Source organism: Clostridium nigeriense (genome assembly GCF_050585265.1).
Lineage (GTDB): Bacteria > Bacillota > Clostridia > Clostridiales > Clostridiaceae > Clostridium > Clostridium nigeriense_B.
Genome location: NZ_JBNOOE010000006.1, coordinates 115,343 through 205,286, shown reverse-complemented (window position 1 = coordinate 205,286; position 89,944 = coordinate 115,343). Strand labels below are relative to the sequence as shown.

The 89,944-nt window shown below is 26.9% G+C and carries 72 protein-coding genes, 4 pseudogenes and 1 riboswitch (1 of these 77 only partly in view); of the genes and pseudogenes, 66 read left to right on the top strand and 10 right to left on the bottom strand.

Going from position 1 to position 89,944, the window contains the following annotated elements; all coding sequences use genetic code 11:
- Positions 1-93: 93 nt before the first annotated feature.
- Complete coding sequence (locus ACQPVP_RS07815; protein ID WP_430848784.1) at positions 94-1,827, bottom strand: ABC transporter ATP-binding protein; 1,734 nt, start codon at positions 1,825-1,827, stop codon at positions 94-96.
- Positions 1,828-1,838: 11 nt separating this feature from the next.
- On the bottom strand, positions 1,839-3,560 hold the full coding sequence (locus tag ACQPVP_RS07810; protein ID WP_430848782.1) for an ABC transporter ATP-binding protein: 1,722 nt from the start codon (positions 3,558-3,560) through the stop codon (positions 1,839-1,841).
- Between the two features lie 184 nt (positions 3,561-3,744).
- Between ACQPVP_RS07810 and ACQPVP_RS07805 the strand changes: the two genes are divergently transcribed.
- From ACQPVP_RS07805 to ACQPVP_RS07780, 6 genes are all read left to right on the top strand, one after another.
- Positions 3,745-4,542 carry a DUF368 domain-containing protein gene (locus ACQPVP_RS07805; protein ID WP_430848780.1) on the top strand — a complete coding sequence of 266 codons (798 nt, stop codon included), beginning with the start codon at positions 3,745-3,747 and terminating at the stop codon, positions 4,540-4,542.
- A gap of 424 nt (positions 4,543-4,966) precedes the next feature.
- Positions 4,967-5,398, top strand: coding sequence for a MarR family winged helix-turn-helix transcriptional regulator (locus ACQPVP_RS07800; protein ID WP_430848778.1), 432 nt, complete (start codon positions 4,967-4,969; stop codon positions 5,396-5,398).
- A gap of 81 nt (positions 5,399-5,479) precedes the next feature.
- Positions 5,480-7,216: an ABC transporter ATP-binding protein gene (locus ACQPVP_RS07795; RefSeq protein ID WP_430848776.1), complete on the top strand. Its 1,737-nt coding sequence runs from the start codon at positions 5,480-5,482 to the stop codon at positions 7,214-7,216.
- On the top strand, positions 7,206-9,125 hold the full coding sequence (locus ACQPVP_RS07790) for an ABC transporter ATP-binding protein (protein WP_430848774.1): 1,920 nt from the start codon (positions 7,206-7,208) through the stop codon (positions 9,123-9,125). Before ACQPVP_RS07795 ends, ACQPVP_RS07790 begins: the two co-directional genes overlap by 11 nt.
- Positions 9,126-9,716: 591 nt before the next feature.
- Positions 9,717-10,205, top strand: coding sequence for a CarD family transcriptional regulator (locus ACQPVP_RS07785; RefSeq protein ID WP_430848772.1), 489 nt, complete (start codon positions 9,717-9,719; stop codon positions 10,203-10,205).
- Positions 10,206-10,798: 593 nt separating this feature from the next.
- Positions 10,799-11,410 carry a nuclease-related domain-containing protein gene (locus tag ACQPVP_RS07780; protein WP_430848770.1) on the top strand — a complete coding sequence of 204 codons (612 nt, stop codon included), beginning with the start codon at positions 10,799-10,801 and terminating at the stop codon, positions 11,408-11,410.
- Between the two features lie 171 nt (positions 11,411-11,581).
- On the opposite strand, the gene ACQPVP_RS07775 is transcribed toward ACQPVP_RS07780, so the two are convergent.
- Complete coding sequence (locus ACQPVP_RS07775) at positions 11,582-13,063, bottom strand: aldehyde dehydrogenase family protein (protein WP_430848768.1); 1,482 nt, start codon at positions 13,061-13,063, stop codon at positions 11,582-11,584.
- A 237-nt stretch (positions 13,064-13,300) separates the two neighbouring features.
- On the opposite strand from ACQPVP_RS07775, the gene ACQPVP_RS07770 reads away from it, so the two are divergent.
- Positions 13,301-13,498, top strand: a complete 198-nt coding sequence (locus ACQPVP_RS07770; RefSeq protein WP_430841003.1) for a CDGSH iron-sulfur domain-containing protein — start codon at positions 13,301-13,303, stop codon at positions 13,496-13,498.
- Between the two features lie 162 nt (positions 13,499-13,660).
- A complete protein-coding gene (locus tag ACQPVP_RS07765; protein ID WP_430848766.1) occupies positions 13,661-15,133 on the top strand; it encodes a protein adenylyltransferase SelO in 1,473 nt (490 codons plus the stop codon).
- Between the two features lie 89 nt (positions 15,134-15,222).
- Here the strand turns inward: ACQPVP_RS07765 and ACQPVP_RS07760 are convergent, their stop codons facing one another.
- Positions 15,223-16,203: a biotin--[acetyl-CoA-carboxylase] ligase gene (locus ACQPVP_RS07760; RefSeq protein WP_430848764.1), complete on the bottom strand. Its 981-nt coding sequence runs from the start codon at positions 16,201-16,203 to the stop codon at positions 15,223-15,225.
- A 187-nt stretch (positions 16,204-16,390) separates the two neighbouring features.
- Here ACQPVP_RS07760 and ACQPVP_RS07755 point away from each other — a divergent pair, with 187 nt between their 5' ends.
- From ACQPVP_RS07755 to ACQPVP_RS07635, 25 genes are all read left to right on the top strand, one after another.
- Positions 16,391-16,888, top strand: a complete 498-nt coding sequence (locus tag ACQPVP_RS07755; RefSeq protein WP_430848762.1) for a biotin transporter BioY — start codon at positions 16,391-16,393, stop codon at positions 16,886-16,888.
- A 254-nt stretch (positions 16,889-17,142) separates the two neighbouring features.
- Positions 17,143-19,986: a Spy0128 family protein gene (locus ACQPVP_RS07750; protein WP_430848760.1), complete on the top strand. Its 2,844-nt coding sequence runs from the start codon at positions 17,143-17,145 to the stop codon at positions 19,984-19,986.
- A gap of 84 nt (positions 19,987-20,070) precedes the next feature.
- Positions 20,071-20,802, top strand: a complete 732-nt coding sequence (srtB, locus tag ACQPVP_RS07745) for a class B sortase (protein ID WP_430848758.1) — start codon at positions 20,071-20,073, stop codon at positions 20,800-20,802.
- A 271-nt stretch (positions 20,803-21,073) separates the two neighbouring features.
- The gene (gene gltS / locus ACQPVP_RS07740; protein WP_430848756.1) at positions 21,074-22,270 is read left to right on the top strand and encodes a sodium/glutamate symporter; all 1,197 of its coding nucleotides are present in this window, start codon (positions 21,074-21,076) and stop codon (positions 22,268-22,270) included.
- A 359-nt stretch (positions 22,271-22,629) separates the two neighbouring features.
- Positions 22,630-24,036 carry a PTS transporter subunit EIIC gene (locus ACQPVP_RS07735; RefSeq protein ID WP_430848754.1) on the top strand — a complete coding sequence of 469 codons (1,407 nt, stop codon included), beginning with the start codon at positions 22,630-22,632 and terminating at the stop codon, positions 24,034-24,036.
- Between the two features lie 11 nt (positions 24,037-24,047).
- Entirely contained in the window at positions 24,048-25,463 is a 1,416-nt protein-coding gene (locus ACQPVP_RS07730; protein ID WP_430848752.1) for a glycoside hydrolase family 1 protein, read from the top strand.
- A gap of 182 nt (positions 25,464-25,645) precedes the next feature.
- Positions 25,646-26,719 (top strand): GntR family transcriptional regulator, encoded by a 1,074-nt coding sequence (locus tag ACQPVP_RS07725; protein ID WP_430848750.1) that lies wholly within the window; start codon positions 25,646-25,648, stop codon positions 26,717-26,719.
- A 392-nt stretch (positions 26,720-27,111) separates the two neighbouring features.
- Positions 27,112-28,770 (top strand): ribulokinase, encoded by a 1,659-nt coding sequence (locus ACQPVP_RS07720; protein ID WP_430848748.1) that lies wholly within the window; start codon positions 27,112-27,114, stop codon positions 28,768-28,770.
- 9 nt (positions 28,771-28,779) lie between these two features.
- Entirely contained in the window at positions 28,780-29,475 is a 696-nt protein-coding gene (locus ACQPVP_RS07715) for an L-ribulose-5-phosphate 4-epimerase (protein ID WP_430848746.1), read from the top strand.
- Between the two features lie 99 nt (positions 29,476-29,574).
- Complete coding sequence (araA, locus tag ACQPVP_RS07710; RefSeq protein ID WP_430848744.1) at positions 29,575-31,068, top strand: L-arabinose isomerase; 1,494 nt, start codon at positions 29,575-29,577, stop codon at positions 31,066-31,068.
- A 118-nt stretch (positions 31,069-31,186) separates the two neighbouring features.
- Positions 31,187-31,286: riboswitch (purine riboswitch) on the top strand.
- Positions 31,287-31,375: 89 nt separating this feature from the next.
- A complete protein-coding gene (gene add, locus ACQPVP_RS07705; RefSeq protein ID WP_430848742.1) occupies positions 31,376-32,371 on the top strand; it encodes an adenosine deaminase in 996 nt (331 codons plus the stop codon).
- An 81-nt stretch (positions 32,372-32,452) separates the two neighbouring features.
- Positions 32,453-33,427 carry a UV DNA damage repair endonuclease UvsE gene (gene uvsE / locus ACQPVP_RS07700; protein WP_430848740.1) on the top strand — a complete coding sequence of 325 codons (975 nt, stop codon included), beginning with the start codon at positions 32,453-32,455 and terminating at the stop codon, positions 33,425-33,427.
- 530 nt (positions 33,428-33,957) lie between these two features.
- Complete coding sequence (locus ACQPVP_RS07695; RefSeq protein ID WP_430848738.1) at positions 33,958-35,694, top strand: ABC transporter ATP-binding protein; 1,737 nt, start codon at positions 33,958-33,960, stop codon at positions 35,692-35,694.
- A 37-nt stretch (positions 35,695-35,731) separates the two neighbouring features.
- On the top strand, positions 35,732-37,483 hold the full coding sequence (locus tag ACQPVP_RS07690; RefSeq protein WP_430848792.1) for an ABC transporter ATP-binding protein: 1,752 nt from the start codon (positions 35,732-35,734) through the stop codon (positions 37,481-37,483).
- 157 nt (positions 37,484-37,640) lie between these two features.
- Positions 37,641-38,792 (top strand): sensor histidine kinase, encoded by a 1,152-nt coding sequence (locus tag ACQPVP_RS07685; protein WP_430848736.1) that lies wholly within the window; start codon positions 37,641-37,643, stop codon positions 38,790-38,792.
- Positions 38,793-39,437 (top strand): response regulator transcription factor, encoded by a 645-nt coding sequence (locus tag ACQPVP_RS07680; protein ID WP_430848734.1) that lies wholly within the window; start codon positions 38,793-38,795, stop codon positions 39,435-39,437. It begins immediately after the preceding gene.
- 84 nt (positions 39,438-39,521) lie between these two features.
- On the top strand, positions 39,522-40,457 hold the full coding sequence (locus ACQPVP_RS07675) for an ATP-binding cassette domain-containing protein (protein WP_430848732.1): 936 nt from the start codon (positions 39,522-39,524) through the stop codon (positions 40,455-40,457).
- A 10-nt stretch (positions 40,458-40,467) separates the two neighbouring features.
- Positions 40,468-41,562: an ABC transporter permease gene (locus tag ACQPVP_RS07670; RefSeq protein ID WP_430848730.1), complete on the top strand. Its 1,095-nt coding sequence runs from the start codon at positions 40,468-40,470 to the stop codon at positions 41,560-41,562.
- Complete coding sequence (locus tag ACQPVP_RS07665; RefSeq protein WP_430848728.1) at positions 41,553-42,623, top strand: ABC transporter permease; 1,071 nt, start codon at positions 41,553-41,555, stop codon at positions 42,621-42,623. Before ACQPVP_RS07670 ends, ACQPVP_RS07665 begins: the two co-directional genes overlap by 10 nt.
- Before the next feature lie 193 nt (positions 42,624-42,816).
- Positions 42,817-43,011: a hypothetical protein gene (locus tag ACQPVP_RS07660; protein ID WP_430848726.1), complete on the top strand. Its 195-nt coding sequence runs from the start codon at positions 42,817-42,819 to the stop codon at positions 43,009-43,011.
- Between the two features lie 185 nt (positions 43,012-43,196).
- The gene (locus ACQPVP_RS07655; protein WP_430848724.1) at positions 43,197-43,772 is read left to right on the top strand and encodes a hypothetical protein; all 576 of its coding nucleotides are present in this window, start codon (positions 43,197-43,199) and stop codon (positions 43,770-43,772) included.
- 173 nt (positions 43,773-43,945) lie between these two features.
- Complete coding sequence (locus ACQPVP_RS07650; RefSeq protein WP_430848722.1) at positions 43,946-44,518, top strand: class I SAM-dependent methyltransferase; 573 nt, start codon at positions 43,946-43,948, stop codon at positions 44,516-44,518.
- A 16-nt stretch (positions 44,519-44,534) separates the two neighbouring features.
- On the top strand, positions 44,535-45,407 hold the full coding sequence (locus ACQPVP_RS07645) for a class I SAM-dependent methyltransferase (RefSeq protein ID WP_430848720.1): 873 nt from the start codon (positions 44,535-44,537) through the stop codon (positions 45,405-45,407).
- Positions 45,397-46,614, top strand: a complete 1,218-nt coding sequence (locus ACQPVP_RS07640) for a radical SAM/SPASM domain-containing protein (RefSeq protein WP_430848718.1) — start codon at positions 45,397-45,399, stop codon at positions 46,612-46,614. The genes ACQPVP_RS07645 and ACQPVP_RS07640 overlap by 11 nt, the downstream gene beginning before the upstream one ends.
- Positions 46,615-46,959: 345 nt before the next feature.
- Positions 46,960-47,454, top strand: coding sequence for a CarD family transcriptional regulator (locus ACQPVP_RS07635; RefSeq protein WP_430848716.1), 495 nt, complete (start codon positions 46,960-46,962; stop codon positions 47,452-47,454).
- Between the two features lie 227 nt (positions 47,455-47,681).
- Here the strand turns inward: ACQPVP_RS07635 and asrC are convergent, their stop codons facing one another.
- Genes asrC through asrA form a run of 3 tightly spaced genes read right to left on the bottom strand, consistent with a single transcriptional unit; the run spans position 47,682 to position 50,571 of the window.
- Positions 47,682-48,731, bottom strand: coding sequence for a sulfite reductase subunit C (gene asrC, locus ACQPVP_RS07630; protein WP_430848714.1), 1,050 nt, complete (start codon positions 48,729-48,731; stop codon positions 47,682-47,684).
- Between the two features lie 12 nt (positions 48,732-48,743).
- Positions 48,744-49,538: an anaerobic sulfite reductase subunit AsrB gene (gene asrB, locus ACQPVP_RS07625; protein WP_430848712.1), complete on the bottom strand. Its 795-nt coding sequence runs from the start codon at positions 49,536-49,538 to the stop codon at positions 48,744-48,746.
- Position 49,539: 1 nt separating this feature from the next.
- Positions 49,540-50,571 carry an anaerobic sulfite reductase subunit AsrA gene (gene asrA, locus ACQPVP_RS07620; RefSeq protein ID WP_430848710.1) on the bottom strand — a complete coding sequence of 344 codons (1,032 nt, stop codon included), beginning with the start codon at positions 50,569-50,571 and terminating at the stop codon, positions 49,540-49,542.
- Positions 50,572-50,831: 260 nt separating this feature from the next.
- Between asrA and ACQPVP_RS07615 the strand changes: the two genes are divergently transcribed.
- The 8 genes from ACQPVP_RS07615 to ACQPVP_RS07580 all read left to right on the top strand — a co-directional run bounded on the left by ACQPVP_RS07615 (position 50,832) and on the right by ACQPVP_RS07580 (position 62,561).
- Positions 50,832-51,959 (top strand): DEAD/DEAH box helicase, encoded by a 1,128-nt coding sequence (locus tag ACQPVP_RS07615; RefSeq protein ID WP_430848708.1) that lies wholly within the window; start codon positions 50,832-50,834, stop codon positions 51,957-51,959.
- 631 nt (positions 51,960-52,590) lie between these two features.
- Positions 52,591-56,643, top strand: coding sequence for a beta-L-arabinofuranosidase domain-containing protein (locus ACQPVP_RS07610; protein WP_430848706.1), 4,053 nt, complete (start codon positions 52,591-52,593; stop codon positions 56,641-56,643).
- Positions 56,644-56,880: 237 nt separating this feature from the next.
- Entirely contained in the window at positions 56,881-57,618 is a 738-nt protein-coding gene (locus ACQPVP_RS07605; RefSeq protein WP_430848704.1) for a MurR/RpiR family transcriptional regulator, read from the top strand.
- A gap of 170 nt (positions 57,619-57,788) precedes the next feature.
- On the top strand, positions 57,789-58,646 hold the full coding sequence (locus ACQPVP_RS07600) for a tagatose bisphosphate family class II aldolase (RefSeq protein ID WP_430848790.1): 858 nt from the start codon (positions 57,789-57,791) through the stop codon (positions 58,644-58,646).
- A gap of 19 nt (positions 58,647-58,665) precedes the next feature.
- Complete coding sequence (pfkB, locus tag ACQPVP_RS07595) at positions 58,666-59,586, top strand: 1-phosphofructokinase (RefSeq protein ID WP_430848702.1); 921 nt, start codon at positions 58,666-58,668, stop codon at positions 59,584-59,586.
- On the top strand, positions 59,587-60,996 hold the full coding sequence (locus ACQPVP_RS07590; protein WP_430848700.1) for a PTS fructose transporter subunit IIC: 1,410 nt from the start codon (positions 59,587-59,589) through the stop codon (positions 60,994-60,996).
- A 27-nt stretch (positions 60,997-61,023) separates the two neighbouring features.
- Entirely contained in the window at positions 61,024-61,464 is a 441-nt protein-coding gene (locus ACQPVP_RS07585) for a PTS sugar transporter subunit IIA (RefSeq protein WP_430848698.1), read from the top strand.
- 461 nt (positions 61,465-61,925) lie between these two features.
- Positions 61,926-62,561: a group II intron maturase-specific domain-containing protein gene (locus ACQPVP_RS07580; RefSeq protein WP_430848696.1), complete on the top strand. Its 636-nt coding sequence runs from the start codon at positions 61,926-61,928 to the stop codon at positions 62,559-62,561.
- Positions 62,562-62,643: 82 nt separating this feature from the next.
- Here ACQPVP_RS07580 and ACQPVP_RS07575 read toward each other — a convergent pair.
- Positions 62,644-63,699, bottom strand: a pseudogene (locus tag ACQPVP_RS07575) (NAD(P)-dependent alcohol dehydrogenase).
- A 523-nt stretch (positions 63,700-64,222) separates the two neighbouring features.
- Between ACQPVP_RS07575 and ACQPVP_RS07570 the strand changes: the two are divergent.
- A complete protein-coding gene (locus tag ACQPVP_RS07570; protein ID WP_430840954.1) occupies positions 64,223-64,387 on the top strand; it encodes a hypothetical protein in 165 nt (54 codons plus the stop codon).
- Between the two features lie 440 nt (positions 64,388-64,827).
- Here ACQPVP_RS07570 and ACQPVP_RS07565 read toward each other — a convergent pair whose 3' ends face one another.
- Positions 64,828-65,040 (bottom strand): DUF362 domain-containing protein, encoded by a 213-nt coding sequence (locus tag ACQPVP_RS07565; RefSeq protein WP_430848694.1) that lies wholly within the window; start codon positions 65,038-65,040, stop codon positions 64,828-64,830.
- 151 nt (positions 65,041-65,191) lie between these two features.
- On the opposite strand from ACQPVP_RS07565, the gene ACQPVP_RS07560 reads away from it, so the two are divergent.
- The 11 genes and pseudogenes from ACQPVP_RS07560 to ACQPVP_RS07510 all read left to right on the top strand — a co-directional run bounded on the left by ACQPVP_RS07560 (position 65,192) and on the right by ACQPVP_RS07510 (position 74,997).
- Complete coding sequence (locus ACQPVP_RS07560; protein ID WP_430848692.1) at positions 65,192-65,344, top strand: hypothetical protein; 153 nt, start codon at positions 65,192-65,194, stop codon at positions 65,342-65,344.
- A 197-nt stretch (positions 65,345-65,541) separates the two neighbouring features.
- A complete protein-coding gene (locus ACQPVP_RS07555; RefSeq protein WP_430848690.1) occupies positions 65,542-67,602 on the top strand; it encodes a DUF262 domain-containing protein in 2,061 nt (686 codons plus the stop codon).
- A gap of 124 nt (positions 67,603-67,726) precedes the next feature.
- On the top strand, positions 67,727-68,107 hold the full coding sequence (locus tag ACQPVP_RS07550) for an HIT family protein (protein ID WP_430848688.1): 381 nt from the start codon (positions 67,727-67,729) through the stop codon (positions 68,105-68,107).
- Positions 68,108-68,148: 41 nt separating this feature from the next.
- Positions 68,149-68,601: pseudogene (locus tag ACQPVP_RS07545) on the top strand (phospholipase D-like domain-containing protein); the annotation flags it as partial.
- A gap of 719 nt (positions 68,602-69,320) precedes the next feature.
- A pseudogene (locus tag ACQPVP_RS07540) lies at positions 69,321-69,503 on the top strand (phosphoribosyl-ATP pyrophosphohydrolase); the annotation flags it as partial.
- Between the two features lie 35 nt (positions 69,504-69,538).
- The gene (locus tag ACQPVP_RS07535) at positions 69,539-70,192 is read left to right on the top strand and encodes an NAD(P)H-dependent oxidoreductase (protein WP_430848686.1); all 654 of its coding nucleotides are present in this window, start codon (positions 69,539-69,541) and stop codon (positions 70,190-70,192) included.
- Between the two features lie 306 nt (positions 70,193-70,498).
- The gene (locus ACQPVP_RS07530; protein WP_430840944.1) at positions 70,499-71,353 is read left to right on the top strand and encodes a ParA family protein; all 855 of its coding nucleotides are present in this window, start codon (positions 70,499-70,501) and stop codon (positions 71,351-71,353) included.
- Between the two features lie 18 nt (positions 71,354-71,371).
- Positions 71,372-71,872, top strand: a complete 501-nt coding sequence (locus ACQPVP_RS07525; protein ID WP_430840943.1) for a hypothetical protein — start codon at positions 71,372-71,374, stop codon at positions 71,870-71,872.
- A 197-nt stretch (positions 71,873-72,069) separates the two neighbouring features.
- On the top strand, positions 72,070-72,204 hold the full coding sequence (locus ACQPVP_RS07520) for a hypothetical protein (RefSeq protein WP_430840941.1): 135 nt from the start codon (positions 72,070-72,072) through the stop codon (positions 72,202-72,204).
- Positions 72,205-72,275: 71 nt separating this feature from the next.
- Positions 72,276-73,472: an HNH endonuclease domain-containing protein gene (locus ACQPVP_RS07515; RefSeq protein WP_430840939.1), complete on the top strand. Its 1,197-nt coding sequence runs from the start codon at positions 72,276-72,278 to the stop codon at positions 73,470-73,472.
- Positions 73,473-74,280: 808 nt separating this feature from the next.
- On the top strand, positions 74,281-74,997 hold the full coding sequence (locus tag ACQPVP_RS07510; protein ID WP_430840937.1) for a DUF434 domain-containing protein: 717 nt from the start codon (positions 74,281-74,283) through the stop codon (positions 74,995-74,997).
- 171 nt (positions 74,998-75,168) lie between these two features.
- On the opposite strand, the gene ACQPVP_RS07505 is transcribed toward ACQPVP_RS07510, so the two are convergent.
- The gene (locus ACQPVP_RS07505; protein WP_430848684.1) at positions 75,169-75,792 is read right to left on the bottom strand and encodes a phage antirepressor; all 624 of its coding nucleotides are present in this window, start codon (positions 75,790-75,792) and stop codon (positions 75,169-75,171) included.
- A 278-nt stretch (positions 75,793-76,070) separates the two neighbouring features.
- On the opposite strand from ACQPVP_RS07505, the gene ACQPVP_RS07500 reads away from it, so the two are divergent.
- The 13 genes and pseudogenes from ACQPVP_RS07500 to ACQPVP_RS07440 form a co-directional block, all read left to right on the top strand.
- On the top strand, positions 76,071-77,213 hold the full coding sequence (locus ACQPVP_RS07500; protein ID WP_430848682.1) for a pyridoxal-phosphate-dependent aminotransferase family protein: 1,143 nt from the start codon (positions 76,071-76,073) through the stop codon (positions 77,211-77,213).
- A 567-nt stretch (positions 77,214-77,780) separates the two neighbouring features.
- Positions 77,781-77,924, top strand: a complete 144-nt coding sequence (locus ACQPVP_RS07495) for a BrxA family protein (RefSeq protein ID WP_430840932.1) — start codon at positions 77,781-77,783, stop codon at positions 77,922-77,924.
- Between the two features lie 53 nt (positions 77,925-77,977).
- A complete protein-coding gene (locus ACQPVP_RS07490) occupies positions 77,978-78,415 on the top strand; it encodes an HI0074 family nucleotidyltransferase substrate-binding subunit (RefSeq protein ID WP_430840930.1) in 438 nt (145 codons plus the stop codon).
- Position 78,416: 1 nt separating this feature from the next.
- The gene (locus ACQPVP_RS07485) at positions 78,417-78,716 is read left to right on the top strand and encodes a nucleotidyltransferase domain-containing protein (RefSeq protein WP_430848680.1); all 300 of its coding nucleotides are present in this window, start codon (positions 78,417-78,419) and stop codon (positions 78,714-78,716) included.
- A 113-nt stretch (positions 78,717-78,829) separates the two neighbouring features.
- Positions 78,830-79,930 (top strand): peptidase S41, encoded by a 1,101-nt coding sequence (locus ACQPVP_RS07480; RefSeq protein ID WP_430848678.1) that lies wholly within the window; start codon positions 78,830-78,832, stop codon positions 79,928-79,930.
- Between the two features lie 72 nt (positions 79,931-80,002).
- Positions 80,003-81,205 carry a serine hydrolase domain-containing protein gene (locus tag ACQPVP_RS07475; protein ID WP_430848676.1) on the top strand — a complete coding sequence of 401 codons (1,203 nt, stop codon included), beginning with the start codon at positions 80,003-80,005 and terminating at the stop codon, positions 81,203-81,205.
- A 231-nt stretch (positions 81,206-81,436) separates the two neighbouring features.
- A complete protein-coding gene (locus ACQPVP_RS07470) occupies positions 81,437-83,233 on the top strand; it encodes an alkaline phosphatase (RefSeq protein WP_430848674.1) in 1,797 nt (598 codons plus the stop codon).
- Complete coding sequence (locus ACQPVP_RS07465) at positions 83,233-85,092, top strand: alkaline phosphatase (RefSeq protein ID WP_430848672.1); 1,860 nt, start codon at positions 83,233-83,235, stop codon at positions 85,090-85,092. The genes ACQPVP_RS07470 and ACQPVP_RS07465 overlap by 1 nt, the downstream gene beginning before the upstream one ends.
- A 255-nt stretch (positions 85,093-85,347) precedes the next feature.
- The gene (locus ACQPVP_RS07460) at positions 85,348-87,543 is read left to right on the top strand and encodes a phosphatase PAP2 family protein (protein WP_430848670.1); all 2,196 of its coding nucleotides are present in this window, start codon (positions 85,348-85,350) and stop codon (positions 87,541-87,543) included.
- 113 nt (positions 87,544-87,656) lie between these two features.
- Positions 87,657-88,166, top strand: a complete 510-nt coding sequence (locus ACQPVP_RS07455) for a ferritin (protein ID WP_430848668.1) — start codon at positions 87,657-87,659, stop codon at positions 88,164-88,166.
- A gap of 88 nt (positions 88,167-88,254) precedes the next feature.
- Positions 88,255-88,569 carry a hypothetical protein gene (locus ACQPVP_RS07450; protein ID WP_430848666.1) on the top strand — a complete coding sequence of 105 codons (315 nt, stop codon included), beginning with the start codon at positions 88,255-88,257 and terminating at the stop codon, positions 88,567-88,569.
- Positions 88,570-88,724: 155 nt separating this feature from the next.
- Positions 88,725-89,405, top strand: a complete 681-nt coding sequence (locus ACQPVP_RS07445) for a response regulator transcription factor (protein WP_430848664.1) — start codon at positions 88,725-88,727, stop codon at positions 89,403-89,405.
- A gap of 283 nt (positions 89,406-89,688) precedes the next feature.
- A pseudogene (locus ACQPVP_RS07440) lies at positions 89,689-89,944 on the top strand (ATP-binding protein) (it continues 818 nt past the right edge of the window).

Sequence of the window (89,944 nt, the reverse complement as noted above, 5' to 3'; positions counted from 1 at the left end):
CTAGCGGATTTTTTATACAGATAGCGATAGCTTCATGTTTTTATTAGGCTGCCATAATGTTAACTAAGTGACATTGGCCTTATGGTAACTCTTTTATGTTGTAGCAAACTGACTATTGTATAAATTTGCATAAAATCCATTTTCCTTCAATAAATCTTTGTGATTTCCTTGTTCTATGATTTTCCCATCTTTCATAACTAAAATTAAATCTGCTTCACGAATAGTTGAAAGTCTATGAGCAACGATAAATGAAGTTCTACCTTCCATTAATTTATTAAAAGCTTTTTGAATATAAATTTCTGTACGAGTATCTATACTACTAGTAGCTTCATCCAAAATTAACATAGATGGTTTTGAAAGCATAATTCTAGCTATACATAATAGTTGCTTTTCTCCTTGAGATAAAGAACTATCTTCTGAAAGTATAGTATCGTAACCTTTAGGTAGTTTCATAATAAATTTATGAGCATGGGCAGATTTTGCAGCTTTAATAACTTCATCTAAAGTTGCATCTTCTTTACCATAAGCAATATTTTCTCTAACTGTTCCAGAGAAAAGCCATGTATCTTGAAGAACCATTCCATAAAGGCCTCTAGTACTAGTTCTAGTTATATTTTCAATGTTTATATCATCTATTTTAATTTCTCCTGTTTTTATATTGTAAAATCTCATAAGTAAATTAATTAAAGTAGTTTTACCACAGCCTGTAGGGCCTACTATTGCAATTCTATCTCCAGGATTAACTTCTAAATTAAAGTTTTCAATTAAAGATTTATCGTCACTGTATGAAAAACTTAGATTATTTATACGTACTGATCCTTTACATGATTCTAAGTTAATAGCATTTTCATTATCTTGAACTTCAGGTACTTCATCTAATATTTTAAAGACTCTACTAGCAGATGCAAAGGCAGCTTGTAATTCAGTTATAACACCTGAAATTTCATTAAAGGGCTTAGTATATTGGTTAGCATAACTTAGAAATGCTGAAAGATTACCTACAGATAAATTCCCATTAATAGCACTTATTGCACCTACAATCCCTACAGCTGCATAAACTATTCCATTTACAAATCTAGTTACTGGATTTGTAAGGGCAGAGTAGAATTGAGCTTTTTGACTATATTTATATAATGTTTTGTTGATTTTTTCAAAGTTTTCCTGAGCCCTATCCTCATAAGAAAAGGCTGTAACTACTTTTTGATTTCCTATCATTTCTTCAACATAACCTGTTAATTCACCACGAACTTGTGATTGCTTTTTGAACATAGACTGACATCTCTTAGCTATTGTAGAAGCAGTAAACAAAGAGATAGGAGTAATTATAACTACTAATAAAGCAATTTTTATATTTATTGATAGCATAAATAATAAGGTTCCAACTATGGTAATAACACCTGTGAAAAGTTGGGAAAATCCTTGAAGCAATCCATCAGATACTATTTCTATATCATTGATAACACTATTAATAATAGATCCATGGGAATTTCCATCTATATATTTTAGTGGCAACTCATTTAACTTATTGAAAACATCTATTCTTAAATCTTTAATAGTTTTATAACTTACAATATTAGTACATCTAGTCATAATTAGTTGAAATAATGCAGAAAATAATAAATTAATTAATAGCAAAAGTAATATATGTATAAGTCTAGAAAAATTAACATTTCCTTTTCCTATAATAAAATCTACACCATTACCAATTAATATAGGAGTTAATAGAGTTAGACTAATATTAATTACAGCACTTATAAAAGCAATTATTGTATATTTATTATAAGGTTTTGTATATTTTAAAATTCTTTTTATTATAGTAGTATTCAAAGGCTCACCTCCTAATTATTTAATTGTGAAGAATATATTTCATTATATACTTCACAATTTTCAAGAAGATAATCATGAGTTCCTATTCCAGCTATTTCACCATTATCTAAGACGACTATTTTATCAGCATTTTTAATGCTGCTAGCTCTTTGAGAAACTATAAGTACTGTCATATCTTTAGTTTTTTCTTTTAAAGCCTTTCTTAAATTAGCATCTGTTGTGAAATCTAAGGCACTAGAGCTATCATCTAAAATTAAAATTTCTGGTTTTGAAATTAAGGCTCTTGCAATAGTAAGTCTTTGCTTTTGTCCTCCAGAAAAATTTTTACCACCTTGAAGTACTGGAGAATTATATTTTTCTTCCAAGGATTCTATAAAGGAATAAGATTGAGATATCTCTAACGCTTCAGTTACTTCATCTAAGGTGGCATATTCCTTACCCCATTTTAAATTATCTAGAATACTGCCTTTAAATAAAACTGCTCTTTGTGGAACTATTCCAATTAATGATCTAAGTTCTTTTAGGTTATAATTTCTAGCATCTATACCTTTTATAAGCACTTGTCCATTATTTGTGTCGTAAAATCTAGGAATTAAATTTATTAATGTAGTTTTACCAGAACCAGTTCCTCCAATTATACCTATAGTTTCATTTTTATTAATACTTAAATTAATATCTTTTAAGGAATACTCATTAGAATCTTTATAAGAAAAAGAAACATTTCTGAATTCAATTAAAGAATTATTATTTTCTTTTTCTACATTATATTTAAATTCATTATCAGTAATGGATGATTTAATATTTAGTATTTCTAAAACCCTATTTGCTGAAGTTGCACCTTTTGTAAGTGTTACTACTAATTGAGAAAATACTATTAATGAAAGTAATATTTGAGTTATATAATTAGTAAAAGCAATTATTTCACCTTGAGTTAATGAACCTATATTAACTCTAATACCTCCATACCATAATATAGCTATAATAGCTATATTCATAATCATATATGTAATTGGATTAAGTAAAGCTGAAATTTTTCCTACATTAATTGAGGCATTAGCTAATTCAATAGTTGCTTCTTTAAATCTTTCCTTTTCACTTTCTTCTTTAGAAAATGCTTTAATTACTCTTGATCCCTCAAGATTTTCTCTAGTAATTAAAGATAAATTATCTAATTTTCCTTGAATTACTTTATATAAAGGAAGAGACTTACTCATAACAAGATAAATAACTAGAGCTATTAATGGAGTAGTTATTAAAAATATTATTGAAAGTTTTAAGTCAATAGATATAGCCATAATTGTGGAACCTATAATTATAAATGGACTTCTAGTACCTAGCCTTATTAGCATAGCAATACCTGTTTGAATTTGATTTATATCATTAACCAATCTAGTAATTAGTGTAGGGGTTCCTATTTCATCAATTTCTGTATAAGAAAGATTATTTATATGTTTATATAATTGGCTTCTTATTGAGGTTCCTGCACCTTGAGAGGCAATAGACGCATAATATTGACATATAAGAGCAAAGGCTAGGCCAATGGCACCTAAAAGAATTAATATTCCTCCCATTTTATAAACATAAGGAATATCTTTGTTTGCAACACCAATATCAATAATTTTAGCCATAACAATTGGAATTAATAATTCTAAAATAGCTTCAATTAATTTAAATATTGGACCAAGTATTGCTTCTTTTTTGTAGTCTTTCATAAAGTAAATAAGCTTTAACAATAAAATCAGTCCTTTTTATAAAATTTTATAATAATATTCATTATATCACTAAAAATAAATAATTAAATAATTACTTAATTTATAAAAATAAAGAATATCTTAAATATTAATTAAATCTTTGACCAATAAAGCTGTACTGTGATAATATTTTATAGATTATATTATTTATAATGGAGGTGCAGTAATGGATTTTATGAAAAACTTTCTAAAGGGAGTAGCAATTAGTATATCACAAATTGTTCCAGGAGTAAGTGGAGGAACTATTGCAATGATACTTGGAATATATGATAAATTGCTTCATGCAGTTAATAATATTTTAAAAGATTTTAAGAATCAGTATAAAATATTGTTACAAGTTGGAATTGGTGCTGTAGTTGGAATATTTTTATTTAGTAATATAGTAAAAGCTTTATTTGATAATTATCCAATTCCTGTAGGATATTTATTTATTGGAGTAATTTTGGGTGGAGCACCACTTATGTTTAGAAAAGCTACAGTTAAAGGATTTAATAAAAAAAGCATCTTATATTTAATTTTAGGAATTATAATAGTTTTAATGATGGGAACTCCTAATAACGATGCTTCAGCAATAATTACATCCTTAAGCCTTATAAATTTCATTTGGCTTTTCATTGGAGGAGTAGTAGTAGCAGTTGCACTTATTTTACCGGGAATAAGTGGATCATTTATGCTTTATATTTTAGGACTTTATAATACTGTTATAACAGCAGTTGTACAGTTCAATATTCCAGTATTAATTCCAATAGCTTTAGGTGGAATAATTGGAACATTATTAACAGCTAGAATAATTGAGATGTTAATAATTAAGTTCCCAGAACAAACTTATATTTTAATTTTTGGATTTATATTGGGATCAGTATTTTCAGTTTTCCCAGGAGTAGATGGGTTAAATAGCCTTATAGGAATAATACTTGGAATTTTAGGCTTTATATTTACATACTATATAAGTAGAAATGAGTAACTAAGAAATACTAGCATGCAGAATATAAAAAAATATATAAGATTAGTTAGTAAAAGTTAAATCATATGTATAATTTTAAATATTTAAGTATGTTAAGTATTTTTAACATGTTTTTAATATAAATATAATTAAAGCATGTTATTATTAAAATAATCTTTAATACAATATTAATAATTTCTTTTATTTATTATTAAAAATTTTAATAACAAATAAAAGAAATGATGCTTTAGTTAACATACTTATCCTTTAATATGTAAAAATCACTTTATATTAGTATAGAGTGATTTTTCTTTTTTTAAATAAAAGAATCCTATCCTTATCAAAATTAAGCTGGTTTATTAGAAGAATATATTTAAGTTTATTGACTTAAAAAAAAATAAGATATATAATTGGTTAGAAGTCTAACAAAAGTGTGGTGATAATAATGAGTGAAGTTAAACATATTGGGAGAAAAATTAATATACTTTCACATAAGATTAAAAGAAGAATAGGAAAAGTAGGATTAGAATATGGAATTAGTAGTATGCAAGCAAAAATTTTAGGCTTTATAAATAATAATTCTTCTAAAATAGATATATTTCAAAAAACTATTGAAGAAGAATTTGATATTAGACGTTCATCTGTAACTAGTGTTCTTACATTAATGGAAAAGAATGAGCTTATAAAAAGAGTAAGTGTTTCAGAGGATGCAAGACTTAAAAAGATTATTATGACTGATAAGGGAATAGAGGTTCATAAATTAGTTTATAAAGAAATTGAAAAAATAGAAGAAATTATAGAAAATAATCTATCAGAAGAAGAATTAAATAGTTTTATTTCTATTTTAGAAAGATTAACTAAAAAAATAAGTGATTAGTTTATATATATATTGTTAGGGTTCTAACAATATATATAATAATAATTTATAGTTTATTTTATACAAAAAAGGAGGAATAATATGATAAAAAAATTAGCCAGCTATATTGGGGAGTATAAAAAAGATTCAATAATAACACCTATATTTATAGCATTAGAAGTAATAATGGAAGTTATTATTCCAGTGTTAATGGCAATGATAGTTGATAATGGAGTAGAAAAAGGTGATATGAAATATGTAACAATAGTTGGAATACTAATGTTGGTTATGGCTTTCATTTCATTAAGCTTTGGTGCTGCAGCTGGAAGAACTGGTGCAAAAGCTTCAACTGGTTTTGCTAAAAATTTAAGAAAAGGAATGTTTTATAATATTCAAAACTTTTCTTTTGCAAATATAGATAAATATTCTACAGCAGGACTTATTACAAGATTAACAACAGATGTTACAAATGTTCAAAATGCTTATCTTATGATAATAAGAACCTTTGTTAGAGCACCATTTATGCTTATATCAGCTATGATTATGAGTTTTTATATAAACTTTAATATGGCATTAATATTTTTAGGAGCAATAATATTTTTATCAATAGCTTTATATTTAATTATATCCAATGCACATCCAATTTTTAAAAGAGTGTTTAGAAAATATGACGATTTAAATGCTAGTGTTCAAGAAAACTTAACTGGAATAAGAGTAGTTAAGGCATATGTAAGAGAAGAACATGAAATTAATAAATTTCATAAAGCTTCAAAGAACTTATATGATAAATTTATAAAGGCAGAAAAATTAATTATATTAAATGCACCAGTTATGCAATTTACTATGTACACAATAATTCTTTTATTTTCATGGTTTGGAGCGAAATTTATAGTTTCAAATACTATGACAACTGGTGAGCTTATGAGCTTATTTACTTATGCAGGTAATATACTAATGAGTCTTATGATGATATCTATGGTTCTTGTTATGGTAACAATGGCTAAATCATCAGCAGAAAGAATTGTTGAAGTTCTAGAAGAAGAAAGTACATTAAAGAATGGAAAAAATCCTATATTTGAAGTTAAAGATGGATCAATAGAATTTGAAAATGTAAACTTTAGCTATAGCGATGATGATGAAAATTTAAGTTTAGATAATATTAATTTAAAAATTAAATCAGGTGAAACTATAGGAATTATAGGTGGAACAGGAAGTGCAAAATCTACTTTAGTTCAATTAATACCAAGGCTTTATGATGTAACAAGTGGTAGTGTCAAGGTTGCTGGCGTAGATGTTAAAAAGTATGATATAGAAACCTTAAGAAATGCTGTATCAATGGTTCTTCAAAAAAATGTATTATTTTCAGGCACTATTAAAGAAAACTTAAGATGGGGTAATAAAGAAGCTACTGATGAAGAAATAATTAATGCATGTAATGCAGCTCAAGCAAGCGAGTTTATAGAAAATCTACCAGATAAATATGATACTTATATAGAACAAGGTGGTACAAATGTATCAGGAGGTCAGAAGCAAAGACTTACTATAGCAAGAGCTCTTCTTAAAAATCCTAAAATATTAATCTTAGATGATTCAACAAGTGCAGTAGATACTAAGACAGATTCTTTAATAAGAAAAGCCTTTAAGGAATCAATTCCAAATGTAACTAAAATAATAATTGCACAAAGAATTTCTTCGGTAGAAGAAGCAGATAAGATAATAGTATTAGATGATGGAAAAGTAGATGGAATTGGTACTCATAAAGAATTATTAGAAAATAATGAAATATATAAAGATGTATATAGAGGACAAATGAAAGGAGCTGGTATTGATGAAGTCTAATAATAAGAAAAATAATTTTGGACCAAAGGGACCAGGGCCTATGAGAAAAAGTAAAAATCCAATGAAAACTTTAAAAAGACTTTTAGATTATGTATTTAAAGAATATAAATTAAAATTTATATTAGTAATGTTTCTTATATTAGTAAGTTCACTTGCAACTGTAGCAAGTACATTATTTTTAAAGACATTAATTGATGATTATATAACTCCATTTTTAGGACAAAGTAATCCGAGTTTTATGCCATTATTAAAAGTATTAGGCTTTATGGCAGTTATATATTACACTGGAACCTTATCAACTTATCTTTACAATAGAATGATGGTATTTATAGCACAAGGTAGTCTTAAGAAAATAAGGGATGATATGTTTGAACATATGGAAAAGCTACCTATAGGATATTTTGATACTCATCCACATGGAGAGGTGATGAGTCTTTATACAAATGATACAGATACATTAAGACAAATGATAAGTCAAAGCTTACCTCAACTTATTTCATCTGTAATTACAGTTATTAGTGTATTTATATCTATGATGATTTTAAGTATTCCTTTAACTTTAGTTGCTTTATTTATGATATTTGTAATGTTTAAAACAATAAAAAATATCGGCGGAAAAAGTGCTATGTACTTTGGTAAGCAACAACAAGATTTAGGAAAAATAAATGGATATATAGAAGAGATGATGGAAGGACAAAAGGTAGTAAAAGTCTTTTGTCATGAAGAAGAAACTAAAATTAAGTTTGATGAATTAAATGAAATGCTTAGAGATAGTTCAGATAAAGCAAATACTTTTGCAAATATTTTGATGCCTATAATGGGTAATCTTGGATATATAAATTATGTTTTAACAGCTGTAGTAGGAGGAGTTTTAGCAATAGGAGGAATTGGTGGATTTACAATTGGATCATTAGCGTCTTTCCTTCAACTTACAAGAACTTTAAATCAGCCAATAGGCCAAATGTCACAACAATTCAATGCAGTTATAATGGCACTAGCAGGAGCAGAAAGAATATTTGAAATGCTAGATCAAAAGCAAGAAGTTGATGATGGATATGTTACATTAGTTAATGCTAAGATAAACAAAAATGGAAATATAGAAGAAGTAAATGAACGTACTGGAGTATGGGCATGGAAGCATCCACATAGTAATGGTACTATCACTTATACTAGAATGCTTGGAGATATGGTATTTGATGATGTTGACTTTGGATATAATGAAAAGAAAACAATTCTTCATAATATAACTCTATTTGCAAAGCCAGGACAAAAGATAGCTTTTGTTGGAGCAACAGGGGCTGGTAAAACAACTATAACAAACTTAATTAATAGATTCTATGATATTCAAGATGGAAAAATAAGATATGATGGAATTAATATTAATAAAATTAAAAAAGATGATTTAAGAAGATCCCTTGGTATAGTACTTCAAGACACTCACTTATTTACTGGAACAATAGCTGATAATATTAGATACGGTAAATTAGATGCAACTGATGAAGAAGTACATGCAGCTGCTAAATTAGCAAATGCAGATACATTTATTAAGCATTTACCTAATGGATATGATACAAAAATAACTGGAGATGGAGCAAACCTTTCACAAGGACAAAGACAGTTACTTGCAATAGCTAGAGCTGCAATAGCAAATCCACCAGTATTAATACTAGATGAAGCAACTTCAAGTATAGATACAAGAACAGAAGCAATAGTTCAAGATGGTATGGATAAATTAATGGAAGGTAGAACAGTATTTGTTATAGCTCATAGACTTTCAACAGTTAAAAATTCAGATGTAATTATGGTTCTGGAACAAGGAAGAATAATAGAACGTGGAAATCATGATGATTTAATTGATAAAAAAGGAAAGTACTATCAATTATATACAGGGGCCTTTGAATTAGAATAAAATATAAAGTTAAAGTGTTAGAAAGATAAATATAATCTTTCTAACACTTTTTTTATATGAATTAATAGTTATATTTTAAATAAAATACTCGTAAGTGATATAAATAATACAAAAATAAAAAATAGGATATAATTCAATTAACGGTATTCTTAGGGAGATTTAATGATGAAGAGTAAGTTAAAATATATTAATGACAAATTAATATGATATTTAGGAATTTCAAATTTTGGAGGTAATACTGCTTAAATAAATGGAGTTTTTCATCCTAATTTTAGGAGAATAGGAGTTTTTAATAAGCTTATTGATATAGCTTTAGATGAATGTAAAAAAAGAAATTTTGATGAGATATTACTTCTTTGTGATGATAGATCATATCATGCTATAAAATTTGTAAATAATAAAAATGCAATTTATTCTTTTTCTGAATGCAGAATGAAATGTAATAATTGCAATATAAATATTTAAAAATTCATATTATTAGAAATATTAAGGATTTTGTGGTATAATGTATATACAGTATGTAGTTCCTTTAGGTCTTTTACTATAGGGACTACTTTTTAAATGCAATTAATTACATAAGGAGGAAGTAATATGTTTAAGATAAATGATTACGTTGTATATGGATCAAATGGGGTGTGTCAGATTGAAGATATAGAAATAATGTCTTTAAAAAACCAAGAGCTAGAGTATTATATTTTATCTCCAGTTTACAATAGCAGAATGACAATAAAAATTCCAGTAAATAATAATAAAATATTGATGAGAGAACTTATGAGTAAAAGTGAAGTTAGAAATTTAATAGAGGGAATCTCTAGAAATGAGACTATTGAAATAGAGGATTCAAGAAAAAGAGCTCAAGAGTATAGAGATATAATTAAAACTGGTAATGCTGAAGAAATTATAAAGGTTATAAACTCTATAAGGTTGGAAGAGGATGAGAAGATATCTTTAGGTAAAAAACTTAACAAAACAGATGAAGATATTATGATTATTGCTAGAAAACAGCTATATCAAGAAATAGCAATAGTGCTAGGAATTAATATAGATGACGTGGGAGATTATATTAAAAATAATATGTAAAATTTAAATTAATATGTCTTAAAATTCTTTTTAGTTTTTATAAGTATGTCTTTATTTAAAATGAATGGTGCAGAATTATTTTTTACAGGCATTTTAAAGTCAATATATCCTTTCAATTTATTTATATTTAATAAACTATCTAAAATCATACCTAAAATTAATCATATTAAACTAAGTAGTTGCAAGTGTATAATTAAAAAAATAAATTCATCTAAGAGTGTAAATACAACTTTAGCTAATCCTATATCTTCTTTAATAGATAGAGAATTTTAGTTTTTGATAACTATCTAAGGTACTTAAAAATATTATTAAGGAAATATACTAGAAAATACACTGTATATTATATATATTATATAATAAATTCATATATAATATACTTAATGTAAGTACAGTAAATTATAAATATAGATAAAATAAGAGTTAGGATGATAAATTATATTAACTCTTATTTTTTATACCAAATAACTCTTAAATAATATACTCGTAAATGATATTAAAATAATAAAAAAAGCATAGTTATTTACAAAAATTAAAATTATATATAAAATTTATGTTATAAATAAGAGAAACAAAGGATAAATAGGAGAACATAAATGGTATTTAATTTAATAATAGTAGCAATAATATCAATAATAATTTTTATTTTATTAAAACAAAGAAATCATTATTCTAAATTAAATTTAGGTGAGAAAGAAGTTAGTAAGATATTAAGTGAAATTAAAGGATATAAACTTTTGAATGATGTCATGATAAAAGGAGAAAATGGAACAAGCCAAATTGATCATATATTAATAGGAAAAAAAGGAATATTTGTTATTGAAACAAAGGACTATAGTGGAGAAATATATGGGGAAGAATATTCTAGATATTGGACTCAAAGTATAAATAAAAGAAAAAATAAATTCTATAATCCCATAAGACAAAATTATGGACATATAAAAGCTTTAGAAAGATATCTTAAAAGAAGTGATATATTTATTTCAGTAATTGTTTTTACTAATAAGTCTGAGCTAAAGAAAATTAATAGTGAAACTCCAGTAATTCAATTAAGGAAATTAAAAAGATTCATAAGAAAATATAAATCAGATATAAGACTTTCTAAAGAAGAAGTAAGAGAAATATATGATTATATACGAAAAGGAAATATTAATAGTTTTATAGCGAGAAAAAAACACGTGAAAAGAATAATTAAAAATATATCATAAAAGTGTTAAATAGCTTCTATTTTTATATACTTCATTATATATATTGTTTAAAATCTCTAAAATTTTTCTGAAACCATACTAAATCGTTATATAAAAGACATCTGATAATTTTTATAAAAATTATCAGATGTCTTTTTAAAAATTAAATTTACAAAAAATATATTTTATAGATTATTTTACATACATTCCACTTGGCTTGTCAGATAAATTAACTAAGATATTTTTCTTTTGAGTATAAGCATCTAAAATAGCCTTATGAGTTTCTCTACCAATTCCAGATTCCTTATATCCACCAAAGGTTGCTCCAGCAGGGAAAGAGTTATATGTGTTAACCCATACACGACCAGTTCTTATAGATTTAGCAACTTTTATAGCACGATTTATATCACGTGTAAATACACCACCGCCTAGTCCATAATTACTGTCATTAGCCATAGCAATAACTTCTTCTTCTGTCTTAAATTTAATAACTACACCTACTGGTCCAAAGATTTCTTCTCTAGCAACTCTCATATTGTTATTTACATCTACCAATAAAGTAGGTTTCATAAAGTAACCATTCTTTGCATCACCTTCAATAAATCTTTCTCCTCCGGTTATTACTTTAGCACCTTCATCTTTACCTATTTCTATATACTTAAGAATTTTATTTAGTTGAGCTTCACTAACTTGAGCTCCCATTTGAGTATTAGGGTCTAATGGGTTACCCACCTTAACATTTTCAAAAGCTTCAACAGCCTTTTCTATAAATTCATCATAGAAATCTTCTTGTACAAATATTCTAGATCCGGCAGAACAAACTTGGCCTTGGTTAAATAGTATACCTAATTGAATTCCTTCTAAAGCAATATTCATATCTGCATCACTAAAGAATATATTAGCTGATTTACCACCAAGCTCTAATGTGGCTGGTATGATACGTTTTGCAGCGGCTAGTCCAATTTCTCTACCAACTTCTGTAGAACCAGTAAATGCTAATTTATCTATTCCTTCATTATGTTGTAAATATTCACCACTCTTTGAACCTTTACCAGTAATCACATTAATTACACCTTTTGGAACTACATCTTGAATTAACTTCATAAGCTCTAATACACTTAGCGATGTTGTACTAGATGGCTTAAATACAGTTGTATCACCAGCAGCAAGTACTGGAGCAAGTTTCCAAGCAGCCATTAAGAATGGGAAATTCCAAGGAACAATTTGTCCTACAACCCCGATTGGTTCTCTTAAAATTAAATTTAATGTATTTTCATCTATATTAGTTGCAACTCCTTCATCAGCTCTTATAACTCCTGCAAAATATCTAAAGTGATCAGCTGCTAAAGGAATATCAGCTCCTATAGTTTCTCTAATAGGTTTGCCATTATCCATAGTTTCAATAGTTGCTAAAAATTCAGCATTTTCATCTATAATATCTGCAATATTATTTAATAATGTAGCTCTTTCAGCAGGTGTTGTCTTACCCCAAGTTTCAAAGGCTTTATTTGCAGCTTTAACAGCATCATCAACGTCTATTTCAGAAGCATCAGCAATTTCTGATAATAATTCTCCAGTTGCTGGATTATATGTTTTTATTGTTGAACCATCTGAAGACTCTCTCCATTCACCATTAATAAATAATTTATATTTCTTTTGAATATTAATATCCATAGTATATTCCTCCTAAAATTGTTAGTATTTATATATATAATTATATATTCTTTGGAAAGATTATGCAATTTAAATAATTATTTAACAATAACTTTTATTTATTAATAATTATTATTAAAATTGACTAAGAAGTATAAAAGTGGTAATATAAGTATAGACATAAATAGTATAACTTTTATGGAATTTAATTCTATTAAATTTTGTATAGTTAGAATATAAAAAAGGAAGTGTGGAATTATGTCAAAAACAATAGTACAAGTATTAGATAATGCACCACTTATTTTAAAGGGTGACTTAGAATTATTAGATGGAGAAGGAAAAGTTATTGAAACTACTTCAGAACTTCATTTATGTAGATGCGGTTTATCAAAAAATAAACCTTATTGTGATGGATCACATAGAGGAAATCTTGATAGCCAAGTACGTGCAAAATAATATAAAAAATATATTTAAAATTAATTAGTACTTAAATAAATGTAAACTAAGGAGCTAAGATTATAATCTTAGCTCCTTAGTTTATAAATAGATATATTGTGAATAATAATATAATACTAAGAAAAACTAAGATTAATAATTATAATAGAAAGGATTTATAGTATGGTAGACAGAGATAGATTGAAAAATACTGATTTTAAATTAGAAAATAGTTATGCTAATTTACCATCTGTATTTTATACTAAGCAATTTCCAAGTTATGTTTTGGATCCTAAAATCGTAATATTAAATAAATCTCTAATAAAAGCCTTAGATTTAAATATAGATACATTAGAAAGAGATGGAGCAGAAATTTTTTCAGGAAATAAACTTATAGAAGGATCAATGCCAATTGCTGAAGCTTATGCAGGACATCAATTTGGACATTTTACTATGTTGGGAGATGGAAGAGCAGTATTACTTGGTGAGCATATAACAAAAGAAGGAAAAAAAGTAGATATTCAGCTTAAAGGGTCTGGAATTACTCCATATTCAAGGGGGGGAGATGGAAAAGCAGCTCTTGGACCTATGATTAGAGAATATATAATAAGTGAAGCAATGAATGCCTTAGGAATTCCAACTACACGTAGTTTAGCTGTAGTGACGACTGGAGAATCAATAGCTCGTGAAAAAGTTGAACCAGGAGCAATATTAACTCGTGTTGCTTCAAGTCATGTTAGAGTAGGAACTTTTCAATATGCAGCAAGGTTTGCAAGTTATGAAGATTTAAAAGAATTAGCAGATTATACAATAAATAGACATTATCCGGAAGCTATGAATAAAGAAAATCCATATCTATTTTTATTAGAGGAAGTGTCTAAAAGGCAAGGAGCATTAATAGCTAAATGGCTTCAAGTTGGATTTATACATGGTGTTATGAATACAGACAATGTAACTATAAGTGGAGAAACTATAGATTATGGACCGTGTGCATTTATGGATACATATGATCCATCAACAGTATTTAGTTCTATAGATTATCAGGGAAGATATGCTTATGGAAATCAACCATATATTATAGCTTGGAACTTAGCTAGATTTGCAGAAACCTTAGTACCTTTATTAAGTAATAATCAAGATGAAGCAGTGGATATGGCACAGAATATGGTTTCAAGATTTAATGATATATATAAAGAAATGTATCTTTCAGGTATGAGGTTTAAATTAGGTTTATTTAATGAGGAAAGAGAAGATGAAAATTTAATATATGATCTTTTAAATTTAATGCATAAAAATGGAGCTGATTACACTAATACATTTAGAAATTTAACTTTAGATAAAAAATGTGATATTGTAATGTTTGAAACAACTGAATTTAGTAGTTGGTTTAATAGATGGCAAGAAAGATTAAATAGACAAGAAAAATCAAAAGAAGAAATCATAAAACTTATGAAAAGTGTAAATCCATCAGTGATTCCACGTAATCATCTTGTAGAGGAAGCAATAGAAGCAGCAGTAAAGAATAATGATTATACTGTAATGAATAAGCTTCTAGAAGTTCTTTTAAGACCATATGATTATGCAGATTATCAAGAAGAATATGCTAAGTTACCTGAGCCATCAAAAATTCCATATAGAACTTTTTGTGGAACATAAAAAGAAATAAATTTTTAGGATAGGCTGTACAATAAGTCTATCCTAAAATTTATTTCTATCTAGTATGAGTACTAGATAGATTAAAAAAATTAAATTCTTATGCTAACTTCACCAGAAGATAAAAGTCGAATACTTCCATCCTCCATTTTTACTTTAAGTCTGCAATCATCATCAATTTCAATAGCTACAGCTTTCTCTGAAGAATTTTTAGAAAGTATATTTATTTCTTTATTTATCAATATAGATCTTGATTTATATTCTTCTAAAAATGATTTATTTTCGATATTTTTATAATAACTCCAAAATCTAGTTAAAACTTCAGCAATAAGTCTACTTCTAATATCAGATGAAGCAGAGTTTTTATTATCAAAAATACTTGTAGCAATATCTTTAATTCCTTCAGTAAAACCTTCTTCAGGAGGTTTTACATTTATACCAATACCTAAAAGAGCATGATCAATTATTCCACTTTCGAAATCAAAAGATGCTTCTGTTAATATTCCGCAAACTTTTTTGTTATCACAGTATATATCATTAACCCATTTAATTTTAGCTTTTTTATTAGAAATAGATTCTATTGCTTCAGCAACAGCAACAGCAGTAGCGGTAGTAATAAGAAAAGCTTTTGATGAGTGAATTTGTGGGCGAAGAAGAATACTCATATAAATTCCAGTTTTTTTTGGTGAGTAAAACTTTCTACCAAATCTTCCACGGCCCTCAGTTTGTTCTTCAGCAATAATAACAGTTCCTTCTTTCTCTCCATTAATTGCAAGTTCTTTTATTGCACTATTTGTTGAATTAATTGTTTTATAGACCTTGATATTAAAATAATTAATATCTCTATTTAAATATTTTGAAATACTTTGAGAAGATAATATATCTGTATCAGGAGAAAGGCAATATCCTTTATTATTGACAGAAGAAATATTATATCCGTCATTTTTTAATGATTTTATAGCCTTCCAAATAGCATTTCTACTTACGAGTAGTTCTTTAGCAAGATTTTCACCAGATATGTAAATACCTTTGTTATTTTCAAGTATACTTAAAGTTTTATCTTTTACACTCATGTTTTCACCTATTTCCTTATTATTTTATTGATATAGTATACCACAAATATTGTCACCTTAAAATATAAAATGGTTGACTATTTTCGCTGTAAAAAGTATTCTTTTAAAGAGATACTATATTTTAGATGTATTTTTATAGAGAACAAAGAAATGGGGGGTTAATATAAAAATAAGAGAATTAACTAAAATGTCAATTTGTATCGCAATAATTTGTATATCAGCATATATTTCTTTTCCACTACCATTTACTCCTGCAATGATAACTGCTCAAACAATAGCGATTAATTTAGTAGCATTAATCCTTAGCCCTAGGCAATCATTTTTAGTTGTTTTATTATATATATTTTTAGGGGCTTTTGGACTACCTGTATTTTCTGCTGGAACAAGTGGGCTTGGTAGATTATTTGGAGCAACAGGGGGATTTATATTAGGATTTTTAGTTGTTGCACCGTTAATAAGTTTTTTAAAAGGTAAGAAAAATAATTTTAAAAGATATTTATTTGTGACAGTATTTATTGGTATGATTGTTCTGTATGTTTTTGGAGCCATATATATGAGTATAGTTCAAAAAATAACTATTATATCAGCATTATCATTATCTGTATTTCCATTTATAGTTGGCGATGTGTTAAAGTGTTTTTTAAGCTCATTTATAGCAGTAAAATTAAATAAAAAATTAGAATAGTTATAAAACCAATGGGAAGCCATTGGTTTTATTATTTACAAATAAATGCAAATTATAGCGGTATTAATGCAATTAAGAAAAATATTTATATTAAAGATACTTATTTGAAATTTGTTGGGTTTTTGTAGAGAAGAATAAGTTTAAATAGTATTTTTCTAAAAATATTAGTCATATTTATAAATGTTCAATAGTAAAAATAATGGAATAGAGGAAAAGTAGGATTTTAAATGAATATGGATATGGGGAGGGGAATTATGATTTTAAAAAAAAGAATAGCATTAACTTCAATAATTTTATTAGTTTTTAACTTTTTAGGGAGTAGTATAACATTTTCAGAAATAAGTTTTAAAGCTATAGGTGTTAAAGATAATACTAAAATAATTACAAATCAATATAAGACTAAAAATGGATTTAAATATGTAAAAGATGGGGTTGCCCATACTACAGCTGCATTTGATTTTCATATTTTTTCTAAAGAGGCTAATTTTAATGCTCATACTAATGGTAATGTAGCAACAAAAGATTTAGTTACTAATGCAGCATTTGGAACAAATCAGTCTACTGCACTTGGAATAAATGAAGAAAATTATTTTATGAATAGTGCACAGGGAATAAATAATATAGCTAGCGATGGAAATATAATTGTAGGATCAAATGTATCTACTAGACTTGAAGATAATAACAATAAGGTAAATATAGGGGTTAATGGAAGTGGGCTTAACCCAGAAAAATCATCAAGAGTATATAAGGAAACAAGTGAGTCAATTAGTTATATTAATATAGATGAGGAATTGGAAAATTTAAAAATAATATCTAGTTTATTTTCTGATAATAAAACTTCAGAAGGTGTAATATTAAGCTCACTAAGTGGTGAAAATCAAACTATTACTGTGAATTCTGATATAGGAAATACAAATAATTATTATTTAAACATTAAAGCAAGTGAAATTAGTGATGGGATTAATAAACGAATTTTAAATATTAAAATTCCTGAAGGAAAGACATTAATAATTAATGTAGATATGGCAGATGTAAATATAAATTATTTACACAATTTAGTTACAGTAATTAATAATCATAGCAACGCTGAAGAGGTAGTTAAATATGAGAACAATATATTATGGAATATTTATGATAGTTCAGCAGTAGATAAATTATTTTCTACTGGAGAAGAATACGCAAAGGTTGGCACTAGTGATTATTTTATGGGAACAATATTAGCACCAAGTGCAAATATTAGATATGGTGCAGTAAATGGTAGTATTATTGCTAATAAAACACAACAAAATGGTCAAGAATCTCATAAATGGAGTTTTACAGGACATATATCTGAAAATAAAAAAGTTTATGTAACTATAGAGGCGACTAAGACATTAACAGGAAAAGATTTAGAAGCTGATATGTTTGAATTCCGATTATTAGATGAAAATAATGAGATAAAAGAAACAGTAAAGAATGATGCAGATGGAAATATTAAGTTTAGTCCAATAAACTTTGATAAAGCAGGTACTTATACTTATAAAATAGAAGAAGTCAATGGAAAAGTAGATGGAATAACTTACGATTCTCAAGCTGTAGATGTAGTTATAATAGTTACAGACAATGGAAAAGGACAATTAGATGCAGATATAAAATATCCCAATAAACAATCTGAGTTTAATAATAGCTATAAAACTGGATCAACAAGTGCAGTTATAGAGGCAACAAAAACATTAACAGGAAAGACATTAGAAGCTGATATGTTTAGTTTTCAATTATTAGATAAAAATGGTGAAACGGTACAAACAGTAAAAAATAATGCCGATGGAACAGTTAAATTTGAAACTATACATTATGATACTGTAGGAGAATATAAGTATATACTTCAAGAAGTAAATGGAAACTTAGAAGGTGTAACTTACGACGAAAGAGAATTTGATGTAACAGTAAATGTAATAGATGATGGAAATGGAAATTTAGTAGCTACAGTAAATTATCCAAATAATAAAATTGAATTTACTAATGAATACGATCCGAATTCAACAAGTATATCTATAGAAGCAACAAAGACATTAACAGGAAAAGATTTAGAAGCTGATATGTTTGAATTCCAATTATTAAATGAAAATAATGTGATAAAAGAAACAGTAAAAAATGATGCAGATGGAAATATTAAGTTTAGCTCAATAAATTTTGAGAAAGCAGGTACGTATACTTATAAAATAGAAGAAGTTAATGGAAAAGTAGATGGAATAACTTACGATTCTCAATCTGTAGATGTAGTTATAACAGTTATAGATAATGGAGAAGGACAATTAGAGGCAGATGTAAAATATCCAAATAAAAAGCCTGAATTTAATAATAGCTATAAATTTGGATCAACAAGCGCTTCTATAGAAGCAACTAAGAAATTAATAGGAAAAGATTTGCTTTCTGGTATGTTTAGTTTTGAATTAAGAGATAAAGATGATAGAGTATTACAAACAGTAAAAAATAATGCTGATGGAACAATTCAATTCAAAGCTATATCATATGATACTGTTGGAGATTATGAATATACAGTAAAAGAAGTAAATGAAAATTTAGGTGGAATAATTTATGATAAAAGTTCATTTAAAATAAATGTAAAAGTTACTGACGATGGAAAAGGAAATTTATTAGCAACAGTAGATTATCCAGAAAGTAAAGTAGTTTTTGAAAACGAAATTATTAAAGGGAGCATTGAAATTATAAAGACAGATAGTAAGGATAAAAAATTACTTGCAAATGCTGAGTTTACTATAAAAGATTCTGAAGGTAAAGTTATAGCATCAAAAAAGACTGATAAAAATGGTAAAGTTGTATTCGAAGGCCTTAAATACGGAAAATATACTTACCAAGAAACAGTAGCACCAACAGGATATATTATAGATAATAAAGAATATTCATTTGAAATTAAAGATAATGGAGTAGTTATTAAGTATACAATAACTAATACAAGAAAAGAAGTAAGACCATCTAAAACAAAGACTCCAAACACAGGAGATACAAGTGTAGCTGCAGCATTAATAATTGGTATTTTAGGGGTTGGAGGATTATTCATAAACAATAAGAAAAAAATAAAAGATAAGAATCTATAAGATTAAATTAAACAGCACTATAAATTTATACTAGTGCTGTTTTTTAATATTTTTTATTTTTATATAGACTGGTGAGGTGAATATATGAAAAAAATAATTAACTTAATTTTAATATTAGTAGTTATTGTGGCCTTTGGGAAAATAGTATACAAAGGGTATCAGTATTATGTGGATAAAGAAGAATACTCAAAGATTCATATGTATAATCCAATGATAATCGAGAATATATCCAATAATGGAGTGAAAAATGAGGATAATTATGAAGAAAAATCTATTAATAATGAAAAAGAACTTTTAAATATTAATAATGATTATAAGTTTTGGTTAAATATTAGTAATAGCAATATTGATTATCCTGTGGTTCAAGGTATAGATAATGATTTTTATCTAAATCATAGCTTTGATAAAGAAAAAAGTATATCGGGTACTTTATTTATAGATTACCAAAACAATATGGATAGTGATAAAAATATAGTTATATATGGGCACCATATGAAAAATAATACTATGTTTAATAATTTAAATTTTTTTAAAAAAGAAGAATTTTTTAATAATAACGATATTAAAATTGTTAAGGATGTAAAAATCTATGAATATACTGTTTTTTCAGTTTATGTACTTCATGAAAATGAAGTAAGTATTAATTTGGATTTTAATAATGATACAGATTATTTAAACTATATTGATGAATTAAGTAATAAATCATATTTTAAAAAGAAAATTGAATTTGATCCTAATAAAAAAATGATAACACTAGTTACTTGTAGTTATGAATATGATGGGGCAAGAACTATTGTCCATGCTATTAAAAAATAATAAAATATAAGAATATCTTTACTACAATTTTTATTATACAAAGCATTTCTTAGAAAAATAATGATTTTATTTAAAGATTAAAATTCATAAAATAGTGTCAAAATCCATAAAATATTGATTAAATAAAAAAAAATGCAAGAAATATATTGACAACCTTCATAATTTTGTAGTATGTTACATTATGAGAGAAAAATTTTATATGGCTTAATTAATATATAAATATTACATAAAGTTTATTAGAAAACAAGAGAAGATTGAGGGAAGTGAATATATGGAATTAAAATTAGACGTATTTCAAACAATGGCATTAGCAACATTAGTATTCTATTTAGGAGGTTATTTAAGAAAAAAGATTAAGGTATTAGATAGGTATTGTATACCATCAGCTGTTGTAGGGGGAATGTTTTTTTCGATTATAGTACTTATTTTAAATATAACCAATATATTAACTATAACTTTAGATACAACATTACAATCCATTCTTATGACTGTATTTTTTACTAGTATAGGATATACAGCGAGTCTGAAGGTTTTGAAAAGTGGTGGAAGAAAAGTTTTAATTTTTTTAATTCTATCTATAGCATTAGTTGTTTTTCAGGATTTAATAGGGGTATTCTTGGCTAGCGTTTTTAATATTCATCCACTTTTAGGACTTGCAACAGGTTCAATACCATTGGTAGGTGGACATGGAACAGCTGGATCATTTGGCCCTTTATTAGAAGAGGTTGGAGTAAATGCAGCTACAACAGTTTCAGTTGCATCAGCTACTTTTGGATTAATAATGGGAAGTGTGCTAGGAGGATTTCTTGCAGAGGTATTAATAGAAAAAAATAATATAATAACTTCTAGAAGTTTAAATGAAAATTATAAATCAGATGAAATTATAGAAACTGAGGAAAATTCAAAAGTAAATTATCATTCTCTTATGAAAGCTACTTCGTTAATTTTCATTACAATGGGAATTGGATCAATAGTAACAAAGTACATACAATATCTAGGCTTAACATTTCCATCTTACATAGGATCAATGATCACTGCAGCAGTAATTAAAAATATTATGGATTTTAAAAATTACAAAATAGAAGATGAAAGTATTGAAGTATTAGGAAACATAAGCCTTACCTTCTATCTTTCTTTAGCATTAATGGGATTAAAGTTATGGGAATTATTTGATTTAGCTCTTCCTATGCTTATTATGTTAATAGCTCAAACAATTTTAATGGCTATATTTGCATATTTTATTGTATTTAAAATAATGGGTAAAAATTACGAGTCAGCTGTTTTTTCATCAGCAATATGCGGATTTGGAATGGGGTCAACGGCAAATTCAATTGCTAATATGGATGCACTTACAAAAAAATATGGATTTATTAAAACACCATATATTGTAGTTCCTATAGTAGGAGGATTGTTTATTGATTTTATAAATTCAGGAGTTATAACATTATTTATAAATATATTTAAATAATTAATTTTAAAGAAGCGGTTTAGTATAAATCGCTTCTTTTTTACTCTTTAGGAAATTATAAAGATGTTACCAGGTGATAACTTTTTATAATTTCCTTCCTTCAGCTTTGAAGTGCTTCTATTAATTTGCGATGACTTGGAGCTTGCGATGGAATAAGTAAAATTATATAGAAGTACTTTTTTATCTTAAAAATATGTATATTAATAGTGGAAATAAAGGAAGAATATAATATAAAATCATATGATAATATATATTTAATAATAATTATTATTATTGAAATTTAGACTAAATACTGGTATTATAAGAATACAATCAAAATATATTTTATTATTATATTTTGTAAAGGAGGAGAGATTAAAATGGACTATGCACATATTGCAAAAGAAATTTTGCAAAACTTAGGAGGAGAAAATAATATTTTAGAGCTAACTCATTGTATGACAAGATTAAGAGTTAGAGCTAGGGATAAATCACAAATAAATAAAGATAATTTAACTAAATGCGAAGGCGTTATTACAGTTGTTGAAAGTATGGGTCAGATTCAGGTAGTTATAGGGAATAAGGTAACTAAAGTGTATGACGAGATTATAAAGCTCGTTCCTGAACAAATCTATAGTAATATTAATAAAGAAAATAAAGCGGAAGAAATAAAGAAAAAAGATAATATTTGGAATAAGATATTAGCAAGCATTGCCGGTATATTCACTCCAATTATTCCAGCTATAGCAGGATCTGGAATGATAAAGGGAATATTATCAGTAGTTGCTATGTATTATTTAAATAAATATGGTATAGATATTAAGGAAACACAAACATATATTATTTTAAATGCTTTAGCTGATGCAGTATTTTATTTCTTACCTATAATACTAGGTTATACATGTGCTAAGATTTTTAAAGTAAATGAAATTATTTCAATGATTATAGGGGCAACCCTTTGTTATCCTACATTTATTTTATTAATGACAGGAGAAGATGTAGTTAGATTCTTAGGAATTTCAATTACAAAGGCAAGTTATACATCTTCTGTAATTCCAATTATAATTGCTATATATGTTCTTTCTTATGTTGAAAGATTTCTTAATAAATATATTCCAGAAGTAATAAAAATAATAGTTGTTCCAACTCTTTCATTACTTATTATGTTGCCAGCAGTATTGATAATATTTGGACCAGTTGGAATTTATATTGGAAATGGAATAAGTTATGTATACAGATTTATTTATGAATTTAGTCCTACACTATGTGGAGCATTTATTGGTGGACTATGGTGTGTATTAGTTATATTTGGAGCTCATAGAGCATTAGTACCTATTGGAATTAATGATGTCGCTAATACAGGAAGACAAAATATACTTGCATTTGCAGGAGCAGCTAACTTTTCTCAAGCAGGATCTGCTCTAGGTGTATTTTTTAAAACAAAAAATAAGAATCTTAAAACAATAGCTATGTCAGCATCAGTTACAGCATTATTTGGTATTACAGAGCCAGCTATATATGGCGTTAACTTAAGATTAAAACGTCCAATGATATGTGCTGTAATATGTGGAGCGATTGGAGGAGGAGTTATGGGACTTGGAGGTGCCTATGGTAATGCTTTTGCAAATCAAGGGATATTAACTATACCAGTTTATGCTGAAGCGGGTTTTTTAGGCTTTACAAGTTATCTTATAGGGTGCTTAATTGCATTCTTCGGTTCAGCAATACTTACATATTTAATTGGTTTTGAAGATATTAAAGAGGAAAAGGAAAGTTTAACTAACTAAGGAGGAGTATTATGAAAAGTATATTTCCAGATAATTTTTTATGGGGGGCTTCATCTTCAGCCTTTCAAATCGAAGGAGCTTATAATGAGGATGGTAAAGGGTTAAGTGTAGCAGATTTTAATTCGTTTAAAAAATCTCACATTCAAGCAGACACAAGAATTGCAGCTGACTTTTATCATAATTTTGATGAAGATATTAACTTAATGAAAGAATTAGGAATGAAGACATATCGTTTTTCAATAGCATGGACAAGAATTATTCCAGATGGTGATGGGGAAATTAATCAAAAGGGTATAGATTTTTATAATAAAGTTATTAATAAGTTAATTGAAAATAATATAGAACCCTTTGTTACTTTATATCACTTTGATTTACCATTTGCATTAGTCAAAAAGTATAATGGGTGGGAATCGAGAGAAACAGTATTTGCTTTTGAAAGATATGCAAAAATATGTTTTAAAGAGTTTGGAGACAGAGTAAAACTTTGGCAACCTCACAATGAGCAAAATTTAATTGTAAGAGTAGAAGAGAGAATCAATATTTATGAAGAAAAAGATCAATTAAAAATTGACAAGATGCGTGCACAAATGGATTATAATATGTGTCTTGCACATGCACTGGCAGTTAATGCTTGTCATGAAATGGTCGAAAATGGTAAAATAGGACCGGCTGTTTCGTCATCAGTAACTTATCCTTTAACAAGTAAACCAGAGGATGTTTATGCGGCTAGAATGAATGATAACTTTAAAGTTTATTATATGCTTGATATGCATCACTATGGAGAGTATCCTGGATATTATATGAAATATCTTAATGAAAGAGGAATAATGCCATATATGGAAGAAAGCGATAAAACAATTTTGAAATCAGCAAAAATGGACTTTATTGCAGTTAACTATTATAGAACAAATTGTGCAGAAGCTCTTGAATCCGATGATGAGCATCCTTTTGGAAGTAGAGAGGGCACTGTAGATTTTAGTATGTATGGGTTATTTAAGATGTCTATGAATCCAAATTTAAAAGCAAGTGAATATGGTGCATCAATTGATCCATCCGGACTTCGTGTTGCATTAAATGAATATTATCAAAGATATCATCTTCCTCTAATAATTACAGAAAATGGACTTGGAGCTCATGATACTTTAGAAAATGGAAGAGTTCATGATGATTACCGTATCGATTATTTAAAGAGCCATATTAATGCATGTGCATTAGCAATAGAAGATGGTGTAGAAATGATGGGATATTGTCCATGGTCATTTATGGATCTTTTAAGCTCAGCACAAGGATTTAGAAAGCGATATGGATTGATATATACTAATAGAACAGATGATGATATATTAGACTTAAAAAGAATAAAGAAAGATAGTTTTTATTGGTATAAAAAAGTTATAGATTCCAATGGAGCTTTATTAGATGATAAATAACAATTTTAATTTTAAATTATTAATTAGGGCTGTCTGTGTGGCAGCTCCTTTTAATTATCATAAAGGTATAGAGACTAGAATAAAAAATATACAGAATTAACTTATGAGTCAAATAATGTATTGAAAATATAATAAGATATATTATATAATTGTAAGTACAATATTAGGAGAGGAAAAGTTATATGGAAAAGATAGTTAAATATATAGAAATATATGAATTTTATAAAGAGAAAATTATAAATGGAGAAATTAAAGAAGATGAAAAGCTTCCTACAGAACAGGAAATAGGAAATATTTTTTCTGTAAGTAGACATACAGTTAGACAATCTATAATAGAGCTTGAAAAACAAGGATACATATATAGAGAAAAAAGTAAGGGAGCGTATGCAAAGAAAATTGATAAATCGCAGAAAAGTAAAAATAAGGTAGTAATTGTAATAACAACTTATATAACAGAGTATATTTTCCCTCATTTAATTAAAGGAATTGAAGATATACTGAATAGTAAAGGGTATGATATTTTATTGTTAAGTACAAATAATGAAAAGGAAAAGGAAAGAGAACAATTAAAAAAAATATTAGAGTATGATGTAGTAGGAGCCATAATTGAACCTACTGCAAGTGCTTTAGGAAATGAAAATTTAGATTATTACACTAAAATTAAAAAAAGTAATATACCTTATTTAATGATAAATGCTACTTATGATAAAGAAAAGCAGTCTTATGTGATAATGAATGATGAAAAAGGAACATATCTACTTGCTAATTATTTAATTAAATTAGGTCATAAGAAAATAGCGGGTATATTTAAAGAAGATGATATACAAGGGGTTGAAAGAAAAAAAGGATATTTAAAGGCGTTAAATGAAAATAATATAGAAATTGATAGTACAATAATTGGAGATTTTAAAACCTACGAAGAGGATTTTTATATTTCTGCTTTCGCTAAAAGTTTATTAACAAGAGAGGATAGGCCAACAGCTATTGTTTGTTATAATGATAAAATAGCGGTTAAAGTTATTAAGATTGCTAAGGAACTTAATTTATGTATTCCAAAAGACTTATCTATAGTTGGATATGATAATGATGAAACAATTTCTGAAGTGTTTGATTCTGGAATTACAACAGTCAATCATCCAAAAGAAGAAATGGGAAGAAAAGCAGCAGAAATATTACTTTCTTTGATTAATAAAGAAAAAGATTTAGTACAATATACATATGATCCAGAAATTATTATAAAAGAAACTACAATATAGCAATAATAAGAACATCAGTAAATAAAAAAAACTGGTGTTTTTTTACTTTTTGGGAAATTATAAAGATGTTACCCTATAAATAACTTTTTTATAATTTCCTTCCTTCAGCTTTGAAGTGCTTCTATTAATTTTGCGATGACTTGGAGCTTGCGACGGAGCAAATAATATAACATATTTAATTCTTTTTTTATTTATATAAAATCATAAAAAGCATCTTTTCATACTGACTTACCTTAATATATTCCTTAAAAATATTTCTTAGAAATACTATATAAAAATGTTTACAAAGAAAAATTAATCTGATATCATAAAATTGTACGTAATATTAAAAATATATATTATATTGTACGTACTATAATACTTGGTTTATATTGAAATTGGGAGGGGATTTTATGAGTAAATTTTCAATTGGAGTTGACTATGGTAGTGAGTCGGCTAGAGCATTATTGCTTAATATTAAAACAGGTGAAGAAGTTGCATCTGAAATGATGGAATACCCACATTTAGTAATGTCAGAGCAATTACCATGCGGTAAGAAATTAGAGCCTTTTTGGGCATTACAACATCCTAAAGATTATATGGATGTTTTAGAATATGTAGTTAAAAAAGTTATTGAAAAAGCAAAAGTAAGCCCAGATGAAATCGTAGGACTTGGAATTGATTTTACAGCATGTACAATATTACCGATGAAAAAGGATGGGACTCCTCTTTGTTACTTAGATGAGTATAAAAGTAATCCTCATGCATATGTTAAGCTTTGGAAGCATCATGCGGCTCAAGATGAAGCTAATAAATTAAATGAAATTGCACATAAAAATGAAGAAAAATTTATAGGTAGGTATGGTGGAAAAATATCATCAGAATGGTATCTGCCAAAAGTATGGCAAGTTTTAGATGAGGCTCCAGAGATATATGAGGCTACAGATAAATTTATAGAAGCAACTGACTGGGTTATAATGCAACTTACAGGGAAAGAAACTAGAAATAGTTGTACAGCTGGATATAAAGCAATTTGGCATAAAAAAGATGGATTCCCTAGAAAAGAATTTTTAAGATCTTTAGATGAAAGGTTAGGAAATGTATATGCAGAAAAATTTGATTGTGAAGTATCTAGTATAGGAGAAAGGGCAGGGGTATTAACATCAGAAATGGCAAAGAGATTGGGATTGAATGAAGGGATGCCAATAGCAATAGCAAATGTTGATGCTCATGTAGCAGTGCCAGCAATGGGAGTTACTGAACCAGGGAAAATGGTTATGATAATGGGAACTTCTACATGCAGTATGGTTCTATCAGATAAAGAAGTAGTAGTTCCAGGAATTTGTGGATATGTAGAAGATGGTATTATACCAGGGCTTTATGGTTATGAAGCTGGACAATCTGCTGTTGGTGATATATTTGCTTGGTTTGTTAAAAATTGCGTGCCTCAATCGTATATGGATGAAGCTAGTAAACTTAGATTAAATATACAACAATACTTAACTATGAAGGCAGAAAAATTAAATCCAGGAGATTCAGGACTTTTAGCTTTAGATTGGTTAAATGGGAATAGAACAGTTTTAGTAGATACTGACTTAACAGGACTTATATTAGGATTAAATTTAAATACAAAACCAGAAGAAATTTATAGAGCTTTAATTGAATCCACTGCTTATGGTCATAAGAAAATAGTAGATACATTTACCCAAAATGGTGTTGAAATAAATGAATTATATACTTGTGGAGGATTACCTCAAAAAAATAGAATGCTAATTCAAATTTATGCTGATGTAACAAATCTTCCAATCAGAATTTCTAAATCAACTCAAACACCAGCTTTGGGATCAGCAATGTTTGGCGCAGTTGTAGCTGGAAAAGAAAATGGAGGTTTTGAATCAATACATGAGGCGGCAAAAGTAATCCCTAAATTACTAGATGAAGTAATAACTCCTATACCAGAAAATGTGGAAATTTACTCTAAAATTTATGCTCATTATGATAGATTGCACGATTATTTTGGAAAAGGTGAAAATAATGTAATGAAAGATTTAAAGAAAATGAGGAAATTTTAGGAGGTAAAGATGTTAGAAAAGTTAAAAAAAGAAGTTTTTGAAGCTAATATAGCATTAGTTAAAAATAATCTAGTTTTATTAACTTGGGGGAATGTTAGTGGAATTGATAGAGAAAAAGGACTAATTGTAATTAAACCTAGTGGGGTAAGCTACGAAAGTATGAATGAAGAAGATATGGTAGTTGTTGACTTAGAAGGAAATATAGTTGAAGGAAAGTTAAGACCATCATCAGATACAATTACTCATATTGAACTTTATAAAAAGTATCATAATTTAGGGGGGATAGTTCATACTCATTCAACATTTGCTACATCATGGGCTCAAGCAAAAAGAGATATTCCTTCATATGGAACAACTCATGCTGATACATTTTATGGGCCAGTACCATGCACTAGAAAATTAACAAATGAAGAAATAAAAACTGAATATGAAAGGAATACAGGCTTTGTAATCGTTGAAACCTTAGAAAGTAGAAATATAGATATTTTAAGTGTTCCAGGGATAATAGTTGGAAGTCATGGCCCATTTTCTTGGGGGGAAACTCCAGATGAAGCTGTCTCAAATGCAGTAGTTTTAGAAGAAATTTCAAAAATGGCACTTCTAACAGAAAATTTAAATTCAGATATAAATCATATTGATCATGAGCTTCAGGACAAGCATTATTTTAGAAAACATGGTAAAAATGCTTACTATGGACAAAGTTAATTATTGTAAGGATATTATCAATTAAGTATATATTATAAAAACAATATTTTGATGGTATAGATATATTTTAAAAGAGAAAATTATGAGGAGGAATAAACTATGTTAAAGGTTAAAGAATATAACTTCTGGTTTGTAACAGGAAGTCAAGATTTATATGGGGAGGAAACATTAAAGCAAGTTTCGATAGATTCACAAAAAATAGTTGAAGGATTAAATAGTAAAGAAAATATAAAATATACTATTATACACAAACCAACAGTTAGAAATTCAAAGGAAATATTTGATGTTTGTAATGATGCAAACAATGATAAAAATTGTGCGGGTATAATTACTTGGATGCATACATTTTCACCAGCTAAAATGTGGATTAGAGGACTATCTATATTAAATAAGCCTCAATTACACTTCCATACACAGTTTAACAGAGACATTCCATGGGAAACTATGGACATGGATTTTATGAATTTAAATCAATCTGCTCATGGAGATAGAGAGTTTGGTTTTATAAATGCAAGGATGGGAAATAAGAGAAAAATTGTTGTTGGACATTGGGAAGATGCAGAGGTTCATAAGGATATTAATAAATGGATGAGTGTTGCTACAGGATATGTTGAAGGCTTTAATATAAAAATTGCTAGATTCGATGATAATATGAGAGATGTTGCAGTTACAGAGGGGGATAAAGTTGAAGTTGCGATAAAACTTGGATGGACTTGTGATGCGTTTGGTATTGGTGATTTAGTTGAAGAAGTCCAAAAAGTAACTAGTGAAGAAGTAGAATCTTTAATGAAGATTTATGAAGAAAAGTATGAAATTTGTGAAGCTGGACAAATAGAAGGAAGTGTTAGAGACTCTATAAAATATCAAGCAAAGGTAGAAATTGCTTTAAGAAGATTCTTAGAAAAAGGAGATTATACAGCTTTCACAACTAACTTCCAAGTGTTACATGGAATGGAGCAGTTACCAGGTCTTGCTGTACAAAGACTTATGGAAGATGGATATGGATTTGGTGGAGAAGGAGATTGGAAAACAGCAGGTTTAGTACGACTTATGAAGATAATGTCAAATAATGTTGGAACTTCATTTATGGAAGATTACACATACAACTTTGAACCAGGAAATGAAATGATATTAGGATCTCATATGTTAGAAGTTTGTCCAACTGTCGCTACAGATAGACCAAGAATAGATGTAAAGCCTCTATCAATTGGGGATAAAAATGATCCAGCTAGATTAATATTTAATGGACAAGTAGGAGGTGCTGTTTGTGCATCTTTAGTAGATTTAGGCGGAAGAATGAGATTAATAATAAATGAAGTTAATGGTAAAGAAGTAGAAAAAGATTTACCAAACCTTCCTGTTGCAAGAGTATTATGGACTCCGGAACCATCATTAAAAGTTGGGGCACAAGCCTGGATATTAGCTGGTGGAGCACACCATACTTCATTCTCATATGTAGTTGATGCAGAACAATTATGTGATCTTGCAGATATGTACGGATTAGAAGCAGTTGTTATAGGCAAAAACACTAATATAAGAAATTTTTCAAATGAATTGAAATGGAATAGTATCTATTGGATGTTAAATAAATGAGGAGAAATAATATAATTTAAAAAATATATATAAAATAATATCAATGAATTTTATTATTATAATTATTTAAAATTATATTGACTTAATAAATAATTATGATAAACTAAATATAATTTAAATATGTGTATAGTAAATACTTCGTATAACCCTAATAATATGGTTTAGGGGTCTCTACCAAGAACCTATAATTCTTGATTACGAGGAAATCATTTATTGTGATTTCTTCGTGGTTAGGAATTTTTTTTATACTTTTTTAAAATCAATAGACATGCTTAATATAATATTTTACAGACAAGGAGTGGTAAAAATGGATATTAGAAAATTACCTAAAATCGAGTTACACTGTCATTTAGATGGTAGTTTAAGAGTTGAAACAGTTATAGAACTTGCTAAAAAAGAAAATATAAAATTAGAAAGCTATGAGTATGATTATGTAAAAAAATTATTAGCAGTTGAAGAAAAGTGTAGTTCTTTAGATGAATATTTAGAGAAATTTGATTTGCCAAACATGGTATTACAAAGCAAAGCGAATTTAAGAAGAGCGGCTTATGAATTATTAGAAGATGCATCAAAAGAAAATATTAAGTATATAGAAGTAAGGTTTGCTCCAATTTTCCATATAAAAAATGGATTATCTTTAGAAGAAATTATTGAAAGTGTAATAGAAGGAATTAAAGATGCAGAAAAAGATTATGATATTAATGGAAATGTAATAATTTCTTGTATAAGAGGCTTAGAATTAGAGCATGTATATGATTCTATAGAAGCTGGTTCAAAATTTATTGGAAAAGGTGTTGTTGCGATAGATCTAGCAGCAACTGAAAAAGAAGGCTTTGCACATGAATATATTGATGCTATGAAATTAGCAAAGGAAAAAGGCTTTAGAATTACAATTCATGCTGGTGAAACTGGTTTTGGAAAGAATGTAGGAGATGCTGTAAGCTTGCTAGGTGCTGAAAGAATAGGACATGGAGTATTTATTTATAATGATGAAGATGCATATAATTTAGTAAAAGAAAATGGAATTACATTAGAGATGTGTCCAAAGAGTAATATTGATACAAAGGCAGTGAATGATTATAATAATCACCCTATATATAATTATCATAAAGATGATATAAAAGTAACTATAAGTACCGATAATAGAACAGTTTCTAATATATCTCTAAATGAAGAAACTAATAATATAATAAATACATTTGATATTAATTTAGACGAATATAAACAAATTTATATTAATAGTGTAAAAGCTTCTTTTTGTACTGAAGAAAGAAAAGAAAAATTACTTGGATATATTAAGTAATTTAAAATTACAATTAATGATTTATAGTTTATTTAGTAGGATATACTAAGTCTTAAGAAAGTAAAAGATTGGAGATTATTTATGAAGATAAGACTTGGATATGTTGCTATTTCAAATGTTTTAGGAAAAAAGGTAACAAGCTCTAGTACAGTTACCTTTGCAAATTACAAAAAGATTTTATCTGAAGAGAAAAAATTAGAAAAACTAAGGACTGTTGCATTGTCTAATTTAGTTTCTCTTCAAGATATAATAAAGTATAACATTAAAAATAATATACATTTTTATAGAATAACATCTGCCCTAATCCCATTAGTGACTCATCCAGAGGTTGGATATTGGGGCCATAGAGAATTTTTAAAGAAGGATTTTGAGTATGTAGGAAAGCTTATCAATGAGTCTAATATGAGAGTGGATACTCATCCAGATGAATTTAATGTTATAAATAGTAGTAATCCTAAAGTCGTAGAAAATACAATTATTAATTTAAGTAGACAAATAGAATGGTTTGAAGATATGAATTATAAGGATGGAAAGATGGTAATTCATATAGGTGGAGCAACTGGCGGAAAAGAAGTTGCAATTGAAAGGTTTATTCAAAATTTTAATAAGTTTCCTAAGAGTATTAAAGATAGAATAATTATAGAAAATGATGATAAAACATATACAGCTAGAGAAACTTTAATGTTATGTAAAACTTTGAATATTCCAATGGTATTAGATATTCATCACCATAATTGTAATAATAGTTGTGATGATATATCAGATATTTTAGAAGATATATTATGTACTTGGAATAATGAAAAATTACCACCTAAAATGCATTTTTCTTCTCCGAAAGATACGAGCTTAATTGATAAAGTGGATAAAAAGCATGCTGACTTTATAAATCCCATAGATTTTATAAACTTTATTGAAGTTTTAAAGGAGTTTAATAAGGATATAGATATAATGCTAGAATGTAAAGAAAAAGATGTTGCCTTGTTTAAGTTAGTCGATGATATAAAAAGTATTAATAAAAATTATAAGTGGATAGATAAAAGTTCATTTATAGTATAAAAACAGTAAAAATTACTTTTACTGTTTTTATTAGCACCTATTATGAAATATACATTTATCAGCACTAGAAGGTATTAGTAAATAGCTTAAATTTAATAACAAAAAAGTATTTAATTAACAAAAAATATATTGACAAAAGTTATCTTTAGGAATATACTGGTAAAGTATTAAAGTTAAAAGGAGGTAGGAAAATGTTAAATATTATAGTCAATTTGAATCTATTAGTAAAAAATAATAAAAATAAATATGATATTAAAAATATTAGTAATCCTATCTCATTGTGTAAATTTGTTTGTTAAATAATTTATACAAAATTACTTTATAAAAGTATATATTCTTTAAATTTCTAGGAATATAACTTTGAATAGATAATTAGGGCCAAGGGTTATTTACTCTGGCTTTTTTATTTTATTTAAATTAAGTAAAAAAGGCTAAGGATAACTTTGGCCTTTTTTATTTTTAAGAAAGGAAGAGAAGGATGTGTAAAAACTAAGTAAACAAAAAAAATTATAACTTAAGGGGGAAAAATTATGACTAGAATACTTAAATATGTTTCAAAATACAAAGTACTACTAATAATTGGAACATTATCTATGCTTGCAGTAATTGGGGTTGATTTATTTATGCCTTACTTGCAACAAATATTTATAGATGATGGGGTCATAGCAGGTAACAATAGCATAATAATTAAAGTTTTAATAGGTATTTTAATTATTACAATAACAAAATCTATCCTTGGATATGGTAAAGAGTTTCTTTATGATATTTTAAGTGTAAAAGTACACCAAGATATTAAAAATGATCTTTTTAATCATATTCAGAAGCTAGAATTTAAATATTTTGATAACATGAATACTGGAGAATTAATGTCTAGAATAGGAGAAGATGTAGAAAATATATGGCAAACAATAGGTTTTGGACTTAGATTATTTATAGAAAATATAATATATTTTGTTGTTTCTACAGTTATTCTATTTAAATTAAATTTTGAATTAGCTTTGGCTTGTTTTATTATAATGATTCCAATAGGATTTATAGCTATAAAGTTAGAAAGTAAATTTGGAAAATCATATGAAGAAATAAGTGACCAAACAGCTGAAATTAATACCACTGCACAAGAAAATATAGCAGGAGTTAGATTAGTAAAAGCATTTTCAAGAGAAAAATATGAAATAAATAAATTTCTAAAAATGAATAGAACTTATTATGATTTAAATATGAAGCAAGCAAAAATAATAGGAGATTATTTTCCACCAATAGAATTTCTAACAAATGTATCATTAGTAATAATGATAGTTTTAGGTGGATTTCTTGTTATGAATGATGAAATTACGATCGGAGTTTTAGTAGCTTTTAGTGGATATATCTGGAACTTGATTTGGCCAATGAGATCCTTAGGTGAATTAATAGATTTACTTTCAAGAAATAGTGCTTCAGCTAAAAAAATATTTGAAATAATGGATAGAGAGCCTGAAATTAAAAGTAAAAAAGAATGTTATAGAAATGATTCAATTGAAGGTAATATAGTATTTGATAATGTTAGTTTCAAATATAATGATGAATATGTTTTAAAGAATATTAATTTAGATATAAAAGAAGGAAGTACAGTTGCATTGATGGGAACTACAGGTTCAGGTAAATCAACATTAATTAATTTAATAGGAAGATATTACGATTTAGCTAATGGAAGTATAAAAATAGATAATGTTGATATAAAGGATTATGATTTAGACTTTTTAAGAAAAAATATGTCTATTGTTCCTCAAGATACATTTCTTTTTTCAGATTCAATAATAAATAATATAAAATTTAGTAATGAAAATGCAGATTATGAAGAGGTTAAAGAAGCAGCTTCACTAGCATGTGCTTTAGATTTTATAGAAGAGCTAGATGAAGGATTATATACAGAAATAGGTGAAAGAGGAATAGGTTTATCTGGAGGACAAAAACAAAGAATATCAATTACTAGAGCTCTAGTAAGAAAATCAAAAATATTAATATTAGATGATGCAACATCTGCTTTAGATATGGAGACAGAACATAGATTGTTAAAAAATCTATCAAAAAGAGAAGAAAACAGTACAACCTTTATTATTGCTCATAGAATATCAGCGGTAAAAAATGCTGATGTAATAGTTTATTTAGAAAATGGAGAAATAAAAGAAAAAGGAACTCATGAAGAGTTATTAAAGCTTAAAGGAAAGTATTTTGATATTTATTGTAATCAATTTAAAGATTTTAACGAATTAGAAGAGGAGGTAGTTTAATTTGGAGAATAATTCAATAAAAAAAGATGAAGAAGTAATGAGAAGAAGTAAAAGCGAAATAACATTAAAACTATTAGAGTATCTTAAACCATATAAATTAAAATCTTTTATAGTTATTTTATTAATGATATTTGTTATGATTTCTGGAATAGTTAATCCCCTACTTTTAGAAGTAGCAATAGATAACTATGTAGTAAATAAAGATATAAAAGGATTATTTATTATAGGAGTAGCCTTAATTGTATTAAATTTAATTGCGTGGGTTCTATCTAAAATTAGATGGACGATGATAACATCTATAACTAATAATATTTTAGTAAATATAAGACATGAATTATATAGCCATATACAATATTTATCTTTTGACTTTTTTGATGGTAGACCAGTTGGAAAAATACTTTCAAGAGTGGTTTCGGATGTTAACGCATTAAAAAATTTATTTTCTCAAAGTATCCAAGCACTTATACCACAATTATTAAATCTTTTATGCGTTGCTATTATTATGTTTATTCTTAATTTTAAGCTAGCGTTAGCTTGTATAGCTTTATTACCTTTATTAGGAATAGCTATGTTTTGTATTGAAATATATTCAAGAAGAAAATGGGAAGTTTATAGAAATAAAAGATCAAATTTAAATGGTTTTACTCATGAAGATTTTTCAGGTATAAAAATAGTACAAGGTTTTGCTAAAGAAGAAGGTACTGAAAAGAATTTTAAATCAATGGTAAAAGAATTAAGTGATTCTTTTACAAAAGCTGTTATGCTAAATGATTTCTTTTGGCCTCTTGTAGAATTATCTTGGGGAATTGGTACCTTAGTAGTATTTGCAGTTGGATATAGATTAGTTATAAATAATGAAATAAAAATAGGAACATTAATAGCCTTCTCAATGTATGTAGGAATGTTTTGGAGACCTATTATGAATCTTTCAAGTTTCTATAACACTTTAATAACAAATTTTTCAGCTGCAGATAGAATATTTGATATTTTAGATATAAAGCCAATTATAAAAAATACAGAGAATGCAAATAAAATAGGTAAAATTAAAGGCTTTGTAGAATTTAAAAATGTAGACTTTTCTTATGATGAAAATTCTAAGGTTCTTAAAGATGTAAGCTTTAAAGTTAATAAAGGAGAAAAAATAGCTTTAGTTGGAGCAACAGGGGCAGGTAAGACAACTATAGTATCTTTATTAAGTAGATTTTATGATCCAACATCAGGAGAAGTATTAGTAGATGGAAAAGATATAAAATATGTAGAATTAGAATCACTAAGAAGTCAAATGGGAATAATGCTTCAAGATACATTTCTATTTTCTACCACTATAATGGAAAACATAAGATACGGAAGATTAGATGCAACAGATGAAGAAGTAATTAATGCTGCAAAGGCAGTTAATGCCCATAAATTTATTATGAAATTAGAAAATGGTTATAATACTGAAGTAAATGAAAGAGGAACAAGATTATCTTTAGGACAAAGACAATTAGTATCCTTTGCCAGAGCATTACTTGCAAATCCTAGAATATTAATATTAGATGAGGCTACATCTAATATAGATACAGAAACAGAAAAATTAGTACAAGATGGTATAGAAAAATTACTTCATGGAAGAACGTCATTTGTAGTAGCACATAGGTTATCTACAATAAGAGATTGTGATAAAATTATGGTTATAAATGATGGTAAAATTGAAGAAGTAGGAAATCATAATGAACTATTAAAAAATAAAGGCAGTTACTATGACCTATATATGGCTCAATATAAGTTTTTAAGTGAAGGGGCATAATTATATATTTTTATTTATATTAATTATTAATAGATTATTATAAATAAGGCACTTCAAAGCAATATTGAAGTGCTTTTACTTTTTATAAAAATATAACTATTCAATAAAGATAAAGTTTATTGTATTATTATTTTATAATAAGAAATTGGAGAAAACTATGAGAAAAAGTAAGGAACTATTATTAATAAGGTATGTATCATTTATTATCTTAATATTTGAGATTTTTGTTAAAGAAAAAAATAGTGGAATTAGCAGTGTAATATTTATTTTACTATTTATAATAAACAATAATCTTAGAATTTTTTTCTTTAAAAATTATAGAGCAAATTTAATTTCTATAACTTTAGAAATAATAATATCCTATTTGGCATGTCTAAATTTTGGAGGGAATATACTATTTTATCTAGTAGGTGTGACTATAGATGTTATTTCACTTAACAGAAAAAATATAAGGTATGTATTTTTACCAATAATATATTTAGTATCTATATATATAAAGTTTAATGGAAGTATAGAAGAAGGGTTTTTAAATTTAGGAATTATAATTATTTTTTCTATGTTATTAAACTATATATCAAGGCTTAATAATACAAAAAAGGAAGCTCAAAGATTATATGATAAACTTAGGATTTCTGAAGAAAACTTAATTGAAGCCAATAACAAACTTGAGGAGTATTTATCATCTATAGAGGAATTAACTATAGTAAAAGAAAGAAATAGGATTTCAAGAGAAATTCATGATAGTGTTGGACATGCATTATCTACAGCAATGATTCAATTATCTGCTATGGAAGTATTGGCATCAAAGGGAGATAATACTTTAAAAAATATGATTATAAACTTAAGAAGCTTTATAAATGATAGCTTTAAAGATGTAAAAAGGGCAGTGAAGGAACTTAAATCTGATGAGTATGATAATTATAGAGGAATAGTTAGAATACAAGATTTATGTAAGAACTTTGAAAAAATGTCTGGAATAAAAGTAGATACTATAGTCTGTAAAGGAAGCTGGACATTATCTACAAAGCAAAGTACTCACTTATATAGAATAGCCCAAGAAGTTTTGTCTAATTCATTAAGACATGGAAAGGGAAAAAAGATAAGGGTAATAATGAACTTTACAGAAAATGATTTTGTTATTTCATTTAAAGATAATGGAGTTGGTACTGATATTATAAAAGAAAGCGGTTTTGGACTGAAAAATATAAGAGAAAGAGCAGAAGAAATAGAAGGAATAGTAGATATTAGTTCTGAAATAGGAAATGGATTTTTTGTTAAGGTTGTAGTTCCTAGAGAAAGGGAGATATAAGTGGAAAAGATAAAAATATTAATTGTTGATGATGAAAAGTTAATAAGAGAAGGATTAAAGCTTATGCTTTCTACTTTTGATGATATTGAAGTAGTAGATACTGCAGAAAATGGATATAAAGCTCTAGAACTATGTAAGACTAAAGATATAGATATTGTTCTTATGGATATAAGAATGAAAGATTGTGATGGAGTTATGGGTACAAGGTTAATAAAGGAGCAGTTTATTAAAATTAAGGTAATTATATTAACTACCTTCAATGATAAGGAATATATTCAAGATGCATTAAGTTATGGAGCTTTTGGATATATGTTAAAAGATAGTTCTCATCAAGTTATTTATGAAGGAATAAAAGCCGCCTATATGGGAAATATGGTTGTTCATCCTGAAGTTGCAAGTAAAATTCTAACTAAAAGTAGTGAAGGATTAAAATATGGTGAATTAGAAAAATACAAATTTTCAGATAAAGAGCTTAAAATAATAAAATATATTGCAGAAGGATTAAGTAATAAAGAAATTTCTGAAAAAATATATCTATCTGAAGGAACAATAAAAAATAATATTACTAACATACTATCAAAGTTAAGTCTTAGGGATAGAACACAAATTGCAATTTTTGCTTTTAAAAATGGAATAGTGACTTAAGTCATTTCTGTAGTGACTTACAGTAATAGCAAGCCTCCTAGTATTATCTTATTATAGAATTAAGATATATTAGGAGGTCTTTTTATGAGTATTATAGAAGTTAAAAATGTTACGAAAAGATTTAATGATAAGTTAGTATTAGATAATGTAAGTTATGAGGTCAATAAAGGAGAAATTTTTGGATTTATAGGGCCAAATGGAGCAGGAAAATCAACTTTAATTAATATAATGACAAGCCTCTTAACACCAGATAGTGGAACTATTAAAATTTGTGGATATGATATTTTAAAAGAGTCAATAAAAGCAAAAGAATGTATAGGATATGTACCTCAAGATATTTCATTAATGGAAGAACTAACAGCCTATGATAATCTTGAATTTTTTGGAGCTTTATACGGATTAAAAGGAAAGAAACTAAAAGAAAGAATAAGTGAAGCCCTTGAAGTTACTGGACTTGTAGAAAAGAAAAAAGAAAAGGTGAAAAAGTTCTCCGGTGGAATGAAGAGAAGATTAAATATAGCAGCATCTATTATGCATCATCCTAAAGTATTAATAATGGATGAGCCAACAGTTGGTGTAGACCCTCAATCTAGAAATCATATATTTAACTTTACTAAGAATATTTGCAAAGAGTGGGGAACAACAGTAATTTATACATCCCACTACATGGAAGAGGTTGAAGAGCTTTGTAAGAGAGTTTTTATAATCGATTTAGGAAAAGAAATTGCATATGGTACTAAAGATGAAATTAAGGCTTCAGTTTTCCCAAATAATAAAGTAACTATAGAAGCAAAAGATATAAGTGCAGAATTAATCTTAAATATAGAAAAAGTAAAAGGTATTATAAATGTTAAGGAAAAAGATGAAACTATTATTTTAACTATAGATTCAAACTTTAAACTTAATAATGTGCTAACCATAATTGAAGAATATGGTATTAATATTAAAAAGATAAGCTATGATGAAGCAAAATTAGAAGATGTATTCCTATCCTTAACCGGAAAAACTTTAAGAGATTAGGAGGGGTTATATGAAATTACTTTATTATACAAAAACTACTTTAAAAGCTATGGTATCAAATGCAGCTGTTACAGTTATATATTTTATATTATTTCCTATTTTACTTGCAGGTTTTATGGGATTCTTCCAAAATTCACTTCAGGATAATCCTTTAAAGCTAAGTACTTTAAAAATATCAATAATAGATAATGATAATAGTAATATGTCTAAAAATCTAATTTCCTTTTTAAATAGTAGTGATATGAAAGAGTTAATTGAAGTAAATTCTGAGAAAGTAAATGTAGAAATAGTTATTCCTAAAGGATATGAAGAAAGTATTGTATCTTTAAAAAAGAACGAAATTAGTATAAATAAATTAGAAGATGGGTTTATTAATTCAACAAATACTCTAAAAACTATTTTAGATAAGTATCATCAAGAACTTTATATAAATTTATCAGGTGGTTCCATAGAAGATTTAAATAATATTACTGGAAAATCTATAATTGAAAATGTAAATATAAATGTTAGTAAAACTTCTAATAAATATGAAGTGTTATCAGCATCAATGATTGCTTTTGTTATTAGTATGCTAATATTTTCACTTATTCAATCCAATTATGCTGAAGTTAGTAGAAATATTGATAAAAGAGTTTCATCTACACCAATAAGTAAAATTCAATATTTTTACTATGACACCTTTGCAATGTTAATATATTCATCAATTATAGTTTCAGGTTATGTATTTTTCTTTAGAATTGCAGGAATTAGTTTTACAGGAAGTATATTTCAGTTAATTATGTTGATATTACTTTCAGCTATGCTAATAGTTTCTATGAGTAAATTTGTATATGAACTATTTGGACCTATTTACGGTAAGGTTGTTGGCGGATTAATTTTTACACTTCCTATAATAGGAATGGAGGCATTTACTGGAGAAGGTAATGCCCTAAAGGTTTTAGCTCCAACTCACTATATTACAAAGCTATTTAATGTATATAACCTAAATGGAAATTTTAACAGCAATATTGGAGATTTAACATTTATAATAATTTTTTCATTAGTACTATTTGCAATTGCAAATATAAAGGTAGCATTATCAAGGGAGGGAAGGAAATGCGCTTAATAAGATTAACCATTATAAATTTAAGAAGAACATTAAAAAATCCAGCAATTTTTTTAATGACATTACTTCTTCCTATGATTGTTTTATTTGGAGTAGTAGGACCAAGTTCTAGTGGAAGTTCTCTGGGGAAAATAGGAATATTAGATAAATCATCAAGTAAATATTCAAAAGAAATAATAGATTCTTTATCTGAACAATATGAAATAGAAAATTTAGAAGGAAATATAGAAGATAGTTACGATAATTTAAGAGATAAGAAAATAGCTGTTATCTATGTTTTTGATGAAAAATTTCATACTAGTATAGATAGTGGTAATGTACCTAAAGTAATGCGCTATAGCGTAGAATCAGGAATGGGGTCAATTATAGCCGAAAATATAATTACTGATAATATAAATAAATCACTTGAAGAAAATATAAATACAGGTCTTAGTACAAATTCAGTTGAAGCAGTAATATTTGATAAATATGAAAAAAATAACTCGGATTATTATATGACAGTTCTTATGATATGCTACTTTATGATGATAGGTGGATCTATATTTACAGATGATATAATTAAACTTAAAGCTCAAAAGGTTTTAAAAAGAACAATAGCAACTGGAAACTCTGATAAAACCATTTTAGGATCGTTATATTTATCTAGTTTTATTCTACAAAGTATAATGAGTGTAATAACTTTATTTTTAGCAATTAAAATATTTAATATAGAAAATTATAATTTAGGACAAGGAATTCTTTCAATAACCTTATGTAGTTTAATAACCACATCTATAATAATAGTAGCTATAAGATGGTTAAAGAATCAAACAATAGCTAGTTTATCAGTAGTTATCTTTGGATTATTATCATTCGGACTTGGAATATTTGGAAATATCCTAAATGAATTTACAAATGTACCAGAGGTTATAGTTTATTTAAGTGTAATATCACCTTTTTCATGGATAGAAAAAATAGTTAATGAGGGGCAAATTTTAGCACCAATTACAGTACTAGTTTTAATGTCAGCAGTTTTCTTTACAGCTGGAAGCTTTAGATTAAGAGATTATGTAAAAGAATAAAAAAGGATATAAATATTATATTACTTCTTCCGTCCCTTCGCTCCAAATCACTGACATATAAATCAAAATTATTAGGTACAAATTGTATTTCAAATATTCCTATTTGATTTTGAGTTTATAGTTTTTTCTATTAAATAGACATAATTAATAGTATTTGATAAAATATAAATAATTAAACTTATGGAGGATTTATATGATTTCTAAGAAGGCACTTAAAGATGAGATTATAACTTATGATATAATAACCTATAAAGATGAAGATGGAAAGCAAGTAGAATACGTTGAAGTTACCCTTGTAGATAGAATTATAGATGTTTATATGGATACTAGAGAAGTAAATATAGGTATTATTGCAAATAGAATAATAGAAGATAATTTATATAAATAGAAAGTGGTGAAATTTAATATTTCACCACTTTTAAGTTTAATAGTTATTTTTACTTTTAAATTTAAGTATTTATAAAAGTAATATAAGTTAAGAATTTATTACTATAATTAATGAATAAAATTTGAAGAATTTCCACCAATGGTATATTATTGTAAATGTAATATTAAAAGGTGGGGGATTTTTTTATGTGTGATATTAAAGGAGAAGAGTATATTGGAGATATAAAGAAAAGTATTGAAGAGAAAATGAAAAAGCTTTTTGAAAAAGCTCATAAATATACAGAAAATCTAAGTAATGAGGATATAGTAAAATTACATGAAAATCATGTAAAAGATGTATTTTATCCGTATATTCATAATATTCCTGCTCTAAAAGAGAGAATAGTAGAAAAGGCTGAGGAGAAGGTATTAGAAGAAGTTAAATATAAGTTTATGGAAAATTTTCATTTTCATGAGAAAATGTTAAAATGTGAAAAATTTAGGGAAGATAGAAAAACTAAATATACAGAGGAAGAAATCTTAGAAAATGATAGGAAAATATCAAAGTATATTCAAGAAATAGTGATATCAATTATTCAAGAGTGTAAGGGGTTAAATACTGAGCAGATAAAGGAAATACATATGTTTATATTTAAAGTGATATTTCAATCTGACATAGAACATATACCATGTTTTAAAAATGCATCTGAAACTATGAATATGGATGTTATAAATAGAATACATAATAGAAAAGTAACAAGTAGTATAAATAAGTATATATAATGGGCAAAGAAAATTAATAGCAGAAAAGGACAACCTCTAAATTTATAAAAAAGAGGCTGTCCTTTTATTTTAAAGATTGATAAAATTTAGAAAAAATTAAGAAATATATTTAAAATTTGTAAAAAATCTTTGATAGAATAATTATATAAGTTACAAGGAATTTAGGAGAATATATGAGTTATTTATTTAAATATTATAGTAAGCAATATGATAAATTTATGAAAAAGTTTAGATTAGACAAAAATGAAATAATAATAAGTATTTTAAACAACTTCTCAGGATTAGAAATTCTAGATATTGGTGGAGGAACAGGAACATTAGCAAGAGAACTTATATCTTTGGGATCTAAAGTAACTATTTTAGATCCAGAAAAGAATATGACAAAGATAGCAAAAGAAAAATGTAATACAGTGAAAATAATTAATGGGTACTCTAATAATATTAAATTAAAAGATTCATCTATAGATATAATTATAATGAGAGATTCATTTCATCATATAATGGAAAAAGAAGAAACACTGAAAGAATGTAAAAGAATATTAAAGAAAGATGGAAAAATTCTAATTTATGAGTTTGATAAAAATAGTTTTATAGGCAAATTAATATTTATTTTTGAGACTCTTTGCTTTGAGAGAATAAAGATGCTTTCTATAGACGAAATGAAAGAATTAATTTATAGGTATTTTAAAAATGGAGAAATAACCAAGATATCTAACTACGAATACATATATTTAGGAAATAAATAAAGATAGAGAGGTCGCTATGGAAAATATAAATGGGATAGCAAAGATATGTAAGCTATTTTTTACTAATAAATTTACTGATTTAAGTGATATAGCTAAATCTTATACTAGAGTAAGTAAGAACTATGATGAAGTATTTTTAAAAGAAATGCACAAATACAATGAAGAAATGTTAAGGGAACTTGCTTTAAAATATGCTACTAAAAATTTAGAGGATAATATAAATATACTTGATTTAGCTTGTGGGACAGGCTTTAATAGTAGATTTTTAAATAATAATTTTTCAAAAGCTAAATTTACATTAGTAGATATATCTAAAGGGATGCTAAATGAGGCAAAAGGTAACTGTAAATTCCATGCTGACTTCATTGAAAAAGATATGCTTTCATTTTTGAAATCTAGCAATGATAATAGTTTAGATATAGTAGTTTGTGCTTGGGCAATAAAATATCAGGATCCTAAGAAGATTATTAAAGAAGTATCAAGAGTACTAAAGAAAAATGGATATTTTGCTGTAATAGTAAATTTAAAAAGTACATTACCAGAAATAAGAAAAATCTATCCTAGTTTAGTATTAAAAAGTTATAGAAATGTAGATAAGATAATGAAGGAATTACCAAATCCTATAAGTGAAACAATTTTTATAAAGTGGTTTGCTAAAAATAAATTTTATAAGGAAAAGGTGAAATCAGGAGAGCATATATTTGAGTTTAATACTTCAGAAGAGTTAACAACCTTTGTGACATCTACTGGAGCTTTAGCAGGATTTGATTCTATGGTAAATATGGAAGTTAATAAGGTAAAAGATAATATGATAGATCTATTTAATACTAATGGTATAAAGACAATTACTCATAAATATGTTTGGGGGGTTTTTAAAAATGATAAGTAATGCAATTCCTATTATAAAAGCAATATTAAATAAAGATGTAATAAAAAATGTATTTTATATTCACAATAGATTCAAAGAGAGTAAAGATTACAAGCCTATAAATGTTATAAAATGTGGTATGAATGTAATAAAAAATGATAGGCTTATAATTCATAATGGGGACTTTATTGTTAATTCATTTCTTCCTCCATTAAATAGTAAGGCTTATAAAAGTATTGTAGATGCAGTTCCAGGAGAAAAAGGAGAATTTTTTTATAACCATACTATAGGAAAAAGATTAGCTCCAATTTCAACATATATTGCTGTAACAGATAGATGTATGTACAATTGTTGGCATTGTAGTGCAAAAAGGTTTATAAAGACTAAAAATGATAAATCAGAAGAAATAACAAGTTATGAATTAAAGAAAATAGTAAAATCTCTTCAGGATTTAGGTGTTGGGATAATAGGATTCACAGGGGGAGAGCCACTTCTGAGAAAAGACTTAGAAGAAATAATAGCTAGTATAGATAATAGAAGTATTTCATTTTTATTTTCTAATGGTTATTCTTTAAGTTTGGAAAAAGCCAAATCTCTAAAAAAAGCTGGACTTTTTGGTGTAGGAATAAGTATAGATAGTTTATATAAAGAAAATCATGATAAAAAAAGAGGTTATATAGGAGCTTACGATAATTCAATAAATGCAATAAAAAACTGCAAGAGAGCTGGACTTTATACAATGGCTCAAACTGTATGTACAAAGGAAATGTTAAAGACAAAGGAGATATATAATCTTGCAAAATACTTAAAGAAAATCGGAGTTGATGAACTTAGAATTTTAGAGCCAATACCATGTGGTTCTTTATTAGTAAATAAAGATGAAATATTTACAGTAAATGAAAAGAAGGAGTTAATTAACCTCCATATAGAATTTAATAATAATAAGGAATATCCTAAAACATCAGTATTTCCATATGTAGAATCTAAGGAGCAGTTTGGATGTGGTGCAGGAGTTCAACATTCATATATAGATAATAAAGGAAACTTTATGCCTTGTGATTTTGTTCCTGAAGCTTTTGGAAATTTATTAAAAGAAGATATTAAAGATATATGGAATAATATGCATGTGAAATCAGGAAATGCAAAGACTTATTGCTATGCAAAGAAATGTGACAAATGTAATGAAAGCGAGCTGCCTAAATATTATAGATTACTTAAAGGAAAATGATATTAAAATGTGAAAAAAATTCAATTTAGGAATTAAGAATTTGTTTCTTTAAATTGGATATGCTATAATATAAGAAGAAACTTTATATATAATTATATTAGATAGAAATGTTAAGGTAAGGGATAAGCAATATTTAAATTAAGAGCTTGCTTAAATCCCTTAATTTTTTTTATGTTGTAATAACATATAGAAATAAAAATATTATATTAAAAAAAATGAATTTTAAAAACATATTAGAAAACGTTTTAAAATTCAATGTATAATTATTTATGTTTATTTAAAATGTATATAATCATATAGAATATTTATAGATTATTTAACTGTAAAATTAAGGAGGTAAATAAAATGTTTAAGAAAGGTGATTTAGTTATTTATTCTTCCCATGGAGTTTGCAAAATTGATGATGTATGTGAAAAAACAATTTCTTATGTTACAAAAAGTTATTATACATTGCATCCAATGGAGGATAATAAATTAAGTATAAGTATTCCAGTAGATAATGATAAGGTATCTATTTTGGAACTTTTAACTAAAGAAGAAGCTGGAACAATATTAGAATCATTTAAAGATGAAGGAGTAGAGTGGATAAATATAGATAAGGATAGGTCTGAAAAGTATAGTGAAATTATAAAAAAGGGAAACCGTACAGAAATTGCGAAAATAGTAAATACCTTAATGAAAGAAAAAATAAATTTAGAAAGTAACGGAAAAAAGTTTCATGAAAAAGATAAAAAAATGTTATCAGGAATCCAAAACATACTTTTTTCTGAATTAGCATTTTTATTAAATACTACTTCACAAGAAATAGAAAAGAAGGTAAGTGGTTATATAAACATTTAAAAATAATATAATCTACCTTAAGAGAGATAGTGATGTAAATAAGAAAATCTTCCTTAGATCTAAGAAGATTTTCTTATTTGCTTACAAAAGAATAATGAGTTAAAAGTAACAGTTAACCTTAAGTTTAGAGAAGGAGTTATAATATTATTAGATTTATGATGTAAGACTCTTTTAACATAGAGTTTCTTAGTAAATAAACAGCCTGTATTAGAATTATATTATAAGCATTAATTTCTAATTTCTCTATTTGATTCTATTGATTTATGTTGATCAATTGGTTTAACATTAATATTTGATCTATATTCTGTTTCAGCCCAGAATATATTTTCAGCAACTAATGCTTCAGGATTTAACTCTACACCCTCTAAAATTATTTCTTTAAATTTATGGTAGCCAGCTCTATCAATTAAATGGCCTCCATGTAAGTATTCAGGTTTATAATTTAAAGCCCAAGCAGAGAATTTTTGCCAATTTGCAAACATGCCTAACACTACATCTTCAGTAACAAAGTTTAAGAATGTCTTACCCATTCTAGGATTTTGTTTTCCTGTCCTTCCACCTATAATAACTCTATAGAATTTCTTAGGATTCCTTGTCCACGCACTTGCAGGACAAGCTAATACACATTCACCACATCCAACACAACAGCAAGGATCTTTGTCAACAAGTCCATTTTTATTTAGACTTAAAACTCTAGTTGCATGATGTTCACATGCTTTAACACAAGCTCCACATCCAATACATCTTTCTGGATGATATTCCATTCTAGCTTGGCTAATAACACCAAAGTCCTGGAAATGAGCTTTAGCACAATCATTAGGACATCCAGCTACTGATACCTTTATATGATAGTGAGACGGGAAAATTAACTTTTCAATTTTATTGGCTAGTTCTTTAGTGTTGGCATTTGCCTTTATACAATGAGTATTACCTATGCAAGCCATAACATTTCTAGAACCTATTGTAGGATAACCATTTGTATCAATCGTCATATCACAATTACATTCATCAAGTTCAACTTCTTTTATATAATTAGTTATATATTTATTAACAGAAGAAATATTTTCATATTTAATTCCAGGTATATTAAAAGTTTGTCTCATCCCCATATGGAAAGTGCCATTACCATATGTTTCAGCAATATATTGAATATTACTTAGATATTTAGCATTAACAGTACCACCTGGAACACGCATTTGAAGCATAAATTCTCCAGGAATTTTTGATTGACGGAAACAGTTTAATCTAACCTTTTTAATATCTATATCATGATTCATAAACAAATCCTCCTAATCTAATAATGATTTAGCCTTAGTATAGTTAAATACTGGACCTTCTAAGCATACATATGTTTCATCTATTCTACAGTGTCCACATTTACCAACTGAACAGGACATTTTTCTTTCAAAGGATACCCAAATTTTATCTTCAGGTACACCTAGTTTTAGCATTTCAAGCGCTGTAAAGTGCATCATTATAGGAGGTCCTACTATAACAACTTCATAGTTATCTCCAAAAGATTTTAAAGGTAATTTTGATAAATGTTTAGTTACAAGACCTTGCTCCCAACCAATTTTTTCTCCATTATCCAATGTATATATAGTATTAAACTTATCTTTCCATTTTTCTAATTCATTTTTGAATAATATTCCATCTTGATTTTTGAACCCAAAGATTAAGTTCAATGACTTTACAAAGTCTTCATCATAGTAGCAGCTATTAATCATACTTCTTACTGGAGCAACTCCAGTACCACCAGCTATTATAATTAAATTCTTATTTTTAAATTTGTCTATAGGCCATCCTTTACCATAAGCTCCTCTTAAAAAGATATTATCTCCAGGTTTAAGTTTGAAAATTTCATCTGTTACTTTTCCAACAGCTCTTATAGTAAAGTCCATATAACCTAAGCCAAATCCACTAACAGAGATTGGAGCTTCACCAACCTTAGGAAGTGATAGCTGCAAGAATTGTCCGTGTTCTGGAACTATATCTGTTGAAACTCTAAAAGTGTATTCTAAATTAGTTTCGTGAGTAATACTAATTATTTCATATGCTTTAGGTGTCAATATATTTTTTCCCATACTATTTTCCCTCCATAATTTCATTTACCGCATTATTTACTTTATTTATAGTAGCTATAATTGAAATATGTTCTGGACATCTATCAGTACATCTACCACATCCAACACACATATGCTCAACTCCGAATTGTGCCTTATAATCATGTATTTTATGAAGAACTTTATATCTCATCTTGTCAGCCTTAGTAGTTCTAAACTTATGTCCACCAGCCATTTCATCAAAACCATCTACATGACAAGAAGCTTGAATTCTTTTTCTTTCACCAATTTTTCCAGCTGAATCATATACAATATCACGAGTAGTGTAACAACAGCATGTACTACAAGCTAGTGTACAGCTTCCACAGCCAATACATCTTTTATTATATTCTTCCCACATTGGATGATTTTTAAGTTTTATCAATGTTTCCTTATTATTAATTTCTGGAATTGTTACTTTTGTAACATTTTCTTCTATGAATTTTAGTTCAAATTCTTCTTTAGTTTTATTATTAAAGTATTTATTAAACTCATCATCTTTAACATTAAAAAGTAAAGAAGATTCATTAAACCTTACTGCTAATGAAAAGTCATCAGTTTTATTACTTTTCATTGATACGCAGAAGCAAGTATCAAATCCTTCAAAACATTCAATACAAACAAATTTAACTCTTTCTCTTATTCTTTTATAAAAGCTATCTTCAAAGTTACCATTATGAAGATAAATTGTATCTTGCCTTCTTTGAGCATTTATATCACAAGGTCTTGCAAAAATTAAAATCTTTTTATTATGACCTACAGAACTTTCTCTAAATTCATCTTCAGTAAAATAATAAAGGGTTTGAGAAATAGGGGTTATAACTTCCTTTACTGGATAATCAGATTTTTCCTTAAATTCAATTTCTTCAACAGTAGAAATTTCAGCGTACTTTATTATATCAGTATCTGAGTATCTACCTTGCTTTTCAAACCTCTTTGGTGCATAGATTGTAAATTCTTTTTTTAATTCATTAAATAAAGTATTCACTTCTTTTAACGAAAGATTATATCCCATAGTAATACCTCCAAAATTATTAAATTTTTAACAATCTCTATGCTTTTATTATAATCTTAAAAAAATAATAAGAAAAATATTAAAAAATTATAGAAATGATAAGTGAAAACCTATTAATAAAATAAATGAATTAGTTAGCATCTGTATATTATGTAGTTCTAATGATTATTTATATATTCATTACAATATATTTTGACAAATTTTAATACAACTGTTAAAGTTTAATAATCACTAGTTAAATGAAAGAGGTAGATATACAAATGAAATTTGAAGATCTTAAAATAAATGAAAAAATTATTAGTGGATTGAACACTATTGGAATAACAGAGCCTACTGAAATACAGAAAGAAATTATTCCTCTAGCTCTTAATGGAGAAAATTTAATTGGACAATCTGAAACAGGTACTGGAAAAACCTTAGCTTACCTTTTACCAACAATAGAAAAAATTGATATAAGTAAAAGAGAAATGCAATGCATAATATTAGCTCCAACTCATGAGTTAGCTATACAAATAAATAATACAATTAATGAATTAAAAAAAGTATCATCTTTAGATATTACTTCTACATCTTTAATAGGTAGTGCAAATATTAAAAGACAAATAGATAGCTTAAAATCAAAACCTCATATTATAGTTGGTTCTGCTGGGAGGATATTAGAATTAATACGTAAAAAGAAAGTATCAGCCCATACTATAAAAACTATTATAATTGATGAAGTAGATAAGCTATTAGATAAAAATAATCTTCCAGTTGTAAAGGACATAATAAAAGCTACTCAAAAACAAACTCAAGTTATGATGTTTTCTGCTACTTTAAATAATAAAACTTTAGATATTGCTAAGAGCTTAACTGAAAATGTAAATATTATATCAGTTAAAAATAATAAGGTTAATGAAAATATAAATCATAATTATATAAAAACTGATAGTAGAAAGAAAATTGAAACTTTAAGAAAGCTTATAAATGCAGCAAAGGCAGAAAGAATTTTAGTATTTAATAATGATGTTTATACTACAAATACAGCAATTGAAAATCTGACAGCTAGTAAGATAAAGGTAGCTGCTATTGGTGGCAATAACAAAATGGAAGATAGAAAAAAAGCTTTAGAAGACTTTAGAAAAGGTAATATTCAAATATTAATTGCGTCTGATGTAGCAGCTAGAGGCTTAGATATAAAAGGAGTAACTCATGTTATTAACCTAGATATACCTGAAGATCCTAATGATTACCTACATAGAGCAGGAAGAGTTGGAAGAGCAGGCAAAACTGGTGATGTATTTTCCTTAGTTGATGAAAAAGAAGAAAAAATAATAAAGAGTCATGAAAAGAACTTTAAAATCAATATTAAAGAAAAACATCTTTATAAAGGAAACGTAGAAGGATAAAATGAAAAAGAAAGTTAGTATAATTTAACGTTTATACTTAAAAAGTAAAACCAGCAATTTAAATGCTGGTTTTTTATGATAAAATAAAAAAATTATTATTACAGGTTAGGAGCTCATAGATATTTTTATTGTACAGAAAATTAAAACATAGTTTCTTTTATTATAAATACAATAAAATTTAAAAGTGTTAATATGAAATTGAATTTTAATAATGATTTCATAGGAGTAAAGATAATTTATAAATATTAATGACTATTAATATTTAATTAAAAGTAAACGATTTAATAAGCTGTGAAATAGGTATTAATTTAAAATTGGTACTATTGATATTTTAAAGCTATAAGATATTTAAAAATATCATAAATACTCTTTTATAATAGATATATTTTAAATGTGGGGAAATTTTTAGAGAAGTAGAGTTAAAATTTTGTAATTAATTAGTATTAAATGTATTTTTTTATTAAAAGTAAGAGTTAGATTTAAAAATAGGGGGGAGAATTAAAGATTTATATCTTACTTTATAATAGTAATTTTAGAAAAGTTAGATGAAATTTAAATTTAATATTGTAAGAAATTTTACTCACAAATTAATAAAAATATATAAGCTAATTAAGAAAGGGGAGACTTAATAATGAGAAATCAAAAAAGATTTTTCTCAATTTGCTTAGCATTAACAATGGCAACTTCAATGATATTTCCAACTATATCAACTATAGCTAAAACTAAGGAAAATACAGATGATAAAATGATAATTCACTATGATTTTAAAGATGTGAGTAGTACAATTATTCCGGATAAGACTGGAAATGGTAAGGCTGGAGTAATAAGAAACTATCAGAATGGTGGAAGTGAAATTGTAGATGTAGAAATTTATGGTGAAAAAAAGAAAGCATTATCTTTACCAGGAGGGGCAGATGGAGGATATTTAGAGTTACCATCAGGAAATACTTTGGTAGAAAATAATGAGGTTATTAATAGTGTTACAATTAGTTGTTGGGTTAATATGGAGACTAATTCTGGATACCAACGAATATGGGATTTGGGAAATGATACATCATCATATATGTATTTATTGACAGATGGATATAATGAAGGAGCTACTGGTTATGCAACAGCTATAACAAAGGAAGGATGGAGCAAAGAACAAACTGTAGAAAAAGGAGTACCTCTAGAATTAAATAAATGGATACTAACAACAGTAACATTTGATGAAAAATCAGGTGAATTATCTTTATATGAGGATGGTAAGTTAATTGGAAGAAGAGAAAATTCAAGTACAAGTTTATCAGATTTAGGAAACACTACTCAAAATTATATCGGTAAAGGACAATTTGCTGATTCTCCAACAAAGATGAAGATAGCAGATTTCCGTATATATAATTATTCAATGAGCAGTGAAGAGGTAGCATCATTATTTAATGTTAGTGATGAAGAACGGGTAATTGGTGATTTAAATTCAATTGATTTAGGTGATGTTTCTGCTGTTAAAGAAAATATTTCATTGCCAACTAAAGGCACATCAGGAGCTACTTTCACATGGAATTCTGATAATGAGGATATTATAAGCTCTAATGGAGAGGTAAAACGTCCGAGTTCAGAAATTGGTGATGTAGTTGTTAAGCTAACAGCAATAGCAGCATATAATGATGTCGTTAAATCAAAGGATTTTTATTTAACAGTAATAGCACTTCCAAGTAATGAGGAAATTGTTAAACATGACTTAGATAAAATAAACTTAGGTAAGGTTGATTCAATTACAGAAAATCTTAATCTTCCTATAAATGGTGAATGGGGTTCACAAATTAGTTGGATATCTTCAGATGAAAAATATTTAAAAAATGATGGGACTATCAACAGACCTGAGATAGGGAATGAAGAAGTAGAAGTTACATTAACCGCTACTGCAACAGTTGGCGAAATTACTTCTAGTAGAGACTTTAAGATTACAATTTTACCACAATATTACTTACCAGAAATAGTAGATGTAGATATAATTGAAGTAACTACGACAAAGGGACAATCCCCAACATTACCTTCAAAAGTGAATGTGACTTATAATAATGGAGAAATAGATAGTTTGGGAGTAAGATGGCCAAGTTATATTGAAAAAGAGTTGTATAATACCATTGGAACTTTTGAGATAGAAGGAACTGTAATAGATAGTGATGTTATTTCTAAAGCTATAATCACAGTTGTTGAGGACTCTAAGAATGCTCCAAATAAAGTTTCTTCAAATTTTGATTTAAGTAATATTTCCTTAGATGGTGATAATATATTAACTCAGAATACAGAAAGGACAATAGAATATTTAAAATTATTAGATTCAGATAGAATGTTATATAATTTTAGAAAAACATTTGGTCAAGATACTAAGGAAGCAAAGCCGCTTAGTGGATGGGATGAGCCAACAGGACTGTTAAGAGGACATTCAACTGGGCATTATATGTCAGCATTAGCACTTGCATATGCATCTACTGGTGATGAAGAGTTAAAAGATAAAATGGATTATATGATATCTGAAATGAGGAAGCTTCAAATTTTATCTGAAGGAAATGCAGCAGATTTTCAAACTAAAGGTACAGCACAAAGTAGTTGGAGCACTGATCCAAATGAATGGGGATATGGATTCATAAGTGCATATTCGCCAGATCAATTTGCATTGTTAGAGGAATATACACCATATGCTACAATTTGGGCACCATACTATACTTTGCATAAATTGATGGCTGGATATTTAGATTGTTATACTTATGGTGGAAATGAAGAAGCCTTAGAAACTGCAAAAGATTTAGGTAGTTGGATATATGATAGGTTAAGTGCATGTACACAAGAGCAGCGTGAAAAAATGTGGAGTATGTACATTGCTGGTGAATATGGCGGAATGAATGAATCATTATCAACATTATATAAAATAACAGATGATGATAAATATTTAGAAGCTGCAAAAATGTTTGATAATAAGAAGTTTTTTGATAATTTAAGTGCTAATGTTGATGATATAAGTGGACGTCATGCTAACCAACATATTCCTCAAATTGTTGGAGCTATCAAAGAGTATGAAGTAACTGGTGATATATATTACTATAATGTAGCAGAGAATTTTTGGAATATGGTTATAGATAGATATGCATACTCTATTGGGGGAGTTGGTAGAGGTGAGATGTTCAAGGAGCCATATATGTTAGCAAATAATATCGATAGCGATAAAAATTGTGAAACTTGTGCTGCTTATAACATGTTAAAACTAACAAAGGATTTATATGTATATAATCCTGACGACGCTAAGTATATGGATTACTATGAAAGAACATTAATAAATCAAATAATAGCATCTCAAAATCAAGAAACCTATGAATATATGCATAATGGAACTACTTATATGTTACCAATAGGACCTGGTGCTAAAAAGAGCTATGGTGGTGATTATGATAGCTTTACATGTTGTCATGGTACAGGAATGGAAAACCATGTTAAGTATCAAGAAGCCTCATATTATACATCAGAAGATAATAGTACATTGTATGTAAACTTATATATGCCAACCACTTTAGATTGGGAAGAAAAAGGAATTTCTATTAAACAAGAGAATGAATTCCCATCAGATACTTCTAAAATGACTATTAATGGAAATGGAGAATTTGATTTGAAATTACGTGTACCATATTGGGCTACCAATGGATTTACTGTAAAAGTAAATGGAGAAGAAGTAATCAATGGTGCTGAGGCTAGTTCTTATGTTTCTATAGATAGAACTTGGAAAGATGGAGATACAGTTGAAGTTAATATGCCATATTCAATTCATTTAGATAAAACACATGATAAGTTAGATGGTAAAACAGTTGCATCTGTTATGTATGGTCCATTAGTGATGGTAGCTAAAAGCTCAGATAAAAACTTTTTAGAATTGACATTAGATCCAAATTTAGAATCTTTAATTAAGGTAACAAATATTGATGAAAATAATATAGTTTCAATTGAATCTAACAATTTGAATTTTGTACCAATGTATAGTGCTTATAATTTTGAATATCATACTTATTTTAAAATAAATATGTTAGGAACAAGTGATTTACCAAAAGTAAATAAGGATTTATTACAATCTAAATATGATGAGGTAAAAGACTATGCTGAAAAAGATTATACAGAGGAAAGTTTTAAAGAATTTAAAGAAGCATTAAATAATACAAAAGTCATATTAGATAACCAATATGCAACTCAATCTGAAGTAGATAATGCTTTAGAATACCTTATAGAAAAGGTAGATAAGTTAGTTAAGAAACCAATAAAAGAAGGAGTTGATAAATCCTTATTACAATCTAAATATGATGAGGTAAAAGACTATGCTGAAAAAGATTATACAGAGGAAAGTTTTAAAGAATTTAAAAAATCATTAGATAATACAAAAGTCATATTATATAATCAATATGCAACTCAATCTGAGGTAGATAATGCTTTAGAAGATCTTATAGAAAAGATAGATAAGTTAGTTAAAAAGTCTGCAATTAATGATAATAATTCAAGTACTAATAATGATAATTCCAGTACTACAGATAATAATTTTTTACCTAATACTGGTGGAAGAAATTCTTTATTACTATTATTAGGATCAATAGTAATAGTAGGATTAGGTATATTCTTAATGAAAACAGGGAGAATACAAAAGTTAGTTGATAAAAATAAATAAAATTATATTTATTAACAAATTACAATAACAAATTGAACAAAGATGTAGGAAAATTTGTGTAAAACAAATAGACTACATCTTTTTTGTGTGTTTTTAAGTGGTATATTTGGAAATATGATATAATAATTACAAGATTTATAATAAAAATTCGAGAAACCTATAGCGGAAAAATATGAAGAATGTTTTGGATATAGTAATGAGGCTAATTATAATTATATTTATAATGAAGGTGATAAAATGATAATAGAAGTTAATAATAGTATTATTGAAAAGTTGACACCTACAGAAAAATCTGTAGTGAATTATATTAATAATAATGAATATAAATTATCCAGAATGTCTATAGTAGATGTAGCAGAAGAATCATTTACCTCTCCTGCGACTGTATCGAGAACAATAAAAAAATGTGGACTTGATGGTTTTTCAGAGTTAAGGTACAAAGTTTCGTCTAAAGAAGAACATAATTATGATTCAAAAAAGGTTAATGAAATATTGGGAAAATCTTTAATAGAAGTAACAAAAACTATTGAAAATATATCCATAGAAAATGTTTTAAATATAGTTAAAATTATTAAAAAATCTAAGCGTATTTATATATTAGCTAGAGGGCTTACAGAATTAGTAGCAGAAGAGTTTAATTTGAAACTCCAGCTTTTAGGATACAATACATTTTTAATTGTAGATCCTAATATAATGATGAAAATATGTAAAACTATAGAAAAAGAAGATTTAGTTATTGCTTTTTCTTTACGAGCTGAAACAAAAGAAATATTAGAATCTGTTAAAAGTGCTAAAAATTCTGGGGCAAAGGTAGTTACATGTTGTTGTGTAAGAAAAAGTATTTTAGAAGAATACTCAGATGTGATTATTGTTGGATACAAGCAGTCTAGGACAGCCATTAAAGAGTTTGAAGTAACATCAAGATTACCATTATATATTATATCGAGAGCAATAATAGATTATTTAATAATATGAAAATATATTCTGAAAATTGATTAAATTTGATTTTCAGAATATATTTTTATTTGAAAGTAAGTAAAATAGCTAAAATGTAATATAAATATTAGAAAAGATATAAATATATCTGAAAACATTTTCTTTTGAATGATGATAAAATTTAATTATATTAAGAGATTGGGAGGGATATTATGAAAATATTATCAACAAGAGAAATGCTAAAAAAAGCTCAAAGAGAGGGATATGCAGTACCAGCCTTTAATATTCATAACTTAGAAACATTAGAGGTAGTTGTAGAAACAGCAGCAGAACTAAAATCACCAGTAATACTTGCAGGAACTCCATCAACTATTGAATATGCAGGAGGAGAATTTATAGTAGCAATGGCAGAAGCAGCAGCTGAAAAATATAATATTCCAATTGCAATACACTTAGATCATTTTGAGGTAATAGATGAAATAAAACACTTCGTTGATTTAGGATTTAAATCAACAATGATAGATGCATCTCATGCACCTTTTGAAGAAAATATAGAAACAGTTAAAAAGGTAGTTGAATATGCACATAAATATGATGCAACAGTAGAAGCTGAACTTGGTAGATTAGGTGGACAAGAAGATGACTTAGTAGTAGATGAAAAAGATAGTAAGTACACTAATCCAAAGCAAGCAAAGGAATATGTAGAAAGAACAGGAATAGATTCATTAGCAGTAGCAATTGGAACAGCACATGGATTATATCATGGAGAAGCAAAATTAGATTTAGATAGATTAAAGGAAATAAGAGATGTAGTAGATGTACCATTAGTATTACATGGAGCATCAGATGTACCAGATGAATTAGTTAAAAAAGCAATATCTCTTGGAATATGTAAAGTAAATGTGGCAACTGATTTAAAGATACCATTTTCAGATGCAGTAAAGAAATACTTTATAGAAAATCCTAACGCTAATGATCCAAGAAAATATATGACACCAGGAAAAGAAGCCATGAAGAAAGTAGTTGCACACAAAATAATGGTTTGTGGAAGTAATAATAGAGCTTAATAAAAAGGGGGAGAGATAAATGATATATACATTAACAACAAATCCAGCAATTGATATGAATTATACAGCAGAAAGTTATGAACCATTTAAAGTAAATAGAACTACTAATATAGAATACTCTCCTAATGGAAAAGGAGTAAATGTATCTATTGTACTAAATCATTATGGAATTGAAAGTAAGGTTCTAGGTTTTTTTGGAGGATTTACTGGTAAATATATTGTAGATGAACTTCAAAAAAAAGATATAGAGGTTAAGTCTTTTGAGATTGATGAAGCGACTAGAATAAATGTTTTTATAGATACCGAAGACAAAAAAGAATTTAAATATGTTAATAAAGGGCCTTTTGTTCCACGGGAAACACAAGAAAATTTATTGGATTATATTGAAAAATCTGAGGATTGTAGCTATTTAATTATAAGTGGAAGTTTGCCTAAAAGTATAGATGAACATTATTATGATGAAATATTAGAAATATGCAATAAAAGAAATATAAATATAATTTTAGATATAAGTTCTAGAAAATTAAAAGATTTATTAAAATATAAACCTTTGTTAATTAAACCAAATGATGAAGAAGTTAAAGAAATTTTTGGATTAAGTATAAATAATGAAAAAGATGTTGTATATATATTAAAATACTTAAAAGAAGAAGGAGCACAAAATATTCTTTTAACTTTAGGTGAAAAAGGAATGTATTTTTATAATGGAGATAAAATATATTATTGCAATGCTCCTGATATTAGTCTTGTAAGTTCTGCTTGTGCAGGAGATTCTGCTTTATCAGCATTTTTAAGTGAATGGTTAAAAGGAAATGATATTAGTTATGCTATGAAAAAATCATCAGCAACAGGTGGAAATGTAGCTGAATCAAGAGGAATTGGAACTTTAAGTGAAGTTAATGATTATATGAAAAAATTAGAAGTTAGGGAGGTAATTTAAATGAAAAAGATTATCGCTGTTACAGGTTGTCCAACAGGTATTGCTCATACATTTATGGCAGAGGAAGCATTAAAAAAAGCAGCTAATGAAATGGGAGTAGAAATTAAAGTTGAAACTAATGGTGCTATTGGGGTAGAAAATGAATTAACAGAAGATGATATAAAAGAAGCGGATGGAGTTATAATAGCGTCAGATAAAGATGCTAGGGCTGAAAGGTTTATAGGAAAGGCAATTATAGAAACTTCTGTACAAGATGGTATACGTAAACCAAAGGAGCTCATTCAAGCAATATTAGATGGAAAAGCACCAATAAAAAAATCGATAATTAGTAAAAAAGAAAATACTAATGAAAGAATGAATATAAAAAATGAAGTTGTAGGAAAAGAATCCTTTGGAAGAAGTATATATAAACATTTAATGAATGGTGTTTCTCATATGTTACCGTTTGTAGTTGCAGGTGGTGTATTAATAGCAGTATCATTTTTATGGGGAATATATTCTGCAGATCCTACATCAGATCAATATAACAAAATTGCAGCTATGCTTAATGGAATAGGGTCAAAATCATTTTCAATGATAGTGCCAGTTTTTACTGCGTATATTGCTTCATCAATTTCAGGTAGATCAGGAATGGTTGCTGGTTTTGTTGGTGGATTAATAGCTGATGCAACAGGAGCCGGGTTTATAGGTGGAATAATAGCAGGTTTCTTTGCAGGATATTTAATGTTAGGATTAATTAAGTTGTTATCAGGGCTTCCAAAACAATTTGAAGGATTGAAATCGATATTTTTATTACCGATACTTGGTATACTTGCAACAGGTATTTTAATGACATTACTTGGAGATCCAGTAGCATATATAAATAGTTCTATAATGAGTTGGCTTGAATCATTAGAATCAGCAAATCCAATACTTTTAGGAATAGTAATAGGATGTATGTCAGCATTTGATTTTGGAGGCCCAGTTAATAAAGCAGCATATGTTACAGGAACAATGCTTTTATCACAAGGAAATTACTATTTTATGGCTGGAGTTTCTGCAGCATGTATAACACCTCCTTTAGCAATTGCTTTAGCAACTACTATATTTAGAAAAGAATTTAATGAAGAAGATAGAGCAGCAGGATTAGTTAATTATATATTAGGATGTACACATATAACAGAAGGAGCAATCCCTTTTGCTGCAAAAGATCCACTAAGAGTAATCCCTATACTAATGATTGGATCATCTATATCAGCTGTATTGACTTATTTAATGAAAGTTCAAGTACCAGCTCCTCATGGAGGATTCTTAATACTTCCAATTGTTGAAAAACCATTTGTTTGGGTAGGATGTATATTAGTTGGATCATTAGTTGGAGCTATTTTATATGGATTATATAAAACAAATTCAAATAAAAAAGCAGCTTAATAAAATATAAGTTAAAAGGAGATAACCATGGAATTAAAAGATTTAATTAAAGAAAGTACAATAAAATTAGAACTTGATGCTATAGATAAAAACTCAGTTTTAGATGAAATGATTAACTTATTAGTTGATGATAAAGTAGTTACTAATAAAAATAAGTTTAAAAAAGATATTTTAAAAAGAGAAGAATTAAGTAATACAGGAATTGGGTTTGAAATAGCAATACCTCATGCAAAATCAAAGGCTGTGAAAGAACCAAGGATAGCTATTGGTATAGCTAGAAAAGGAATAGATTATGGATCAATAGATGGACAAGCTATAAAAATGATATTTATGATTGCTGTTAATGATGAGCAAAATGATTTACACTTAAGAGCATTAGCTAACTTATCAAGAAAATTAATGCACGAAGAGTTTAGAGAAAAAATATTAAATGCTAAATCAAAGGCTGAAATAATGGAGATTCTATAAAAAAAGCAAACTAATTTAAAAGGTGATTCCTATATTCATAGGAGTCACCTTATTTATGTGTGCCCAGCATGGGCAACAACTTGACGGTGAAAGTCCGTTGTGGGCTTGGCAGTGGGAACCACTAGTCAATGACAAGGGTGTACATCGTGAGGTGGAATCTGAAGGAAGTCGAAGGCAAAGTCTCGGTCTGAGGAACACGAACTACATAAAAGGCTTACTAAGGTCGGACGAGTTTGCATAACAAAACAAAGTCCAACACTACCTGAAACCTTAGGCGTATATGTAGCAGATATATGAGATGAAGGTTGTTGCTCTTACCTATTGCTAATAAAAGATGAATTTCTAAAGCAATAACCTATATAGTGATATATAGCTGAACTATCAGAAGTCAGCAGATGTCATATTAACTCCGCTAATCGCGATAGCGGATGAAGGACTGAACTTTAAGGAGGTTTTGAAATTTGAAAGTTTCGCAGAATAATCAAAGATTGCAGAAAAGTAAATATTTAGGCTCTAGTGCTAAAAATAGAGTGGAACTTGAAGATAAATTAAATCTTAAAGTAAATATTAGCAAAAGTGCAGTAGAAAGGCCTTGGAAAAGAAAATTCCTAGGTTTTACATTAGGCCTTATGTTTGGGAAAGCATACTCAGGCATATCAAAACAATCATTAAAGAAACACAAAGATAAATTAAGAGATATATTATCCAGGTCTAAACCGATGACTTTGGAACAAAGAATAATTAAACTTAACCAAGCAAATATAGGATGGATTAATTATTATGGAATAGCAAAGTGCAAAAGAATAACTATACAATTAGACAAATGGATAAAACATAGGTTAAGAATGTGTATATGGAAACAATGGAAGAGTGTCAAAACAAGATATAGAAATCTTAAGAAACTAGGATTAAATCATTATAAAGCAATAAAATTCGCCAATACCCGTAAAGGATACTGGCGAACTGCTAATAGTCCTATATTAAACACTACACTTACAAATCAATTCTTTAACGACTTAGGCTTGAAAAGCCTAACGTATCAATATATGAAAATTCATGCCGTGTACCAGACCGGTATGTACGGTGGTGTGAGATGACGGAAAATAAAACAATTATTTTCCTCCTACTCGATAATAAAGAGAGTTTTGTATGCGCACTTTATATATAAAGGATTTTAAATTAAAGAATTACTACAGGTTTAATTAAATCTTTGGGTTTATCCTTCATTAAAAATAGTGCTTCTTCAACTTTATCGAAACTGTTAAATGTATGTGTAATTAATTTACTTGTATCAAGTTTCTTAGTTTCAAGAAGGGAAGCTAGTTTTTCCATTCTAAGTCTGCCACCTGGCATTAATCCTCCTGCAATTGTTTTGTGAGACATTCCACATCCCCATTCAACTCTTGGAATATCAACATAATCTCCTTCGCCTAAGTAATTAACATTACCAATTCTACCACCTGGTTTTAACATATGAATTGCTTGATTTATAGTATGAACATCACCACCAGCAATTATAATTCTATCAAGACCTTTACCATTTGTTTTTCCATGATTTGTTCAACAATATCACCTTCACGATAATTGATAATATCAGTAGCTCCGTATTCTTTTGCTATTTGAATACAATTTGGTCTTGAACCAACAGCATATATATGTGAAGCTCCACGTAAAGCAGATCCAGCCACAGACATAAGGCCGACTGGTCCTATACCGATAACAGCAACAGTATCACCAAATTGTACATCTGCCAATTCTACTACATGGAATCCTGTAGGAATCATATCGCAAAGCATTGTTGCTGAAGCTAAATCAACGCCATCTGGAAGAAGAGCAAGATTAGCATCTGCTTCATTAACATGAAAAAATTCACCGAAAACACCATCTTTAAAATTAGAGAACTTCCAACCAGCTAACATACCGCCAGAATGCATAGAATAGCCACCTTGCGCTTCAAGAGATCCCCAATCAGGAGTGATAGCAGGAACGATAACTCTATCGCCGACCTTAAAATCTTTAACTAAAGAACCAACTTCAACAACTTCGGCTACAGCTTCATTGTCCTAAGATCATATTATGTCTATCACCTATAGCACCAGCCCAAACAGTATGTACATCAGAAGTACATGGAGAAATAGCTAATGGTTTACATATAGCATCTAATGGGCCACATTTAGGTGCCTCTTTTTCAATCCAACCAACTTTACCAATTTCCAACATTGCAAAACCTTTCATAAATAAACCCTCCCCTATATAAGTAACTTTGTTAAATAATTATCACAATATTATAATAGCATATAATGTTTTTATAATCAATATGAAAACGAATAAATTTCCATAAAATGTATTGATTGATTATTAAAAAACTAAAATTTATGAAAATATTCTTCTGTTTGCTAAGTTAAATAATATAGGGTTTAGCTTATATATCATATTAATTATTAATTAACAAATAAAAAAGATTAAAAAATTAGAACAAAGTGTTTTTTTATAAGAAAAGATGATATAAACATTATAAAAATTAGGACTTATCTTTTTTAGTTAAACGTATTATTAAAGGCAGAAGAAAAAATAATAAAGATGCATGAAAAGAACTTTAAAATTAATATTACAGAAAAATATCTTTATAAAGGAAATATAGAATAATAATATGGTATAATAGTAAAGTAAGGAAACTTATGGTAAGTTATCCTTCTTTCTTAGGTCGAGTGTTACTGATTGCTTATGGCAATTTATAGACAGGAAGAAGGTGATATCTATGTCAGAGTTTATACAGGCTTTGCTTATAATCAGTGTAACTATAGTTGCTATAGTTTCGATTGTATTTGGAAAGAAATTCTCAACGAAAGTTGATAAGAGTATAGATGGTGTTACAGCTGAATTAACTGTAACTGAAGATAAAGATACAAAAAGAAAAAAGTAGCCCACACTCGCAAAGTAAAGCTACTTTTTCTTTAAACATATCATAAGCCATAGGTCAAATGTAACACTTGACCTTTTCCTTACTAATATTATAACACAATTTAAAATAAATATACAATAATTTTAGGTCAAGTGTATATCTTGGCCTTTTCTATTTAATCTTATTTTTTATAACACATATCCCTTGAGTCATAGTTCCCATAGGGCAATATACGCACCAAGATTTAGGTTTATAGAAGAACATAGTAATAAAACCTAGTAGAGTAGATGTTAACATCATACTGTAAAAAACAAAGGCAAATTGAGCAATCCAAGGGCTAACATTAGTTAAATCATTAAAATGCCAAGCAAATAAAATATTAAATAATCCTAACGTGAAATAAAGTATAGTTCCAACCCAAAGATAATCATACCAGTTCTTTTTCTTCTTATTTTTATTAATTATTGAACTACCCCCTCTTTAATTTCGATTACAGATGCAGGGCATGCCTTAGCACATTTAGAGCAACCTACACACTTATCTAAGGTAACCTCTGCATAAATCCCCTTATACACAGCAATAGCTCCAAAGGGGCAAGTTTTTTGAAAGACTCCACAAGCAACACAATATTTTGTATCAACATAAGCCTTCATTCTAATTGTTTGTTTTGTCATTATAATCCTCCTATAATATAGATTTTGTCACATTGCCCATTTTATGATGATTTTACAAATTATACTGTAACAAAATCACACACCATATATAGAATATTGTAAAATTTGGTATAATATATAATATTAATAGATTTATGTTAGGGGGAGTAATATGTCTAAAAATGATTATATTTATAGTTATGTTGAAAGAAAGGTAATTAGTGGAAGGAATAAACATACCTTTGATGAAAAAAGATATAAACCAAAAAGAATTATTAATGACAAAAAAGTTCATTTAAAGTTTTATTGTTTGGAGCAACATTAGGTCTTTTATTACTTGGAATAATATAGGTAGAGATTTATTATTATATTAAATAGTACTATGTTATAATAAAATTATGAAAGTTAGAGTGAAAAGAGGTTTTAATATCTAATATAGTTATGAAAATTGTTTAAGACATTAATAGGTAGTGATAAATGTAAATAACTACCTATTAATAAGTATGTAAAGGGGAATAGAAAATGAAAGCTAATGAAAAATATTTAATAAGATTTTTAGAATCATCTGATACTAATTTTGTTATACCAGTTTATCAAAGAAATTATGATTGGAAAAAGGAACAATGTAAGCAACTTTATGATGATTTAGTTAGTATGATTAGAAATAAATATAAGACACATTTTTTTGGTACTATAGTTTCAATATATAATGATGATGCTAGAAATAGAGAATACTTAATAATTGATGGGCAGCAAAGAACTACTACAATATCATTATTATTACTTGCAATTTACAATTTATTAGATAGTGGAAGATTAAGTTCAAATACTATAATTAAAGAAAAAATATTAAATCAGTATTTAATAAATCAATATTGTGATGAGAAATTGAAAATTAAGCTAAAGCCAATTAAGGAAGATAGAAATGCCTTTGAAAAACTATTTAATAAGGAAGAGCTAATAGAAGAATCAAATATAACTTTAAATTATCAATATTTTTATGAAAGAATAATTGATGGAGAAATTACTATTGATGAACTTTATTCAGCTATAGAAAGATTAATAATAGTAGAAATTGAATTAAAAAATGGGGAAGATGATCCTCAACTTATATTTGAAAGTCTTAATTCAACTGGTTTAGATTTAACAGATGCAGATAAAGTAAGGAATTTTATTTTAATGAATCAACCATCTAAGAAGCAGGAAGAACTATACAATAATTATTGGAATAAGGTTGAAAAGAACACTAATTATGCTGTAACACAGTTTATAAGAGATTATTTAACTATGAAGGAAAATAAAATTCCTAATATTAATAAGATATATGTTAGTTTTAAAAGATATATTGAAGAAAGTAAAACTGATATAGAAGCTTGTTTAAAAGATATGTTAAAGTTTTCAGCATATTACAAATCACTTATAACAAGCAACACAGATATAAAAGAGGCTAATATAGTAATCAAAAATATAAATAAATTAGAAGTTACAGTATCTTATCCATTTTTATTAGAAGTCCTTGATGACTATAATAATAATGAAATAAATAAGTCAGAGTTAATTGAAATTCTAAATACAATAGAGTCTTATATTTTTAGAAGGATAATATGTAAAGCTCCTACAAATGCCTTAAATAAAGTCTTTATGAATTTAAGTAAAGAGATAAAAAGAGTTACAAACTATAAAGAGAATTATTTAGAGATATTTAAATACATATTAACTAATAAAAAATCATCTCAAAGATTCCCTAATGAAGAAGAATTTAAATTGAATTTCATAGAATGTGATGTTTATAGCTGGAAAAGTAAAAATAAAGTTTATTTACTAGAACAGTTAGAAAACTATGATAACAATGAAAAAGTAGATATAGAAAATCTAATTAATGATAAAAAATTAAGCATTGAGCACATTATGCCTCAATCATTAAGCCCTTCATGGAAAAATTCATTAGGAGAAAATTACATTGATATACATTCTAAATATATAGGAACAATAGGAAATCTAACTTTAACAGGTTATAACTCTAATTTAGGTAATAAACCTTTCCTTGAAAAAAGAGACATGGAAAAGGGATTTAAAGATAGCAGATTAAAATTAAATAAGTATTTAACAGAAATAAATGAATGGAACGAAGAAACAATAAATATTAGAGCTAATAAATTATTTAAAATAGCCTCTAAAATATGGCAATATCCTGTAAGTAACTATAGCTTCCAAGATGGTAATAATAGTATTTTTAGTTTAGAAGATGAAGATGACTTTACAAATACTAAAATAGATAAATTTATATTTAGAGATGAAAATATAAAAGTTAAAAGTTGGACTGAACTATATGAAAATATCTGTTCAATATTATATGAAATAAATCCTATGCCATTTATAAGATTAACAAAAAAAGATTTTAGCCAAGAATACTTAAATAAAAGATTTTCAAATAGTTCTAAAGGCTTTAGGAATCCATATAAAATAGCAACTAATGTTTATATAGAGAAAAATTTAAGTACAGAATCTAAACTTCAAACATTAAGAATTATTTTTGATGAATATGGAATAGATTATAATGAATTGTTGTTCTATATTAAATAGTATCATGTAAAAAGAAAACTATAGAAATCTTTATCTTTCAAATTAGAGAGATAAAGATTTTTTTATTATATTTATGAAAGATATGCTAATATATAAATATAAAAAGCAAAGGATGTAGATTGATATGAAGAAACCATGTATATTTTGTAATTATAATGAAAAAGAAAAAATAGCAGAAAATGATTTAGCATATGCAATTTATGATAACTTTCCAGTAAATGAAGGTCATACATTAATAATACCTAAAAGACACTTTAGTAGTTTTTTTCAAGCTACAGAAGAAGAAGTTTTAGCTATTTATGATTTAATACATAAAGTAAAGTTAACAATAGATGAAAAATATAATCCAACTGGTTACAATGTAGGAATTAATATTGGAGAAGATGGAGGACAAACAATTATGCATCTACATGTACATATTATTCCTAGATATAAAGGCGATGTAGAAAATCCAAGAGGTGGAATTAGAAAATTTAAAAAAGAACTAGTTCCGTATAATGGATAATATTTATTTGGGGTGATAATTTGGATAAGCTTTATAAAGATATTGATACTAGTTTAAATATAAATGAAAAAGAAATACTTTATAATGATATAAATTCTATAACAGGAGATAAAGACCATTTATATAATCACTTAAAATTAAGCTTTAAAGAAGCACATTCAATAGATATTATTGTTTCTTTTCTTATGGAGTCAGATGTAAAGCTTATACTTAATGATTTAAAGGAAGCAATAAATAGAGGAGTAAAAATAAGAATTCTTACAGGAAATTATCTTGGAATAACACAGCCCTGGGCATTAAGACTTATAAAATCAGAGCTTAAGGATAAGGTTGATTTAAGGTTTTATAATGTTAAGAATAAATCCTTTCACCCTAAGGCATATATGTTTCATAGCAAAAATGATAGTGAAATATATGTTGGATCATCAAATATTTCTCGTGGTGCACTAACAGACTCTATTGAATGGAATTATAGATTTTTAAAAAGTGATAATATGGTAAATTTAGTATGGATAGAGAAAAAGCATTAAATGCTTTAAATAAAGAAGAAATACAAGTTATATTTTCAGTAGATATATTTAAAGAATTAGCAGAAAAAGAAATGGGAATCATTGATAAAGTTAAAGAGCAGTACTTTATAATAAAAGAAGATTTAGGGTATAGACCAACTAGAGTAGAATTCTTAACATATATGAATGAAGATATATATGAAAATATAAAATCAAAAGCTAAGATAAATCCATTTAGAGACTATATGAAGTTTTTAAAAGAAAATAGTGAATTAATAAAAGAGGAAGAAGAATTATATAATGGTAAAGGAAACTCGACTCATATTCATTTGCTAGGTGCCTTCGAGAACAAAATGCAAGATTTGGACTCTCAGAGCATAGGTAAAGAATTTATAAATATAATAGAAACAACAAGTATGAGCAAAACATATAAGATGCCGGTACTATTAGCCTTCTATAACAATGGAAATATTAAAATGAAAATTACAGAAGAAGATATCTATAGAAGTTTTTATGATTTCTATCATAAAGGATCAAATAAAGTGGATATGCTTAAAGATAAAGGAACTAAAGACTTTGAAACTTGGGATAAAAACAAATATATAGATTTAGCAAAGAAAAATTCAATAAAGTTCTTACTTAAAACCCATGGGGACTTCTTTATAGAAAAAGAAGGAACAGTATTAGCATTAAAAATTGATTTAGAAGAAGTAAATGAATACTTAGAAGATAAAAATCTAGAAGAGTTAGCAGATGTAATGGAAGTTTTATTTGGATTAGCAAATGAACTAGGCTATAGTGAAGAGGAATTACTTAAGAAGAGAAGGGATAAACTAGTAGAGCGTGGTAGATTTAAAGAAGGAATAGTTTTAAAGAAAGTAAAATAGATTTAAATAAAATAAATATAGAAAGAGGCTATAATATGAATAGAAATGAAGTAATGGATGTTTTAAACTTTAGATATGAATGTAAAGAATTTGATAAAGAAAAGAAGATAGATAAAGAAGATTTAGAAGTAATACTTGAAGCAGGAAGACTTTCACCTAGTTCATTAGGAATAGAACCATGGAAGTTCTTAGTTATAGAAAATAAAGAATTAAAAGATGAATTAGGAGCAGTATGTTGGGGTGGAAAAACTCAAATGCCAACATGTAGTCATTTAGTAGTAGTTTTAAGTAGAACAGCTAAAGAATTAAAATATGATTCAAGCTATACAAATCACATCTTAAAAGATGTTAAAAAGCTTCCGGAAGAAACAGCATCTAAGTTCAAAAACCTTATGAAAACTATAGAAGAAGAACGTTTTAAAGATGATAAAGATATTGAAGCATATGCTTCAAACCAAGTATATATAGCAGTAGGAAATATGATGACTGCAGCTGCAATGTTAGGAATAGATTCTTGTGCTATTGGTGGAATAGATAAAGCTACAGTGGAAAGGATATTAATTGATAGAGGAGTATTAGATACAGAAAAATTCAATATTTCTTTATGTCTTGCCTTTGGATACAGAGCAAAAGAAGCAGGAGATAAGCTAAGACAGGAAATGAGTGAAATAGTTGCTTGGGTAAAATAAAACATAATGTAGCTTATTAAAGTAAATGTAATAATAAACTAAATAAGAAGACTTATAGCTATATTCAATGATATTAATTGGATATAGCTGTTTTTATAATTAAATTTACTTCATTAAAATATATTCTATCTCGAAAACAAGTTAATATTTACGAACTGAACAAAAATTTGAAGGGCTATTTTGCTTACGGATATAATTATAAGAATATCATGAGTGAAATTTTTTATTACTATCTATTGAGATTAAGGTTTAAATTTATCTTAAATCAAATATATATAAAGGTATGAATGAATTAAGGAGTTTAAAATGGCTAAGAAAATATTTATAGGGAATTATAAAGGGGGAGTTGGAAAGACTACATCGACGTATTATATTGGCGCTCTTTTAAGGAAAAAAGGAGAAAAAGTGTTATTAATAGATATTGATCCTCAATCATCCTTAAGTGAAATATGCATGTCTAAAATGGGTGTAGAGGCTTTTGTAAATTTAGATGATAAAGAAACTTTAAATTATATTTTTGATATAAAAATACAATCAAAAAAAGTAGGACAGAATAATGTGAAATTAGACATGGATATAGAGAATATTGTCAAAGACAATGATGTAGTTAAGTTTATTCCTTCAAGCCTATTATATAAAAATGGTGGGTTGGACACTTTAATTACAAAGCTTGACAATGAATTAAGCACTCTCTTAATTTTAAAAGAATTCCTAGATGAATATAATTTAGATAATCTTTATGATTATATAATTTTTGATTGTCCTCCTAGCAATAACCTTATTACTCAAGGAGCTTTTCTAGTTTCTGATTATTTTTTAATTCCAACAATCATGGATTCAGTGAGTACGAAGGGTGTTAAACATTATAAACATGTAATAAATAAATTATATGACGATTATTTAGATAAAAATAAGCATTGTGAGGAGTTTATAAGTTCAATATTAGGAGAAAGACCAAAGGAGATAGGTGTTTTTGAGTCTAGGCGAAAGGGTAGTAATACAAATACTGATAAATATAGAAACATTATTAAGAGTGAAAATTATTTATTAGAAACATTTATACCTGACTATAAAGATATTACTGATAAATTATCGTGTGGTGATTTATCTAATAAAAGTCAATATGAAGATTTAGTAAATGAAATTTTAAATAGACTATAATATAAATATGAGGGATATATGGAAAGATATAAAGTTAAAGATTTGAAATATATTTTAGAAAAATGGATAAATATATCTAAGGATTTTAACAATGAAAAATATAAATTAATGGGGGAAGTAATTTTAGATAACTTTAAAAAATATAATTCCAAAGATTATATTGAAGATATTTTAAAGTTAGAAGGAATAGTTGAATCAAAACATAAAAGCAAAACAGTGCAGGATTATAAAGAAAAAATTTTAGAATATCTATTAGCACTAGATAGTAATGATAAAGAAAAGCTAAAAAGTTATAATTTTAAGATAATATTAGATAAAGATAATTTAATTAATATATGGGAAAATGCTAGTGATAAAGAAAAACTTTCTGCTACTAAAATTGAATTAAATGTTATCTATAATTATTTATACAGCAAAGGAAGTGTTAAATATATAAATAAAAGTAAAAAAATAATAATTAAAGATATAGATGAATTTGTATATACTAAATTAAGAAATAGTAGAATAGATAGTTTATAAAATTAGTATATACCAAAAGTATTGTAAATAGCATAATCCAAAATATTGATAAAATTAAGTATAGATTAAGCATAATTATATAGTAAAATATAGTTATGCTTATAAATACTAATCTTATAAAATTAGAGAATAAGTTTTTCGTATGAATTTTAATTAGGAAGAAAATAAAAAGAAGTATTGTAGTTGGGAGCAAATGTATGAGCAAATGTAAATATTGCAATAAAGAACTAAAAGAAAAACACTTAGAAAATAAAATAGGTCTATTCTGTTCAGAAGATCACTTTAATAAATATTTAGATAGTTTAAGTGATAAAGAATATTCAGAACTTTAAAATAACTTTTGTGTTTGTAGTGATGAGTAAATAAGATGAGAATATAAGAGAAAATATGGGGATAAAAATATATGGATATCAAAAATAAAATTATTGAAGATACTTTTTTGAAAGAAAAGGATATAATAATTCCTAATGGCAATTTAGTTTCTTATGATTTACCTACTTCAACTTATGTTGACTCAAGAATATTTTCAAGATTATTAGAAGATAGTAGGGTAGTTGCTAGTTATAAAATGTATTGGTTATTAGGGATATTAGAAGAAGTAAATTTAGGTAATAAGGAAATAACCTTTAAGAAGTTAATATCAAGAATGATAGTGGGATCGTGGTATCCTATAATGCAGTATAAATTATATTTTGGGCAGTTTGATAATTTATCAAAAGTAGTTGAATATATATCAAGTGTATATAATAAACATTCTAGTATTAATAGTAATGAGTTATTAGATTTTATTTATAATAGCAATGATAAAATTCTAAATAAGCAAATGAAAGAATTAAGCTATAAAGTTCCTTATATGCTCTTATCTCCATTTTTTGATGATAAGATAAAAGGGCTAAAAAGCTCAAGAAGAGTTAAAAGAATAATTGAATTATCTCTAAGTGAACCCAATGTTTTATATAAAATTATTATTGATAAGGAAAATAAAGTAGTTATTGATGATGAGTGGGCAAGGTATATGACAGCTAATTACCGAATAATTAAATCATGGATATATTATAAATTATCTTGCTTTTTACAAAAGAGAAATCCTAACGTTCCATCGATTATATTTAAGTTAGATCCACCAAAGTCAAGGGATTTAAGTCATGCAACTAAACTCTGGACTGATATTATTAATAATAGACATGTAAAAGATATTTATACAGGGAATTATTTTTCAGCTGCAAACTATAGAGAACTTGGAACATTAAGTATAGATCATTTTATACCATGGAGCTTTGTTCTGCATGATGAAATGTGGAACTTAGTTCCTACCTTTAAAAATATAAATAGTATTAAAAATGATAGATTATTAAGATATGAAAATTACATAGATGATTATTGCAATACTCAATTTGAAGCTTTTTCTTTTATATGTGATAAGAAGAGGAAGAAGGATTTAGAATCATATGTAGATTTACTTAGATTAGAAAATCCTCTAGATTTCTATAAATATAAAGGTAGAGAAGGCTTTAACGAAAAGTTAAGGACAAGCATTGCGCCAATATATCAAATAGCAGTAAATCAAGGCTTTTCAGTAATTGATTCTATTAAAGAGTAAATTACATAAGATAATTTAGGGAAATTTATTCTAGAAGATTAAGTATTATTAATTATATAGTATAATGAGCTTATACTATATAACATGAGTTAGGGGAATATATATGCAATGGCTTAACACCTACGGATTAACAATCATGGTAATAATAATGGTTCCAAACATAATATTTGCAATAAAAGAAAAGAACTTAAAAAGTAAATATCATAATAAGTTTATTGAGATCATAGAACAAATTGGTCTCTTTGGTTCCATGTTTTTAATATATCATTTTTAAAGTATGGCTATTGGTTTTCTAATGCTAAAATTATTTATATGATTCTAATAGGGGGACTAGTTCTAGTTTATTGTTTAATTTGGGTTTTATACTTTCAAAAAGCTACATTTTGTAAGGTTGTGGCACTAGCAATTATTCAAACATTAATATTTATATTTAGTGGAATAATATCTTTAAATATTTTATTGATTATTCTATCTGTACTGTTTGGGATCGGTCATTTAACCATAACTTACTATAATAATCTATAAATGCTAATTTAAAATATAAATCATTAAAATATAAATTATAAAAATATCAAGTTATATAGGATTTAAATAAGGATATATGAAGCTAATAAAGGTATATATGGTTCTACTAGGATACATAATATACTTAGTACAGAAAATTTTAATGTGCCCTTAAAAAGAGATTTTACAACTACTTCTATTAATGAAAAAATCGGTAGGAGATATTACATGTATTCATACTATCAGAGATGGTTACTGCAAATAAATAGCTAAAAATATACTACATAAAAATGAAGGGTTTGTTATGACAAAAATAACTAGACGAGGATATGTGCCTACAGACGAAAAAGAGTTTAAAAGCGATAATTTAATCAGAATCTATAGTGCAGGAGAAGACTTATTATATCTTTTAAATAGGGGATATAAAATTAAAGGAGCTTCCACCTTTATAGGTAATCATTATCTATTATCTGAAAGGCAAAGACTTGCTTTAGTAAGAGGAATTTCTAAATTTGATGATGTTGTAATAAGAAATAATAAAGAAATTACTAATGTTTCAGGTGTTGAAGTAGTTCATATAGATGGTTTTAATACTATAATAACCTTAGAAGTTGCTTTGTCTAACTCATTAATTATTAAATCTATGGATGAAACTATAAGAGATTTAGCTGGTCTTAGAGGTACTTATTCAGTAATAGATAAAACAGAAATTGCAATTAAGTTAATAGGTGATTTTTTATTAGAACATAAAATAGAAAAAACAATATTTTATTTAGATAAACCCGTTTCTAACTCTGGTAGATTAAAGATGAAGATTCTAGAGATACTAGAAGACACAGAACTTGAAATAGAAGTAGTGAATATAGATAATGTAGATAGTGTTTTGAAATTTAAGGATAATGTAGTATCTAGTGATGCAATAATTCTTGATAATTGTATTAACTGGATTAATTTAAATAAATATATTATAGAAGAGAAAATATTAAGTGATCATTATATAGATTTTAGTAAATTAAAATAATTATAGCTATATCAGATTGAACTTAAATGTTATTTTTGGGGAAATTATAAAATGTTGCCTTTTGAATAACTTTTTATAATTTCCATCCTTCAGTTTTGAAGTATTAAAATATCATAACAAGGTGACTTGGAGTGAAGCGACGGAACCTGGATATGATATTTTAATACTTTTTTATTTTTCTATAATAGGAATAATATCTAGTTTTTCTTTTAGAAGTTTATATATAAAGTCTCGTCCTTTTTCTGTCCAATAAGTTACAACTACAGGTTTACCATTAGCAGTATTAATAGTCTTAGAATGAGTATATCCTTCCTTAGCATAATCTTGATATAGTACCCATTTATTGCCTAACCTATATTGTACTTTTAAAGCATTAAGTAGTTTATTCATCTTTAATCCTGACATTCCATAATCTTTTGATATAATGGTTATTGGAATAAGTACAGCAGTAGTATTAATTTCCTCTTCTATAATTTTAGCTTTATTATTAGCTCTTATTGAAGGTATTATCTCATCAAATACCCATTTCTCAAATTTACTCACATATGGTAACTTTGAATTAACGATTAGTTTATATAAGTCAATTTGTGATATAAATAAGGATTCTTGAATTCCTCCTGAAGTTGGAATTTTGTGTTTAAAATATTTATTAGTATGATTCTTAATTGCTTTAACTGGATCTGAATATCCTAGAATTAAAGCACAAGGCTTTCCTTGAAAAAATTCAACTCCATTTATAATTAGTATTTTTATTTCTCCAAAAGTTTCATTTTTAAAAATTAATAAGTTTTCCATTTTTAAACCTCCGCATTATTATATATAAATATTTTGAGTACATAAATCGTATTAAGAATCTCTTCAATTTATATATACGTAGATAAAAGATGGTTTTTAAAATTTTATAAAAAAATTTTAACTTTAAAATAATATCTTTTGTTAGGTATTATTGAAAAAGTATAACTGTAGAATCGTAATATAACAAAAAAGAGCTTTAATTTCGTACCGATACAATTTACTTATTGAGAGTTTTGTGATATTTTATTTATAGAAAAAAATGGGAAGAGGGATTTTTTATGAATAATAAATTTGTTTATTCACCGGGACCTACAAATATAAGAGAAAATGTTAGATTTGAAATGTCTAAGGAAACTACTAATCCAGATAGTGACAAGGAATTTGTAGAGTTTTATAAAGAAACTTGTGATAGTATTGCTAAAATAATAAATACTAAAAATCCAACTTACATATTAGGTGGCGAGGGAATTTTAGGTTTAGAAGCAGCTTGTGCATCTTTGACTGAACCAGGAGATAGAGTTCTTATATTAGATAATGGGATTTATGGAAGAGGATTTAAGGACTTTGTTGAAATGTATGGTGGAGAAGGAGTATATTTATCAGAGTCTTATAGTAAAGCTATAGATAAGAATAAATTGATTGAATTTTTAGATAAGGATAGTAATTTTAAGTATGCAACAGTAGTTCATTGTGATACTCCAACAGGAGTTTTAAATGACATATCTAAGATATGTCAAATATTAAACGAATATGGAATTTTGACTGTTGTTGATTCTATTTCAGCAATTGGTGGAGAGAAAATAAGAGTAGATGATTGGAGAATTGATATAGCTTTAGGAGCTTCTCAAAAAGCTTTATCAGCAGCACCTGGATTGACTATAGTTAGTATTAGTGAAAAAGCTAGATTAGCAATGAAAAATAGAAAAACTTCAATTGTAGGATTTTATTGTAATTTAACTATTTGGGAAAACTATTATAAAGATAAGTGGTTTCCATATACAATGCCAATAAATAATATTATGGGATTAAATAAAGCAATTAGCAATATTTTAGAAGAGGGAATTGACAATGTACTTAATAGACATAAAAAAATAGCAGTAGCTACAAGAAAAGCTCTTAAAGAATATGGATTAGAATTATTTTTAGAAAATGGCTATGCGAATACAGTTACATCAGTAAAGATTCCAGAAGATATAGGAGCATTAGAGCTTAGAGATTATATGTTAAGAAAATATAATGCTTTAATATTAACATCTTTAAAGCCTTACGATAATCAAATTTTAAGAATAGGCCACATGGGTGAAAATGCAAGAGAAGATAAAGTAGTTTATGTATTAAATGTAGTAGATAAAGCTTTAAAAGATTTAGGGTTTAAAACTGATAAGGATTTAGTAAGTTTATTTAATTTATATTACTTTTAGATTTTATATTCTAAATTTTTTAGTTAAAAGGGGTTGTGAGATACCCATTTTTAATGTTGTTTAAAGAATGCTTAACTTGTACTTAATAAAAACAAACGCTTTTTTAATACTAACTTAAAGAACTTCCTTTATCGTAATTATGTAATATGTAAAAGATATAAGGGGAGGATTGTAACCTTATTAGTTATGATAGGTGTTAATACTAATATAAATTCTTCAAAAAGTAACATAGTTTATGAAAATGAAAAGGATAAAGCTAAAATGTAATTATGCTGACAGCTGATGGGATGAGTACAGAGGGTATTACATGAAGAGCAAGTATTCGCACATAATATGGCTAATATGAAGAGGTACGGAAAATATTTGAATATAATATATTAATGATATAATTAAAGTATGTTATAATTCTTATAGAAAACTGGACCATGTAGGTGGTGATTTTAATGGAATATAAGTCTACGATTAAATCAAGACTATATTTATATAAAGAAACTAAAAGGCTGAAAGCTTTATAAATAAAGGGATAGATATTAATAAAATAAAAAAGCTATCTTTAGGAGAAAAATTTTGCAATTAGAAAGTGAAGCCAGAAATAAGGAAATTGCATCATGGCCAGAATACACTTTTAAAAAGTTAAAACAAGTTTACATAAGAATTCCTTTTGAAAGTGTTATTGTAGTTAATCTAAATAGTGATATGGAAATTAACTGAGGAATTAGAAAAGACATAATTATAAATTAAAATTTAAAATAAGGAGTGATTAAATGAGTGGTATTTTAGATAAATATGATGAATCAATTAAACTCACTTATAATTACACATATAGAATGCTTATGCATTTAAAAAATATAAAAGAAAACTATAAAAGGTTAGAAAATGCAGATGAAATAACTCTAGAAGTATATAGAGACTCTATAATAAAAAAGTATGAAACCTTAGAAGATTTAACATGGAAATTGTTATCTAAGATCTTTAAATCTGATGGACTTGAGATAAATAATCCTAGAGGATGTTATAAACATGCTTTCAAAGAGGGGTTGATAAAAGATATGATTGTATGGAATGATATACTACTTGCAAGAAATTCAACAGCTCATATATATAATGAAGAAGATTACGAAGAAATAAAAAATAAGATTATAGATAAATATATAGATGCTATAGAAGAGCTTTTAAATAAGGTATCAACGGAGAAGTTATAATATGTATGGAATAGAAGAGAGGACATATAAAAACTTAATTTCATATTTTAATAATAATAAATATATAAAAAGAGTAGTTTTATTTGGATCAAGAGCAAAGGGAAACTATAGTTATAATTCTGATATAGATTTAGGTATATTATGTGATAAAAAATATAAAGGTGCTATAGCAGATGAATTAGATGAACTTGTAGGAGTATATTCTTTAGATATAGTATTTTTAGATAGTATGAATGAAGAAATAAAATTACAAATAGAAAAATATGGAATAGAAATTTATAATAATTTAGATAAGGGCTAAAAATTAATAAGAATAAAATTAAATCTTTTACAGTTTGGTCAAGAAGATTCTAGTGGTAAGCTTTATTTAATACATAAAGTTTATCACTATTTTTATAGTGAAAGGAAGAAAACATGAAAAGTGAATGGAAGAAAAAGTGGGTAGAAGATATTGATTATTTAAAAGAGGAACTTATAAAAAATCATATTAATTTATTTGCTTATACAAAAGAAGATGAGTTTAATAAAAAAATAGAAGAATTAAAGAAAATAATAGATAAGTTAGATTATGAAGAAATGAAGGTAGAAATATCAAGAATTATTGCTTCTATTAGGGATGCACATACAAGTCTTATTTTCCCAGCTAGAAGGTTTATTCCACTTAAGTTTTATTACTTTAATGATGGAGTATATATAATAAATTCTACAAAAGATTATGAAAATCTACTTTTTAAAAAAGTTATAGCCATTGAGGATATGCAAATAGAGAATGTTTTAGAGGAACTTTATAATATTATTTCTTTTGAAAATAATTATTTTTTTAAGGCTCAAAGTATGAAATACCTTCAGATAGTTGAAGTTTTATATGGACTTTTAATAGTTGATGATATGAATAAAATAAAAATAACCTTGGATAATGGTGAACATGAAATTTTACCTGTTTCTATTGAAAATTTAATTTATACAAATGATAAACTACCACTATATGCTAAGAAATCATCTGAAAATCTTTGGTTTACCTATTTAGATAATGAAGAACTTTATATAAAATATAATAACTGTAGAGAAAATGAAAGTGACAGTATACATAATAAAATAGAAAAGATAATATTATTTATTAAGGATAATAATATAAAAAAAGTGACTGTTGATTTAAGAAATAACTTAGGAGGAGATTCAACTTTATTTCAGCCTTTTATTGATTATATAAAGGAAAATAAAGATATAAATAATAAGGAAATTTTAAAGGTTATAATAGGAAGAGAAACCTTTTCTTCTGCTCTTTTAAATGCTTATAATTTTAAAAATAATACTAATGCAAAAATTGTTGGAGAACCAAGTGGAGGGGTGCCTAATTGTTATGGAGAGATTTTAAGAATTACACTTCCAAATAGCAAGCTAGTAGTAACATATTCTACGAAATATTTTAAGCTTATTGAAGATGACTTAATTGATGCTCTATATCCAGATGAAATTGCTTTAGAAACAATTGAAGATTATATAAAAAATATTTAGAACATAAGCTATATAGGACTGAGTAAACAATCTTGTATAGTTTATTTTAAGAAGAAATGTAGTGGGGGAATTATGAAAAAAAGACATTTATTATTAGGAATATTAATTATGTTTAGCTGCATGGTAACTTTAACATCATGTAATAGAAAAAATGTAGATATTAGCAGTGATACAATTTTAAATGACAAACCGAATGAAAAAGTAGAAATTGATGAGAAGATTGAAATTGATAAAAATGTTGAAAAAATTGTGGAGTCAGGATATGAGGGATTAGAAAAGTTATTAGATGAGGAATCATCTAATAGGAAATTTCAAGGGGTGGTATTAGTAGCAGATGGAGATGAAATTGTTTTTGCAAAAGCATATGGATATGCTGATACAGAAGATAAAAGAAAAAATAAATTGACAACACGTTTTGCAATTGCATCAAATACAAAACAGTTTACTGCAACAGCTATAATGCAATTAGTTGAACAAAATAAAATTAGTCTTGATGAAACTATAGACAAGTATTTTCCGGATTATAAGTATGGTAATAAAATTACAATAAAGAATTTATTGCAAATGAGATCTGGTATTCCTGATTATCTTAATGAATTAGATTTATTTATGAAAGATGAAGCCACTATAAATCTTCTTAAAGAGTATGAAAGTAATGTTTATTATGATAAATATGTTGAAGATTATAGATGGTCATCAGAAATGATATTAAAAAACTTGTATCTAACAGAGCTAATATTTGAACCAAATGAAGAATACGATTATTGTAATACAAATTATTATTTGCTTGGATTAATAATTGAAGAAGTAACTGGTATGTCTTTTGGAAATTACTTAAATGAATATATATTTAAACCATCTGGAATGGATAGCAGCAGTATAATACCATTGGATTCTGATGCTAAGGGCCATGGAAGCGATGAATCAGGAGAAATAGTAGCTAATCCTCAATTTACTTATGCTGCTGGTGCAATTTATTCTAATATTTTTGATATGTTTAATTGGAGTAGGGCATTATATAAAGGTGATATTATAACAAGAGAATCTTATGAGAAAATGACAACCCCTGTTGATGACTATGGGTATGGTCTTTTTATAAAAGATAATATTATCAGTCATAGTGGTTATATAGATGGCTTTACTTCAAATACAGAATATGATATAACAAAAGACCGTATTATAATAGTATTAGAAAATATAAATCCAGAAACAGATGATTTAGATGCAAAATATCATACAAATTTAATAAGAGAATATTTAGATGAGTCTGAATAAACACTTTTTTAAGTAAACTTATAGAATTACTTTAAGGAATATATACCCTTCAACAATGCATAAATGTGTTGTTGAGGGGTTAATTTTTATTAACTAAATATGAAATATAGGCTTATTTAACAAAATGATAACTTGTAATTAACAATAATTACCAAGTTTTAATATCCTCTTAAAGAAATTCATTTATAGTAATTATGTAATATGTAAAAGATATAAGGGGAGGATAAAATAATGAGTAAAAGAATAAAGGGTATAATTGCAGCCTTATTAGTAATGACAGGTATTATTACTAATATAAATTCTTCGAAAAGTAACATAGTTTATGCAAATGAAAAAGGTAAAGCTAAAAATGTAATTATGTTGATAGCTGATGGGATGAGCACAGAAGGCGTTACATTAGCTAGGCAAGTAAAAGGTGAGAATTTATCTATGGATGAAATTTCTGTAGGAAGTGTAATTACAAGTTGGGCAAATGGACCAATAACTGATTCTGCACCAGGAGGAACTGTATATGCATCTGGAGAAAAGACTAATAATAAATATATAGGAACATCAGTTAATGATACTCCAATGGCAAGTATTCTAGAAGGTGCAGAAAGTGTTGGAAAAGCTACAGGGATAATAGCTACTAGTGAAATAACTCATGCAACACCAGCAGACTTTACAGCTCATACTAATAACAGAAAGTATTATAATCAAATCTTACAGCAACAAATAAATCAAGATATGGAAGTTGTATTAGGTGGAGGATTCAATAAACCAAGTGGCTTTACATCGGAAGTTTCAGAAGATGAATTTAATACTTATTATGAAGATCAAATAAATAATATTCAAGAAGAGGGTTTCGATTTTATTACCACAAAAGATGAGTTAGAAAGTTATGGTGGAGATAAATTATGGGGTAGCTTTGCTGATGCAGATTTAAAATATGATTTTGATAGACAAAGTGATAATGATAATGTTCAACCTTCATTAGGAGAAATGACTGAAAAAGCAATTGAAGTTTTGAATAAGGATGAAGATGGATTCTTTTTAATGGTAGAGGGTAGTAAAATTGACTGGGCAGCTCATGCTAATAATACAGTAGGGATAGTATCTGATATTTTAGCTTTTGATGAAGCTGTTAAAGTAGCTGTTGAATTTGCAAAAGCTGATGGAAATACAGTAGTAGTTGTAACAACAGACCATGGGAATAGTGGTATATCTATTGGAAGTAACTATTATAATGAAAATATTGAATCATATGATAAGGCAACATATGAAAATACTACTTATATATTAAAGAATGCAAAAATTACTGAAGAAAGATTTAATACAATAGTATCTGGTAAAAGTGATGAAGAAATAATAGCCTTAGCTAAGCAATACTATGGAATAGATTTAACAGATGAAGAGTTATCTATAGTAAAAGGTGAGATAGGAGAAGGGAGACAAGTAGGAATAAGAGAAGTAATAGCAAGAAGAGTTGGAATAGGATATACAACTGGTGGACATACTGGAGAACAAATATATCTTGGAGTATATTCACCATCAAATGTAGAATTATTAGAAGGTGTAGTTGATAATACTGAAGTAAATAAGTATATGCAAAGAGTTTTATTTGGGGAAGAATTATTAAGTTCTTACACAAAAGAAATTTATCAAGATGGTGAAAGTAAATTAAATGAAATAGAAGGAATAACAACTTCTATAGATAAAACTAGTATGCATTCACCAAAGCTTACTATAGAAAGATTAGGTAATATAATTGAAGTAGATTTATACACTAATAATTACAGAATTAATGGAGAAGAGAAGGAGTTAAAAACTGTAATTCCATATATAAATGGCAAGTATTTTATTCCTCAAGAATTAATTGATATTGTTTCTAATTTAGAAGAACATGTTACTTCCATAAATGAAGAAGTTAAAAATGAAAATGTCATAGAAAGTGACATTATAAAAAAAGAAGCAAATAATATTGAAGATAAAGTGGAAATAAAGCTAGAAAATAAAATAAATTCTGTAGAAGTAGGGGGATCAAACTAATGATTTCAAAGAAAACTAGAAATACATTGATTTATAAACTAGGAGCTTTCTTATTAGGATGCACATTTATATTTGGATTGAGTACTCCTATTTCCACTAAAGCAGAAGAGAAAACAGTAAAAAACGTTATTTATTTAATTGCAGATGGCATGAGTGATGGAATACTTACTGCAGCAAAATATTATAATGATATTCAAGATGGAACTTTAGGTAATGATAAATTATCTATGGATGATATTAGAAGTGGATTTGTTAAAACTTCTTGGGCAAATGGTCCAATTACAGATTCTGCACCAGCAGGAACGGCATTATCATCGTCTTATAAGACTAATCCAGGAGTTATAGGATTAACTACTGAAGGAAAGCCAAAGGCAACAATATTAGAAGCAGCAGAATTAAATGGATTATCCACAGGAATAATTGCAACTAGTGAAATAACTCATGCCACACCAGCTGCTTTTTCATCCCATGCTGAAAGTAGACAAGATTATAATTCCATTATGAAGCAACAACTATATAAAGATATGGAAGTTGTACTAGGCGGAGGAAGTGAATTTTTTGAGTCTACTGGTGGTGGGAAAAGAAGTGATGGTAAAGATTTAACAGAAAATATTAAAGCTTTAGGTTATGATTATGTAACTAATAAATCAGAAATGAAAGAAAGTAATTCGGATAAGCTTTGGGGATTATTTGCAAAAAGAGATTTAGCTTATGATTTTGATAGAACTACTTTAAATAATGAAGAAGAGCCTAGTTTAGCAGAGATGATTGAAAAAGCTATTCAGGTTCTAGAAAAAGATGAAGATGGATTCTTTTTAATGGTAGAAGGAAGTAAAATAGACTGGGCTGCCCATGCCAATGATCCATCAGGAGCTATTGGAGATATTTTAGCTTTTGATGATGCAGTTGAAATTGCATTAAATTATGCAAAGGAAAATCAGGATACTATTGTTGTAGTTACAACAGACCATGCTAATAGTGGATTTACTATAGGAAATGAAAGTACAACTAGTGGATATGATGATTTAACATTTGAAGAATCTATAATGCAAATTAAAGATTTTAAATTAAGTGCAGAAAAATTCACATCTTTAATAAAAGATAAAACAGATGAAGAAATTAAAGAATTAATAAAAGCATATTATGGATATACAGATATTACTGATGAAGAGCTTGAATATGCAAAAAATGGGCAAATAAATGAAGTTATGAAGATTAGAGCTAAGCTTGGATATAGTACTGGTGGACATACAGGTGGAGATGTTTATTTAGGTGTTTATGCTCCATATGGTGTTGAAAAACTAAGAGGCACAGTTGATAATACAGAATTGCCAAAATATATTGCAAGTAATTTAAAGTTAAATTTAGATTTAGCAAATGAAACTTTATATGAAGAAATGAAAACTAAATTAGAAGCAGAAAATGCAGAATTTACAGTTAATACAGATGATTTAGAAAATCCATATTTCTTAATTAAAAAAGGAAGTAAAACTTTAAAAGTAATTACTAATAGCAATATAGTAGAAGTATATGTAGATAATAAAAAAATAGAGGATAATGAATTAACATCAGTATCTATATTAATAGGAGATATTGCGTATGGCAATGTAAAGGAAGTAATAGATATACTAAATAAAGATGTTTCTAATGGAACTATAGATGATGATAACAATAATACTAACAATGGAGTAGATGATAATTCTGGATCAAATAAAATACCAATTTCTATAAAGAAGCCATCAACTTCTAAATTGCCTTATACTGGAGCAGTTGTAGGAAGTGGATTTGTAGTATTATTAGGAATAGGCTCTGTAGCAGCAGGAGTATATACTTTAAAAAATAATAAAAATAAACAGTAGGTAATTAAAGAAATAGTGGCAAACTTTATTTATGACATAAAGTTTACCACTATTTTAGTAATTAAATAATGTAAAAAAAGTAATTACATTAGCTTAACGTATACTTAACAATATTAACTTTAAATTTAACATAATTTAGAATATATTAACATAAATTAAATGAGCTTTAACACTAAAAACTTATTTCTTACGATAAAATATAAAAGAAGATGAAAATATAAGTTTTCATATAATTTAGAAATGAGGGAAGAATTAATGAGTAAAAGAACCAAATGTATCATAGTAGCTTTAACAATTTCCATAACAAGTCAAAGCATTATAACAGTTAGTGCTGCAACAAGTGATAATAAATCTATTGAACCACAAAAAGCTATATATGGATATTTTGTTGATGAGTATAAAAAGAATACAGATCCAAATAGTAATAAGCCTGAAACAAATCCCAGTTTAGGATTACTATCTGGATTTTTGAAATTATGGGAACCAGGTGATTCTTGGGATAATGGCACTAAATTAAATGAAGATATTTTAGACGTTAACATTCAAAAATCAATAGAGATTACCTCTCATTTAACAGAAGGAGAGAAAATTAAAACTTACTTATTTGATAGAAGACATCAAAGCTATAGTTCTATTGAGGGATTAGGAGAATATGCTTCTGTATTCAAAGATAAAACTAATGCAGAAACTAGTATATCTGATGTGATTCCTGAGGATGCTACAGAATTAAAATATAACGATAAAGGTAATAGTAATGGGAATTGGGCAGATGAAGATAGTGAATTAGGAAGCATAGTTTCTTTAGTTAATGAACTTAGAGGCAGTTATTCTACTTCTAATCCAAGTAAAAATTATTTTGCATATATGCGCCCCTTTAGATGGAGTGATGAAGTGACTGTTCTTGATACTTTGAAACCTGTTTTGAAACCTGTAGAAGAGGCTCAAAGTGATGGAGGATTTCCTAGTGGACATACTAATGCTGCTTATTTAGCTTCTTATGCTTTAGCTTATGCTGTACCAGAAAAATACAAAGATTTATTAATAAATGCTTCTGATATAGGTAATTCTAGAATATTAGCTGGTATGCATTCATCTTTAGATGTAATTGGAGGTAGGGTTTTAGGAACAGCATTAGCGGCAGCTATTTTAAATGATACGGATAATACTGAATTAAAAGAAAAAGCATATTCTGAAGGTCGTGAATTAACATCAGAATATTTTATAGAGGAACCATTAGAGGAAAAAATAGAAAATTATAAAATGAATAAAGATATTTACTTAGAACGTTTAACATATGGTTTTGAAAAAGTAGGGACTAGTGGTAATGAAATGGTAGTTCCAAAAGGGGCTGAAGTGTTATTAGAAACTCGTTTTCCATATTTAGATGAACTTCAACGTAGATATGTATTAAAAACAACTGGAATAGATTCAGGATATCCTGTTTTAGATGATACAGAAGGCTGGGGAAGATTAAATTTATATGAGGCTAGTAATGGATATGGTTCTTTTGAAACAGATGTAACTGTTAATATGGATGCTAGTTTAGGTGGATTTAATTATGAAGACATGTGGTTAAATGATATTGATGGAGATGGACAATTAAAAAAGAAAGGGACAGGATCTTTAATTTTGGCAGGAGATAACACATATAATGGTGGAACAATTTTAGAAGATGGTTCACTTATAGCATATTCATCAACTGCATTTGGTAATGGGAAAGTGAAAAATAATGGTGGGACGCTCTCAGAAAAAGTTGAAGATGATGTTATAATTAATGATGATTTCATTCAAGATTCTGATGGAACTTTAGATCTGAATTTAGAAAGTAATTCGGATTGCTTAGTTATAAAAGGAAAAGCATCGCTTAATGGTAATTTAAAAGTAAATATTGAAGATGGTTATGAAGTAAATGATAAAATTAAAATAATTGAATATACAGAATTAGAAGATAATAGTCAATTTGATAATATTGAATTTTTAGGCTTATCAAATGATTATAATCCTAAAATAGTTTATGAAAAAGATGGAGTATATTTAGTAAATACTAATGTCGTTAAGGATAATGAAAAATTAAATGTTAATATAGAAGAATTAAAAGCCTTAATTAAAAAAGTAGAATTACTTAAGGAAGATAATTATACTGCTGAAAGTTATAAAGCTTTAGAAGCTACTAAAAATGATGCAAAGTTAATTTTATCTATGGATAATATAAATATTGAAGAAGTTTTAGAAGCAATAACTAATTTAAATAATGCTATAAATAATCTAGTAGGAAGGTCAGGAAATCCAGTTATTCCAGATACTTACTCTAATTCAAATAGTAATAATAATTTAAATGTAAATAAGCCAAGTGGGTTGCCAAAAACAGGTGGTACTAATACTGGAATATCAATTATATTAGGAGTATTAACAACTATTGGTGGATCATTGATATATAAAAAGAAAAAATAAATAATTTAAAAGAAATAATATAATAAATTATACCTTTTTTTATTGTAAATATAATAAAAAAAGGTATAAAATAGTAGTGGAATATAATTTATATAGAGGAGGTTACATATTTTATGTTAAGTAAAAAGTTATTAAAAGCATTAAATGAGCAAATTAACTTTGAATTCTATTCTTCATACGTATATCTTGCTATGGCTGGATATTGTGAATCAATAGATTTAAATGGTTTTGCTAATTTCTTTAGAGTACAAGCAAAGGAAGAGTTAGATCATGCCATGAAGATATATGATTATGTATATCAAAAAAATGGTTCAGTTGTATTAGAACAGGTAGATAAACCAAAATCAGATTATGATGGAATAATTGATGTTTTCGAAAAAGGTTATGAACATGAGCAATTAGTTACTAAAAAAATATATGAATTAACAGATATTGCTTATGAAGAAAGAGAACATTCCACAATTAGCTTATTAAAATGGTTTATAGATGAACAAGTTGAAGAAGAAAATAGCTTTAATTCATTAGTAAAGAGAGTAAGAAGAATTGAAGACAATCCAGCAGGACTTTATTTAATGGATGATGAATTAGCTACAAGAGTGTACACACAAAATACAAATAATTAATTATATAAAAAGAAGTCAATTATTGACTTCTTTTTATATATATTTTATTATTTAGATAATGTTAAAATATGTGTAAGGAGAGTAATTAATGGATAATAATATACTAGTCATAATTGGAATAATAATTATAATTGGATTTATATTTGCAGTAATAAAAAAGGTTGTAAAATTAGCTATTGTTATAGCTATAGTAGGAATACTTTTATCAGGAAATTTTGCAGTAGGAAAGATAATAGAGGAAAAAATTAATAATATAAATAATATTAATATTTCTAGTTTAGAAGATATAAAAGAAGAAATTCCTAGTTTCTTAAATAGATTCGTTAAGATAGAAAAAGGTGATGATACAACAAAAGTAAATATAGATTTATTTCTATATGAGAAAACAATAGAAATAAAATAACTAAGAGAATTGTATAAGATTAAATATTTAAGTTAATCTTATACAATTTTTTTTACTCTTTAGGAAATTATATAGAAGTATTTTTTTATTAACTACATAAATTCTTTATATTATATATGTATAATTAGGTATGAGATAATTAGTGGGGTGATTGTTTGTTTAGCATTTTGTTAGTAGAAGATGAAGAGTCAGTTGCAGAGATCCTAAAGGCATATTTTGAAAAAGAAGGTTATGAAGTTTATCATACAATAAGTGGGATTGAAGCAATTAATATATTTTTATCAAAGAAATTTGATTTGGTAATATTAGATTTAATGTTGCCAGATATAAGTGGTGAAAGGGTATGTAAGATTTTAAGGGAGAAGTCTGAGGCTTACATATTTATGTTAACTGCAAAAGGAGACTTAGAGTCAAGGGTTGAGGGATTAAATATGGGTGCTGATGAGTATCTAATAAAACCCTTTAGTCCAAGAGAAATGATAGCTAGAGTAAATGCATTGTTTAGAAGGTTCGATAAAAAAGAAAATAAATTTTTATATGATGATGGAATTTTAATAGTCGATTCAGAAAGAAGAATTGTAAAACTTAATGATAATAAATTAGCATTTACTCCAAATGAATTTGATATATTAAATATCCTTATAAAAAATAGAGGCATTGCTTTAACAAGAGAACAAATTATAAATAATGTATTCGGAGATAACTTTGATGGATTTGATAGAACTATTGATGTTCACATAAAAAATCTAAGAAAAAAATTAGAGAGTGATACAAAAAATCCTAAATATATTATTACAGTTACGAAGGTCGGTTATCGATTTGGCGGTGTGTTTTAGTGATATCTATAAGAAAAAAATAGGTGTAAGCTTTATAGCAACTTCTATATTAACAATTATTTTTACTATTATTGCTGTTAATATAGTTATAAATATTCAATTTAAAAAATACATGAATGAGGTCCAAGAAAAAAGATATAATAGCGTAGTAACTTATTTTGAAGAAATATATAAGAAAGAAAAAAGCTTTAGTATTGATTCAGGCAATGAGCTAATTCATGAAGCTTTTATGAATAATTATTGTTTAACTCTTATGGATTCAAATAAGAATATTATATGGGGAATGAATCCAGATAACTTAGTTGAAGATTTTTCTTTAAATAATATGCATAGAGAAGAAAAGGGAGTTTTTACATCAAAAATTTTTAATATAAAATACGATAATGAAATTGTAGGTTATATAGAGATAGGGCAATATTCATCTATATTATTAACAGAAGAAGATACTACTTTTATAACATCAATAAATAAAAGTATACTAATAAGTACATTATTAACAATAAGTATAGTAATATTAATAAGTATTTATTTAGCTAAGC

Bases quoted from the DNA above. Each gene is read 5' to 3' on its own strand.
- ACQPVP_RS07555 (WP_430848690.1), top strand. From the start codon at position 65,542: ATGAAAGCTAATGAAAAATATTTAATAAGATTTTTAGAATCATCTGAT.
- ACQPVP_RS07460 (WP_430848670.1), top strand. From the start codon at position 85,348: ATGAGTAAAAGAACCAAATGTATCATAGTAGCTTTAACAATTTCCATA.
- ACQPVP_RS07500 (WP_430848682.1), top strand. From the start codon at position 76,071: ATGAATAATAAATTTGTTTATTCACCGGGACCTACAAATATAAGAGAA.
- ACQPVP_RS07785 (WP_430848772.1), top strand. From the start codon at position 9,717: ATGTTTAAGATAAATGATTACGTTGTATATGGATCAAATGGGGTGTGT.
- ACQPVP_RS07485 (WP_430848680.1), top strand. From the start codon at position 78,417: ATGTATGGAATAGAAGAGAGGACATATAAAAACTTAATTTCATATTTT.
- asrB (WP_430848712.1), bottom strand. From the start codon at position 49,538: ATGGGAAAAAATATATTGACACCTAAAGCATATGAAATAATTAGTATT.
- ACQPVP_RS07585 (WP_430848698.1), top strand. From the start codon at position 61,024: ATGGAATTAAAAGATTTAATTAAAGAAAGTACAATAAAATTAGAACTT.
- pfkB (WP_430848702.1), top strand. From the start codon at position 58,666: ATGATATATACATTAACAACAAATCCAGCAATTGATATGAATTATACA.
- ACQPVP_RS07805 (WP_430848780.1), top strand. From the start codon at position 3,745: ATGGATTTTATGAAAAACTTTCTAAAGGGAGTAGCAATTAGTATATCA.
- ACQPVP_RS07450 (WP_430848666.1), top strand. From the start codon at position 88,255: ATGGATAATAATATACTAGTCATAATTGGAATAATAATTATAATTGGA.
- ACQPVP_RS07770 (WP_430841003.1), top strand. From the start codon at position 13,301: ATGTCAAAAACAATAGTACAAGTATTAGATAATGCACCACTTATTTTA.
- ACQPVP_RS07470 (WP_430848674.1), top strand. From the start codon at position 81,437: ATGAGTAAAAGAATAAAGGGTATAATTGCAGCCTTATTAGTAATGACA.
- ACQPVP_RS07730 (WP_430848752.1), top strand. From the start codon at position 24,048: ATGAAAAGTATATTTCCAGATAATTTTTTATGGGGGGCTTCATCTTCA.
- asrA (WP_430848710.1), bottom strand. From the start codon at position 50,571: ATGGGATATAATCTTTCGTTAAAAGAAGTGAATACTTTATTTAATGAA.
- gltS (WP_430848756.1), top strand. From the start codon at position 21,074: ATGGAATTAAAATTAGACGTATTTCAAACAATGGCATTAGCAACATTA.
- ACQPVP_RS07615 (WP_430848708.1), top strand. From the start codon at position 50,832: ATGAAATTTGAAGATCTTAAAATAAATGAAAAAATTATTAGTGGATTG.
- ACQPVP_RS07465 (WP_430848672.1), top strand. From the start codon at position 83,233: ATGATTTCAAAGAAAACTAGAAATACATTGATTTATAAACTAGGAGCT.
- srtB (WP_430848758.1), top strand. From the start codon at position 20,071: ATGAAAAAAATAATTAACTTAATTTTAATATTAGTAGTTATTGTGGCC.
- ACQPVP_RS07685 (WP_430848736.1), top strand. From the start codon at position 37,641: ATGAGAAAAAGTAAGGAACTATTATTAATAAGGTATGTATCATTTATT.
- ACQPVP_RS07660 (WP_430848726.1), top strand. From the start codon at position 42,817: ATGATTTCTAAGAAGGCACTTAAAGATGAGATTATAACTTATGATATA.
- ACQPVP_RS07610 (WP_430848706.1), top strand. From the start codon at position 52,591: ATGAGAAATCAAAAAAGATTTTTCTCAATTTGCTTAGCATTAACAATG.
- ACQPVP_RS07510 (WP_430840937.1), top strand. From the start codon at position 74,281: ATGACAAAAATAACTAGACGAGGATATGTGCCTACAGACGAAAAAGAG.
- ACQPVP_RS07455 (WP_430848668.1), top strand. From the start codon at position 87,657: ATGTTAAGTAAAAAGTTATTAAAAGCATTAAATGAGCAAATTAACTTT.
- ACQPVP_RS07635 (WP_430848716.1), top strand. From the start codon at position 46,960: ATGTTTAAGAAAGGTGATTTAGTTATTTATTCTTCCCATGGAGTTTGC.
- uvsE (WP_430848740.1), top strand. From the start codon at position 32,453: ATGAAGATAAGACTTGGATATGTTGCTATTTCAAATGTTTTAGGAAAA.
- ACQPVP_RS07645 (WP_430848720.1), top strand. From the start codon at position 44,535: ATGGAAAATATAAATGGGATAGCAAAGATATGTAAGCTATTTTTTACT.
- ACQPVP_RS07715 (WP_430848746.1), top strand. From the start codon at position 28,780: ATGTTAGAAAAGTTAAAAAAAGAAGTTTTTGAAGCTAATATAGCATTA.
- ACQPVP_RS07475 (WP_430848676.1), top strand. From the start codon at position 80,003: ATGAAAAAAAGACATTTATTATTAGGAATATTAATTATGTTTAGCTGC.
- ACQPVP_RS07780 (WP_430848770.1), top strand. From the start codon at position 10,799: ATGGTATTTAATTTAATAATAGTAGCAATAATATCAATAATAATTTTT.
- ACQPVP_RS07720 (WP_430848748.1), top strand. From the start codon at position 27,112: ATGAGTAAATTTTCAATTGGAGTTGACTATGGTAGTGAGTCGGCTAGA.
- ACQPVP_RS07530 (WP_430840944.1), top strand. From the start codon at position 70,499: ATGGCTAAGAAAATATTTATAGGGAATTATAAAGGGGGAGTTGGAAAG.
- ACQPVP_RS07550 (WP_430848688.1), top strand. From the start codon at position 67,727: ATGAAGAAACCATGTATATTTTGTAATTATAATGAAAAAGAAAAAATA.
- ACQPVP_RS07655 (WP_430848724.1), top strand. From the start codon at position 43,197: ATGTGTGATATTAAAGGAGAAGAGTATATTGGAGATATAAAGAAAAGT.
- ACQPVP_RS07795 (WP_430848776.1), top strand. From the start codon at position 5,480: ATGATAAAAAAATTAGCCAGCTATATTGGGGAGTATAAAAAAGATTCA.
- ACQPVP_RS07565 (WP_430848694.1), bottom strand. From the start codon at position 65,040: ATGACAAAACAAACAATTAGAATGAAGGCTTATGTTGATACAAAATAT.
- add (WP_430848742.1), top strand. From the start codon at position 31,376: ATGGATATTAGAAAATTACCTAAAATCGAGTTACACTGTCATTTAGAT.
- ACQPVP_RS07640 (WP_430848718.1), top strand. From the start codon at position 45,397: ATGATAAGTAATGCAATTCCTATTATAAAAGCAATATTAAATAAAGAT.
- ACQPVP_RS07570 (WP_430840954.1), top strand. From the start codon at position 64,223: ATGTCAGAGTTTATACAGGCTTTGCTTATAATCAGTGTAACTATAGTT.
- ACQPVP_RS07765 (WP_430848766.1), top strand. From the start codon at position 13,661: ATGGTAGACAGAGATAGATTGAAAAATACTGATTTTAAATTAGAAAAT.
- ACQPVP_RS07750 (WP_430848760.1), top strand. From the start codon at position 17,143: ATGATTTTAAAAAAAAGAATAGCATTAACTTCAATAATTTTATTAGTT.
- ACQPVP_RS07525 (WP_430840943.1), top strand. From the start codon at position 71,372: ATGGAAAGATATAAAGTTAAAGATTTGAAATATATTTTAGAAAAATGG.
- ACQPVP_RS07760 (WP_430848764.1), bottom strand. From the start codon at position 16,203: ATGAGTGTAAAAGATAAAACTTTAAGTATACTTGAAAATAACAAAGGT.
- araA (WP_430848744.1), top strand. From the start codon at position 29,575: ATGTTAAAGGTTAAAGAATATAACTTCTGGTTTGTAACAGGAAGTCAA.
- ACQPVP_RS07670 (WP_430848730.1), top strand. From the start codon at position 40,468: ATGAAATTACTTTATTATACAAAAACTACTTTAAAAGCTATGGTATCA.
- ACQPVP_RS07535 (WP_430848686.1), top strand. From the start codon at position 69,539: ATGAATAGAAATGAAGTAATGGATGTTTTAAACTTTAGATATGAATGT.
- ACQPVP_RS07520 (WP_430840941.1), top strand. From the start codon at position 72,070: ATGAGCAAATGTAAATATTGCAATAAAGAACTAAAAGAAAAACACTTA.
- ACQPVP_RS07605 (WP_430848704.1), top strand. From the start codon at position 56,881: ATGATAATAGAAGTTAATAATAGTATTATTGAAAAGTTGACACCTACA.
- asrC (WP_430848714.1), bottom strand. From the start codon at position 48,731: ATGAATCATGATATAGATATTAAAAAGGTTAGATTAAACTGTTTCCGT.
- ACQPVP_RS07775 (WP_430848768.1), bottom strand. From the start codon at position 13,063: ATGGATATTAATATTCAAAAGAAATATAAATTATTTATTAATGGTGAA.
- ACQPVP_RS07790 (WP_430848774.1), top strand. From the start codon at position 7,206: ATGAAGTCTAATAATAAGAAAAATAATTTTGGACCAAAGGGACCAGGG.
- ACQPVP_RS07480 (WP_430848678.1), top strand. From the start codon at position 78,830: ATGAAAAGTGAATGGAAGAAAAAGTGGGTAGAAGATATTGATTATTTA.
- ACQPVP_RS07755 (WP_430848762.1), top strand. From the start codon at position 16,391: ATGTCAATTTGTATCGCAATAATTTGTATATCAGCATATATTTCTTTT.
- ACQPVP_RS07650 (WP_430848722.1), top strand. From the start codon at position 43,946: ATGAGTTATTTATTTAAATATTATAGTAAGCAATATGATAAATTTATG.
- ACQPVP_RS07490 (WP_430840930.1), top strand. From the start codon at position 77,978: ATGAGTGGTATTTTAGATAAATATGATGAATCAATTAAACTCACTTAT.
- ACQPVP_RS07560 (WP_430848692.1), top strand. From the start codon at position 65,192: ATGTCTAAAAATGATTATATTTATAGTTATGTTGAAAGAAAGGTAATT.
- ACQPVP_RS07665 (WP_430848728.1), top strand. From the start codon at position 41,553: ATGCGCTTAATAAGATTAACCATTATAAATTTAAGAAGAACATTAAAA.
- ACQPVP_RS07725 (WP_430848750.1), top strand. From the start codon at position 25,646: ATGGAAAAGATAGTTAAATATATAGAAATATATGAATTTTATAAAGAG.
- ACQPVP_RS07695 (WP_430848738.1), top strand. From the start codon at position 33,958: ATGACTAGAATACTTAAATATGTTTCAAAATACAAAGTACTACTAATA.
- ACQPVP_RS07590 (WP_430848700.1), top strand. From the start codon at position 59,587: ATGAAAAAGATTATCGCTGTTACAGGTTGTCCAACAGGTATTGCTCAT.
- ACQPVP_RS07735 (WP_430848754.1), top strand. From the start codon at position 22,630: ATGGACTATGCACATATTGCAAAAGAAATTTTGCAAAACTTAGGAGGA.
- ACQPVP_RS07690 (WP_430848792.1), top strand. From the start codon at position 35,732: ATGAGAAGAAGTAAAAGCGAAATAACATTAAAACTATTAGAGTATCTT.
- ACQPVP_RS07675 (WP_430848732.1), top strand. From the start codon at position 39,522: ATGAGTATTATAGAAGTTAAAAATGTTACGAAAAGATTTAATGATAAG.
- ACQPVP_RS07800 (WP_430848778.1), top strand. From the start codon at position 4,967: ATGAGTGAAGTTAAACATATTGGGAGAAAAATTAATATACTTTCACAT.
- ACQPVP_RS07515 (WP_430840939.1), top strand. From the start codon at position 72,276: ATGGATATCAAAAATAAAATTATTGAAGATACTTTTTTGAAAGAAAAG.
- ACQPVP_RS07505 (WP_430848684.1), bottom strand. From the start codon at position 75,792: ATGGAAAACTTATTAATTTTTAAAAATGAAACTTTTGGAGAAATAAAA.